Raw genomic sequence first — 115,343 nt, 5'->3', positions numbered from 1 at the left:
CTCAAGCAGCAGCACGGCGAGGGCGAACCTGCGGCGCTGCCCGCCGGACAATTCCCGGATGGGAACGGAACGGTCGACGTCCGCCAGGCCCAGCCCGGCGACGATCTCCTCGATGCGGGCCTCCAGGTTCCACACGCCGAGCTCCTCCGCCCGGCTGAGTGCCTCATCAAACCGGTCTGCCACATCGGCGGGTGGGTTCTCACTGCCCATGGCCACGGTGAGTTCCCCGATGGTGGTTTCCACCGCACGGACCGGGGCCACGGCCTCGTCGATGAGCGACTGGACGGGGAGGTCGAACGGCAGATCCGTCTCCTGGGCGAGGAAACCGGTGCGTTCGGGAAGATAGAGGTGGCCCTGATCCGGTTCGAGTGCCCCGGCGATGAGTGCCAGGAGCGTGGATTTGCCGGAACCGTTCTCCCCGATGAGGCCGATGATCTCGCCCTTGTTCACGGTCAGGGAGATGTCACTGAGGACGCGACGGGCGGGGTAGGAGAAGCTCAGGCCGTCAACAGAGATGTAGGAGGCGTGGGAGCGCATGGTGATCCTTCGATGTCGTTATGAAACCACGGCACATGGCATGGGCTGCCAGCGCCTGTGTGTCGTGCTACTGCGGGGGTGACTATCGAAGAAAGAACATGTTTCGATTATGCCTGCGCTGCCGGAGAATGGCAACCACATTCGAATACGGTCACCGGGCCCGGCAGCGCGTTGACCGGGGCGTCCGGTCAGCCGTCGAAGCTCACTGCTGTGGTGGAATCCTGCACCACCCGCATATCCTCGGGCCCGCCACCGTAGACCACACGTGTGGTCCAGAATACCGTGCCCGTGGTGGGCAGGGGCCGGGTCAGATCGACGGTGATCGACCCGGAGGACGCGGTATTGGAATTGAGAACGGTCAACTGCTCCGGGGTGTCCTCGGTGACCCCTGCGGTGCCGGGGGAAATGTCCAGGGCACCCAGGCTCGGGCGCTGGGAGACGGAGACATCAAGATCGATCTGATTGCCGCGGATGGCGGTGACGGTATAGGTCACCGTCTGCAACAGGGTGGACTCACCCGTGACCCTGGTGTCAATCGACCACCTGGCGCCCGACCCGATCGCCTCCTCGGGGAAGATGACCGGCAGGGAGGTGTATTTGAGCAGGTACTGTTCCATCATCACCCGTCCGGTATCGGTGGCCTCCACCGGCGCGGCCAGACTGAGGGTGGACTGCCGGCCCCGGTCATCGGCGCGGATCCCGAGTGTGAAACCCTCCGTGGACAGGATGTCCTCCGCGAGTTCGACATCTGTGAAGGCCGGTCGACCCACCTGGATCGAGATCTCGCGGGAGGGGTCGACCACATCGGCGTCGACAGGCTCGGCCGGGGTGACCTCCGCGGTGACGGGCAGCCGCATCGTGGAGACATCACCCCCCTCGGGCGCGGTGGGATCCACCTCGGTGGCGGGTACCACGGACTGGGCGAAACCATCCTCCACGGTCAGTGTCGTCGCCTGGCGGGTGGGGGAGTCGCTGGCATCGGGGTCGGGGACATCCGCGTACCTGATCTCCCGGAGCTCACCGGTTCCGGCGTCCTGGAGAGTGATCCGGGGGGCATCCACGGCCAGGCCCACCGCCTGCTCCACCTCGGTGGTGGGTTCCTCCGGGGCATCCTCGGCACACGCGGCCAGGAACAACGCGGTGGAACACGCGGCAACCGCGGCCAGGACGCGCACACCCCGCCGGGTGGTGGGGGACTTGCGGGGGACGCTGGAGGGCAGGTTAGTCATACGCACGCATTCAAACCTAGCGGTTGCAGCGGTGTGGTGGAATTTCCCAGGGGCACCGGCCCCCGGGATGACTGTCCGGAAGACAGGGCGGTTCCTGTGGCGGTTCACGGTGGTTCCATCAGTAGGCGGTGGGGCGGGGCCGGGTGGAAGTTTTCACCGCCGATGGGGAATGATGGTTCACGTGACCTCATACGATGCAGGGGCGGATACAGCGCCCACACCCCCAGGAGAGAAGAGGACAACCGCGAAACGAGTGACCGCGATGATGATTGCCATCATCGTGGTGATCGCAGCTGTGGACCAGACCGTCAAGCAGTTCATGCTGAACTGGCTGGAGCCCGGTGAACCGGTCGCGGTGATCGGGGACTGGTTCCGCTTCCATCTCCTGTTCAATCCCGGTGCGGCATTTTCCATGGGGCAGGACAGCACCTGGTTGTTCACCTGCATCCAGATCGTCTTCGTGGTGGGCATCCTCATCTACGCACCCCGGGTCCGGCACCGGTGGGTCGGCGTGGGTCTTGCCCTGGTGGCTGGCGGTGCGCTCGGCAACCTCATTGACAGGTTATTCCGGGAACCCTCGTTCTTCCTCGGCCATGTTGTCGACTACATCTCGGTTGGCAGTTTCGCGGTGTTCAACATTGCCGACGCCGCCATCACCACCGGTGTCGTGGTCTTCGTCATTGGAATATTCATGGAGGACCGGGACACTGCCCGGGTGGAGCAGACAGCGAAGAGTGGACCAACCGTGGAGGGGGAGAAATGAACCGTCAGAGTAGAACCCTCCCGGTCCCGGAGGGACTGGCAGGAATGCGTGTCGACGCCGCCCTGTCCAAACTCCTGGGAGTCTCCCGCACCACCGCGGCGGAACTGGCCGAGGCCGGGGACGTGTCCGTCGACGGCATGACGGTACGCAAGAGCGACCGGCTGGTCGCCGATTCCATGCTGGACGTGCTTCTGCCCGAACCCACCCAGCCACTGATGCCCCGGGAGGAGATCGTTCCGGGTCTGGACATCCTCTACGCCGACGATGATCTCATCGCCGTGAACAAACCGGTGGGCGTCGCCGCGCACCCGACCGTTGGCTGGGAGGGGCCGACCGTCGTCGGAGGTCTGGCAGCCGCCGGCTTCCGCATCTCCACCTCCGGTCCACCCGAGCGCAAGGGCATTGTCCAGCGACTCGACGTGGGAACCTCAGGGGTGATGGTGGTCGCCGCCTCGGAACGGGGATACACGGTGCTCAAGCGGGCCTTCCGTGACCGCACCGTGGAGAAGACCTACCACGCCCTGGTGCAGGGACACCCCGACCCGACCGAGGGCACCATTGAGGCCCCCATCGGCCGGCATCCCTCCGCGGGCTGGCGGTTCGCCGTCACCACCGACGGCAAACACGCGGTGACCCACTATGAGACCCTCGAGGCCTTCCAGGAGGCGACACTGGTCAAGGTGCACCTGGAAACCGGTCGCACCCACCAGATCCGCGTGCACTTCTCCGCGCTGCACCACCCGTGTTGCGGTGACCCCATGTATGGCTCCGACCCGGCGTTGTCGGAACGCCTGGGTCTGATCCGGCAGTGGCTGCATGCGGTATCCCTCGGTTTCCACCACCCCGCCGACGGCCGGTGGATGGAGATCACCTCCCCCTACCCGGATGACCTCCAACACGCCCTGGATGTGCTGCGCGATCAATGAGTGACCACCATATCGACCGCACCCGGAAGATCATCGCGGTGGCGGCACTGCTGCTCCTGCTCGGGGTCATCATCGCCCTGAGCTTCAGTGACCGGACCGCCAAGCCGATGGCCATCAACGGTGACGTGCTGGGGCGCGATTCCGGGGAACCCCTCGATGACTACATCGCACGGGCGGGGGATTCACTGGAGGCTGCCCCCGCCGATGAGAATGCCTTCGCGATGGTGACCTTCCCGACCGCATTGGGCCCAGCCGATGCCTCGGCAACACTGGAGGATATCGGCCGGGTCAATGCGATGATCCTGTTGTCGGCGGCCCCGATTCCCCTGCCTGAGCCCGTGGCGGGGGAGACCCGCGAGGATGTCTTCAACCGTCACCTCGACCGCCTGCAGCGCAGCTTCGAGGGCATCGGCGAGATCAGCGCTCCCCGGGAGATCAACAGTGTCCTCGTCTGGGATGACGGCGAGGCCCTGCGGGACCTTTCCACCGACCCGGCTGTGATGTCCGTGGAGGTCCTGCCCCCGGACGCAGGCTGGGGTCATTTCGGTGTCCGGCCGGTGTTCACCCTGGCGGATGTGACCGGTGGCGGGATGGCGTCACCCGCCCTGGGATGACTGGGTTGACCGGGATTTCTCCCGCGAGCCCCGCCGCTGGATGAGAATGTCCGAGAGGTAGAGCGAGACGGCGATCCAGATGATGATGAAGCCGACCCACCGCGCCGGTTCCATGTGCTCGTTGACCACGATCACCGCCCACAGCATCTGCATGGTCGGGGTGACGTACTGGAGCATGCCGACGGTGGACAGGGGGATCGCCTTGGCGGCGTAGCCGAACAGCAGCAGGGGCAGTGCGGTGACGAGTCCAGAACTGATCAGAAGTGCGGCATGGCTTGCACCGTTGTCGGTGAAGGTGCCGGCACCGGTCATCTCCAGCCAGAGGATATAGCCGAGGGCCACGGGCAGGAGAACCAGGGTCTCCGCGGTCAGGGAGGTAATCGCGCTGAGGTCCACCTTCTTCTTGATGGCCCCGTAGATACCGAAGCTGAACGCCAGGGCCAAGGCCAGATATGGTGGCTGGCTGGCGAGGAACGCCAGGAAGAGGACGGCCGCCACCGCGATGCACACCGCCAGCACCTGCAGGCGCCGGAGTTGTTCCCGGAACAGGATGATGCCGAACACCACGCTGACCAGAGGGTTGATGAAATACCCCAGGGCAGCTTCGGTGACATGCCCGGAATTCACCGTGATCACATAGAGCAACCAGTTCAGCGCGATGAAGAGGGCCGCGGCCACCACCCTGAACCAGGTGGTACGGTCCAGACCCCGGAATTCATGCCATCCCCGGCGCACCGACACCACAATGATCATGATGACCGCGGTCCAGATGATGCGGTGCGCGAGGATCTCCAACGGGCCGGCCGGGAGCAGCAGGGGGAAGAACGCGGGGAACAGTCCCCACAGCAGGTAGGCGAGAAAGCCGTAAATCATAAAGGATCACCTTATACGTACGCAGCGCCCGGGGACGTGTGAGGCGGAATATCAAGCTGGTGAGCAGCAGGTTTCTCCCCCCAACAACCCCGGCTAGACTATCTCGCATGGCCAAGCATTCCTCTTTTGTTCATCTTCACAACCACACCGAGTACTCGATGCTGGACGGCATGGCCAAGATCGACATGCTCGCCGATGAGGTCAACCGTCAACAGATGCCCGCCGTCGGTATCACCGACCACGGCAACATGTACGGCTCCAACGCCTTCTACCGGAAGATGACGGAAGCGGGTGTCACACCGATCATCGGCATCGAGGCGTACCTGGCACCGGAATCCCGTTTCAACAAGGAACGTGTCCGCTGGGGTGAACCCCACCAGAAGTCGGACGATGTCTCCGCCTCGGGTGCCTACCTGCACCAGACGATGCTGGCGGAGAATGCCACCGGTCTGCGCAACCTCTTCTACTTGTCCTCCATGGCCTCCTATGAGGGCCAGCTGGGCAAGTGGCCACGCATGGATGCCGAGATCATCGCCGAGCGCGCCGAGGGCATCATCGCGACCACCGGCTGCCCGTCCGGGGATGTGCAGACACGCCTGCGCCTGGGACAGTTCAACGAGGCGCTTGAAGCGGCCGCGATGTGGCAGGACATCTACGGCAGGGACAACTACTTCCTCGAGCTCATGGATCACGGGCTCGATATCGAAAACCGTGTGCGCAGTGAACTGCTGGAGATCGGTCGCAAGCTGAACCTGCCGCCACTGGTGACCAACGACTGTCACTACGTCCTGGAATCCCAGGCCCAGGCGCACGAGGCCATGCTGTGTGTGCAGACCGGCAAGACGCTTCACGACGAAGACCGCTTCAAATTCGACGGCTCCGGGTATTACATCAAGTCCGCCGAGCAGATGCGCAGCCTCTGGGATGACACCGTGCCGGATGGGTGTGACAACACCCTCTGGATCGCCGAGCGCGTCCAGGACTACGGGGAGATCTGGGAGGAGCACCCCCACGACCGCATGCCGGTCGCCGACGTCCCCGAGGGACACACCCCGACCTCGTGGTTGCATCATGAGGTCATGGCCGGCCTGGAGGACCGTTTCCCCGGCCAGCAGGTCCCGCAGGAATACATCGAGCGCGCCGAGTATGAGATCTCCGTCATCGACATGAAGGGGTACCCCTCCTACTTCCTTATCGTCGCGGAGATCATCAAACATGCCCGCTCCATCGGCATCTGGGTCGGTCCGGGCCGTGGTTCCGCCGCCGGCGCCCTGGTCGCCTATGCGCTGACCGTCACCAACATCGACCCCATCGAACACGGTCTGCTCTTCGAGCGGTTCCTCAACCCGGAACGCCCGTCCGCACCCGATATCGATATCGACTTCGATGACCGCCGTCGTGGCGAGATGATCCGCTACGCCGCTGAACGCTGGGGCGAGGACAAGATCGCCCAGGTGATCACCTTCGGCACGGTGAAAACCAAGCAGGCCATCAAGGACTCCGCCCGTGTGCAGTTCGGCCAGCCCGGTTACCAGATCGCCGACCGGATCACCAAGGTCCTGCCGCCACCGATCATGGCCAAGGACATCCCGCTGAGTGGCATCACCGATCCGGACCACGAGCGCTACAACGAGGCCGGTGAGGTCCGTGCCCTCATCGAGACGGACCCGGATGTCCGCAAGATCTACGACACGGCCCGCGGACTGGAGGGTGTGGTTCGCCAGGCGGGTGTGCACGCCTGCGCCGTGATCATGTCCTCCCAGCCACTGCTCGACTGCATCCCGATGTGGAAACGTCCCGCGGATGGCGCCTACATCACCGGGTGGGACTACCCGGCGTGTGAGGCCATCGGTCTGCTGAAGATGGACTTCCTGGGTCTGCGTAACCTCACCGTCATCGGCGATGCCATCGAGAACATCAAGGCCAACCGTGACGGTAAGGTCATCGACCTGGAAAACCTCGGCATCGAGGACGAGGAGACCTACAAGCTGCTGAGCCGCGGTGAGACCCTCGGCATCTTCCAGCTCGATGGCGGCGGCATGCAGGAGCTGCTCAAACGCATGCAGCCGACGGGCTTCAATGACATTGTCGCCGCGCTCGCCCTGTACCGACCCGGCCCGATGGGTGTCAACGCCCACTGGGACTACGCCGACCGTAAGAACGGCCGCAAACCGATCACCCCGATCCACCCTGAACTGGAGGAACCCCTCGCGGAGATCCTCGGTGAGACCTATGGCCTGATTGTCTATCAGGAGCAGATCATGAGGATCTCCCAGAAGGTGGCCAACTACACCGCAGGTCAGGCCGATGGATTCCGCAAGGCCATGGGTAAGAAGAAGCCCGAGGTTCTGGCCAAGGAATTCGCGGCCTTCGAGGCCGGCATGAAATCCAATGGCTTCTCGGCGGAGGCCATCAGGACGCTGTGGGAGACCATCCTTCCGTTCGCCGGTTACGCGTTCAACAAATCCCACGCCGCCGGCTATGGGCTGGTGTCATTCTGGACGGCGTACCTCAAGGCGCATTACGCACCGGAGTACATGGCCGCCCTGCTGACCTCGGTGGGTGACAACAAGGACAAGACCGCCATCTACCTGGCGGACTGCCGCCACCTGGGTATCCGGGTGCTCTCCCCGGACATCAATGAGTCGGCCCTGAACTTCATGCCCGTGGGAACGGATATCCGATACGGTCTGGGTGCCATCCGCAACGTGGGTTCGGAGGTGGTGGACTCCATCATCGACACCCGCCAGGACAAGGGCATGTTCCGGGATTTCTCGGACTACCTGGACAAGATCGACACCCTGCCGTGCAACAAGCGCATCACTGAATCCCTCATCAAGGCGGGTGCCTTCGATTCCCTGGGGCACACCCGCAAGGGCCTCATGCTGGTCTATGAGGATGCGGTTGATTCCGTGATCGCCACCAAGAAGGCCGCCGACAAGGGGCAGTTCGACCTGTTCGCCTCCTTCGGCGCGGAGGCGGAGGATGAGGTGGGGGGCTTCTTCCAGATCACCGTCCCCGACGACAAGTGGGACCGCAAGCATGAGCTGGCGCTGGAGCGGGAGATGCTCGGTCTGTACGTCTCGGGACACCCCCTGGACGGGTATGAGGATGCCCTCGCCGCCCAGATCGACACCCCGCTGACCACCATCATCGCCGGTGAGCTCCGGCACGGCGCGGAGGTCACCGTTGGTGGCATCATCTCCGGTGTGGACCGGCGGTTCTCCAAGAAGGACGGCTCCCCCTGGGCGATCGTCACCATGGAGGATCACAACGGTGCCTCGGTGGAACTGCTGGTGTTCAACAAGGTCTACTCCATCGTGGGGTCGCTGATCGTGGAGGACAACATCATCCTGGCCAAGGCACATGTGTCGATCAGGGATGACCGCATGAGTCTGTTCTGCGATGATCTGCGGGTGCCCGAATTGGGACCGGGTAACGGTGCTGGCCTGCCACTGCGGCTGACCATGCGCACCGACCAGTGCACCATGACCAATATCTCCAAGCTCAAGCAGGTCCTGGTTGATAACCGGGGCGAATCGGATGTCTATCTCAACCTGATGGACGGCGATAACTCCACGGTGATGATCCTCGGTGACCATCTGCGGGTCAACAGGTCGGCAAGCCTCATGGGGGACCTCAAGGCCACGATGGGGCCGGGAATCCTCGGTTAACGCGCCGGGCATCTCATAGCCATCCTGAATAAATATCCACCCACTACGGGTGGATATTTTCGTTTCCGGGCTAGGATCGACCCACCAACCCCTCTTAGGTAATTTCAAAAGGAATGGAGTCTTCATGACCGTCGGCCACATCCGGACCACCCACGTGGGTTCACTCCCACGCACCCCCGAGCTTCTCGACGCCAACATCAAACGCGCCAACGGGGACATCGATGACACCGAGTTCTTCCGCATCCTGGAGGGCTCCGTGGATGCGGTGGTCAAGCGCCAGGTGGACATGGGAATCGACATCATCAATGAGGGCGAATACGGCCATGTCACCTCCGGTGCCGTGGATTACGGCGCCTGGTGGAACTACTCCTTCACCCGCCTGGGTGGGCTGACCATGACCGATGAGGACCGCTGGGCCAACGCGGAGAAGATCCGGTCCACCCCGGGCAATATCCGCCTGACCAGTTTCGCGGACCGTCGTGACCGCCAGCTGTTCCGGGAGGCCTACGAGGATCCGGATTCCGGCATTTTCCAGGGGCGTGCCAGCGTGGGCAACCCGGTGTTCACCGGCCCGATCACCTACATCGGCCAGGACGAGACCAGCACCGATGTCACCCTGCTGACCAACGCGATGCAGCGTGCCGGTGCCGCCTCCGGTTTCGTCGCGGCCCTGTCCCCGGGATCCGCGGCCCGTCTGAAAAACGAGTACTACGCCACTGATGAGGAGGTCGTGGCCGCCTGTGCCGACGCGCTGAGCCAGGAGTACAAGATCATCACCGACGCAGGGCTCACGGTCCAGCTCGACGCCCCCGACCTCGCGGAGGCGTGGGACCAGATCAACCCGGAGCCCTCGGTGGAGGAGTACCGCAAGTGGATCCGTGTGCGTATCGACGCCATCAACTCCGCCGTCAAGGGCCTGCCCCGTGAGCAGACCCGCCTGCACATCTGCTGGGGTTCCTGGCATGGACCCCACTCCACCGACATCCCCTTCGGCGACATCATCGAGGAAATCCTGCGCGCCGAGGTCGGCGGCTTCTCCTTCGAGGGTGCCTCACCCCGCCACGCACATGAATGGCGTGTGTGGGAGGACCACAAGCTGCCGGAAGGCTCCGTCATCTACCCGGGCGTGGTCTCCCACGCCATGAACATGATCGAGCACCCCCGCCTGGTGGCTGACCGCATTGTTCAGTTCGCCAAGCTGGTGGGCCCGGAGAATGTCATCGCCTCCACGGACTGTGGCCTCGGTGGGCGCCTCCATCACCAGATCGCGTGGGCGAAGCTGGAGTCTCTCGTGGAGGGTGCCCGCATCGCCTCCAGGGAGCTGTTCTAAGCTGTAGGGCGAGGGTTGCACACAGCAACGCGGCAGGGGCGGTTGTCCTGGATCAGATCCAGGGCAACCGCCCCTGCTGTTTCCCGCGGGAAAGGTGTGTTTAGGCGTCGGGGTTGATGCCGACGGAGATCAGCCACTCACGCAGGATCTGTGGCCCGTCCGGAACTACGGAGAGCACCATGTAGGCAGCCTGGGCCATGAAGCTGGTCACCGCGATGGTGGCCTGGAGGATACCGATGGGGATGGCCAGCCAGCCGGGGAGACTGATGGAACCGATGACGGGGATGTTGCCATCTTCATCGACGAGTTTTCCGCCCTTGTCCTCCTCTTCTTTCTTCTTCTCATCCTCGGGGTCGCTGGATCCGAAGGCGGAGGAACCGAATTCCGGTGCCGGGGGGAGTTCGCCGTCGAGAAGCATGGAGCTTCCCTCGACGCTGCCGGGCCAGGTGTCCACGGGCTCGTCGGCGGTGGTGGTGACGGCTGCCGGGGTGTCCTCCTGGGCTGAGGCGGTGGCGGGGACGATGGACAGGGCAACAGCCGTGGCGGTGACAAGAGCCAGTGAAGCGCGACGCAGTTTCAAAACAGGTACTCCTAGCGGAAAAGCCGGGTGGGGGATCGGGGCGGGTGACGCACCTGGGAAACACGTGATAGATCACAGTGTGGTCACAGCTATCGTGTGAGTCTAATGCGTTCACCCGCCTCTTGCCCAGAGCAACCGTGGAACACCCTGTCCGTCGACGTACCTGAACCATCCCTGAGACATGCCGAAGTCGATCCGGGGAGGCCGGGGGATTAGACTGATCAACCATGAGCGCAACACACGTGTCTGAGAAGAGCCCAGGAGTGATCGACAGCGGGACGGAGCCGATTCGTGCCGCAGACATTCAGATGGCGCAGGCACGAATTTCCTCCGTGATCGCGCCCACCCCACTGGAGTACTGCCCGCGGCTGTCGGAGGAGACGGGCGTGGAGGTCTACCTCAAACGCGAGGATCTCCAGGATGTCCGTTCCTATAAGATCCGCGGTGCACTCAACTCCGGATCCCAGCTGAGCAGGAAGCAGCGGGATGCCGGTATCGTCGCCGCGTCGGCCGGCAACCATGCCCAGGGCGTGGCGTTTGTGTGCAAGTCACTGGGTGTCCAGGGACGCATCTACGTACCCGTGCAGACCCCGAAGCAGAAACGCGACCGCATCCTGGTGCACGGCGGGGAATATGTCACCCTCGTGGTGACCGGCAACAACTTCGATGAGGCCTCCGCCGCCGCGCATGAGGATGCGGACCGCACCGGCGCCACCCTGATCGAACCATTCGATGCCCGGGACACCATCATCGGGCAGGGCACCGTCGCAGCTGAGATCCTCTCCCAGCTGACCACCCTGGGGAAATCGCCCGATCACGTCATGGTTCCCGTCGGCGGGGGTGGCCTGCTCGCCGGTGTGGTCAGTTATATGGCCGATATGGCACCGCGCACCGCCATTGTCGGGGTGGAACCCGCGGGGGCGGCCTCCATGCAGGCCGCCCTGGAGGCCGGGGGTCCGGTGACCCTCGCGAACGCCGATCCCTTCGTCGACGGCGCCGCCGTCAAGCGTGTCGGAAACCTCAACTACCAGGTGGTGGAGAAGAACCTGGGGCGCGTCCACATGATGGATGTCAGTGAGGGTGCGGTGTGCACCGAGATGCTCGAGCTGTACCAGAACGAGGGCATCATCACCGAGCCTGCCGGCGCACTGTCGGTGGCTGGTCTGCGGGATATGAAATTCGCCAAGGATTCGGTGGTGGTGTGCATCATCTCCGGTGGCAACAATGATGTGCTGCGCTACAACGAGATCGTGGAGCGGTCCCTGGTTCACCGTGGCCTCAAGCACTACTTCCTAGTGAACTTCCCGCAGAAACCGGGTCAGTTGCGCAGCTTCCTGGAGGACATCCTCGGGCCTGAGGATGACATCACCCTCTTCGAGTACCTCAAGCGCAACAACCGTGAGACCGGCACCGCACTGGTGGGTCTCCAGCTGGGTGAGGCCAGCGGCCTGGATCCACTCCTGGCCCGCATGGATGCCTCCGCGATCGACTGCCGCCGCCTGGAACCGGGCACCCCGGAGTACGATTTCCTGACCTAGGGGGTGCCTGGCGCTGGGTGCTTATCGACGCAGAACAGCGAACCCATAAGCATCCAGCACCGTCGAGTCCTCCCGCACCTCCGGTGAGGTGAAGCTGTAGATCAGCTCACCCCCGAAGGGCACCTCGACGTCGGAGTCACTGAAGTTGGCCACCAGGATGCCCCCACCGTTGGCCATCGAGATCCACTCGGGGCCGTGGGATATCTCCATGGACAGCAGATCCGGCTGGGACATCCCCAGCTCACGGCGGAGCCTCAGCAGGGTGCGGTAACCCTCCAGGATGGCTTCCTGCTCCGGTGTGAATGCCCAGTCCAGCTTGGAGTCGGTGAACGTGGATTCCTCGGATGGGGTGGGGATGGTCTCCGGGTCCCAGCCCAGACGGGCGAATTCGCGGGTGCGACCCTCCGAGGTCAGGCGGTTGAGCTCGTCGTCGGTATGCGAGCAGAAGAAGGCGAACGGGGTGGTGGCGCCGTATTCCTCACCCATGAACAGCATCGGGGTGTACGGGCTGCAGTAGATAACCGCGGCCTTGAGCAGCTGCTGGGCGGGGGTGAGGTTCATCGACGGGCGATCGCCCACCGCACGGTTGCCGGTCTGGTCGTGGTTGGTGGTGTAGGTGACGAACCGGGATGCCGGTGTCACATCGCGTCGGATCTCGCGGCCGTGGCTGCGCCCGCGGAAGGTGGAGACCTGCCCGGTGTGGTGGAAGACCTGCTCCAGGGTGGAGGCCAGGGTCGCGGTGTCCCCGAAGTCCGCGTAGTAGCCGTTGCGTTCACCGGAGACCAGGGTGTGCAGGGCGTGGTGGATGTCATCGACCCACTGGCCGTGCATGCCGTAGCCGCCCGCCTCACGCGAGGTGACCAGGCGGGGGTCGTTAAGGTCGGACTCGGCGATCAGGGAGCGTGGGATGCCGGTCGCGGCCGCAATCGTCTCCGAGGCCACCGTCATCTGCTCCAGCAGGGGGAAGGCCCCGTTGTCGTCGAGGGAGTGCACGGCGTCAAGTCGCAGGCCGTCGAGGTGGAATTCCTCAAACCACCGGGTCACGGAATCGAGGATGTAGCGGCGGACCTCGTCGGAATCGGGGCCGTTGATGTTGACCACCTCGCCCCAGCCGGTGGAGCCACCCGCGGTGTAGGGGGCGAACATGCCGTTGTAGTTGCCGTCGGGACCGAAGTGGTTGTAAACCACGTCGAGGTAGACGGCGATGCCGGCGTTGTGGCAGGCGTCGACAAGCTTCTTCAGGCCCGTCGGTCCACCGTAACCCGAGTGGACCGCGTGCCACAGCACGCCGTCATAACCCCAGTTGCGGTTACCGCCGAAGGGCTGGACCGGCATCAGTTCGACCGCGGTGACACCCAGGTCCTTCAGGTAGTCCAGACGCTCGATCACCCCGTCGAAGTCACCGGAGGGGCTGAAGGTGCCCACGTGGAGTTCGTAGATCACCGAACCGGGCAGGATGCGTCCGGTCCAGGCATCATCGGACCATGCGAAATCCGGGGAGATCACCTCACTGAGGCCGTGCACACCGTCCGGCTGGTACTGCGAGCGGGGATCGGGGACGGTTTTGGACCATTCGGTGCCGTCGAAAAGCTCAAAACCGTACTGGTCACCCACCTGCGGTTCGCGGTCGGCGATCCACCACCCCCCGTCGGTCTGGGTCATCGGGATGGTCTCGCCGTTGAGGTGGAGTCGGACATCTTCCGGGCGCGGAGCCCACACGCGGTAGTTCATTGAGGTCAACATGGACACCAGGCTAGCCAAAATGTGGTTTCCCGGTCGGGGTAGACTACACAGTCACCATGTCTGTCTCCCACTCTGGCCCGAATCCGGAAAACACCCCGCCCTCCGTCCGCGTTCCCCTGGGCGGACTGGCGTATGAACTGCCGGTGGCTGACCGGGTTTTCGAGTCCGAGATGGAGATCAAACGCTCCCGCTTCCTGACCTACATCACCCGTGTGCAGTCGGAGGAGCAGGCCCGTGATTTCATTTCCCTGGTGCGCGAGATGTACCCGGATGCCCGTCACCACTGCAGCGCCTACATCTACCATGTGGACGAATCCAACGATGTGGAGCGGTCCTCTGATGACGGGGAGCCGTCCGGCACCGCGGGCAAACCCATGCTCGAGGTCCTGCGCGGATCTGGGATGAAGGACATCGCGGCCGTGGTGGTCCGCTACTTCGGTGGTATCAAACTGGGCACCGGCGGCCTGGTCAACGCCTACACCAACGCCGTCTCCAGCACGCTTGTCGACGTTCCCCGCACCACCAGGTCCCTGCGCGATCTGTTCACCGTCCACTTCTCCCACAACGACGCCGGCCGCATCGAGGCGAATCTGCGCGGACTGGGCGTGGTGATCACCGACACCGAGTACGGCACGGATGTCCGGTTCACGCTGGCGCTGCGGCCGGGGGAGAAGACAGCAACCGAATCCCAGCTGAGTTCCCTGGCGGGTGCGGAGATCGAACTGGAGGAGTCCGGGACAATGTGGGTGGAATCCCCGAGTGACTGAGCCCCGGGCGGGGCACTAGACTGGTTCACCATGAGCATGCAACAGTACCCACGCAACCCCATCGAGAAGCGCAAGCAGGAAGTGCGTAAGAACTCCCGCAACGCCGCGGTCAGTGTCATCGGCGGTGTCGGTGGCGGTCTCCTCCTGTGGGTTCTCACCAGCTCCGCAACGTTCATGGTCCTCGGACTGGTCCTGGCCGTGGTCGGTGGCTTCTACTTCTACAACCAGGTGAAGAAGACCATCAACCACCGGGACAACTTCTGACGGTAAAGATATGAGTGACCAGGACGGAAAACCGGTCCGCATCGACGCCTGGGTGTGGGCGGTGCGTCTGTACAAGACCCGCTCCGATGCGGCCACCGCCTGCCGCGCCGGGCATGTGAAATTGAATGGCCAGGCGGTCAAACCGGCCCAGCAAGTGGTGCCGGGTGACCGCGTCCGCGTGTGGGTCAACCACCGGGAATACGACGTCGAGGTGCTGCGCACGATAGCCAAACGGGTGGGCGCACCGATCGCGCGGACCTGCTATATCGATCACACCCCACCGCCCCCGCCAATGGAGGTGTTCGCCTCCGTGCCCCGACGTGACCGCGGTGCGGGGCGCCCCACCAAGAAGGAGCGCCGTGAGATGGACCGTTTCCGCGGCGGTGGCCCCGGTGGGGGCCTGACCGACGACTAGCGTTCCGCGAGGATCTCCCGCACCCGTGGGATCACCTGGGTGCCATAGAGCTCGATGCAGCGCATCAGGTGTTCGTGCGGGGTCGGGCCGCTGACGTACTTGAGGGTGAAACGGTCCAGGTCGAGCGTGGTGATGGTGTCCGCGATCCGCTGTGCCACGGTCTCGGGGGAGCCGACGTACATGGATCCGTGGCTGACCTCATGGTCGAACTGGCGGGCACTGGCCGGTGCCCAGCCGCGTTCCTGGCCGAGGGTGTTCTGCAGCTGCAGCCAGTTGTTCACGGAGAGGTCATAGGCCTCCTGATCGGTCTCGGCGATGAAACCGGGGGAGTGGACACCGATGGGCAGCTGGGGCAGGCCCATCTGTTCATTGGCCCGCTTGTACAGCTCCACGTAGGGGCGGAACCGGGATGGTGCGCCACCGATGATGGCCAGCATGAGCGGGAAGCGGTACTTCGCCGCCCGGATGACCGATTCCGGGCTGCCACCGACGGCGACCCATGCCTGGATGCCCTTCTCCGTGGCGGGGTAGAGGTGCTGGTCCTGCAGGGCGGAGCGGGTCTTACCGGACCACGTGACCCCCTTACCCGCCCGGTCCGCATCCAGGATGGTGCGGAACAGATCCAGGCGTTCGTTGAAGAGCAGTTCATAGTCCTGCAGGTCGAAACCGAACAGCGGGAAGGATTCGATGAAGGATCCGCGACCCAGGGTGATCTCCGCGCGGTTGTTGGAGATCGCATTCATGGTGGACCAGCGTTCGAAGATGCGCACCGGGTCATCGGAGGACAGCACGGTCACCGCGGAGGTCACCTTCAGCCGTTCGGTCCTGGCCAGGATCGCGGTCATCATGATGTCCGGCGCGGAGATGGAGTAGTCGGCGCGGTGGTGTTCACCGAGGCCGATGAAATCAACGCCGACCTTTTCTGCGAGTACGGCCTGGTCGATGACATTACGCAGGGTCTGCGCATGGGGTACCGGGTTGCCCTCCAGATCCACGGCGGTATCGCCGAAGGTGTCGATACCGAAGGTGATGTTCCTGGGGGCAGGGCTCTGTTGCGTCATGCGTCGTGGGGCCTTTCATGGGTGAGCTCGGAAAGCGCTTGTGGATATATCAACAATATTAGGGGAAAGATGTTCCCCGGGCCATTCGTGAACCCGTGGGTGGGGGATGTTCGTCGGCAGGCACGCCGCCGGGCCGTGGCGCAGGAAGGAAAAAGCGGGAACACCGGATGACGGTGTTCCCGCTTCAAGAAACTGCAGGTATGGGGTGTGCCTAGATGGACCCGAGGCTCCAGTCGGCCGGTGGGAAATCAATACCCATCGGGCGCAGGAAATTGGCCACGCTCAGCCCCCATACGTGCAGGAAATCGGCGAGCATCGGAAAGTCCAGGATGGATAGCCCCATTTGTCAGTAGCTCCTTGGTTCAGGCGGTTGGTATCTGATATCCAGCGTACTCTGAGCAGTATCGCATGCCATCCATTGATGCCCGCGTGCCGGGAGGTGTCACGACTGTTGTTCCTTCTCGGTATTCCGCTCGGCGGAAATAGCGGACGGTTGCTCCGCGATATGGGCCTGCTGCATCATCTCCAGCTTCCGTTTCATCTGACCCCGACGTTTGGTCTGTGGGGGTTGCGCATCCTTCGGGGCCGTGGCATCGATATGTACCTGCCCGAACTTCTTGAGCAGGAGATCATCGATGATGCGGGTCTGGCCGGGGTGGAAACGGTAGCGCATGATCTTCAGCAGCAACTCGATGTCGGTGACATCCAGCAGCTCCCGCAGCGCACCCACCGAGGTGACCCCGTGGACAGTGAGGATCTCCTCCAAAAACCGGTAGGTCTCGGACCGGGGGCGGGGAAACCGGTTGCCGATGAGCATCGCCAGGACACCCGGCAGGGTCTCCGCGGTGATCTCCACTGTCTCGTCGGTGGGGTGCCCGGTTTCCTTCAGTGCGGCGATCTGGTCGAACTGCTGGTCCGCCAGTTCGATCAACCCCGCCGCCAGGGTGAACATGCGGTCCACCTCCGGGTTGAGCTGACCGGTGGTGCCATCCGCGGCACCCGTAGCGATCCCACTGCGCTTGTAGCGGATATCATGCTCGAACTCCGCCCAGGCATGCTGGAGCACGGTGCGCACCTGCACCTCGAACACCATGCCCACATAATCCTGCAGGTCCTCGTTGGTGTCATCCACCTCCAGGATGAGATGGTGTGATCCGTAGCCGAATCCCCCGGAGATACGCGTCTCCTTGGCCTTATCCACCGACTTGTGCACGACGAAGGAATCCCGCAGCACCTTCAGTGCCACGGGGATCTCAGTGGAGTGGTAGGTGGTGATCCGCACTCCGATCATGTCGTGGATATCACGCCGGGGGTCCGGGTAGAGGAGCGCGCCGTCCGGGCCCTTCTTCCGGGCCTTGGCCTTGAGGCTCGACCACTCCTTGAGCCGGGTGCTCACCCGGTCATAGGTGACACCGCCATCGGTGAGTAACTCCTCGATGGCGGCGTGGAAATCCTCGGCCACCCCGGGGTGGGAGCGACGGAACTCGTGATAATAGCTTCCGAACCTGGCCAGTGTCTTGTCATACGTCACGCCCACCCAGCCTAGTCGGGCACCACCGGTGGGCGTTACTGGTCTGACCACCCGTGGGTGGTGCAGAGGGGGACACCCCTCAGTGGCATTCCCGAACTAGATCTCGGTTTCCGGCTGCAGCACCAACAGGGCGGTGGGCAGATCCGCGAAGATCTGGTCGGCGGGCACCTTGCCGGTGTAGACCCGTCCGGTGAGACGATCACGCCAGCGCCCCGCGGGCAGGGTGACGGTGGTGTCGAACCAGCCACCGGTCTCCTCGAGGATCAATGGTCGGCGCACCGCCAGTCCGATGATGCTCAGGTGCTGGCGGTCCGTGCCACGGGCGATACCGACGATGTGTGCCTCCGCGCGGCCCTGGGCGAACACCGCCTGGTGGTCCCCGCCGACGAAACATGCGGGGTATTCCTGTCGGACCGCGTGGGCATGCCTGACCACGGCGATCTTGGCCAGGTTGAAATGCTCCTCCAGGTGGGTATAACCGGGCTGCGACACCTCGGACCAGTCCCAGTCCTCCAGCTGGTCGAGAGCCTGGGAACGGGCGGTGTAATCGACGAACCTGCGGTTGTCGGGATCCACGAGGGAATCCTCGAAGAACTCGGCGCCCTGGTAGGTGTCCGGGATGCCTGCCCCGACCAGCTGCAGCATCTTCCTGCCCAGGGAGATCTGGACGGCACCGCGGTGCAGACGGGCGACGAACTCGGTGATCATGGAGGTGGCCGGGCCGTCGAACATGGCATCGATCCAGTCCGCGAGGGCGGATTCGAACCTCTCATTCGGGTCCGCCCAGGTGGTCTTCACCGAGGCCTCACGCACGGCCTTCTGTGCATAGTCGTGGAACCGGGTGCGCAGGGATTCGGTGATCACCCCATCCGCCGGCCAGATCCCCAGCAGGTTCTGGAAGAGGAAGAACCCGGTGGCCCCGTCCGGTGCCGGCAGGATGGCACTGACCCGGTTGACCAGCTCGGAGAACTCCGAGGGGTCCTCGGTGAGCTCGATGATGCGGGCACGGACATCCTCACCACGCTTGGTGTCATGGGTGGACAGCGTGGTCATGGCACGGGGCCACAGCATGCTGCGCTCCTCCTGCAGCAGGTGGAACTCGGCGGCGGAGACACCGAAACGTCCCGGCGCGCCACCGACCTCCTGCAGTGCCACCAGGCGGGACGCCCGGTAGAAGGTGGTGTCTTCCACACCCTTTGCCATGACGGCACCACAGACCTGGGCGAACCGGATCTTCGCCTCGCCGTTGCCCAGCAGGGCCGCGGCGATGAGGTCCAGGGCGTCACGGCGGGAGGGGAAGCGCCGGGACATGTCCGCGATGATCGCCGCGGTGGTGCGAGACAGGGAGATGTAGTCCGCGCGGTAGACGGGCATCTCGGCGATGAGTTCCTCGATGGTCTCGTGGAGTTTCTCCTCGGTCACATTGGTGCCCGCGGTGGAGAAGTTGTCGCGTCGCATGGCACGGGCCAGGCGGCGGATCTCGGCGTGCAGCTCGGTCTGGGCGATCTCCCTCTTCAGGGCGGCCTCAGTGGAGTGCAGCGCCACCTCATCCCAGGTGGACCCGGTCTTCTGCAGGGCGAGCATGGAGAAGTTGTCCTCCGCCTCCCGGGAGATGAACACCCCGTCGAGTTCGCGCAGGGCGTCGTATCCGGTGGTGCCGTCCACCGACAGTCGGGGGTCGAGTGGTTCCTCCACACCCAGGATCTTCTCGATGATCAGCCAGCGGTCCGGACCCACCACCTCCCGCAGGCGGTGGAGGTAACCGAAGGGATCGGACAGGCCGTCCGGGTGGTCCACCCGGACACCGTCGATGAGATCCTCGGCGACCAGCTCACGCAGGATGCGGTGGGTGTGCTCAAACACCATCGCATCCTCCTGCCGGACACCGGCGAGGGTGTTCACGGAGAAGAAACGACGGTAGTTGATCACCCCGTCACGCCAGAAATTCAGGCGGTAGTGCTGCCGCTCGTAGACCTCCTCGACGGTGCCGTCACCGGTGCCGGGGGCGATGGGGAAGATGTGCTCGTAGTAGCGCAGCACCTTCTCATCATTGACCTCGTCCAGTTCCAGTTTGTCGGTATCCCCCTCCGCCCCCAGGATCGGGATGCCGAGCTTGCCCCCGGAACCATTGTCCTCATGCCAGTCGATGTCGAAATAATATTCGAACTCGGAATCCTGGCCGTGCTTGAGCACATCCCACCACCACTTGTTCCGGTAGGGCTCCGCGATACCCAGGTGGTTGGGCACGATATCGATGATGATGCCCATGCCATATTCATGGGCGGCCTCCGCCAACGCCCGGAACCCCTCCATCCCACCGAGTTCCTCATTGATGGTGGTCGGATCGATGACGTCATAGCCGTGATTGGAATCCGGCATGGAGGTCAGGATCGGGGAGAGGTACAGGTGACTGACCCTGAGTTTCTTCAGATAGGGCAGAATCGCCTTCGCCTCGGCGAAACCGAAGGACCGTCCTGACTCATCCGCCTGTGGTCCGCGGAGTTGAAGTCTGTAGGTGGCGCTGATCGGACGTGCCATGGGGTTCCTCCTGTAAACACACTGCTGGTCGAATATCGTTACCCGATACTAATGACAACCCGGTCATGGTGTCGGTTTGTCTGCGCCGGGGGACAGAATCAGCTCCCGAGCCCGGCACCGGGACCGCCGCCACCGACCACGGCCGGGAAACCGAGGCGGTAGACCAGGGGGGTCGCGCAGATATAGTGCTCACCCGGGATCCGTGCCTCCGCCAACCCGCCGGTGAGCAACCCGGCCACCTCCTGCCCCGTGCCGGTTGGATCAGGTGTCGCACAGGCGATGAGCAGGTCGGGAAGCGGGGCGAGGTAGATCAGCTCAGGTCCCAGACGGGTCTGCAGGTGCCGGTGGAGGATGGTGAAGGTGCGGGGATGGGCCAACCAGGAGGTCACCGGCGCGCCGGGTACCTTCACCTGCACAGCTGTCACCCCGGCACCACCGTCGGAGGTGGTCGGTGGGGCGTCGATAAGCCCGGTGTGGACCGCATCGCGCAGGTAGAAGCAGGTGCCCTCGGGGCAGCGGGCGGCCCTCACAAGGTTGTCCGCGGCCAGGTCCCACCCCTGGCGGATGCCCAGGCCGAGTTCGGCGAGCCCGCGGTAGCTGAGCGTGGTGTCCCCGGCCACCAGACCCATGGTCAGGGATCGGGAGAGGCTGATGCTGGCGGGGCTGTCACAGAAACCGTCGTTGCTGAACCTCACCCGCTCCCGCCACGCCCGGTGGTGGAGCCGCGGTTGGATGGTGGCGGCTGTGGGCAGTGAGTGGATCACCGGGTGCACCGGTGTCGTGGCGGTGGCGAGCATCTATCCCCCTGGGTGTCCCCGGGCCTTCGACCCGTGTGTGAACGTCTGTGTCAGGGTTTGACTGCGCCTACACCCGGTTCGGTTCCCGAGGGGCTAAAACGGGGGTTGTTCATCCAGCCCGAGCGCGGCGAAGAGCTGCTGGTCATCCCAGATCTGGATGTCCTGGCCCTTCTCCTTCAACTCCTCGGCACGTTTCTGCTTGCTGGTGATGGTGGCCCACGGACCTGCAACGAGGATGGTGGTCTTCCTGGTCACGTTCTTACCCACCTGTCCGCCCTGGTCGGCGATGCGCTGCCACAGCGCACCCTTCTCATAGGGTTCGAAATCACCGGTGAGCGTGACATTCTGCCCGAAGAGCAGGCCGTTCGGGTCGGCGTCCGGATTGGGATCGGGAATGACCTCCGGTGTGGACACCTTGTCCCACGGCGCGCGGCCCCGCGGTTTCTCCTTGGCAGCCGGCTCCTGCGGGGTGCTTTGCGACGCCTGACCGTCGGCCCTCCCGCCGGTCGCAGCCGGGGCCGGGCTGGCTGGGGCGGGCGGTGTGGGTGGCGTGCCCGTCACCCGGGTGTCCAGGCCCAGTCGGCGTCGCTGGACCGCCACGTTGGCACCGGACCGGTCACGGAGGACGGGGTAGACCCGCTCGGTGTCCAGGGAACCGAGGGTGAAGCCCTGGCTGTGGATGAAGTCGATGAATCCGCCTTGATGATTCTGTCGGCGGGCCAGCTCGATGGTGATGCCGGCGCAGGCGCGGGCATCCTCGGTGGCGTCGTGGTGTTTGCGCAGCTCCACCCCGAGTACCTGGGCGACGGTGGGCAGGCGGTGGTTGTGGAACTTCAACCGCGAGGACCGTGACAATGCCAGGGAACAACCGAAATTGAAGACGGGAGCCTCGATACCGGCTGCGGCACAGGCCCGGGAGATCGCGGTGAAATCGAACTGGGCATTGTGGGCGACGAGGGGGAGGTCACCGACGAAGTCCACCATCTTCGGCAGCACCTCGGCGAAGGCGGGTTCACCCGCCACCTGTTCGGCGGTGATGCCGTGGATGGCGATATTGGCCGGTTCGAAGAAGTTCAGCGGCTCGGGTGGGGTGCAGAACCAGGACACGGAGTCCACCTCCACCCCGTTTTCATAGCGCACCAGGCCGATCTGGCAGATCGATCCCCAGTCATCGTTGGCGGTCTCCACGTCGAAGGCGACGAAATCAAACCCGTCGACAGTGGGCGAGTCCGGGGTCTCCTGTTCACCGTCGGCCGGCGCGGTGGGGGTCCCGCCGCGGAGAATGGTGGTGATATCGGTGGCGAGCGCCTGCGCCTGCTGCGCCTGGTTGGGGGAGAAGGTGATCACCGTGGGGGTCTCACCGGTGAGTTCCACCGCACCGCAGGACAGGGCACCGGGGGTGGTGACCTCCACCCCGGTGACGGAGGCGAGGTCAATGACCCGCGTGTGCTCCCCTGACTGCGACAGGGCAGTCAACAGGGGCGAATAGGTGATGGTGAGGGTGGAGCCATCCAGGGTGATGGTTGCGCCGTGTGCCGCGATCACAGGTGGTGTCCTTTCGGTGTGAATCAATGGTCACCACACTACTAGGTGGGGTGGACACGATAGGTGACCACCGCTCGGCTGGCCCCGGGGACACGCGCTCCGTCAGGGACGGATCTGCGCACCCCGGCACACCCCGCAGCAAGCACACAGCGAATTCTGCGAACTTTCATAGCGATGAATCCGTAACGGTTCCGACCTGCCCCACGACGCATTAAGTAGAACGTCAGTAGAACATTGAGTCCGCCAACAGTCTGGTCACAGCGATGGTGCCCCCGGGATCCTCCCGGGTATTTCGGTACCCTGTGGTTAATTCGGACTGAACTTCAAGGTAAGGAAGAGTATAGGGATGAGGAGTAGGACAATGCGGTTGCTCAACGAAGCGTCGCAGTCGGTTACCCCCACGCACGGCTCCGACCAGGTTCCGGCCCCCGTGCCGGTGAAGCTGGTTGTCACACCTGCCACAGATTCGGTCGTCACCAAAAAGTCGGCTGAGCGCGAAGATGTCGAACGGCTCGATGCCAACAACCGGATCCCCTCCTGGGACCCCTTCGACAGGTCCTGCCTCAGCCGGGATCTCTTCGACACCATCGGTGATAAATGGGCGATGCTCATCCTGCTCAGCATCCAGGACGGGCCCCTGCGCAACGGGGAGATCAGGGAGAAGGTGCAGGGAATCTCCCCCAAGGTGCTCACCCAGCGGCTCGGGGTCCTCGTGGAGGATGGCCTGGTCACCCGCACCTCCCATCACCAGATCCCACCGCGGGTGGATTATGAACTCACCGAACTCGGCGAGACCGTCATCGAACCCCTGCAGAGCGTGTATGAGTGGACGGTCTCCCACATGGATGAGGTCATGGATGTCCGCAGGAAAACGAGGAAACGCCAGACCAGGGCCTCCTGACACCCCATCCCGCGGGGTTGCGGACACACGCCCCCGGATACACCAGGAGGGCTAGGGTTTAGAGTGGAAGTGATCTTCACCCGCCCACCCCAGGCTCCCGAGGTGAGGTCACCGCCGTGCATTTTACGGATGTGCACGGCGGTGACCCGTTCCCCGGTGCTGTGAGGTGGCCCGTCTCCGCGCACGAGTATCCAAGGGAGTTTCAGCTCATGGCACCACACACCTTCCCCGGCACCCGAATCCCACGACCCCGCAGGCGTCGTTCCATCCCGGCCCTGGTGGCCTCGGCACTCCTGGCCGCGACCGCCCTCGTGGGATGCGGCAGCGACCAGGAGGCGGGGCAGTCCGCCGACGGCGATACCGCAACCACAGACAGCACCGCCGAGGGTTTCCCCGTGACGGTCACGGTCACCCCGAATGACCAGGTGGTCATCGAGGACCGGCCCGAACGCATTGTCAGTCTGTCGCCCACCAGCACGGAGATGCTGTTCGCTATCGGTTCCGGTGACCAGGTCGTCGCCGCGGACGAGTATTCCAATTATCCGGAGGAGGCGCCCCGCGTGGATGGCCTGTCGGGTTACACCCCGAACGTGGAGGCGGTCCTGGAGTATGACCCCGACCTGGTTGTGCTCACCTCCACCGGGGAGGGGATCGTCGACGGACTCACCGCCGCGGGCGTGCCCACCCTCATGCTCGACGCCTCCGAGGTACTGGAGGACACCTATGAGCAGATTGAGCTCCTCGGTGAGGCCACCGGCAACCGGGACAACGCCACCGAGCTTGTCGACGACATGCAAACCACCATCGACGAGGCCCTCGCCACCGTGCCGCAGGACGTCAAGGACGCCGGTCTGACCTACTACCACGAGCTGTCCAGCAGCTACCATTCCATCTCCGACCGGACCTACCTGGGACAGATCTATGCCGCCTTCGGTCTCAGCTCGATTGCACCGGATACCGATGATTACCCCCAGCTGACCAGCGAGGCCGTGGTCGCTGCCAATCCGGACATCATCTTCCTGGCCAACACCAAGGCGGAGGGCATGGACCCGGAGACCGTCGCTGCCCGCCCCGGTTGGGAGACCATCGACGCCGTGCGCGATGACCAGGTGATCAGCCTCGACGATGACCTGGCCTCGCGCTGGGGACCCCGGGTGGATGAACTGGTTGAGGAGATCGCCCGTCAGCTCAATGAGCAGGTCGTCCCAACCATGGAGAATGCCGCCGCACCGGCGGCAGCCTAACCAACTTCGCGCACCGGGAGTAACCAGGAATAGTCGGGTCCAGACACCACTGTGAACAAGATCAGAACAGCGGCCACCAATCCCTTCATCGCCACTGCGGCATCACTTGTCGTCCTGGTGGTGGTGGCCACCTACTCGGGATTCTCGGGCATCATCGACCTCAGCCCGGCACAGGTGTTCGCCCACCTCACCGGGACCGAGACGCTCAGTGAGCGTGAGCAGGCGGTGTTCTTCAACATCCGCCTGCCCCGCATTGTCACCGCCATGGTGGTGGGGGCGACGCTGGCGCTCTCCGGCGCGGCCTACCAGGCGGTGTTCCGCAATCCGCTGGCCGACCCCTATCTCCTGGGTGTCTCCGCGGGCGCGGGGCTTGGTGTCACACTGGTCATCGTCGGTGGGGTGTCCCTGGGGTTGACGGCCGGTGGGTTCGGGATCATCGGTGCGGCGTTCATCGGCGGTATCACCGCCGTGGCCGCCACCGTCCTGGTGAGCAGGGGAGTGGGGTTCGGGTCCTCAGCCACCGTCGTGATCCTCGCCGGCGTGGCTGTCGCCGCGTTCGCCAGTTCCATCCAGACCTATATCCAGCAGCGCAACATCGACACCGTGTCACGGATCTACGTGTGGATGCTCGGCAGCCTCAATGTCAGTCGTTGGGAATCCGTGGTCAGCGTCGCCATCCCCGCGGTGGTGTGCGCAGTGCTGATTCTCTCCTCGGCGCGGTTGCTCGACGTGATGACCGTCGGTGATGTGGAGGCCCGCACCCTTGGCATCGACCCCACGGTGGTCCGGATGTCCCTGGTGGCGGTGGCGACCCTGGGAACGGCCTCGGTGGTCGCGATCTCCGGTCTCATCGGTTTTGTGGGCATCATCGTCCCGCACGCCCTCCGTCTGTTATTCGGCCCAGGCCACCGCCTCCTGCTGCCCCTGACCCTGGTGTGGGGTGCGATCTTCCTGGTCACCGCGGACACCATCGGCCGCACCATCCTTGCACCACAGGAACTCCCCGTGGGTGTGGTCACCGCTGCGGTGGGGGCACCGTTCTTCCTGTTCATCCTGAGACGATCCAGCAGGCCCCGCCGGGAAGGCAGGACAGCATGAACGTTGTTGACTGTGAGAACGTATCCGTGCGCTACCCGGGGGCGGAACGCACCGCGGTGGCCGGGATGACCACCCACGTCCGGCGTGGACAGTGGGTCAACATCATCGGCCCCAACGGGTGCGGCAAGACCTCCCTGCTTCACGCGCTCGCCAGGGTGCTCCCGGTGGAAGCCGGGAGGATCACGGTGGCCGACATCGACATCACCGCCGCGTCGACACGCATTGCCCTCAGCCCGGCCGCCGCGCGGCACCGCCGGCACCTCGCGCGCACCGTTGCACTGATGCCCCAGACGCCCACCATCCCAGAGGGCATGGATGTCTATGACTATGTTCTCCTGGGGCGTCACCCCCACAGCCGGGTCCCTGGGAAACACGATGCCCAGGTGGTGCAACGGTGCCTTGATGAACTCAACCTGCACGATTATTCCGGGCGGTTCGTCTCCTCCCTGTCCGGGGGCGAACGCCAACGCGTCAGTCTGGCCCGAGCACTCGCGCAGGAACCCGAGGTGCTGTTGCTGGATGAACCCACCTCGGCGCTGGATATCGGCCATGCGCAGGAAACCCTCGAACTCATTGATTCCGTCCGTGCCCGCCGCGGGCTCACCGTGATCGCGGCGATGCATGACCTCACCCTCACCGCCCAGTACGGCGACCGCGTGCTCATGATGGCAGGCGGCCGGAAGATCGCCGAGGGGACCGCCGGAGAGGTGCTCACCGTGTCGCGGATCCGCGAGATCTACGGGGCGAATGTGGCGGTGACAATGCATGAGGGGCGCCCGGTGGTGATACCCAGGCGCCCCTCAAGGGACTGACGTCAGCGGATTCTAGTACTCATCCTCGGCTGAGTCGTAGTCGTCCTCCTGCGCGGCGGTCTGACGCTTGCGCATCAGTTCCTCATCCTCCTCGAGAACCTTCTCGGCGGGTTTGCCCACGCGGGAGACATGGACGACCTTGTCATCAGCTGCGGGTTCCGTGGAGGAATCGTCTTCAGCGTCATCCTCGATGTCGCCTTCGGAGTCGTCTTCCGTGTCGGGCTCCCCGTCAACCTCGGTGTCGTCTTCCGTGTCGTCCTCGGTATCTGCTTCCGCAGCGGCCTCCGGGGACACCTCCTCCGCGTCATCGATATCTTCCGCGGCGTTCTCCTCCGGAGCGGCCTCGGCAGAATCTGCAGCCTCAGCAGCCTCGGATTCCTCCTCACCGGCACCGACGCTGGCCTTGGTGCGCTCGGTGAAGTGCTGGACAGCCTCCTCCTCGGCCTCCAGAGCCGCATCCACGGAGGCACGCAGTGCAGCCTCGGCATCGGTGGATTCACGCTTGCGCGCCTCTTCCACCTCGCGGGCCTCGCGCGCGATGCGCTCATCCAGCTTGGTGTAATCCGGTGCCTCGATCTGACGCAGCAGCATGCTGGAGCGGGCGGGCACCGTGAGGGTGCCGCCGGCCTCGATGGTGAGCTCCTCCAGCGGGTAGCCGATCGCCTCGGTGGTGTCCACCAGCAGCTTCCACTTCATACCGAAATGCTCCGGGGGGAGGGTGAAGTCGATGGCCTCGTGGTGGGCGTTGAACATGAGGATGAAGGAATCATCCTCCATCTTCTGGCCCCGGTAATCCGGTTCCACGATGGCATCGCCGTTGAGGAAGACCATGAGGGATTTACCGAAGGCGAAGTCCCAGTCGTCCTGGGTCATCAGCTGTCCGTCCGGCACCAACCAGGCGATGTCGCGTTCGCGCACATCGGCGCCCAGGGGGCCACCGGCGAGGAAACGACGGCGACGGAACACCGGGTGCTCAGCACGGATGCGCAGCAGACGGCGGGTGAAGCTCAGCAGGTCCTTGTGCTCGACTGCCTGCTCCCAGTCGATCCAGGCCAGTTCATTGTCCTGGCAGTAGACGTTGTTGTTGCCGTCCTGGGTCCTGGCCATCTCATCACCGTGGGAGATCATCGGTGTGCCCTGCGAGAGCAGCAGGGTGGTGAGGAAGTTGCGGCGCTGCTGCGCGCGCAGCTGCAGGATCTCCGGGTCGTCGGTGGGGCCTTCGACACCACAGTTCCAGGAGCGGTTGTGGGACTCACCGTCGCGGTTGTCCTCACCGTTGGCCATGTTGTGCTTGTCGTTGTAGCTGACCAGGTCGTTGAGGGTGAAGCCGTCGTGGGCGGTGACGAAGTTGATCGACGCGGTGGGGCGGCGGCCGTTGTGGGCGTACAGGTCCGAGGAACCGGTCAGGCGGGAGGCGAACTCACCGAGGGTGGCCGGCTCACCACGCCAGAAGTCACGGACGGTGTCGCGGTACTTGCCGTTCCACTCGGTCCACAGTGGTGGGAAGTTACCCACCTGGTAGCCGCCCTCACCGATGTCCCAGGGCTCGGCGATGAGCTTGACCTGGGAGACCACCGGGTCCTGCTGAACCAGGTCGAAGAAGGTCGCGAGACGGTCCACATCGTGCAGTTCGCGGGCGAGGGTGGAGGCGAGATCGAAGCGGAAACCGTCGACATGCATCTCGGTGACCCAGTACCGCAGGGAGTCCATGATCAGCTGGAGGGAGTGCGGGTCGCGCACATTGAGGGAGTTGCCGGTACCGGTGTAGTCCATGTAGTGACGTTCATCACCATCGACCAGGCGGTAGTAGGCCTGGTTGTCGATACCGCGGAAGGAGATGGTCGGGCCCATGTGGTTGCCCTCGGCGGTGTGGTTGTACACCACGTCGAGGATGACCTCGATGCCCGCCTCGTGGAAGGAACGCACCATGGCCTTGAACTCGGCGACGGCGGCACCGGGGGTGTCCGCCGAGGAGTAGTCGTTCTGGGGTGCGAAGAACCCGAAGGTGTTGTATCCCCAGTAGTTGCGCAGGCCGAGTTCGCGCAGGCGGTCATCCTGCATGAACTGGTGCACGGGCATGAGTTCGATGGCGGTGATGCCCAGATCCACCAGGTACTCGATGATCTTGGGGTGCGCGAGACCGGCGTAGGTGCCCCGGAGGTTGTCGGGGATGTCCGGGTGGGTCATGGTCATGCCCTTGACATGCGCCTCGTAGATCACGGTCTCGTGGTACGGGGTGCGTGGCAGCTGGTCGTTGCCCCAGTCGAAGAATGGGCTGACGACCACGGACTTCATGGAGTGGGGGAGGCTGTCCTCGGTGTTGCGACCGTGGGGGTTCTCCGGGTCCATGATGTCGTAGCTGAACAGTGAGGGGTGGCCGTCGTATTCACCGACGAATGCACGGGCGTAGGGATCGACCAGGAACTTGCTGGAGTCGCAGCGCTTGCCGTTGTCGGGGTCCCAGGGACCGTGTACGCGGTAGCCGTACCGCTGGCCGGGCAGGATGCCCGGAAGGTAGCAGTGCCAGACGTTGTTGTCCTTTTCCTCCAGCTTGATCCTGGTCTCATTGTCGTTCTCGTCGACGAGGCAGAGGTCGACGCTTTCAGCAACGTCTGAAAACAGTGCAAAGTTGGTGCCTGCACCGTCGTATTTCGAGCCGAGCGGATAGGCATCACCCGGCCATACGGAATAGCTGTGTTCACTGCTTGATGTCATGGGAAGCTATCTTATCCTGCCGAGCGCATCTAGACCGGTAATGATGATTCTTATGCCTGTCAGGAACCGCTCCTCAAAGGCCTCGAAATCCCCGCTGACTAGGGTGTCGTCACCGCCTGTGAGTTCCTTGAGCTGACGCTGCGTCTGTTCCGCCAGGACGGCGCCGATGACGAAATGCAGCAGCGTGAATGCCCCGACACCCTCCTGGGTGGGCAGGGACGCGGCGATGAGGGTTTCCAGCTCATCGTGCAGGGTGGCGTCGCTGAGCGCCGCGCTGACCACCTCCGCGCCATCCCGGTGGCTGATCATCAGCGCGCGTAACTGCGCGCACGTGGTCGTCGCGTCGAGCTTGTCGACGCCTTCTTCACCCCGCTGTGTCAACAAGGGTTCCAGGATCCTGCGTGCTGTCGCACCGATCAGTTCCTGCTTGTTCTTGAAATGCCAGTAGAGAGCACCCGGGGCGACCTCGAGTTGTTTGGCCACCCGGCGCATCGTCATATCGGCCAGTCCATAGGAATTGAGGATGGAGATGGCGGCATCAATGATGGTTCCCTGGTTCAATTGCACGATTGCCAGCATAATGACAGCCGTTAAAACGGCACCGACCCCCTCTGACTTGATAGGGTGAGCGGAGCCAACTCGTGTCTCACCCAAGGGGCGCGAACGTGTTGATGACTTACAGGAGAAGAACTTGTCCATTCGTATTTCTGCGAAGAAGGCCGCCGTCGCCGCCATCATGGTGGCTCCGCTTGTGCTGGCTGCCTGCGGCAGTGATGATGAGGACACCACCGCATCATCGACCACCAAGCAGACCTCGTCCTCCACCACGACCACCACCAAGGTGACCGGGGAGGGCACATCCGAGGAGTCCTCACAGGAGGAGACCACCACGGATGAGGTGGCCGAGGAAGCACCCGAACAGGATGGTCAGGAGCCCGCCCCGACCCCTGCATCCGAGCCTGCTGTGCGCCAACCTGCCCCCCAGCAGAATGTCCCGGTTGAACCGGTTATCACCTACCAGAGCCTCGCGCCGGTCGAGGGTGGCCGGGCCGCCAGCCCGGAGGATGCCGCAGCCATTGAATCCCTCGTTCGTGGTTCCCTGCAGCACACCACCCTGCGTTCGATGATGGAGTACATCCCCCGCAACACCTGTGGCCGTGTCATCGAGGCCAACGGTGGCGCCGCAGCCCTGGACTTCAGCACCATCCCGGATGTGCCCCTGAACCAGATCCCCGGTGCCGACCCGGGCACCGTGGACTCCATCACGGACATCCAGGTTGATGGCAACAGCGCCTCCGCCTGGGTGGTGGCCTCCGCCAACGGACAGACCGATTCCGGAACCCAGCGCTTCCTCCGCGAAGGCGGCCAGTGGAAGTTCTGCGACTAGTCGCACCGTTAGTTGATGAAACCCTGAAGTGGACACCACCCTTCAGGGTTTTTTCCTGTCTTTTTGTGCCTGCTCTTGACCTTGACGCCGCGTCATGGCGGAGACTGTAACCATGACCGACTACCAGATCGGCGAGGCAGCCGAGATTCTCCGCGTCAGCACCCGCACCCTGCGGTACTGGGATTCCATCGGCCTGCTCGTGCCGAGCCACCGGACCTGGTCCGGCCACCGGGTGTACACCGGGGAGGACCTCGAGACCGCGCTGCAGATTCTGGTCTACCGCGAGGTCGGACTCCCCCTGGGTGAGATCGCCGGATTGCTGGCCGCCCCGGGGGATGCCTCCCACGCGCTGAGACGACAACGGGAACTTCTGGTTGAGCGTATCGGTCAGCTGCACCGGATGGTCCGGGCAGTTGATGACATCCTCAGGGAGGACACCATGAATGACAGGGACATGAGCATCGAGGAGAAGGTGGAACTCTTCGGCGGCAGCTGGAAACCCGAATACCAGGACGAAGCCGAACAACGGTGGGGTGAAACCCCCGAATGGGAACAGTCCCGCAAAGTCCAGGAACAGATGACCCGGGCGGACTGGCACCGCGTCAAGCAGGAACAGGATGCCTTCGTGTCGGACCTGGTTGATGCCGCCGAACGCGATGTGGCACCCGGGTCCGACGAGGCCGCTGAGCTGGTGGAACGCCACCGTGAGTCCATCGGCCAGTGGTATGAGATCAGCAGATCCAAGCAGGTGCTGCTCGCGCGGATGTATATCCAGGACGAACGGTTTAACGCCACCTACCAGGGCCGGGCTGAGTATCTGCTCTCGCTGGTGGAGGCACAGGCACAGCAGGAGGGGATGGATCTGACCGATATCCAGTGGGAGTGATTGTGGGGGAGGCGTCGACAAGCGCTTTTATGGTCGGGTACGTAGGTGACGGTAACCTGGCACTCCATGAGCAACCCGTACCAGGGCTACACCGCAGCACCCGAACCCCCGATGCCCGCCCCACGGCGGTCCCGCCGGCCCAGTCGCAACACCGGCGTGTACGCGGGGGTCCTGGCGCTGTCCCTGGTGGTCTACGCCCTGGGCGGGATGGTGTGGGGGCTACTGCGCCCCACCTACACCGCCTATGTCGAGGACGCAGAGACCGCCTCCATCGCCGTTGAGGCGGATGTGGCCTTCACCGGGTTCATCTGGTTCGCCATCAGCACCGGGATCATCGGTGCGGTGATCACCCTGGTGGTGTTCCTCCGGTCGGAATCCACCCGGGGCCTGCCCATGCTGATCTGGATCGGTCTGGTCAGCCTGCTCGGGGCGGCCACCTTCCTCGCCTTCGGTGACACCGTGGCCACCCTGCTGCACGGCGATCCGTCCGAGCATGCCGCCGGGGTGGGGGAGACCTTCCAGGTGGTTCCACCCATCCAACCCGGCAGCGCCCTGTTCATGGCGCCGTTTCTGGCGGTGTTGATGTACTGGTGCGCCGTCTTCGTCACACCGTTGGACGCCCCGGACGATGAGGCTCCGGACACCGGCCTAATTCTGGTCGGGCCAGTCGACGATCGATGAACCGGTGGCCTCGATGCTGAGGGAATCAACCGCCTGCAGGATGTGATGGATCGACAGCGCGATATTGTGCCGCAGCTGCCCGTCGGTCAGGCCCTCCGCGGTGGGCACGGCGAATTCCACCCGCACCTGCAACCCCTGCGTGTCCTTGTGGCAGAACGCCTTGGTGGTCAGTGAGCGCTCATTCCACTGGTTGCACATCATGAACAGTTTGATGAAATCCCGGTCGGGGTCCATGTCCGGATCCCAGTGCCCCTTGACCAGGAAGGTGGGGCCGTTGTCGATGAAGAACCCGATGAACACCTCATTGATCCAGGCGACCAGGAAGTCATCCTCACCGCTGGTCTTGACCACACCGATGTCGGCGAGGTGATCCCGGACCCGGTCGAGGGTGACCTCCCGGGGATATTCCGCGTGGTTGTCCTCCAGGTCGTAGAGGTCCCGGTCACCGATGTCGGTCATGTCGGTGAGGTCACCGGCATCGTGGTCGTCATCGTCAGAAGGCAGCGTGACTGAGGAGTCCCCGATAGCCGGGATCACCGGATCGAACCCGGTGGTCTCCTCGTCCCCGTGATCACGCATGGACGCGAGCAGGTCGAGCAGATCCTCGTCGTCATCATCATCCCGGTGGCGACCGGCGGCGGGACCGGAGGAACCAGCCGACTCATCCGATCCACCGGTCAGGTCCGTTCCCGCGAACTCCGAGAAGATCGGCAGGAACGGCTCGTCCGGGGTCTCCCGGACAGGTTCGGATCCATCCTCCCCGCCCGGGGAGCCGGGAACCTCCGCATCGGGGTGATCGTCATGATCATCATGGTGGGAGGAGGGGTGACGGGGCGTATCCATGTTCCTGCTTTCGGAACCGCGCTCGAAACCGTGGCGGTTGGCTGACGGTGGGCCCCACAGACCGACAATCTCCGCGACGAGGTCCTCCTCGTCCTGTTCGGCACGCAGTTCCTCACTGCCGGCGCCGGTGATGTCCAGCTCGGAGAACAACTCCATGACGGTATCCACCGCCATCTCGACGGTGTTGATGGTCAGCTGGATGAACTGGAGGAGCTGATCCGTGGACACACCCTCGTCCACGCTCAACGAGGAGCGGAACCGGATCTCGATCTCCCCGAGATCACCCACATGCAGCATGGCGGCCGGTGCGATGCGCTCGGTGTTCCACCTGTTCAACGCATGGGCGACATCATTGATCATGGACAGGTCCAGCGACATCCGCATGCGGGCCAGCATGGTCAGATGCACACCGGATTCATGGCCGAAGTACATGGAGATGCGGTGATTGGGCCACGGCAGGAGCAACCGGTCATCCGCAGCCAGGAACTGGTAGCCCAGTGCATCCACAGCATCCTCCACCCGGTCCAGGTCAACCGGCCGGGGGAGGAGTGTGTCTGGCATGTTGAAATTACGATCAGTCAAAGCGTGAAGCCCGGTCCTTGTCTCTTGTCTGTGTTGGTGCGATCTGGGTGTCGGTCATGGGAGGCATACCGCGCCGGGTATCGTCCTCCCCCGCGGGTGGAGATGATCACACGGCGGTTCACCTGTTTCCGTGCGGGCCGGGAGAGGGATTCCCCGGCCAGTGTCCGGTTACGGGGTCTGACTAAACAGTCTAAGGGACACACCCCATTCTGTACCCAAATCCGCTTTCGAACCAGTGGGGAATACAATAGATCACCGGGTGGTGTGAAGCAGCCCGCCACAGGATCGTCCGGAGGTATCACAACCGGTGAACCTGGGGTCGTCTTGACACCGCCGGCCTTTTGCAGAAGCCCCCACACTCTTTAGGGAGAAATTCTCGCCATGCTGAATGTCACTGACCTCCGTGGTCACACACCATCCAAGAGCGACATCCGACGTGCGCTGCCACGTGGTGGAACCGACGTTGTGTCCGTTCTGCCCATCGTGGAGCCGGTCGTCGATGACGTGCAGAACCGCGGTGCCGAGGCCGCGCTGGATTACGGCGAGAAATTCGACCATATCCGTCCCGCATCCGTGCGGGTTCCAGCCGAGGTGCTCCAGGCAGCCGAGGACACCCTGGACCCCAGGGTCCGCGAGGCCATCGAGGAGTCCATCCGACGCGTCCGGAAGGTCCACGCCGACCAGAAACCGCGCGAACACACCACCGAGCTGAGCCCGGGGGGCACCGTCACCGAGCGGTTCCTGCCGATCGACCGCGTGGGCCTGTACGTACCCGGCGGTAACGCCGTCTACCCATCGAGCGTGATCATGAACGCCGTGCCGGCGCAGGAGGCCGGGGTGGGAACCCTCGTGGTGGCATCCCCACCGCAGGCAGACCACGGTGGCTGGCCACACCCGACGATCCTCGCCGCCTGCTCCATCCTCGGGGTGGACGAGGTGTGGGCCGTCGGTGGCGCCCAGGCCGTGGCCCTGCTGGCCTTCGGTGATGACAAGGCAGATCTGGAGCCGGTGGACATCATCACCGGCCCGGGCAACATCTTCGTCACCGCGGCCAAGCGCCTGGTCCGTGGTGTCGTGGGCACCGACTCCGAGGCCGGCCCCACCGAGATCGCCATCCTCGCCGACGACACCGCCAACCCCGTCAACGTCGCCTACGACCTCATCAGCCAGGCCGAGCACGATGTCATGGCAGCGTCTGTCCTGATCACCGACTCCGAGCAGCTGGCCCGGGACGTCAACCGTGAGATCGAGGCACGCTACGCCATCACCCGCAACGCCGACCGCGTCGCGGAAGCCCTGCGCGGCAAGCAGAGCGGCATCGTGCTTGTCGACGACATCGAGGTCGGCATCGCCGTGGCCGACCAGTATGCGGCCGAGCACCTGGAGGTGCACACCGCCAACGCCCGCGAGGTCTCCGAACGGATCTCCAACGCCGGCGCGATCTTCGTCGGTGACTTCTCCCCGGTGCCGCTGGGTGACTACTCCGCCGGTTCCAACCACGTGCTGCCGACGTCTGGCACCGCACGGTTCTCCGCCGGACTGTCCACCCACACCTTCCTGCGCCCGGTCAACCTCATCGAATACGATGAGGCCGCGCTGAAGGACATCTCCGAGGTGGTCATCAACTTCGCCGATGCAGAGGACCTGCCCGCCCATGGTGAGGCGATCCGCGCCCGGTTCGAGACCCTGCCCACCACCGACACCACCGACGCCACCGACGCCACCGACACCACCGACGCAACCGCGTAGAGCACGAGGCCCACACACCATGACTGACACGACCCTCGCCCCCGAGGTCACCCTGTCCGACCTGCCACTGCGCGGGGAACTGCGCGGTGAGACCGCCTACGGAGCACCCCAGCTCAATGTCTCCGTACGCCTGAACACCAACGAGAATCCGTACCCGCCCTCCGAGGCGCTCATCGCGGACCTGGTTGACACCGTCCGTGCCACCGCCACCGAGCTCAACCGCTACCCGGAGCGCGACTCCGTGGAGCTTCGCGACGCCCTGGCCGAGTACATCACCCACCAGACCGGGGTGACGGTCACCCGGGAGAACCTATGGGCCGCCAACGGCTCCAACGAGGTCCTCCAGCAGCTGCTCCAGGCCTTCGGTGGGCCGGGACGCACGGCCCTGGGGTTCCAGCCGAGCTACTCCATGCACCCGATCCTGTCCAAGGGCACCCAGACCGAGTTCATCGCCGTCCCCCGTGGCGCCGATTTCCGCATCGACATGGACGCCGCCCTCGCAGCCATCGAGCAGCATGCCCCCGACATCATCTTCGTGACCACCCCGAACAACCCCACCGGGGATGTCACCAGCCTGGAGGACATCGAGAAGATCATCAACGCCGCACCGGGCATCGTCATCGTCGATGAGGCCTATGCGGAGTTCTCACCCTCGCCGTCGGCAACCACCCTGATCCACCGGTACCCGGCCAAGCTGGTGGTCTCGCGCACCATGTCCAAGGCCTTCGACTTCGCCGGCGGGCGTCTCGGTTACTTCGTTGCAGCACCGGCCTTCATCGAGGCCGTCATGCTGGTGCGCCTGCCGTACCACCTCTCCGCCCTCAGCCAGGCGGCCGCGACGGTGGCGCTGCGTCACCGCGGGGACACGCTGGCCACCGTCGCCAAGCTCTCGTCCGAGCGCATCCGGGTGGCCGCCCGCCTGGAGGAGCTGGGATACGCCCAGGTCCCCAGCGAATCCAACTTCATCTTCTTCGGGAAGTTCACCGATCAGCACACCGCGTGGGAGGCCTTCCTGGATCGGGGAGTGCTCATCCGCGATGTCGGCGTGGCGGGACACCTGCGCGTCACCATCGGGCTGCCGGAGGAGAACGACGCTTTCCTGGCCGCCGCCGCCGAGATCTCCGGTCTCAACCTCTAAGCGATCCGACGTCCATCACCCACCCAGGGAGAATCATCACATGACCACCGCACCACGTATCGGTCGTGCCACCCGCACCACCAGCGAATCCGACATCACCGTCGAGATCAACCTCGACGGCACCGGCACGGTTGACATCGACACCGGCCTGCCATTCTTCGACCACATGCTCACCGCCTTCGGTGTCCACGGCAGCTTCGACCTCACGGTCCACGCCAAGGGGGACATCGAGATCGATGCCCACCACACCGTCGAGGACACCGCCATCGTCCTCGGGCAGGCACTGCTGGACGCCATCGGCGACAAGAAGGGCATCCGCCGTTTCGCCTCCTGCCAGCTGCCCATGGATGAGGCACTGGTGGAGGCCGTGGTGGACATCTCCGGTCGCCCATACTTCGTCATCAACGGCGAACCCGACCACATGATCAGTGCCGTCATCGGTGGGCATTACGCCACCGTGATCAACGAGCACTTCTTCGAGACCCTCGCGCTGAACTCACGGATCACCCTGCACGTGATCTGCCACTACGGACGCGATCCCCACCACATCACCGAGGCCGAGTACAAGGCTGTCGCCCGCGCCCTGCGCGCCGCCGTGGAGATGGACCCCCGCCAGACCGGGATCCCCTCCACCAAGGGCGCGTTGTAGAAGATGAGCCTTATGCATTTTTCTGATACTGTCCTTGCGTCTACGGCCACCCAGCCCGATGTGGGCAACCGGTGGATGATCTACGGACTGTTCATCATCGCCGGTCTGTTCATCGGGGGTGCGTGGTCCGCATACAAGGCTGAGAACAAGATGGGCATGTTTGTCGCCGGGGCGATCGGTATCATCGCCGCGGTCGGCGGCATCCTGTGGACGATGGGAGAGATGACTTAATTTGGAGACCAGGGCCCTGACACGCGCTGAGATCGAACAGCTACCCAGCATGTGGAAAAGTCCTGGTTTTCTGGCGGTGCTCGTGGCGGTCGCCGCCGCCTTCGGCAGTTTCTCCCTCCTGCTGCCGGTGGTTCCGCTGGCGGTGATCAAGGACGGTGGATCCAGCGCCCTCGCCGGCGCGACCACCGGTGTGTTCATGGCCGCCACGGTGATCACCCAGATCTTCACGCCGATGGCCCTGCGCCGGATCGGGTACAACCCGGTGATGGTGTTCTCCGCCTTCATGCTCGGTGTCCCCGCCATCGGTTACATCATTGGCATGGAACCTCTGCCCGTGCTGGTGGTCTCCGCGCTGCGGGGTATCGGTTTCGGTGCGCTCACCGTGGCGGAGTCCGCGCTGGTGGCGGAACTGGTGCCGGTGAGGTTCCTGGGCAAGGCCTCCGGCATGCTGGGAGTGTTCATCGGACTGTCCCAGATGATCTTCCTCCCGATCGGCCTGGCCATCGGGGACCGGTGGAGTTTCGACTACGTCTACATCCTCGGCGCGGTCACCGCATTGGTGGCAGCGGTGATGTGCCTGCGTATCCCCGCGATCAAGGCGGCACCGAAACAACAGCCCAACAAGTACGACTACCCCGAGGAGACGAGGGCCCCGCGGGTTCCCGCCTGGAAGCTCGTGCTCATCCCGGCCCTGGCGGTGGCCACCATCTCGATGAGTTTCGGTGCCGTGTCCTCCTTCCTCCCCGCAGCGGTGATCCAGGTGGACCCGGTGCTCGGAGCGGTGTTCAGTGGTCTGATCCTCTCCCTGACCGGTGGATCCGCGATGGTGTTCCGCTACCTCGCGGGTGTCATCGCCGATCGTCGGGGTGTGCCGGGAGCCACCACGATCCCCGCGCAGATTCTCGCGCTGCTCGGCATCAGCATCATCGCCCTGACCCTTTACCAGGGGTGGTCGGTGTGGTTGCTGGTGCTGGGTGCGGTGTTGTTCGGTGGTGGTTTCGGCATGGTGCAGAATGAGGCTCTGCTGTCGATGTTCTTCCGCCTGCCCCGGTCCCGTGTCTCCGAGGCCTCCGCGGTCTGGAACATCTCCTACGATGCGGGCACCGGGCTGGGTAGTTTCCTCCTGGGCATGGTCGCGGCGGTGTTCGCCTACCAGGGTGCCTTCGCCGCGGGCGCGGTGGTCATCGCGGTCGGTATCGTGCTCACCGTCGCCGACCGCGTCGTGGGTAACCACCGGCTCACCGAATACAACAACACCCGTGCGCGGCTGCGTCAGATCCCCGTCGCCCGCCGTGCCGTGCAGACCGTCCGCTCGGTCCGCGGCAGGGTGGCGGCGGAACCGGTGCCTGTCGACGACCTGCTGACCCGCCCCACGGAAAAGCCCGGCTGGAAGGATCCGGAGCCGGACACCCCCGGGACGTAGGCGGGAGCGGGGGCAGTGGGGCGTCGAGAAGCTCCCGTTGTCAGGTGCGCGGTGACGCCCGCAGCGCCGGTGCGCTGAGCACCACGAGCAGACCCACCACGATGAGCAGACCGAGGGCCCACCGCAGGCCCGTCATTGAGGAGATCAGCCCGATGACCGGGCTGGTGGCCAGGAACCCCAGACGCATCAGCCAGCTGACCACCGTCACCCCGGCCCCCTCCGACATACCCGGGAGGCGGGCGGCGGCGGCGAAGGCACTGGGCACCAGGGTGGCGCACCCCAGCCCGAGAAACGCCAGGCCGGTGTAGAGCGGCAGTGGAGTGGCGGAGGACACCACCACGACACCGCCGAGGGCGATGAGCACACCCCCGGCGCGGGCTGTGGCCACCCGCCCGAAGCGCTGGATGAACCAGTCGCCGGTGAACCGGCCGATGGTCTGGGCCGCCAGCACCACCGTGAAGGCCACGCCGGCGGTCCCCACCGCCACCCCTGCGAGCTCCACCGATGCCAGCCCGGCCCAGTTGTTGGCCACATCCTCGACCACGGTGCCGGAGGTGGCCACGATGGCCACCGGCAGGGCCACCAGCAACACCCGACCCAGCCCCGGGCCACGAGGTCTGGCGGGGTCAGTCCCGGAGCCCGGATCCGGTGTGGGATCCGCCCCCCGACCCACCGGACCCGTCAACCAGGTGGCGAGCACCACCAGCACAGCCACCGCGGTCACCACCGCCGCCAGGTGGATACGCACATCAACACCGGCGGAGGCGGCCGCGGTGCCCACCACCCCGCCGGCGACCGCCCCCAGGCTCCAGAAGGCGTGCACCGAGGACATGATCGAGATCCCGAGACTGTCCTGCACACGGACAGCCGCAACGTTCTGGGAGACATCGATGATGGCATCGGTGACACCGATGAGCAGGAGCACCACCGCCAGCATGAGACCGGACGGGGACCACCCCACGGCTGCGACCAGCAGACACAGCAGGAGCGTGCCCCACACCACGACCCGGCGGGGTCCGAAACGCGTGACCGCCAGGCTGGGCAGCACGGTGGACAGCAGTGACCCCGCGGCGAAACAGGCGACGATGATCCCGAACACGGCATCGGAGAGCCCCCACTGCACTTTGAAGGTGGGATACCAGGGCAGGATCGAGGAGAAGGCCGCCCCGTTGGTGGCGAACATCAGTGCCACACCGGCGGGTCTGCGGAGGGGGAAGGCTGGCATGCGGCCAGGCTACCGCCAGTGGGTGGGCGCAGGACCCCGGAGGCCGATCCAGGCCGACCCAACCATCCACAGAGATAAAGTAGGTCGCGGTTATAGCATGCGAAAGTGCATGTCCTAGACTGTTCGCATGACCAAAACCGTCGCTCTACTCGACTATGGATCAGGCAACCTCCGCTCCGCCCAGCGTGCACTTGAACACGTCGGCGCGGAGGTCATCGTGACCAGTGACCCCGATATCTGCGCCAACGCCGATGGGCTCCTCGTGCCCGGTGTGGGAGCCTTCGCCGCCTGCATGCAGGGGCTGCGGGAGGTCTTCGGCCATCGCATCATCGGCACCCGCCTGGCCGGTGGACGCCCGGTCATGGGTATCTGCGTAGGCATGCAGATCCTCTTCGACGAGGGCATCGAGCACGGTATCCAGTCGCGTGGTTGTGGTGAGTGGCCCGGCCGGGTGGAACGCCTGCAGGCGGAGATCCTCCCGCACATGGGGTGGAACACCGTGGAGAAGCAGCCGGGTAGTGAGATGTTCGCCGGGTTGAGTGAGGATGAGCGGTTCTACTTCGTCCACACCTACGGTGTCCGTGACTGGACCCTGGTCACCGATGATCTGACCACCCCGCCGCTGGTCACCTGGGCCGTCCACGAGAATGACCGGTTCGTCGCCGCCGTGGAAAACGGTGCGCTGTGGGCCACGCAGTTCCACCCGGAGAAATCCGGGGACGCGGGCGCGCAGCTGCTGCGTAACTGGATCAACCACATCTAACAGTTAGGATCTACAGACCATGACCTTCACGATTCTTCCCGCTGTTGATGTCGTCAACGGCCAGGCTGTCCGTCTTGACCAGGGTGAGGCCGGGACTGAGAAGTCCTACGGCACCCCGCTGGAATCCGCGCTGCGGTGGCAGGAACAGGGGGCGGAGTGGCTGCACTTCGTGGACCTGGACGCCGCCTTCAACCGTGGCTCCAACCATGAGCTCATGGCGGAGATCACCCGCCAGTTGGACATCAAGGTGGAACTGACCGGTGGAATCCGTGATGATGCCTCCCTGGACCGTGCCCTGGCCACCGGCGCCACCCGCGTCAACATCGGTACCGCGGCGCTGGAGAAGCCGGAGTGGATCGCCGATGTGATCAGGAGGCACGGTGACAGGATCGCCGTGGATATCGCGGTCCGCCTCGAGAACGGCGAATGGCGCACCAAGGGCAACGGCTGGGTCTCCGATGGTGGTGACCTGTGGGAGGTGCTCGAACGCCTGGATTCCCAGGGATGTTCACGCTTCGTGGTCACCGATGTGTCCAAGGACGGCACCCTGACCGGTCCGAATGTGGATCTGCTGCGTGATGTCGCCGCAGCCACCGACGCACCGATCGTCGCCTCCGGCGGTATCTCCACCCTGGAGGATGTGCTGGAACTGGCCAGGTACCAGGATGAGGGCATCGACTCCGTCATCATCGGCAAGGCACTCTACGAGCACCGGTTCACGCTGGCGGAGGCGCTGGAAGCCGTCGAAAAGCTCGGCTGATCCCGTGGACACCCGTGAGCTGCTCGCCATCGCCGAGGCCGTCGTGGATGATGCCGAAAACATCTTCACCAACGGATTCGGCTCGGCACCCTCGACGATGAAATCCGCCGGCGACTTCGCCACCGAGGTTGATTACGCCATCGAATCCCACATCCGCGGCATGTTGGGCACCCTCACCGGCATCCCCGTGGTGGGGGAGGAGGAGGGGGGAGCTGATTCCGGTACCCGATGGGTGATCGATCCCATCGACGGCACCGCCAACTACGCCGCCAGCAACCCCATGTCCGCGATCCTGGTGTCGCTGCTTGTTGATGACCAGCCCGTCCTGGGGATCACCTCCCTGCCGATGCTGGGCAAGCGCCTGACCGCCTACGCCGGCTCCCCACTCATGATCAACGGTCAGCCCGTGCCGCCGCTGGAGGAGAAATCCCCTCTGGTGGCCCACGTGGGGTTCAGCTCCATGGCCACCCCGAAGAACACCCGGTTCCCCATGGAGATGCGCCGTGATCTGCTCTCGGAACTCGCGGAGTCCTACCTCCGCCCCCGGATCACCGGCTCCATCGGGGTGGATCTGGCGTTCACGGCCGAGGGGATCTTCGGCACCTGTGTGTCCTTCAGCCCGCATGTGTGGGACAACGCCGCGGGTGTCATGCTGGTCCGTGCCGCCGGGGGAGTGGTCACCGACACCGAGGGCAATGACTGGGCACCCGGCAAGGGCGTCATCGCGGGAACAGCGAAAGCCCATGCGGTGTTGGTAGATAAGATTGAGAAGGTTCGCGCCGAGCACGGATCGTAGATGCTGGTCCTGGTCGGTCCAGGGGCCGGTAGACAAGGCCGGGGGAGCCGTGAGCATGGATCCCCGGAGGAAAAATCTAGTGAGAAATCTAGCAAGAAAAGAGCAATGACATGGGTGTGGCAATCAGGGTTATCCCCTGCCTGGACGTGGACAACGGTCGCGTGGTCAAGGGCGTCAACTTTGAGAACCTCCGCGATGCCGGTGATCCGGTGGAGCTGGCCAAGCGGTACGGCGAGGAGGGCGCGGATGAACTGACCTTCCTGGATGTCTCCGCCTCGAAGGACGGGCGCGGAACCATGCTCGATGTGGTGCGTCGCACCGCTGAGCAGATCTTCATCCCCCTCACCGTCGGTGGTGGAGTACGCAGCGTGGAGGATGTGGACCAGCTGCTGCGCGCCGGTGCGGACAAGGTCAGCGTGAACACCTCCGCGATCGCCCGCCCGGAGCTGCTGTCCGAGCTGTCCCAGCGGTTCGGTGCCCAGTGCATCGTCCTGTCCGTCGACGCACGTCGTGTGCCCGCCGGGGAGACACCCCAGCCCTCCGGTTTCGAGGTCACCACCCACGGTGGCACCCGGTCCGCCGGTCTGGATGCGGTGGAATGGGCGATCACGGGTGAGAAGCTCGGTGTCGGCGAGATCCTCCTGAACTCCATGGACGGCGACGGCACCAAGAACGGATTCGATCTGGAGCTGCTGGAGAAGGTCCGCGCCGCGGTGTCCATCCCGGTGATCGCCTCCGGTGGAGCAGGCACCGCCGAGCACTTCCCACCCGCGGTCCGCGCCGGCGCCAACGCCGTCCTGGCCGCCACCATCTTCCACTTCGGTGAGGTCACCATCTCCGAGGTCAAGGACGCCATCGAGAACGCAGGCTTCGAGGTGCGCCGGTGAGCGACGACACCACACAGATCAGCGACAACCCGGCTGAGTTCACCCTCGACCCGGCGATCGCCGCCCGCCTCAAGCTCAACGACGCCGGTCTCATCCCGGCAGTTGTCCAGGCGGTGGACACCCGTGAGGTGCTCATGATGGCGTGGATGGACACACACGCACTGGCCTACACCCTGGCCACCCGCCGCGGCACCTACTACTCCCGGTCCAGGGACGAATACTGGATCAAGGGACTGACCTCCGGCAATGTCCAGGAGGTCACCGATGTCGCCCTCGACTGTGACGGCGACACCATCCTGGTCACCGTCCACCAGACCGGTGGGGCCTGCCACACCGGTGCCCGCACCTGCTTTGATGCGGATCCGCTGCTGGGGCCGGAGCAGTAGTGCGTCGATAAGCATCCCGACGCACGACCCCGACGGTCCAGCCCACCACCCCCCGCTTTAGCCACAACCAGAAGGAAACACGATGAAACGTCACGTGCTGTCAGCCCTGTTGATCGGTGCGGGGGCCCTGGTGGTCTGGATCAGCTCGCGCATGAACTGGATCACCGTCGAGGCCTTCGATGACAAGTCCGGGGCCACCACCCAGTCGCTGGTGGGTGCCACCTGGTCGACGGAGATCATGGCGCTGGCGCTGGCGCTGGCGGCCGCGTGTGTGGCCGGGCTCGTGCTGCGTCGTCTGGGTCGCAGGATCGTCGGTGCGATCTCCGCGGTGCTCGCCGTCGGTGCGAGCCTGTCGCCGCTGTCCCTGCTCACGGGGGAGGCGACCGCGGAGGATGCGGAGCGGGCACGGACCCTGCTCACCTCCGGGGTGGCCAGTCAGCGCGCCTCTGAGGGGACCCTCCTGTCGGAGTGGGCGGAGATCACGGACCTCTCCACGCACCCGGCGGCGGCCATTGTGGCGCTCATCGGCTGTGCTCTAGCCCTGTTCGGGGGTGTGCTGTTGGCCATGCGTCCCGGTGTCGACAGTGTGCAGGCGGGCAGGTTCGAACGCCGTCAGGCACGTGCGGACAAGATCCGCACCGACCTTGAGCAGGCACCCGATTCCGGTCGTGTGATGTGGGACGCACTTGATGAGGATATTGACCCAACCGACACCAGCGGGGTAGGGGAAAAATCACAGGTTAATGATAGTGATCGGGGGTTGACAAGCCGACCTGATTTTCCTACCACACCGTGTCCGGACTAACGTTATTTCTGCACGGCACGGAGGAGGGCAAGCATGGTAACGGTGGAAAACCGTATTCTCCAGGATGTTGCAGCAGAGGTCGCGACACGGGAAGCACGGGTGACGTTCCGGGACGTCAAGGATCAGTCACGTTCACCCGGTCTGCCGGCGGCGCTTGATGTCCGCTCGGTATTCCTGGGGTCCGGATGCAATCTGGTGGCGGGATTTGACCGTTTCGCATCGGACTGGTCGGATCACAAGGACCCCGTTGATTTCGCCACCCGCCTGGAGGAGTGCGGTGCCTCCGTGCTCAGTTACATGGTCCGCAGGGGGCGGTTCGACATCGCGGCGCAGGACATCAGGGATATCAAGGCGGCGGTTGATCTCCCGCTGCTGCTCGATGACCTCATCGTTGATCCCTATCAGATCCATGAGGCCCGCGTCCTCGGCGCGGATGCCCTGGCGCTGGCGGTGTGGACGATGGATCAGCACAAACTCGCCGCCCTGCTCGACCGCACCGAATCCCTGGGCATGACCGCACTGGTGGAGGTGCGCAACCCGGGTGAGGCCGCGCGGGCCGTCGAGGTGGGTGCCTCGGTGGTGGCCATTGACATCACCGGTTACCAGGGGCCGAAAACACTGCCGGAGGCCTTCGCCGGGGTCTGTTCCCAGCTTCCGCCGGAGACCGCCCGCATCGTCCTCGGCGGGTGCTGGACGCCCAAGGAGCTCATGGCCTTCGCCCGTCAGTCCGCCGACGCCATCTACGTGCCCCACAACCCCCTCGCGTCCACGCGGTCGCTGATCTCTGCGGGGATGCATCCGGCCTGCCCATCGCGGTAGGCGCTACCGGCCCGCACCGGGTGGGTCGCCGTCCACGCTTGTCGACGCAACCCTGACCCCGATAGGGGGTTGTTGCTAAGTTGAGTGTCATTCCCCGTTGACACTTCTGCGCTTTTCAAGCGGTTAGGTTCTGAATAATCCTGTGGACGTCATGACACTGGCAGCAATTCCATCCCCTCCCCAGGGAGTGTGGTACCTCGGTCCACTCCCGATCCGCGCCTACGCGATGTGCATCATCGCCGGCATCATCGTCGCCATCTGGCTGACCAGGAAGCGCTACGCCGCCCGTGGTGGCAACCCGGAGGTGGTCCTGGATGCCGCGATCGTCGCTGTTCCGGCCGGCATCATCGGTGGTCGCATCTACCATGTGATCACCGACAACCAGAAGTACTTCTGCGATACCTGTGACCCCGTCGATGCCCTGAAGATCACCAATGGAGGCCTGGGTATCTGGGGTGCCGTGGTCCTCGGAGGTCTGGCGGTGTGGGCCTATTTCCGCTACAAGAAGATCCCCCTGGCACCGTTCGCCGATGCCGTGGCCCCCGGTGTGATCCTGGCGCAGGCCATCGGACGCCTGGGCAACTGGTTCAACCAGGAACTCTACGGAGCCGAGACCAATGTGCCCTGGGCACTGGAGATCTACTACCGCGTGGATGAGAATGGTCGTTTCGCACCCGTGACGGGTGTCTCCACGGGCGAGGTCATGGCCACCGTCCATCCCACCTTCCTCTATGAGCTGCTGTGGAACCTGCTCATCTTCGGGCTGCTAATCTGGGCGGACCGCCGTTTCCGTCTCGGCCACGGCAAGGTGTTCGCCCTGTATGTCGCCGGCTACACCCTCGGCAGGTTCTGGATCGAGCAGATGCGTACCGACGAGGCCACCATGGTGTTCGGCATGCGCATCAACACCCTGGTGTCCGCGGTGGTGTTCATCCTGGCGGTCATCGTCTTCTTCCGTCTGGGGAAGGGGAGGGAGACCCCGGTGGAGGTGGATCCTGCCTACCAGGCAGCCCTGGCTGAGCAGGATGAGGCGGACGCGGTCGGGGTGGCTGGCGGCACCGGCACCGGCACAGGGACCGGCGCCGGGACCGCGCCGGGGGACAAGCCTGAAACGACCGGGAAGAAGCAGAAATAGGCCTGACCCGCTAGGTGTGATCATCATCGCGCCGAACGGGGGTTGTCAGGGGAAAGACGATCAGCTAATTCTGCTAATGTCCGTTTCTTCCGGAAATGCCGTCATATCACGTTGTGTTCGGGCATGATCGGTGAACTCTGACACGGAGCAGGGGTGCCGGAACCGGGTGTGGGGCAGGTGAACAGGGCATTACTTTCCCGCAGCCATTGTAGCCGCCTCAACCTGGAAGGGTTAGGCTGGTCGATGTGGAAAGACGAACTAAAATTGTATGCACCCTCGGTCCGGCGGTCGCCAGCGCGGATGGGATCCTCCGACTGGTTCAGGACGGCATGGATGTCGCCCGCCTGAACTTCTCGCACGGTGATCACCCCGACCATGAACAGAACTACAAGTGGGTCCGTGAAGCCACTGACAAGACCGGTCGTGCGGTCGGCATCCTCGCCGACCTGCAGGGCCCCAAGATCCGTCTCGGACGGTTCAAGGACGGCGCAACCGTATGGGAGACCGGTGAGACGGTCCGCATCACGGTGGAGGACGTCGAAGGCACCCATGACCGCGTGTCCACCACCTACAAGAACCTGGCCAACGATGCCCGCCCGGGAGACCGCCTGCTGGTCGATGACGGCAAGGTCGGCCTCGTCTGCGTCTCCGTTGAGGGCAATGACGTCATCTGCGAGGTCACCGAAGGTGGCCCCGTCTCCAACAACAAGGGTGTCTCCCTGCCGGGCATGGACATCTCCGTTCCCGCCCTGTCCGAGAAGGACATCAAGGATCTCCGTTTCGCCCTGAACCTCGGCGTTGACTTCATCGCCCTGTCCTTCGTGCGCTCCCCGGCGGATGTCGAACTCGTCCATGCCATCATGGACGAGGAGGGACGTCGTGTCCCGGTCATCGCCAAGCTGGAGAAGCCGGAGGCCGTCGCGGCCCTCGAATCCATCGTGCTGGCCTTCGACGCGATCATGGTCGCCCGCGGTGACCTCGGTGTGGAGGTTCCACTCGAGGAGGTTCCGCTCGTGCAGAAGCGCGCGATCCAGATCGCCCGTGAGAACGCCAAGCCGGTCATCGTGGCCACCCAGATGCTCGATTCCATGATCGAGAACTCCCGTCCGACCCGCGCAGAGGCCTCCGACGTGGCCAACGCCGTGCTCGACGGCGCCGATGCCGTCATGCTCTCCGGTGAGACCTCCGTGGGTAAGGATCCCCACAACGTGGTCCGCACCATGTCCCGTATCGTCCGCTTCGCCGAGACCGACGGCCGGGTTCCGGATCTCACGCACATTCCGCGCACCAAGCGCGGCGTGATCTCCTACTCGGCCCGTGACATCGCTGAGCGCCTCAACGCCCGCGCACTGGTCGCCTTCACCACCTCGGGTGACACCGCCAAGCGTCTGGCGCGGCTGCACTCCCACCTGCCGCTGCTGGTGTTCACCCCCGATGCGAACGTCCGCTCCCAGCTGGCGCTCACCTGGGGTGCGCAGACCTTCCTGTGCCCGAAGGTCGATGACACCGACGGCATGATGCGCGAGGTCGACCGTGCGCTGCTGGCCATGGACGAGTACCAGAAGGACGACATGATGGTCGTCGTCGCCGGTTCCCCTCCGGGAGTCACCGGAAACACCAACATGATCCACGTCCACCTGCTGGGCGAGGACACCCGGGTTCCCAAGTAGTCGGGAAGTCCAGAAAAAGAGCGCTGATGGTTACCGTCGGCGCTCTTTTTGCATCTCCGGGAGGGGAGGGACCGGGGTCCCGGTGAGGGGTCGATTGTGGGCACTGACAACAAAGTGCTTGACACATCAACTAAATCTGGCGTATAACTAAATGCAACAGCACACCGCAACACCGCCACCCCATCTGAAGTGAGGACCCCCATGACCACCCCCGAGCAGACCATCAGCACCGCCACCCACATGGACGCCGTCACCCTCCGCGTCGGCGACCTAGAGAACATGTCCTCCTACTATGCGACCATCCTGGACATGGACCCGATCGAGGAGAAGTCCCGGGGCAGAGAGATCCACCGAGTGCTGGGCCGCAACGGCCTGCCTCTGATGCGTCTCGTGGCCACCCCCGGCCTGCCGGGTGTCGATCCCCGCCAGGCGGGTCTCTACCACACCGCCTTCCTGTTCGAGACCCCCGCGGCCCTCGCCGCCACCGTCTATCGCTCCGCGCGGGATCCCCGGTCCAGCTTCGTCGGTTCCTCCGACCACCTGGTCTCGGAGGCGTTCTACTTCACCGACCCAGAGGGCAACGGCATCGAACTGTATGTGGACCGGCCGCGGGAGGCCTGGACCTACACCAACGGTGATGTGGATATGGACACCGTCTACCTCGACCCCAACGCCTACCTGCAGAAACACCTCGACCAGGAGGTTCTGGAGTCCAACAGATCCCAGCCTGCCACCATCGGGCATGTCCACCTCCAGGTCGGTGACCTCAAGCAGGCCGCCGCCTTCTACCTCGACCGCATCGGTTTCGAACGCACCACCTCCATCCCCGGCGCGCTGTTCACCTCCGCCGGTGGGTACCACCATCATGTGGCCATGAACACCTGGCATTCCGGCGGTGCCGGGCCTCGGGCCGCCACCCTCGGACTCGCCGAGGTGTCCATCCTCGTACCCGAGCGGGAGGATCTGGACATGCTGGTCAGCCGCCTCGGTGACTGGGAGCATTCCGACAATGGAACCTCGGTGACCATGACCGACCCGTGGGGCATCCCGGTCACTGTCTCCCTCCCGGGGGTCACCACGCAGGAGCTGCTCGAGCGTCGATAGGCACCATATACGATGTCGGTGGCCGCGGTTTTGGTGACCCCCGCTGAGCTCGGGCACGAACCCAGTTTCCATTCCGGTAGCAGAGTCACCTGGTTCGGGCCAGATTGGAGGGCGTGAAATCAGTAGGCACAGTCAAATTCAGCAATCAGCTCCCCACCCAGCTCGAACCGCTGGTTCAGCTCGCGCACAATCTGCGCTGGTCGTGGCGTGAGGAAACCAAGCAGCTGTTCCGGGACATCGATCCGGAACTGTGGGCGAAGCTCGGGGAGGACCCCAAGCAGATGCTGCACCAGGCACCTGCCTCCCGCCTGCGCGAGCTCGCCGATGATGACGAATATCTGGGACGCATCAACAACGAATCCCAAAACCTCAGCGAGTACCTGACGGCCCCGCTGTGGTACCAGAAGACCTGCGCCGAGTCTGAGCGCAGCAACACCCCCATCACCGCCTACTTCTCCATGGAATTCGGCATCCACCCCAGCCTCCCGATCTACTCGGGTGGCCTCGGCGTGCTCGCCGGCGACCACATGAAGTCCGCCTCTGACCTCGGCGTCCCCCTGATCGGCGTCGGCCTGCTCTACACCCACGGTTACTTCACCCAGTCCCTGACCTCCGATGGTTGGCAGCAGGAGAAGTACGAGTACCACGATCCCGCCAACCTTCCGATTGTTGCCGTCACCGATGACAAGGGTGAGCAGCTCAAGGTCACCGTCGCCTTCCCCGAGGGCCGTCAGATCACCATCGCCCTGTGGGTGGCCAACGTCGGCCGCGTCCCGCTGCTCCTGCTCGACACCAACATCGACGAGAACCCCGGGGACATGCGTTCTGTCACCGACCGTCTCTATGGCGGTGACTCCGAGCACCGCATCAAGCAGGAGATCGTCCTCGGTGTCGGTGGCATCCGCGCCGTCGTCGCCTACTGCGAGGCAAAGGGCATCCCACGTCCGGATGTCGCCCACCTCAACGAGGGTCACGCCGGTTTCCTCACCCTGGAGCGCATCCGCCAGCGCATGGCGCAGGGCATGGACTACGCCGCCGCCTTCGAGCAGGTCCGCGCCTCCAACATCTTCACCACCCACACCCCGGTCCCGGCGGGCATCGACCGCTTCGATATGTCCATGGTGCGCCGTTACCTCGGTGACGGGCTGCCTGAGGATCAGCAGCTCTGCCCGGGTATCCCGCTGGACAAGGCCATTGACCTCGGACGTGAGGATGACCCTTCCCTTTTCAACATGGCACACATGGGTCTGCGTGCCTCCCAGCACGCCAACGGTGTGGCCAAACTCCACGGTGAGGTCTCCCGCGAGATGTTCGCCAGCCTCTACCCGGGTTATGAACCCGCGGAGGTCCCGATCGGCCATGTCACCAACGGTGTCCACCTCCCCACCTGGGTCAAGCCCGAGATGATGGAACTGATCGAGCGTGTCTCCGGTGGGGCTGACCTCGCCGTCGCCGACACCTGGAGCAACCCCGACGCGGTGCCCAACGAGAAGATCTGGGAGGTCCGCAACAAGCTGCGCGCCGATCTCGTCGAGGTCGCCCGCGACGCCACCTTCGAATCCTGGGCCACCCGTGGGCATGCCGACGCCCAGCTCGGCTGGACCCGTCGCGTCCTGGACCCGGAGGTGCTGACCATCGGTTTCGCCCGTCGCGTGTCCACCTACAAGCGCCTGACACTGATGCTGCGCAACCCGGAGCGGCTGCGTTCCATCCTCCTCAACGAGGAACGCCCGGTGCAGTTCGTGATCGCCGGCAAGGCCCACCCGCACGACATGGGTGGCAAGAAGCTCATGCAGGAGATCGTCCAGTTCGCAGACCAGGCCGGTGTGCGTGACCGCTTCCTGTTCCTGCCTGACTATGACATCAACCTGGCCAGCTACCTGGTCGCCGGCACCGATGTCTGGCTGAACAACCCGGTGCGCCCGCAGGAGGCCTCCGGCACCTCCGGCATGAAGGCCGTCATGAACGGTGGGCTCACCCTGTCGATCTCCGACGGCTGGTGGGATGAGATGCCCCAGCAGGAGACCGGTTGGACCATCCCGACAGTGGAGACCCCTGACTTCGAGTACCGCGACCACCTCGAATCCCAGGCCCTCTACGACCTGCTGGAAAATGATGTCGCCCCGCTGTTCTACGACCGTGATGACAACGGCATCCCACAGGGCTGGCTGGAGATGATCCGCAGGTCCTGGACCACCCTGTCACCGATGGTGACCTCCACCCGCATGGTCCGTGACTACACGACCGACTACTACCGTCCGACACAGCACCAGGCGACGCTTATCGCCAAGCCGAAGGACGCCGGTTCCTACGCCTCCTGGCTGGAGACCGTCAAGTCAGAGTGGTCCACGGTGGCACTGTCCAACCTGCGTGTTGCGGACACCGCTGCCGGTGGAGAGACCCACGCGGATACCGAGGCGGAAACCCTGATCACCGTGGATGTCGATCCCGGGTCGCTGCGCGATAAGGACATCCGTGTCCAGGCCGTCGTCGGTGATCAGGATGATCACGGCCAGATCGTGGATCCGGTGATCTATGACATGGAGAAGACCGGCAAGACCACCTACACCGTGGCGATCCACCGTGACCTCCCCGGCACCGTCGGCTACACCGCCCGCGTGGTGCCCTGCCACGAGATGCTGGTCAATGCCGCTGAAACCGGACTGATCACCTACTACCACGCCTAATACCAGGCCCAGTACCAGGCGCGTCAGAAAACCGGACGGGGCCCCCCACCCCGCGGGTGGGGGCCCGTCCGGCTTTCCCGGAAGTTACACCTTCCGGTGGGAGCGGACACCCAGGTAGGTCAACACCGCCGCGGCGGCCGCGGTGGTAGCAGACTTCACCGTCGGTTCAAAATCGGGCAGGAAATCACCCATGTGGTTGGCGGGGACATCCTGGGCCACCCGGTCGGCAGCCACGGCACGTGCCCAGTCACCGGCGGGGGTCGCACCGATCGTCCAGTACAGATACGGGCTGTTGAGCGCCAGCGGGATGTTGGGGAAATCCTCCGATGCGGTCCACCGGTCGGCGGTCACCGACTCGGGCCCGAAGACCTCATCGAAGACCGGGCGGACCTTCGCGAAGACATCCACATCATTGTCGGTGAGTTCACCGTGGGCGAAGTACTCGATGACCGGTTCATGCTCGATCCCGGAAGCCATGCACTCGCCCTTGACCACCCGTTCAATGGCCCGGTAGATCCTCTTTTTCACCTTGTCGTTGTAGAACCGGCAGTTGAGCACCAGCCGCGCCTCGCTGGGGATGGTGTTGTTGGAATTGCCGGATTGCAGGGTGCAGACCGAGATGACCGCGAATTCCTCGGGGGAGACCTCGCGACCGACGATGCCCTGCAGGCGCACCACGATCATCGCCGCCACATAGGTCGGGTCGATGGAGTTGTGGGGCATCGATCCGTGGGCACTGCGTCCCCGGATGCGGATGTCGATGGAGTCGCAGGCCGCCAGGGCCGCGCCGGGTCGGCTCATCACCGCGCCGGCCGGTCCAGGCACCACATGTTGGGAGAAGCAGACATCGGGGCGGGGGATCTTCTGTGCCAGACCGTCGGCGATCATGGCGTTGGCCCCGCGGGCGTTTTCCTCCGAGGGTTGGAACAGGGCGATGAAGGTGCCCTGCCAGGCGTCACGTCGTTCGTCGAGAAGCGCACAGGCCCCCAGCAGCGCGGTGGTGTGCATGTCGTGCCCGCACGCGTGCATGACCGGCACGTTGGTGCCGTCGAGGGGACGGATCCGCGTCGAGGCCCACGGCACGCCGGTGGTCTCCTTGACGGGCAGGCCGTCGAAATCCGCGCGCATCAGCGCGACCGGGTGATTCTCATGGTCACCATTGCGGAAGATCGCGATGACACCGTACCCGCCAACCGGCGAGATCACCTCGCAGTCGAAGCGGTTCAGTTGGCTGAGGATGGTGCGCGATGTCTCGGTTTCGAAACCGGACAGCTCCGGGTGCTCGTGGAGATCCTGGTAGAGAGATTCCTGCCATGACAGGTCAACGCCGTGGTTGCGCAGCAGATCGGAGATATGACTCATGGATACGATACTAGGGCAGCTCGCGCGTCCGGCGCGGTCGGTGGGTGCTTATCGACGCCTCCCTGTCACCGCTGCAGCAACGGGTTGTACTTGAGACTGTTGCGTTCCACGGAACACTCCGTGGCGATCTTTATCTCCTCGTCGATCCACCCCTCGTCCCGCAGACGGTACAGTTCCTGCACCACCCGGTCGCGGACATTCTGGGGCGAGAGGGTGTTGAGGTAGATCTTCGTGCCACCCTCGAAACCGGCGAGGGTGGACACCCGCCACTTGATGGTGACCCGCCAGGGCATCGGCATGTCCACATCCACCGGTTTGTGGTGCCACTCCTCATTGCAGGGCACATCGGGGCCGGTGGCCGCGTGGCAGGCATGGATGAGATCACTCATGGCACGGATCTCCTCCTCGGACTGCAGCCACGGCTCCGACACCGGGGACTTGGAGTAGATCTCCAGGGTGGGGTAGCGGTTGCCGAAACCGGCGAAGGCCACCGCGTGATCATTCTCCGCGATGATGAGGTTGTGGTACCCGGCGTAGTCCACACCCCACTCGTTGTACATGTTGGGGTTCTGGCGCAGCTGGGCCAGTTCCACATCATTCTGGTACCCGCGCTCGTCGATGGCCACGAGCTGTTTGTGCAGGTGGTCGAAGGACGCACCGGCGGGTTTGAGCCAGTTCTGGAACGCCACCACGTAAGGGGCGTACCGGTTGCGTGCATACAGATCACGCATGCCGTCCAGGGTGAAGTGGATGAACGCGGCGTGTTCCTCACTGGTCAGGGTGCCGGAGGAGGCCAGCTCGGAGTCATCGATGGCATCGTCGGTGAAGTGGCGCCGGGCGACGATGACGTCATGGCCCCCGGAGAAATAGCTCGGGGCACGTTCCAGGAGCTCCACCTCCGTCAGGCTGGCACCATCCTCACCGGCGGCCTTCATCCTCGTGCGCACAATCGCCAGAACATGTCGACGCCCCTCCGGGTCGGCGAGGTAGGTGGCCATGCGCATGGCGGTCTCGGGATCCATCTCGAAACCGAAGTTCTTGTTCCAGTACTCGTAGGTGACGATCTCAAACAGGTTGGGCACCCGCCGGAACTCCGCCACCGTGTCACCCAGATCCTTCGGCAACCCACCGGGCAGGATCTCGAAATCCCCCTTGCCGGAACGCACCATCCGGGATTTCTCCGGGGGAGTGGAGAGCTGATTGTCCTGGCAGAACGCGCAGTAGGAGGTGTGATCCTTCGGGTTCAGCGGCACCGGATCCGAGGCGGGACGTGACAGGGGCCGATTGCCCCGCCCGGGCACCGTCCACACCTCGGTGCCGGTGAAGGGGTGGATCTGCTTGATGGTGCCGTCAGCCATCGTGCGGATGGGGGTGGGTTGGATACGGAAGGGACTGTTCATGACACCCAGATTATTGGCTACTGTGTTGTCATGCCGAAGATCCAATTTGATGTACTTGTCCCGGACACCGATTCCATCGATCTCGCGGGACGCTTCACCGCCGTATCCGACCTGTTGAGGAACAAGGAGCTGCTCAGCTCGGCCCTGGTGGTCCATGATCCGGAACCGGCGGTGGCCCCCGCGGTGGAGGAGCAGCTGCGCCAGACCTACCGGGATGAGCATGAGGACACCGACCTGGAGGAGGCCTCCGTCAACCGCTACCTCATCGAGGTGGACGGGGTGAAGGGGTCCGTCAACCAGATCACCATGATCTTCGCCCGCCTGCTCACCCCACCGGCTGAGCTGCCCAAGGATGCCTTCCTGCTCGAGCAGGAACTGGCCTATGAGCTCCCCGCGACCTACCCGTGGACCGTGGAGATCATCCGCTAGGGACGCTAGAGGCCGGAAGTCAATCCTTCTGCGAACCTCTCGGCGATCTGCCTGCCGGCGGCACGCAGCTGGGCTGCCACATCGGTGGTCTTCTCCAATTCGACGGGGATGATCCCCGCCGGGACCTCCCCGTCGATCTCACCGGCAGCCACCACCAGGGGGACACCGGCCGCCGAGGTGAGCGCATGGAGGGTGCCCACCACCTTCCCGGTGTGGGACTGGGCATCCAGACGCCCCTCACCGGTGATGACCAGATCTGCCTGGGGGATCATCTCCTCCAGTCCTGTGGCTCGGGCGATCAGGGGCGCACCGGGCAGGATGTGGATGTGGTCGGTCGTGCCGTGCATAAGGGTGGACAACCAGGTCAACCCGATCCCGATGCCACCGGCTGCACCCATGCCGGGGATGGTGCCGTCAACGTCCAGGACATCGCAGAGGTGGGACAATCCGGCGTCGAGAAGCTCCACCTCCTCTGGCGTGGCCCCTTTCTGGGGCCCGAAGACGTGGGCCGCCCCGTGGGGGCCGGTGGCCGGCGCGGTGACATCCGTCAACAGCACCCATTCCGCGACGGCCGCGGGGATGTTGAGCAGCGTGGTGTCGATGTTATCGAGGTTGACCAGGTCAGCACCGCCCTTACCCAGGGCGTACCCCTGCTTGTTGCGGGGGACCGCGCCGAGCGCAACGAGGATGCCGGTGCCGCCGTCGGTGGTGGCCGAACCGCCCAGACCCAGCGTGATACGGGTGGCACCCCGGCTCACCGCATCAGCGACGAGCACACCGGTGCCGTAGGTGTCACCCGTGGTGGGCACGGGGTTGTCCGCCACTGCAGGCAGACCCGAGGCGGCCGCGACATCGATGTAGGCGGTGGCTGTGGCCTGATCGAAGGTGTAACTGGCCTCGGTGAGCCGCCCCGCCGCGGTGGTGGTGGGCAGGGTGATCCTCTCCCCGCCGAAGATCTCGGACGTGCCCTCGCCGCCATCGGCCATGGGGGCCAGGGTGATCTCCGCGTCGGCCAGGACCTCCCGGACACCCTCGGCCAGCCAGGTCGCCGCCTGGCCGGCGGTGGCGGTGCCCTTGTAGGAATCCGGCGCGATGATGATGGTGGGGGTGGATGGCATGGAGGACCTTTCGCTTGCGTGGGGCGTCCCGGGGCACTGGGCGCTGTCACAAGAAACTCTATCGTCCGGCGGGTGGTGTTCGGCAACCGGCGGGCCCGGGCGGGGATCACAGGTGGTGGTATTAATACCAGTGGGGCCACCGGTTTCATCGGCGTGGGCTCCGGCGGTCATCTCGGATACTGTTCCTTAAGGAGGCAGGTTCGGCGGGTGAACCAAATGCTCCGGAGTGTGAAATTTTCCACATTGTGGTCATATCGTCATCGGACTGACATAATCGGACGTGAGTGTTGACCTGCCACTGTGGCCCTTGTGAGTCAACTCTCATGGTTGAGAGTTGCTCTTTAGGGCCCGCGTGGTTTAAAACTATTAACCGTTAGGTATGACAAGCCGTGCCCCTCGGTGTAGTTGAAATTTCATTGCAAATTCACCTGCCCGCGGTGCCGAGATGGGAACGTTGAATTCATGACTGTAGATGAGCAGGTCTCCAACTACTACGACATGCTGCTGAAGCGCAACGCCGGGGAACCTGAGTTCCACCAGGCTGTCGCGGAGGTTCTCGAATCTCTGAAGATCGTCCTGGAGAAGGACCCCCACTACGCCGACTACGGTCTGATCCAGCGTCTCTGCGAGCCGGAACGTCAGCTGATCTTCCGCGTCCCCTGGGTAGATGACAATGGTCAGGTGCACGTCAACCGTGGTTTCCGTGTCCAGTTCAACTCCGCACTCGGCCCCTACAAGGGTGGTCTGCGTTTCCACCCCTCCGTCAACCTCGGCATCGTCAAGTTCCTCGGCTTCGAGCAGATCTTCAAGAACTCCCTCACCGGTCTGCCGATCGGTGGCGGCAAGGGCGGTTCCGACTTCGACCCCAAGGGCAAGTCCGAGCTGGAGATCATGCGCTTCTGCCAGTCCTTCATGACCGAGCTGCACCGCCACATCGGCGAGTACAAGGATGTCCCGGCCGGTGACATCGGAGTCGGTGGCCGCGAGATCGGTTACCTCTTCGGCCACTACCGTCGCCTGGCCAACCAGCACGAGTCCGGTGTGCTCACCGGCAAGGGCCTGACCTGGGGTGGTTCCCTGGTCCGTACCGAGGCCACCGGCTTCGGCACCGTCTACTTCGTGCAGGAGATGATCAAGGCTGAGGGTGAGGCCCTCGAGGGCAAGAAGATCATCGTCTCCGGTTCCGGCAACGTGGCCACCTACGCCATCCAGAAGGCCCAGGAACTGGGCGCGGTTGTGGTCGGTTTCTCCGACTCCAGCGGCTGGGTCTCCACCCCGAACGGTGTCGATGTGGCGAAGCTGCGTGAGATCAAGGAGGTCCGCCGCGCACGCGTGTCCTCCTACGCCGACGAGGTGGAGGGCGCCGAGTACCACACCGACGGTTCCATCTGGGATCTGACCGCGGACATCGCGCTGCCCTGTGCCACCCAGAACGAACTCGACGGCGACAATGCCCGCACCCTCGCGGACAACGGCTGCCGCTTCGTGGCGGAGGGCGCCAACATGCCCTCCACCCCCGAGGCCATCGAGGTCTTCCGTGAGCGCGGCATTCTCTTCGGACCGGGCAAGGCCGCCAACGCCGGCGGCGTGGCCACCTCGGCACTGGAGATGCAGCAGAACGCCTCCCGTGATTCCTGGAGCTTCGAGTACACCGATGAGCGCCTGCACCGCATCATGAAGAACATCTTCAAGTCCTGCGCCACCACCGCCAAGGAGTACGGCCACGAGAAGAACTACGTGGTCGGTGCGAACATCGCCGGCTTCAAGAAGGTCGCCGACGCCATGCTCGCCCAGGGTGTTATCTAAGCCCAGCCAAACACCACGGTAAGAACCACGGTGCGGTCACAGCCACCAGATCGACACAACCGCCTGCCCCCGGGAGATCCTTCCCAGGGCAGGCGGTTGTTTTCTGGGTTTCTGCGGTTCTGCGGTTCGCGCAGGCCAACCCGGACCGGCTGACTCAGGCCAGTTCGATGACCCGGTCCACGCCGGACAGCGCCGCCCGGCGGTGGGCGATGATGATCACGGTGGTGTCCCGCAGACTGGACAGGGTGCGGGACAGCTCCGCCTGGTTGAGGGCATCCTGGTGGCTGGTCGCCTCATCTAGTACCAGCACCCGTGGGCGGCGTGCGAGCGCCCGGGCGAGGCAGACACGCTGTTTCTGGCCGCCGGACAGTGCCAGGGCACTGGTCTCCAGATCAATGTCACCGATGGAGGCCGCCCGCATCGCCGCCATCGCCTCCTCCTCGCTGAGATCCGGGTTACCCACCCGCAGGTTGTCCAGGACGGAACCCCGGAAGAGTGTGGACGTCTGTTCCACGAAGGCAACGGTGTCGCGCAGTTCCCTGAGGGGGATCTCGCGGACATCCACGCCACCGAGGGTGACCTGGCCGGCCTGCACATCCTGCAGGCGCACCAGCGTGCTGGCCAGGGTGGATTTTCCTTTACCGCTGGGGCCGACCAGCCCGATGTGCTCACCGGCATCGACGGTGATCGACACCCCGCTCAGGATCGGGCGCCCCTGGCCGATGGTGACGTCCTCCCAGCGGATATCCAGGGGTCCGTCGGGTAGGCGGGCTGGTTCAACCGTCTCCGGGATGGCCACAGGTGCGTCGATGAGCTGGTAGTAGCGCCGTGCGCTCTCCAGGGCGGTGGGCAGGGTGCGGGCGAAGCCCTCGACCGCATCGAGGGCGGGTGCCACTCCCACCACGATGACGGCCGCCACCACATCAGAGGTTGCCCAGATGATGAGGGCCGCCGCGATCCACGGCCAGGCCAGTGCTAGGCCCTGACGGAACCCGACACGCAGCCCCTGGGCGGTCACCGCGCGGTTCAGCCGGTCCTCAAGACCCGCCAGCTGCCGCAGCCGGTTGGCCTCTGCATGGTGGGATTGGATCTCCAGGCGCCCAGCGGCATCCTCCGACAGGTGCTGGGAGATCAGACTGCGGATGCCGGCCTCACCCGGACCGGGGGCAGCGCGGCCGAGTAGGGGAATCAGCCACCCGATGAGGATGCCCACCACGCCGATGATCCCGGCGACCGGGTCGAGGACGAACAGGGCGACCCCGGCCGTGAGACTGAGCAGCACCGCCGTGACGGTGGGGGCGATGGTGTGCGCGAAGAAGACCTCGATGGAGTTGATGTCACGGGTGGCCACGGCGAGCACCGCACCGCTGCCGGACCGCACACGGGGTGTGCCCTGGCGGACGAGGGCGTCGTAAAGCTCAACCCGCATCCGGGCGAGCAGGGTGAACGCGGCGCGGTGGCCGCACACCTGCTCACCCCACCGGCTGATCGCCGCTGTCAGCGCGAGCAGCGCCATGACCACCCCGAGCACCCAGGCGGACAGGTCCGGGCCGGTGGTGAACACCCAGGTCGGCACAATGATGAGGCCCGCGGCCGTGAGCTGGCTGAGCAGACGCAACGCGGTGGAGGCGATGAGTGTGCCCCGCACGGGGGCGGCGGTACGCAGCAGACGGTTGATCACTGTTCCTCCTCCAGGACGCGGGTGAAGAACCCGCCGTGGGTGGCGATCTCCCCCGGGGGACCGAAGGCCTGGATGTGGCCCCCGGCGAGCACCAGCACCAGGTCCGCATCCAGGGCCTCAGCGGGCCGGTGGGTGATCTCGATGAGCGTGGCGCCGGTGGCACGCGCCGTCTCACGCAGCAGGGCCGCGTTGTCGGTGTCCAGGTTGGCGGTCGCCTCATCCAGCACGATCACCCCGGCACCCTTGACCAGGCCTCGGGCCGCGGAGATGCGGGCGGCCTGACCCCCGGAGACACCACGCCCGGTCTCCCCGATACGCAGATCCAGTGGCAACCTCGCCCGTTCCAGGATGTCCGCGGTGGTGGAGCTGTCCACACCCCGGCCGGCCAGGTCCAGGTTATCGGCCAGCGTGCCTGAGAACAGCGTCGCCGACTGTGGCACATACGCCACCGACCTGCGCAGATCCGCCGCCGTACACTCCTCGCCGCCGATGCGCACCGCACCGCTGAACCCCTGCAGACCCGCGAGGGCGAGCGCCAGGGTGGACTTGCCGGCACCACTGGGACCGACGATGGCCAGGTGCGCCCCGTGGGGCAGACGGAAGGAGACGTCGGTGATCACCGTGCGCTCCCCACGGGCGACCGTGAGCTTGTCGACGTCCACCGCCCCCACCTGCAGCCGACCCTCCGGAACCTCCCCGGGATCCGGGGCATCACCCCGGTTGCCCAGTGCACGGCGGATGGTGCCCAGGGAGGCCTTACCGGCCAGACCGGTGTAGAAGGTCCGGCCCATGCGGTTGACCGGATCGATGAGCAGACGGGCCAGCAGCACCACCGCCACAGCCTCACCCACCCCCAGATCCCCACGGGTGAGACCGATCAGCGCCGAGACCGCCGCCACCGTCGTGGTGGCCAGACCGAAGGCACCATCGGTGATCAGGATCATCAACTGGTTGCGGTAGAGCAGGGTCATCACCTGGGTGCGCATCTTCTCCGCCATGCCGCGGATCCGGGCGCGCCGGGAACCGGTGGCATTGAGGATCATGGTGGTGCCCAGCGTGCGCACCGATTCCAGAAACACCCCGGCCAGCTGCCCGGAGGCACGTCCGTACCCGGCACCTGCACCCTTGAGGGAACGGGACGCCCACCCCAGGATCACGGGTATGACCAGCATGCCCACGAGCAGGAGACCGGCGATCGGCCAGGACACCGCCGCGCCGAGGATGATGAGCACCACCACCGGGGCGATCACCGCGGCGAGGTAGGGGCCGAGGAACAACACGGTGTAGGTGGAGGCCTTCTCCGTGGCGTCGGTGGCCTCCGTGATCACCTGGGCATCGTCGCGGGAGGTATCGGGGCCGAGGGACAGGCTGACGCGGGCGAGCTGTTCCCGCCACCGGGCCTCCTGACGCGCGCGCAGGCGCCCGGGGAGGACATTCTCCACCACCAGCAGGACCCCGGCCACCACAGCGGCCAGGATGGTCACCACAAGGGCGGGTGTGGGATCCCCGGCTGTGTCACCGAGCTGGGCGGTGATCAGGTCCGCCAGACCCAGGATCATCACCGCCATCACCGCTGTACGAACCGTGATCAACAGAGTGATCAACCAGCCGACCCGCGGGACATCCTGCAGAAGCGAACGCACGATGTGTACTTCCTTTCACGAAAACATCGCCATCAGCAGTTCACATTAGCCGGTGCGGTGGACACCACCCAGTTCACAGGTGACGTACAGAAAACACTCCCGTGGTCCCCGCAGTATTCCCAGCCACAGTTCCGTGTGGTTGCCCTATCCCGTCGGTGAATCTGGGTACGCTAAGGGGCATGTACAAAGTCTTCGAGTCACTTGATGCACTGGTCCATAACGTCGAGCGGGCCTATGGCGTTCCCATGACCTCCAACTGCGTGGTTCCCCGCCAGGAAATGCTCGCACTGCTGGATGATCTGCGTGATGCCCTGCCCGCCGAACTTGATGATGCCCAGGATGTGCTCGATCACCGTGATGATGTGCTCCGTGAGGCCGGGGAGCGGGCCCGGGTGCTCGTCGAGGATGCCGAGATCGAGGCCCGGGACATCCTGGAGCGTGCCACCCGTGAGGCCGACGCCATGATCGAGGATGCCACCAATCACGCCAACACCGTGGTCGCCAACGCCAATGACACCGCAGACCGCACCGTCACGGATGCCCGGCGGGAGGCTGACAGCCTCACCGAGCGCGCCCAGGCTGAGGCGGACCGTCTCATCGCCTCCGGCAATGACTCCTACCGACGCGCTGTGGCGGAGGGTCAGGCGGAGCAGGAACGTCTGGTCAACGAGGCCGAGGTGGTCCGTCGCGCCAACGAGGAGGCACACCGCATCGTCGATGCCGCCCACGCCGATTCCAACAAGCTGCGCAATGAGTGTGACGAATTCGTCGATTCCAAACTGGCGGAGTTCGAGACCATGCTGTCGACCACCCTGCGCAGCGTGTCCTCCGACCGCACCGCGCTGCGCCGCGGTGCCGGAGTCACCGGCCGCGATTCCAGGGAACCGGTGGCCCGGGATTATGACCGGGACATCGAACGCGAGCCACGCGGCTACGACCGCGACTACTGATACCGGCTGATGCCGCGGGCATCACCGTCACCCATCCACACGACAAGCGCATCGCGTCTCCTGCCGGTTCGACCCGTGCCCGGGGGGCCGGTCAGACCACGGTCTACACACGGCCACCACACCGTCGATGTAACAGGTGAGGCGGGATGCGGGTAGGATCTGGCAGGTCATGAAATCTCCATTTGTATTTGATGTCGCAGCATTGCTGCGCGGTAGCGGTCTCCCAGAGAACATCCAGCAGTCCGGGCCCAGCCCGGCCCGTATCGGTCCTGAGATGATCGCCATTCCCGAGGGGGGCCACGTCGATATCGACGCCCACCTCATTCCCCTCGGCGGGGGTATCTCCGTCCAGGCAACCATCCAGGCTCAGCTGAAGGGACAGTGTTCACGCTGCCTGCGTGAGCTGTCCCCCCAGACCACCCTGAACGTCTCCGAGGTGTTCGCCGTCGATGATGATTTCATCACCGGTGAGGCCGTCGAGAACGAGGATGAGCTGCCCCAGGTCAATCAGGATTCCATCGATCTGCTGCAGTCCGTCATCGACGCGGCCGGTCTGAATCTGCCGTTCAACCCACTGTGCACGGAACTCGGTTACGATTCCTGCGATGACAGTGAGGTCCCCGCACCCGACGGCACCGTCGACGACGAGGATGATGACGGTGAAGGTCGGGTCGACCCGCGATGGGCGGGCCTGGAGAAGTTCCTGTGAGCCGCAAGAAAACCCGGGTCACCGGGGTCGATGCGCTCACTGAGGCCTTCGACGCGGTCGATCATGCCCCCCTCCTGGCTAGCCTCGGCGTGGATATCGACCGGGATCTGCTGATCCTGGCGCTGACCCACCGGTCATTTGCCAATGAGAACGGGATGCTGCCGAACAATGAGCGCCTGGAGTTCCTCGGTGACGCCGTGCTGGGTCTGGCCGTGGCCAACCGGTTGTACGAGCTGTATCCCAGCAGTCCGGAATCCGATATCTCCAAGATGAGGGCATCCATCGTCAGCCGGTACGGTCTGGCTGATATCGCCCGGGAGATCAACCTGGGTGAGTTCATCCTCCTGGGTCGGGGTGAGCTGCTCACCGAGGGGCGTAGTAAGGAATCCATCCTCGCTGACACCACCGAGGCGCTGCTGGGCGCGATTTTCCGCCAGCACGGTTTCGAGGTGGCGCGTGATGTCGTGCTCGCACTGTTCCACCACAAGATCAACCACGCCTCCGCGAAGGGCATCCACCAGGACTGGAAGACCACCCTGCAGGAGGAACTGGCCCAGCGCAGGAAGCCGATGGCGGATTACCAGACCACCTCCGTGGGTCCGGACCATGACCTGGTGTTCACCGCCGTGGTCCATCTCGAGGATGTGGAGATGGGCAGGGGAGAGGGGCCGAACAAGAAACTCGCCGAACAGGAGGCAGCCCGCCAGGCCTTCCTGAAGCTCAGGGAGAAGCGTGCCTGAACTGCCCGAAGTTGAGGTGGTCCGCCGGGGTTTGGAGGACCACATGGTGGGACGCACCATCGTCTCCACCTCGGTGTTGCATCCGCGTGCCGCCCGCAACCAGGCCGGCGGCGGCGCCGAGATCGAGGCCAACCTCACCGGACTTAAGGTCGGCGCCACCAACCGGCGTGGAAAATTCCTGTGGCTGGAACTCGATGACGTTGCCGAGCAGGCCCCCTCCGGTCTGGGGTTGCTCGTCCATCTGGGTATGAGTGGGCAGATGCTGGTCAAATCCCCCGACACGTCCCCCAACCCGCATCTGCGGGCACGGGCGGAGCTTGACGACGGCAACGAGGTCTGGTTCGTCGATCAGCGCACCTTCGGGTATTGGTGGCTGGGGGAGCTTGTCGACGGGGTCCCCGGACGCGTCGCCCACATCGCCCGCGATCTCCTCGATGACGCCCTCGACATCCCGGCGCTCGCCGCAGTGCTCAAGACGAAGAACACCGAGATCAAACGTCTCCTGCTCAACCAGGAGATCGTCTCCGGCATTGGCAACATCTACGCCGATGAGATGCTGTGGGAGGCGGGTATCCATCCCCGGCAGAAGGCCAGCAGGATCTCCCTCACACGTCTGGTGGCGCTGCTGGAGGCCGGGCGTGAGGTCATGATCCGCGCCTTGGATCAGGGCGGGACCAGCTTCGATGCGCTCTACGTCAATGTCAACGGCGCGTCCGGGTACTTCTCGCTGTCCCTCAATGCCTATGGGCAGGCGGGCAAGCCGTGCGCGCGGTGCGGGAACCCGATCACCCGGGAGACCTTCATGAACCGGGGCAGCCACTTCTGCAATCGTTGCCAGAAAGTGCGCTGACTCACTTTCATACGGTAGGTTTCCCGTATGGAATCCTTACTCAATGCTGTTACCGCAGTGAACGACAAGCTGTGGCTGCTGGTTATCGTGGTCCTGGTCGGGTCCGGTGTCTGGTTCTGTGCCACCACCCTTCTGGTGCAGATCAGGTACATCCCGGACATGTTCAGGGCCATCGTCGAGAAACCCTCGGATATCTCCGAGGGGCAGAAGGGCATCTCCGCCTTCAAGGCCTTCACTATTTCCGCTGCCTCACGCGTGGGCACCGGCAACGTCGCCGGCGTGGCCATCGCCGTGGCCGTGGGTGGACCGGGTGCCGTGTTCTGGATGTGGATGATCGCCATCATCGGTGGTGCTACCAGCTTCGTGGAATCAACCCTCGCGCAGGTGTACAAGGTCCGGGACAAGGACTCCTACCGTGGTGGCCCCGCCTACTACATGACCAAGGCACTGAACTGGAAGTGGTTGGCCACCATCTTCGCCGTGCTGATCTCGGTGACCTACGGTTTTGTGTTCAACGCCGTGCAGGCCAACTCCATCTCCGCCGCGGTGGCCAACTCCTTCAGCGCCGACGGCATGCTGACCAAGTGGATCGTCGGTCTGGTCCTGGCTGTGCTCACCGCCGCGATCGTTTTCGGTGGTGTGCAGCGCATCGCCAGCGTTACCCAGGTCATCGTCCCTGTCATGGCGGTGCTCTACATCGCCATCGGTCTTGTCGTGGTGGTCATCAATATCGGTGAGGTCCCCGCGATGGTCACCTCGATTGTCACCCACGCCTTCGGTATCCGGGAGTTCGCCGGAGCCACCCTCGGTGCAGTGATCATGCAGGGTGTGCGCCGTGGTCTGTTCTCCAATGAGGCCGGGATGGGTTCCGTGCCCAACGCCGCCGCGACCGCATCCGTCTCCCACCCGGCCAAACAGGGCCTGATCCAGACCCTGGGTGTGTACTTCGACACCCTGATCGTCTGTAGCATCACCGCCTTCATCATCCTGCTGGCAGAACCTGATCTGTATGCCTCCGAGGGCGGTATGGAACTGACCCAGAACGCGTTGGCCAACTCGGTGGGTGAGTGGGGCATCCACTTCCTCACCGTGGTCATCATCTTCCTGGCCTTCTCCTCGGTCATCGGCAACTACTACTACGGCGAGTCCAATATCGAATTCCTCACCAACAACCGCTCCTACCTGCAGGCCTTCCGTGTCCTGGTGACCCTCTGCGTCCTGGGTGGGGCCATCGGTTCGGTACCGCTGGTCTGGGCACTGGCCGATGTGTTCTCCGGTCTCATGGCCATCACCAACCTCATCGCGGTGGTGCCGCTGACGGGTGTGGCCCTGGCAGTGCTGCGCAACTACGGTCGCCAGCGCCGGGCCGGCCTGGATCCCGTGTTCAGCCGCGACGATGAGGAGATCAGGGGCCTGCGTGGCTGGGAGGGTATGGAATGCTGGGATGGGTCCGATCCCCTGACTGTTCGGAAAACCGATTGATCAGGTTGTGGGTGCAGCTTCGGCCTGGTGGGGTATACCCGTGTGCCTCTGCTCGTCGACGGAGGAGTATTCCTCGCGCTACGACGTGAACCGTGCTTGAATGAGATTTTGCCTGCATCTCACCGTTGAATGGAGTCCAAACCGTGGCTGAAGAACCGTCGTTACTATTCCTGCATGGAGTGGGGACAGGGGATCTCGACAACAAGTGGCAAACCCATCTTTCAGCCGCTCTCGTTCATGCGGGTTTCCCACCTCTCGATGGGGTTGAGACGTCTGCACCCAAATACAGCGATCTCCTACAGGGCACTGATGAGGATCTCAAAGTTCCCAAGATCACCATCAGTGATTGGTCTTCCAAGGAAGCGAAATCCCAACGCAGGGCATTCGAGCACCGCATCGCAGCGATGGAGTACCGGCTAAGACATCATGCAGAAGGAAATGGTGGGGTCATAGCAGATACCGTGGTGGACTTGGCCCTCGGTAATCCATACTTCACGCAGGCCCAAAACTACCTCTCAACTCCCAATGTCAGAGCGAGCGTCCTCACACGGGTCTTAGATAATATTCCGCAGTCCGGTCCTATTGTCATCGTGGGCCACAGCCTCGGATCAGTCATCGCAGTGGATCTGCTGAGACGTCTTCCGGAAGCAGTTCGTGTGATGGGATTGGTCACCATTGGAAGCCCTCTAGCCAATGGACACTTCCAGGTGGATAAGCTGACGGATGTTCTCCAGGAACCGCCGAGGAACTTGGAGTGGTGGGTGAATTTCTGGAGTAACACCGACCCGGTGGCAGCACTACGTGGAGTCTCCTCAGCTTTTCCCTGGATGCTGGATGTTCGTGTCAAGACCCCTCTCCTCCCCACGCAAGCTCATTATGCGGAGCAGTACCTCGCCGATGACCTGGTTGCCAAAGCTGTCGGTTTCGGCCTGTTCGGATCCCGGTCAAAGGACCTTGTTGCTGCTGACAAGGGAATAGACATTGCGCTTGATGGTGTCGAGATTATGGCCATAGTGGCACTCCGCTATGCGCATTTGATCAAGAGGCAACTGAAGGGTGATCAGCTGAGCCGGTATTCAGGGGCGTTGCGACGGGTCCAGGTGGCTCTCATTGAGGACATCAAGGTCAGGAAAAGAGCACAGAACAGGCCCATCCCGGAGCAGATCATGGCTCTCGGTTTTGATTTCACTAATCCCGACGCGGAGGCACCCGAACCCCGGCCAGGCCACCACTTCTCCGGGGAGGATGCGGTTGCCACGGTGATCGCTCTCGCCGCAGAGAATCTGATCCGCCCCTATGAAATCTCCGTCAAGGACGATGTCCGTCGTACAGCGCTTAAAGAGCTCACAGCGGAGATGGGGCTGGGCTCCCACTATGGTGACAAAGTGTTCACTGCGCTGGATGCCGCCGCCAAGGTTCTGTCGCCTGTCAGTCGTAAGACCCAGTTGCTGAAGTGGGGGAGCCTGGGGGCCGGCGCGGTGGCCATCGTGGCGGCAACTGGTGGTCTGGCACTTGCGGCAGCGCCGGGACTGGCCGGTGCCGCGGTCATCACCAGTGCACTTGCCAGTTTCGGCCCGGGTGGGATGATCGGTGGTCTCCTTACCGCTGGAACGCTGGTGTCTGCGGGTGGTGGTGGAATCGCGGTGGGCATGATGAGCCCGGGTACCTCCGCGGAATCGATGGAGGCCGTGGTGCACTACCAGCTCGCAGTTGTCATCTTGAGGAAACTGAAGGGTTACGAACAGGATCCCACCATTTGGATGGATCTCACCCTGGCCGAGAGAAAACTGCGCAGAGAATTAGAACGTGTTGATGAGTTCTCGGATGAGCAGGCACCATCGGTGACAGAATTGAAGCGCAAACTCATATCGGTAGAGAGGACCCTGACCTATCTGACAGACAACGGGCTCAAGCCTGCGGGGCCGGCTGAGGGTTCCGGGGAACCCCAGTCTTCCTGGTTGAAGATGAGCCCCCCGAAACTTCTACGAAAATAAAAGGAATGCAGTCCCGGGCACGAACACAGTTCCGAGACTTCTTGAGGAGAAACTCACCATGACTGATCACGTCCGTCTCACCGCCTTTGTTCACGGCCATGTCCAGGGCGTGGGTTTCCGGTGGTGGACCAGATCCCAGGCACTGGAACTGGGGTTGGCAGGGTCTGCCACCAACCTCGATGACGGCCGGGTCTGTGTTGTCGCGGAGGGTCCGGAGGGGCGTTGTCGGGAGCTGCTGATTCGACTCGGTGAGCAGCCCAGCCGTCATCGCCGGGTGGGAACGGTGAACACCGTAATCGAACAGTGGAGCGAGTCGCGTGGGGTGGAGGGCTTCACTGAACGCTAGACTCTGAAGCCGATATGTATCTGAAATCGTTGACGCTCAAGGGGTTCAAGTCCTTCGCCTCTGCAACGACCCTGAAATTCGAACCCGGCATCTGTGCCGTGGTGGGCCCGAACGGTTCCGGCAAGTCCAATGTCGTGGACGCCCTGGCCTGGGTCATGGGGGAGGGGTCCGCCAAGACCCTGCGTGGCGGCAAGATGGAGGATGTGATCTTCGCCGGTGCGGGTGACCGGAAACCGCTGGGTCGCGCGGAGGTCACCCTCACCATCGACAATTCCGATGGTGCCCTGCCGATTGACTACACCGAGGTTTCCGTCACCCGCCGGATGTTCCGGGACGGCGCCAGCGAGTATGAGATCAACGGTGCCCGTGCCCGGCTCATGGATATTCAGGAACTGTTGTCGGATTCCGGCATCGGCCGGGAGATGCACATCATGGTCGGCCAGGGGAAGCTCGCCGAGATCCTGGAATCCCGCCCAGAGGAACGCCGGGCCTATATCGAGGAGGCCGCCGGTGTGCTCAAGCACCGGCGTCGCAAGGAGAAGGCCCAGCGCAAAATCCAGGGCATGCAGGTCAACCTCGACCGCCTCATGGATCTCACGGAGGAGCTGCGTCGACAGCTCAAACCCCTGGCGCGTCAGGCCGAGGCGGCACGCCGGGCAGCAACCGTCCAGGCGGATCTGCGTGATGCGCGGTTCCAGATCGCCGGGTTTGAGATCGTCAGGCTCTCGGAGAAACTCGAGACCTCCACCGACCGCGAGAAGATGATCCGCGACCAGGTGGAGACAGCCCGGGAGGCACTCGAGGAGGCCGCCGGCACCCAGGCGGAGCTGGAGTTGCACCTCGCCGAGATCACCCCGCGGGCGGAACAGGCCCAGCAGCTCTGGTTTGATCTGTCCTCCCTGGCGGAACGGGTCTCGGCAACCATGCGTATCGCCGCGGACCGGGCCAATTCCGGGGTGCTGGACACCGCCTACACCGGCCCCGACCCCGATGACCTGCTGCGCCGTGCGGAACAGGCCGACCGGGAGTTGGAGGAGTTGGAGATGCAGGTGGAGATGGCCGCCGAGCGGCTCGACTCCATCCGGGAGGAGGCCGAGGACCGGGCGGAGGCAGCCCGGGAGGCGGAACGTGAACACCTCGCCCAGGTCCGCGCGATCTCTGACCGCCGGGAGGGTGTCGTCCGTCTGCTGGCCGGCGAGGAATCCCTGCGCACCCGGTTGCAGGCTGCCGAGGATGAGGTGGAGCGTCTCGGCGAGCAGCGTGCGGAGCTCAACCAGCGTGTCCTCGAGTCGGAGGGGGAACGCCGACGCGCGGAGCAGCGCCACGCGGAGATCCTCTCCGGGCGTGATCCCCTGGACACCGCGCACACCCAGGCGCGCGCCGAGGCCGACATGGCCGAGACCCGTCTCGAGGAACTGCGTGGCAGGCGTGGTGAACTGGAGCGGGAGGTGTCCCGACTGGAATCACGCATCGACACCCTCGCCCAGAACCGCCCCCGCTCATCAGCGGAACAGGTGCTTGACTATCCGCTTCTGGCCCAGCTTGTGCGTCCACAGGATGGCGTCGACAAGGCTCTGGCCGCCGCGCTCGGGGCGCACGCCGACGCGCTCGCGGGTGTGGTGACCGGGGAGGTCGTCGACAAGCTTGTCGACGCTGGCGTGTCCCGCACCGTTCTCGTCGCCGCGACGGACGAACAGAGGGCGTGGCGTCTCGACGCGGTCCTGCCGACCGGGGCCACCTGGCTGCTGGATCATGTGTCCCTGGACGCCACCGTGGTCGGCCCGGTCACCCGCCTGCTCGCCGACGTGGTGCTTGTCGACGACCTGCCCACCGCCCGCACCGTCATCCACGATGATCCACGCCTGCGCGCGGTGACCCGGGAGGGCGTGGTCGCAGGCTCCGGGTGGATCCAGCTCGGCACCGGCACCTCGACGGTGGAGATCACCGCCCAGATCGATGATGCCCGCGCACAACTGGCTGAGGTGTCCCGTGTGCTGGGTGACCTCGCCGGAACCGTGGAGGGGGCGCGGGTCGCCGCGGAGCACACCCGCATCGAGGCTGCTGCGCGGGCCGCTGCCCTCCGGGAATCCGACATGGCGCTGGAAGCCATCACCCGTGACATCACCCGGCTGGACCGGCAGCACCGGACGGTCGAATCCGAACGTGACCGCCACTCCGGCAGGCTCACCGACGCGGAGCACCGCCGGGACCAGTTGCGCATGGAGTTGGAGGAGATCGTCGACCGTCTCTCCCGCATCGAGGATGACACCGAGATGACGGAACCCTCCACCCGGGACAGGGATGCAGCCACCACAGCACTGGCCCAGGTCAGGGCCATGGAGATGGAGGCACGACTGGCGCTGCACACCGCGGAGGAACGCGCCGTGCAGGTCCGGGGTCGGGGAGATGGTCTGCGTCGGCAGGCCGAGCAGGAGCGTCAGGCGAAGATGCGACATGAGCAGGCCGTGGCGCAACGCCGTCGCCGCACCGACCTGGCGGCCACCGTCCAGCGTGGTGCCCGCGATGTGGCTGAACGTGTCTCCATTGCCCTGGCACAGGCGACGAAGGACCGGGATGCCTACAACCGGGAGAAGGCGGCGTTGGCCACACAGCTGGCCCGGGCACGCGATGCCGTCAGCGCCGCGCGACGCCAGCTGGACCGTCTGCATGACAACGCCCATGCCCTGGAACTGGCCCGCTCCCAGGCGCAGGTACGCATGGAGGAGGCCGTTGCCAAGATCACCGAACAACTGGGTGTCCCGGTGGCGGAGCTGCTGCGCGACTACACCCCCGACGAACACTTCGACGAGGGCGTCCAGCGTGCCCGGCTGAAACAGGCGGAGAAGGACCTGGCATCCCTGGGCAAGGTCAACCCCCTGGCGCTGGAGGAGTTCAAGGCACTGGAGGAACGTTATGAGTTCCTGGCCACCCAGGTGCGTGACGTGGAACAGGCCCGCGCCGATCTGCGCGGTGTCATCGAGGAGGTGGACGCCAGGATCCTGCAGCTGTTCACCGATGCCTGGCACGATGTGGAACGCGAGTTCCCGAAGGTGTTCGACACCCTCTTCCCGGGTGGCGAGGGCCGACTACTGCTCACCGACCCCGATGATCTGCTGACCACCGGCATCGAGGTGGAGGCCCGGCCACCGGGCAAGAAGGTCAAACGCCTGTCCCTGCTCTCCGGTGGTGAGAAGTCCCTGACCGCCCTGGCGATGCTGGTGGCCATCTTCCGTGCCCGCCCCAGCCCGTTCTACGTCATGGACGAGGTGGAGGCCGCACTTGATGATGTGAACCTGCGTCGCCTGATCGCCCTGTTCGAGGAACTGCGCCGCGATTCCCAGCTGATCGTGATCACGCACCAGAAACCCACGATGGATGTGGCCAATGTGCTCTACGGCGTGACCATGCGTGGCGACGGGGTGACCCGCGTGATCAGTCAGCGCATGGAGCGCGCGGATACCGTCGCCACGGTAGCCGGGTAGCACCTGTGGGACTGGAATGTATCCCCCGACCTGCCCAATCGTGATTGTGGGGTTGGTTACTGCACCGGCTGCGTGACCGGCTGGAAGGCATTCCCTGCGCGGGCGGGACTCCAGTGGTGGGGTAGGGTGAGAGGGCATTTCAATGACGCCTAACAGCTGTCATGCCGGTTTCAATGTGGAACGCGTTCACGCGGGGAGAGTGTATACATGCCTGGTGGCATCGCCGATTTCAATGATTCTTTACTCGGATGGGCATCCCAGACCGAGCTGGAACTTACCCAGCGGCTGGCCGGGGTGGAGTACTTCGCCCAGGCCCAGCTGCGTAGCGACGAACTGGAGCGCATCGACCGTTTCTACGGCACCTTCCTGTCCCGCCAGCTCGCTGCAGGCGCGGATATCACCGAACTGCTGGACATGACACCCGGTCTCACTGTGGCGAGCCTGGTCTCCCGGGCCGCGCGCGTGGTGGACCCGCAGGACTTCTTCACCGAGTACTTCGGTGGCCTCGGTCTGGAACCCGATCAGGGTGCTGTGATGGCCAATGAGGTGGAGAGGCTGCTGGTGAAGGCCGGCCTTACCGTCCCCGCCGAGGAGGCCGATCCGATCGAGATCCTCTCCCTGCACTGTGGCGTTACCGGAAGGGAGGTGGCGGCGGTGCTCACCGCGGTGGAAACCGGTTCGGAGGAGTTCCCCGCCATGTTCGATACCGTCCGCAGGCTGGCCCCGCAGTGGGCGGATGCCCTGCTCGGCGGCGTGCGTGAACTGTGCGACTTCGCCCAGTCCCATCCGACGTCCTGGCCCGACCGTGAGCGGGAGACCACCCTGCCCGCCATGGTGGATGAACTCTTCGTCGCGGAACTGCGTGAACGCCCCGTGGGCACCGAGGACCGGGAGAACTCCGTGGGTGTTGCCCTGCGTGAGCTGCGTCCCCGACTGATCCTCGACGCCGAGCGGCGCAAGGTCTGCCTGCGTCTACCCGAACAGCGTGTCAACGACGGTGAGGTCACCTGGCGGGTCAGCCTGGAGGGCACGACCCGTATCTACAGCACCGGCCGCGCCTGGGGGGACACCTCCGGGTACTCCGAGGCCCTGGATGTGACGCTGGAACGTCAGATCCGGGAAACCACCGTCACCGACACCACCAACCAGATCACCTGGGTGGTGCCGGTGGTTGACTTCACCGATCCGGTGCTGGTGTTCTCCGCCCGTGGTGAGAACCTCACCGATAAGCTCTCCCTGCACCACCAGGAGATCTATGTGCTGGCGCCGACCGAATCCACCCTGGAGGACGTGGTCACCGGGGAACCGATCCCGGTGCTCGACTCCTTCGAGGTGGAGGGGTGGACCTCCTGGACGTGTTCGCGTGTGGATGCCCGTGGACTGGCCTCACTGAAGGTGAACAAGGAGATCCGCTGCATCGACCCGCGTCGTCGCGTGGCCTTCCACCACCCGCACCAGGCGCTGGTTCCGCATGTGCGTTCCACCACCGGGTTGGCCGTGCACGCCGAATCGCTCATCGCGGAATTCCCCCCGACGCTGAGCGGGCGGGATGAGACCTGGATGCTGTCCATCTCCGCTTATGCCGGTGTCGGCAGCGCCGGTGATGAGATCGCGGAACCGGAACCCCTGGAGGTCCCGGCTGAGGGCGGCGTGTTCTACATCTTCGACCCCGAGGCCTACGACGCCCCGTGGGTGGGGGAGTACCTGGTCCGCCTGCGTGGACCACGCAATGAATCCTTCCGTCACGAGTACGCCATCGTCGAGGGCATGACCACCGAGCTGGAGATGGTCGGTGCGGAGAGTTCCTTCCGCATCCCCACCACCGCCGGCCTGTCCGAGGCCACCCTGAGGGTGCGCCCCGGTGAGAAGCACTTCACCGCGGAGCCCCGCCTCGTGGGCGTCGGCGCAACTGACCCGAATGCCGGGTTCGTGGTCACCACCGACGAGGGTGACCAGATGCCGCTGCGGTTCGTCCCACCACAGATCGCCATCGAGCTGCCGGTGACCACCGAACCCCCGATGTGGCGCGTCACCCGCACGGTGTGCCGTCCCCGGGATCTTGATGGTGCCGGTGAGCTGCGTATCCGCACCGGTGTCCAGGTCGGTGATCCCCGCATCAGTGTGCGCAACCACCATGGTTCGCCCCTGCGCACCATCCGGATGACCACCCCGGACAACGGACGCACCCTGGTCGCCCCGATGAAGGAGATCGCCGCCAGCACGCTGGTGGTGCCGCGTGGTTCCATCGAATTCGAGTGGACGGAACTGCGCGCTGACCGCCGACTCAGCGTCACCATCGCCGTCCTGGACAAGGTGGAGCACTGCACCGGGATCACCATCGACGGCACGGATCTGGTCTTCGAGGACCTGGTCGCCGGACGCAAGCTCGGCGCCTGGATCTGGCCGACCACCGCACCGTGGGTCCGGGCCGTGGAGATCCCGGTCACCGGTGAGCGCGTCGCCCTGCCGGAGGGCCTGGTGGGGGCCGGCCCCCTGCTGGTCCAGCTGCACACCGCCGATCCGTTCACCACTCTGCTGACCCCACTGTCCCCGGGTTCCACCGCGGTGACCGTGGAGCAGGAGGGCTACTACGCCAACCAGTCCGAGGACTTCGCCCAGCTCTCCGCCTTCTTCGGCGGGGCAGTGGAGGAACCACCGGTCTCAGAGGCCGTGGTGCCCGCGCTGTGGGATGTCTCCCACATCTGGTCGGAGCAGGGCAACACCGAGCACCTGCCGGTCGTCCACTCCGCGCTGCGTGCCCACCCGGCGGCGGCGCTGAAGGGCCTGTCCGCCTCACTGGTGCCGGCGCATGCCCTGCCCGGCAAGGTGATCTCCTCCGGTCTGGCGGCCTCCCCGTTCACCACCGACACCCCGGCCACCGAGATCCACCGCACCGCGTGGATCGGTACCCTCCAGCTGCTGGGCGCACTGCCCGGCGCGTTCAAGGAGGCCGAGGAGCTGGGCAACCGCACCCCGCTGCTGCCGATCCTGAGCCAGCTGGAGGAGGTCGCGGGACGCAACATCCTGTCCACCCTGGCCACCGGACGTGATTCCACCCTGGATACCGCCTGTGTGGATCAGTCCACCGTGGCGATCGCCAGCATGAACGCCGCCCAGCAGGCCGCACTGTTGGAGATGTTCTTCAGCAACGCCGATATCGTCCCGGGCCCGCTCATGGCGGACAACACCCGTCTCATGGCGGTGTTCGAGACCTTCAAAAAACGTGCGGAGCTCAATGAGGTCCTCCAGGCAGAGGGCCTGATGAAGACAGCGGTGGATCTGCTGCGCGCCATGCGCGGCACCCAGCGTCAGCTGTACTCCTCGGCGCGCATCCGTTTCGACAAGCTCGATGGTGTGGACACCAACAAGGCCGAGAACATGTGGGCGCTGACCCCGGTGGTCTCCCTGGTGTTCGCCCTCTCCTCGCGTCTGCACGCCCATGATCTCATCGGCAAGACCCGTACCCTCGACCGCGCCGCCGGTGGGTGGAGCCGGATCGCCGATCTGGTTCCGGACCTGGTCACCGGGGATCTCATCTCCGCGGAGGCCATGGTGCTGGGCGTGACCAACCCCGGGTTGGTGGACTAATTCCCCTGTTCCCGTACCACCCGCCCCTGTGATCGCACCGGGGGCGGGTTTTCCCTTACGAGCTCACCTGTGAGTCCCGGCTTTTCACGGGGTATCAACGCCCTGATCGCGCGTGTGGTTAGAGTTTCCGGTAGATCTCTCTGCGGTGGCCGAGGTGGAGAACCAGGATGATTAACTCCCCGTCATTGATGTCATAGATAACCCGGTATGAACCTACCCGTAGGCGGTATTCACCCATGCCGCCCTGTAGCTTCTTCACGCCGTCGGGGCGGGGATCATGCGCCAGGGCATCGATAGCAGCGATGATCGATCGTTGGTGCTGTCGATCCAGTTTGCGGAGGGCTTTGGCAGCCGAGGGTTTATATGTGATGGAGTAGCGCGAATCTGTCATGAACTGGTGGGTCAGTCAAGTCCGAGTTCGGCTTTGAGGTCCTCGTGGGAGATGGTGCCGGTCTCCTGACGGGCAGCGGCGGCCGCGCGGATATCTTCGATATCCTCCAGGGCCTGGACGGCACGGTCATAGAAATCCGGGGACACCACCACCGCGCGACGGCGGGTTCCCCTGCTGAGAATCGCGACGGGTTCGCGCTGTGCAATCTCGAGGAAGTGGCTCTGCTCTTGACGGAACTCGCTGGGAGTGACGGTGGTACTCATGCCCCTAGCGTACATCTTGTACAAGTCACGGGGAAGGCATCCCTCACAGGGTTGGTGGTATCCGGAAACCGGTGCGATAAGAGCCCCGATCTCGTGGTGCGGTCAACCGGAATACCGCGTCAGGTCATCACTTCTGTCAGGACTCAGGTGAGCTGATCCTGTAACGGCGGTGCTCTCCGTACCGTCCACAGATGCTCCCCCGAGAAGATATCCATCGACCTAATCATTCCACCATGGCATGATCAGCACCCTGCGTTTTCCACGCATTGATCCGTGCCTCTGCATGTCTTACTCAGGAAATGGAGCAAAAACCGTGGGCTAGCGGTGTGCGCGACAAGGAAACCTGCCACTATAGAGGGCATGGATGCGACTTTTTGGATTGTAGGATTAGTTCTCCTCGTCATACTGGCGATCATCATCGTGTTGATCGTGGGTAGGAAGCGGGCAGAATCAAAGACCGTTAGTTTTGAAAAACCGGCTGAGGAGGAGAAGAAACAGCTCACCCAGCAGGAGAAATCCGGTAACTACCAGGCCCAGGGCGGGTTCAACTTCGCCCCGGCGAAACCCGCTGATCAAAAGGAGCCGGTGCTCCGCGATGATCAGAAGCTGAACCCGCCACAGGCCAAGCAGCTGTGGGAACCGGACACCACGGACCGGACCCGGGAGAAGGATTCCACCGGGGTGACCCCGATCCTCCCGGAACCGGTCCCCACGCCGGAGCCTGCCCCCCAGGCCGATCCGGTCAATGTTCCGGAGGCGCCACAGGCACCCGAGGAGATCCGCGAGGACGCCACCCCGGTTGAGCCCGTGATCCACGACGAGCCGGTCGCAGAACCCATTATCGAACCCGCGGCTGAGACCACCCCGGTCGCGGTACCTGAGCCGACCGAGCCTGCAGCACCCGCGGAACCCACCCCGACTGCCCCGACCGGAAAGTCGGTCAAGTGGGACGGGGGCGACGTCGACAAGCGCGAGGTCGAGCCTGTCGAGCCTGCCGCCCCCGCCGCCCCCGCCGAACCGGAGGCCATCCCCGAGGAGCTCTCCGTGGATGCCGCGGCCGCGCTGGCTGAGGCGCCCGAGGTGCCAGTGGAGGAACTGGTTGTGGAGGAGCCGGCGCTGCCGGAGGAGGAGACCCCGGCGGAGTCCAACCTGGTGCAGGATGAGGCTGTGGAGGCCGCAGAGGCCGCACAGGTCACCGCCGAGTTCGCGGAGGCTGCGCGTGAGCAGACCCCGGTCCCGGAGGTTGCTCCCGAGCCCGCGCCGGAACCCCTCGATGAGATCGCACCGGCGGCCGGCCGTATCGGCAAGCTGCGTGGTCGCCTCGCCCGCTCCCAGAATGTCTTCGGTAAGTCCGTGCTGGGTATCCTCACCGCCGGCGACCTGGATGAGGACGCGTGGGAGGACATCGAGGCCATGCTGATCAAGGCAGACCTCGGCGCCGCCGTGACCATGCGGGTGGTTGAGGAACTGCGCGACAAGATCGCCGCGCACGGTGTCTCCAGCGAGGCCGAGGCGCGCGCCATGCTGCGGGCCACGCTTATCGACGCCTGCCGCCCCGACCTCGACCGCTCCATCCGGGCCATGCCATTCGAGGGCAAGCCTGCGGTGGTCCTGGTCGTCGGTGTCAACGGCACCGGTAAGACCACCACCACCGGCAAGCTCGCCCGCGTCCTGGTGTCCATGGGGCACAGGGTGCTGCTGGGTGCCGCCGATACCTTCCGTGCGGCCGCCGCGGATCAGCTTGAAACCTGGGGCCGTCGTGTCGGTGCCACCACCGTCCGCGGAGCTGAAGGCGCCGATCCGGCGTCCGTGGCCTTCGATGCCGTGGCCAAGGGTGTCGAGCAGCAGGCCGATGTGGTGCTGATCGACACCGCCGGTCGTCTGCACACCTCCACCGGTCTCATGGATCAGCTGGGCAAGGTCAAGCGTGTGGTGGAGAAGAAGGCCCCTGTGGATGAGGTCCTGCTGGTCCTCGATGCGACCGTCGGCCAGAACGGTATGCAGCAGGCCCGCATCTTCCGCGATGTCGTGGATATCACCGGTGTTGTCCTGACCAAGCTCGATGGCACCGCCAAGGGTGGCATCGTCTTCCAGGTCCAGGAGGAACTCGGTGTGCCGGTCAAGCTCGTCGGCCTCGGCGAGGGTGCGGATGATCTCGCCCCGTTCGAGGTGGAGGGCTTTGTAGACGCGCTGCTGGGATAACACCCGGTCACGGTCACCGCACCCGGTGGAACCGCTCTCAGGAGTAGCGGTTCCACCGGGTTTTTCCATGTCTGGGGGAGGGGTCGGGGAGGGAGCGGGGATAACCCCGTACCACCCCGGTGTGCCGGAGATTACATCACGGACAAATTACCTGTTGGACTATAGGTTTTCGTGCGTGTGTGACCGGGCGGCCTCGGCAGGGGATTCTATTGAGCTATTGAAAGTGTTTCTGTAGCACTATAGTTAATTCAGGAGATGAGCTGCTGGCCAGCACAGTGCCATCCGGCGGGTCACCGCCGAGGTGGCCGGGCACATCCCCCACCTGCAGGGTTTTCCTCACAACCCACCGGCACCACAACCCAAGGAGGTTGCTCAGCATGACCGCTGATCAGATCGCAGCCACATCAGGCCACGCCTCATGGATGCTCATATCCGCATCCCTCGTCCTGCTCATGACCCCGGCACTCGCACTGTTCTACGGAGGCATGTCCCGCCAGAAGTCCGTGCTCAACATGATGATGATGTCGTTTGGCACCCTCGGGGTGGTCTCCGTCATCTATGTGCTGTGGGGATGGTCGATGTCCTACGGCACCCAGTCCTGGGCAGGCATCGTGGCCAACCCACTGGAGTTCTTCGGCTTGAGGGACGCCATCACCGATGACGGGGGAAATTACCTCGAGGGCGCCTCCGGATATGCCAATGTCATCGACATCGGATTCCAGCTCACCTTCGCGGTGATCTCCACTGCGCTGATCTCCGGTGCGCTGGCTGAACGTGTGAAATTCTCCACCTGGCTCGCCTTCACCGCCCTGTGGTCCACCCTTGTCTACTTCCCGCTGGCCCACATGGTCTGGGGCGGGGGACTGCTGGCACACGGTGAGACCGGCTTCGCCGCCTGGATCTTCGGTGTCACCGACGGGGAGGCCGCCATCGCCCCCATCGACTTCGCCGGTGGCACGGTGGTGCACATCTCCGCAGGTACCGCGGCACTGGTGCTCGCGCTGATCATCGGCACCCGCCGCACCTTCCCGACGGTGGCATCGCGGCCCCACAACCTCCCGCTGGTCATGCTCGGTGCCGCACTGCTGTGGTTCGGATGGTTCGGGTTCAACGGTGGCTCCGCCTTCGCCGCCGATGGGCTGGCCGGTATGGCCTGGCTGAACACCACCGCCGCCACCGCGGCCGCCATGCTCGGCTGGCTGGCCACCGAACGGCTGCGCGACGGGCACGCCACCTCCCTGGGCGCCGCCTCCGGCGTGGTGGCCGGCCTGGTTACCATCACCCCCGCCGCGGGTTCCCTCACGCCTTTGACCTCCCTGATCATCGGTGTGATCGGTGGCATCCTGGCCTGCCTGGGCGTGGGACTGAAGTACCGGTTCGGTTACGATGACTCCCTCGACGTGGTCGGCGTGCACCTGGTCGCCGGCCTGTGGGGAACCATCGGTGTGGGTCTGCTGGCCACAGACGTGGGCTGGTTCACCGGCGGGGGCATGGATGGTTTTAGACTCTTTATCATCCAGATCGTCATCGCGGTGGTGGCCATGATCTTCGCCGCCGTGATCACCGCGGTCATCGCCTACCTCCTCAAGGCGACCATGGGTTGGAGGATCGACGAGGATAAGGAGCAGCACGGGATCGACACCGCCGAACACGGTGAATCAGCCTATGACACCGCCGGCCCGGAAATTCGTTAAATTCGACGGTAAACCCGCCGCCGGTGGACCATGTGATACAAGCCGCTATATACCCAGCTAGGAGCACTGAAATGAAACTCATCACCGCCATTGTCAAGCCCTTCACCCTGACCGATGTCAAGGAAGCCCTCGAACAGGTGGGCGTGCAGGGCATGACTGTCACCGAGACCCAGGGTTTCGGCCAGCAGAAGGGCCACACCGAGGTCTACCGCGGCGCGGAGTACGCCGTTGATTTCGTCCCGAAGGTCAAGATCGAGGTCGTGGTCTCCGACGCGCAGCTCGATGAGGTGGTCGAGGCGATCGTCACCACCGCACGCACCGGCAAGATGGGCGACGGCAAGGTCTGGGTCACCCACGTCGAGGAGCTCATCCGCGTGCGCACCGGCGAGCGTGGCGACGCAGCCCTCTAACCACCCGGTACACCACCCGACCACCACCGCTAGGAATCCCCTCCACCCATGAACGACCCCGCCCAGCTTCGTCGGGAAGCAGAAGAATCAGCCCTGGCCCTGCTGGGTGCGCTTACCCTCCCGGCCGGAACCACCCTGGCCGCCACCGGTTCGCTGGCGCGGGGGGAGATGACACCGTACTCGGATATCGATCTCCTCCTCATCCACCCGCCCGGCGCCGTGCCGGACGGGGTGGAGCAGCTGTGGTACCCGATCTGGGATGCGAAGAAACGCCTGGACTACTCGGTGCGCACCCCGCAGGAGTGTGCGGACATGATCTCCGCGGATTCCACCGCAGCCCTGGCCATGCTGGATTTGCGGTTCATCAGCGGCGATGAACAACTCTTCGATGACACCCGCCACCGCATCCTCACCAAATGGCGCCGGGAGCTCAACCGCAACTTCAACGCGGTGGTGGACACCGCCATCAGCAGGTGGCGCCGCTCCGGGCCGGTGGTGGCCATGACCCGGCCGGATCTCAAACACGGCAGGGGAGGGCTGCGTGACTATGAGCTGATCAAGGCCCTTGCCTTGGGTAACCTGTGCGATCTGCCCCGGCTGGACAACCACCACCGCCTGCTGCTGGATGTGCGCACCCTGCTGCACGTCCATGCCCGCCGCGCCCGTGATGTCCTCGACCCGGAATTCGCCGTGGATGTCTCCCTCGATCTCGGGTTCGCGGACCGTTACCACTTAGGCCGTGAGATCGCCGATGCCGCCCGCGCCATCGATGACGCCCTCACCGATGCACTCGCCACCGCCCGCGGTGTCCTGCCCCGGCGTACCGGCCTGGGGTTCCGCACTGCCCAGCGCCGCCCCCTGGATGTGGACGTGGTGGATATCTCCGGTACCATCGGCCTGGCCCGCAACGCCGACCTCACCGATCCTGCCTTACCCCTGCGCGTTGCGGCGGCCGCCGCGAAGACCGGTCTGCCCGTGGCGGCCTCCACCTGGAAACGTCTCACCGACTGCCCCGATCTGCCTGATCCGTGGCCGGCATCGCTGGCCGGGGACTTCTTCCGCGTGCTGTCCAGTCCCGTGCATTCGCGCCGGGTGATCAAACAGATGGACAGGCATGGTCTCTGGGCGCGGTATGTGCCGGAGTGGGACCGCATCCGGGGTCTGATGCCCCGTGAACCCAGTCATGTGTCCACCATTGATGAACACAGCCTCAACACGGTGGCCAACTGTGCCCTGGAAACCGTCACCGTCGCACGGCCCGACCTGTTGCTGCTGGGGGCGCTCTACCACGACATGGGCAAGGGCACCGACCGCCCGCATGAGCAGGTCGGGGCGGAGATGGTCGCACGCACCGCCCGTCGCATGGGCCTGAACCTGCGTGACCGCGCCTGCGTGCAGACCCTTGTCGCCGAGCACACGACGATCGCACGTCTCGCGCACCGCATGGACCCGTATTCGGAGGAGGCCGTGGATGTCCTCCTGGACGCCGTGCGCTATGACGTGGTCACCCTCAACCTGCTGGAGGTACTCACCGAGGCCGACGCCAAGGCCACCGGCCCCGGCGTGTGGACCCCGACGCTGCAGCGCGCGCTCGGCGTGGTCTGCTCCCGGGCGCGCGCCCGGCTTGTCGACGTCCGACCCACCGCCCCCATGGTCGCCCGCAACAGGGATATCAGCCTGCGGATCCGCAACGATATCCCCACCATCTTCTGGCACGGGGAGGATCTGCGTACCATCCTGGGCGTCATCGCCGCCAAGGGCTGGATGATCGACGCCGCCCGGATGATCCACAACGGGGTCTGGCACTGTGAATTCGATGTCCGCGCCAACGGGCCACAGGACTTCGATCCCCAGTCCTTCCTGCAGGCCTATAAATCTGGTCTCTACTCGGAGGTGCCCACCCCGGACCCCGGCATCACCGCCACCTTCTGGCATGGCGACACCATCGAGGTGCGCACCGAGTTGCGTCGCGGGGCGATCTTCGCGCTCCTGCGCGTGCTGCCGGACTGTTCGTGGATCGCCACGGGAACACCCGGTGCCACACTCGTCATGCAGGCGGCCCTCAAGCCGGGTTTCGACCGCTCGAGGGTGGAACGGGATATCAACCGGGCGCTGGCGGGGAGTTGAGACCGGTAAACCACCAGCTGACGTGACCTGACAGGGGGCGACCGGCTACCATTGGGGGATTAGAAACCCCGCACTCTAGAACCACTGGGAGTTCATTCGTGTTTGAGTCACTGTCCGATCGGTTGAACAATGCCCTCAAGGGCCTGCGTGGCAAAGGCAAGCTCACCGAGGCTGACATCAATGCAACAGCACGTGAGATCCGCCTCGCGCTGCTTGAGGCCGACGTGTCGCTTACCGTCGTGCGCTCCTTCATCGGCCGTGTCAAGGAACGTGCCACCGGTGCCGAGGTCTCCCAGGCACTGAACCCTGCACAGCAGGTCATCAAGATCGTCAATGAGGAACTCGTGACGATCCTCGGTGGTGAGACCCGCCGGATCCAGCTGGCGAAGAACCCCCCGACGGTGATCATGCTCGCCGGTCTGCAGGGTGCGGGTAAAACCACCCTCGCCGGTAAGCTCTCCAAGCACCTGGCTGCCCAGGGACACACCCCGATGCTGGTCGCCTGTGACCTCCAGCGCCCGGGTGCGGTCCAGCAGCTCCAGATCGTCGGTGAGCGCGCCGGTGTCACCACCTTCGCACCGGATCCCGGCACCAGCATTGATTCCTATGAGCATGAGATGGGCACCAGCCACGGTGATCCCGTCGCCGTGGCGCAGGCCGGTATCGAGGAGGCCAAGCGCACCCAGCATGACATCGTCATCGTGGATACCGCCGGCCGCCTGGGTATCGATGACACCCTGATGACCCAGGCCCGCAACATCCGTGACGCCATCAACCCCGATGAGGTTCTCTTCGTCATCGACTCGATGATCGGTCAGGACGCCGTGGACACCGCGGAGGCCTTCCGCGACGGTGTTGATTTCACCGGTGTCGTGCTCACCAAGCTCGACGGTGACGCCCGTGGTGGTGCCGCCCTGTCCATCCGTGAGGTCACCGGCAAGCCGATCATGTTCGCCTCCACCGGTGAGAAGCTCGAGGACTTCGATGTCTTCCACCCGGAGCGCATGGCCAGCCGCATCCTCGGCATGGGTGATGTGCTCTCGCTCATCGAGCAGGCCGAGTCCGTCATGGATCAGGACAAGGCGGAGGCCGCGGCGAAGAAACTGGGTTCCGGTGAGCTGACGCTCGAGGACTTCCTCGACCAGATGCTCATGATCCGTCGCATGGGCCCGATCGGCAACATCCTCAAGATGCTGCCCGGTGGCAAGCAGATGTCAGATATGGCGGACATGGTCGATGAGAAGCACCTCGACCGCATCCAGGCCATCATCCGCGGCATGACCCCGGCGGAGCGTGAGGATCCGAAGATCCTCAACGCCTCCCGACGCAAGCGCATCGCCAACGGTTCCGGCGTGACCGTCTCCGAGGTCAACCAGCTGGTGGAGCGCTTCTTCGAGGCGAAGAAGATGATGGGCAAGATGGCCGGCCAGTTCGGCATGGGCCCGGGCACCCGCAGTGCCACCAAGAAGCAGGCCAAGGGCCGCAAGGGTAAGAACGGCAAGCGTAAACCGGCCAAGAAGGGCCCAACGCAGCCGAAGATGCCCATGGGCGGCATGCCGGGTATGCCCGGCATGGGTGGCATGCCCGGCATGGGTGGTGCCGGAATGCCTGACCTGGCGGAGCTGCAGAAACAGCTCGGTGCCGCCGGTGCCGCAGGCGGTGGCATGCCGAAGATCCCGGGTATGCCGAAACTGCCGAAGGGGATGGAGAACATCGACCTCGACAATCTGGACTTCGGGAAGAAATAAACGTCGACAAGCACCACCTGCAGGGCCCCGGGATGACCGCAACGGTCACCCGGGGCCCTGCGCCCGTACAGTGAAAAACCCAAGGAGGTGCGCGTGACCAGGACTCTTGCAGATCTCGATGCCCGGGGCAGAATGATCCTGCTCTACACCTGCTGTCTCAGCGTGTTCATCGTCAGCATGGACGGGTACGCGGTCAGCGTCGCCCTGCCCGAGATCGGCGTGTCCCTGGGGGCGGATGTCTCCCAGCTGCAGTGGGTGATCAGTGCCTACGCGCTGTCCACCGCCGGGTTCCTCATGCTGGCGGGGTCGGTGGCGGATCGGATCGGGCGCAGGAAGGTCTTCCAATTCGGCCTGTCCCTGTTCACCCTGGGATCCCTGTTCAGTTCCCTGGCGCCCACCGTGGAGATCCTCATCGCCGCCCGTGTCCTGCAGGGCCTCGGTGGATCGATGTTGAACCCGGTGGCCCTGTCGATCATCTCCAACACCTTCAGCGATGCCGGTGCCCGCGCCCGGGCGCTCGGTATCTGGAGCAGCGTGATCGGTATTTCCATGGCCCTGGGGCCACCGATCGGGGGTCTGCTCGTGAACCTGATCTCCTGGCGCGCGGTCTTCTGGCTCAACATCCCCATCGCCGTGGCCGCGATCGTCCTGGCAGCCCAGTTCATCCCCGAATCCCGGGCCGCCACCCACCGGCGACTTGATCCACCCGGTCAGGTCCTGATGATCTTCTTCCTGGCAGGTCTGAACATCGGCCTGATCCAGGGTGGTGCGCTGGGTTGGACGCATCCGTTCGTGCTCGGTGCCTTCCTCGTGGCCACCACCGCGATCATCCTGTTCATCTGGTGGGAGAACCGGGCCACCGAGCCACTGCTGGCACCGGCGTTCTTCCGGTCCCGGACCTTCAGCGTCGCGGTGATCTCCGCGGTGCTCGCGTTCATCTCCACCACGGGCATCCTGTTCAGTATCACCCTGTTCCTGCAGAACACCCGCGGGCTCACCCCGATGCAGGCCGGGCTCATGCTTCTGCCACTGGCGGTGATGGTGGCGGTGTCCTCACCGGTGTCCGGCCGGCTGGTCGCCGCCTATGGTCCGGCGCCCTCCCTCATGATCGCCGGTGCGGTCATGGCCACCGGTGGTCTTCTGCTCACCTTCCTCGGCCAGAACACACCCCTGTGGCACCTGGGTCTGGCCTTCGGGGTCTACGGCATCGGATTCGGTCTCGTCAACACCCCGATCACCAACGCGGCCGTGTCCGGACTGCCCCGGGACCAGTCCGGCACCGCCGCGGCGGTCACCTCCACCGCGCGGCAAGGAGGCAACTCGCTGGGGGCGGCGATCTTCGGGTCTATCCTCGTTGCCCGGATGGCTGAAACAGCTGGTGATGGCGGGGTGGACCCGGCTGCCGCCTACACCCCGCTGTGGTGGATTGTCACCGCGATCGGGCTGGTGATCCTGCTGTGCGGATGGTCTGTCCGGAAATTTCGTGTGGACTCACGGGGGTAGTACCTTAAATGCAGTGGGGAACTCATGAATGGCCTTCCCCGACAATTCTGTGGAAGGTATCATGACCGCGATTCTGAGAGTCAAGGATCTGGTGAAGAAATACGGCGACAGCACTGCCGTGAACTCCCTGAGCTTTGACGTGGAAAAAGGCTCGATCTTTGCATTCCTGGGGGAAAACGGTGCTGGTAAAACCACCACCATCTCCTGCCTCACCGGCATCATCGAACAGACCTCCGGTGAGATCGAGATCCTGGGGGACACCCCGGCGTCCCAGTCCATCGGGGTGGTTTTCCAGCAGTCCGTGCTGGATCCGTTGCTGACCGCACGGGAGAATCTGGAGACCCGCGCCCGCCTGTACCCGGGGGTGACCCGCGAGCGTATCGACGAACTGATCACCCGCATCGGTCTCACCGAATTCCAGGACCGCCGGTATGGGCTGTTGTCAGGGGGCGAGAAACGCCGCACCGACATCGCCCGTGCCCTGCTGCACAGCCCCGTCATCCTCTTCCTGGATGAACCCTCCGCCGGCCTGGATCCCCGGTCCCGCTACCAGGTGTGGGAGACCATCAACTCCCTGCGCGATGATTCCGGGCTGACGGTGTTTCTCACCACCCACTACATGGAGGAAACCGAACTGGCCGACAACGTCCTCATCATCGAAGGCGGTGAGGAGGTGGCATCGGGAACCCCGATGCAGCTGCGTGCCCGGTATTCCCCGACACAGCTGGTGCTGCGCACCGACCACCCGGATCAGCTCATCGCCCAGCTGCCCGGCCGTGATGTCACCGTCGATGGTGACCGTGTCCGCGTGCTGGTCGCCGACGGACTGGAGGCCACCCGGATCGCCGTCGGACTGGAGGGTGTGTTGGATGTGGAGATCCGTCACGGGTCCATGGACGATGTCTTCCTCGCGGTGACCAACGTTCCCGGTGCCCACACCACACGGCACACCCTGGGGGCGGTTTCGTGATCTGGACCCTGACCCGCCGCCACCTCCTGTGTTTCTTCCGCGACCGGTGGGCGGTGTTGTTCTCGGTGCTCGGCGCACTGGTGTTGTTCGTGCTTTATGTCCTGTTCCTGGGCAAGATGCAGATCGATTCGCTCGCGGAGAGCGTGCCACCGGAGGCCCGTGATGATGTCTCCACCTTTGTGCTTAACTGGGTGTTCTCCGGCATCCTGGTCACCTCAGCGATCACCGTGCCCCAGGCCGGTCTGGGGGTGCTGGTGGAGGACCGCACGCAGGGCAGGGTGAAGGACTTCCTGGTCTCCCCGGTGGGTCGCGGACAACTCACCGGTTCCTATATTCTCGCGGCGATCATCATCACCCTGGTGATCCTCACCGTGGAGGTGGTGGTGGGTGCCACGATCCTGGCGCTGCTGGGACACGGTTCGCTCACCCTCGGTGGCCTGGTGGAACTCTACGGTGTCCTGCTTCTGCTCACCGCCACGTTCTCCGGTATCGCGGCGTTCATGGTCACCCTGGTCACCTCCCAGGCGGCCATGTCGGGACTGGCCAGTCTCGTGGGCACGCTCGCGGGTTTCCTCGCCGGTGCCTATATCCCACCGGTGGCACTGCCGTCGTTTGTGGTCAACATGATGAACCTGTTGCCCTTCGCCCCGGCGGCGATGCTGGTGCGCGGACCGGTGGCGGAACCGGCGCTCATGGATGTCGGCTTCCCACCGGAGATGGTCGAGGAGCTGCAGTTCGGCTATGGCACCCGCATTGAACTCTTCGGCACCGAGATCGGCCCGTGGATGATCGTCGGCATCATCGCCGTCTGGGGTCTGATCTTCGGCGGCATCGCGATCTCACGGATGCGCAGCGTCATCAGGTGATCTGACGGTGACCTGAAAGCCAGCAGCCCCGGACCCCTCCGCACTGGATGGGGTCCGGGGCCATTGCTGTGCCGTTACATCAGGTCCTCCGGGCTGACACCGTTGCAGTCACGCAGGCGCTGATTCGCCCCGGCCCGCAGGAGCACCTCCACGACGGCGGAATCCGGGAGGTGATTGGCTGTGGCGTGCCAGAGCGGGGTGCGGTTGTGGCAGTCCACAGGATCCACGGGGGCCCCGGCATTGATGAGGATCTCCGCGACACCGTCATCACCTGCAACCGCAGCCAGGTGCAGGGCGGTGGTGCCCCGGGGGTCGGTCAGGGTGGGGTCGGCATGCAGATCAAGCAGGCGGGCGACCACCATGAGGTTGCCCGCCTCGGCGGCACGCATGAGTACTGTTCGGTCTCTGTCATCACGGGCATTGGGCCCGGCGTTGCCGAGGAATCTGCTGATGCCGGTGAGATCCCCTGCAAGCATGATGTCATCGAAGCGGCCACCATCCACATGAGTGATCAGGTTATGGCCGTCATTACCAGAGGCAATTGGAAACACACTAGAAGAATCTACTCCCTGAGCGGGAGGAACGCACCTATTCAGCGGTGGATTGCCAGCGTTCCACACGTCCACACACCGGGGATTTCAGTTTTCTGTCGTGCACCCGCTAAGGTGGTTTAGGTTGTCTGCACCCGCATGGGTGTGGATTGCGCCTAAGACTTTCCTGCGTAATGCCGCCAACGACCCCGGTCGTCCGGTGCCGTCACACGCAGGTTAAACAAGAAGGGTTGAACCGGCTCACCAACAAGAGGTGGGTGTCTGTACTGCCCAGTGACCACGTGAGGAACACACATGGCTGTCAAGATCAAGCTCCAGCGTCTCGGTAAGATCCGTACCCCGCACTACCGCGTTGTCGTCGCTGACGCACGCACCAAGCGCGACGGTAAGGTCATCGAGAACATCGGCATCTACGAGCCGAAGCAGGAACCATCCGTCATCAAGATCAACTCCGAGCGCGCCCAGCACTGGCTCTCCGTTGGCGCTCAGCCAACCGAGTCTGTTGCTGCACTGCTCAAGGTGACCGGTGACTGGCAGAAGTTCAAGGGCATCGAGGGTGCCGAGGGTACCCTGCGTGTCGCCGAGGAGAAGCCATCCAAGCTCGACTTGTTCAACCAGGCTCTCTCCGAGGCCAACAACGGTCCGACCGCTGAGGCCATCACCGAAAAGAAGAAGAAGGCCCGCGAGGAGAAGGAAGCCAAGGAAGCAGCTGAGAAGGCTGCTGCCGAGAAGGCTGCCGCTGCTGAGGCCGAGGCTTCCGAGGAAGCCCCAGCTGAAGAGGCTGCTTCCGAAGAGGCATAAAGCCACCTTCGTTTAAAAGAACCGTTCCCTTCCGGGGGAGCGGTTCTTTTTGCTTGCGAACGCCCCGATTCAATCTCCTGGCCGGTGGCGCTCACCGGTAAGCATGGTCAGCAACATGACCGCCTCCCCCTCTGCATCAACCGGATAGTCCACCCGGTGGGTGATGTGTTCCTTAAGGTGCACGACGGAACCGGGGGACAGGGTGACCGTCTCATCACCGTAGCTGAACAGGATCTCACCCTTGAGGGAGCACACCGTGATGGGGTGGGCCGCCCGGTGATCGGGCAGACAGTGGCCGGGGGAGAAGGTGAACACGATGAGGTTGGCACCATCACCCTGCAGGATCCTCTTCACCGCCGGCCGTGGTTTATCCGGCTGGGCGGGCGGGGCCGCCTCGAGGATGTTGAAGAACTCCATCTAATCCACCTTCCGGTGTCCCGTGAGCAGGGTGACCAGGATAGTGGCGGGTTCGGTGGCATCCGGGGTGGCCTGCACATGGTGGGTTACCGCCTCCTCGAGGTGCACCAGGGTGCCCTGCCTCATGCGCACCGTGGTGTCCGCCAGGATAAGATCCACCTCCCCGTCAAGACACTGGATGGTGAGGGGATGGGCCGCGTGGTGCTCGCCGAGTACCTGGCCGGGGGAGAAGGTGAAACTGATCAGATCCACCCCATCGGCCTTGAGGATGCGTCGGGTGGCCGGGAGTGCGCGCTCGGGGTCCGGGGTGGTCACGGAGCCGGGGAGCTCAACCACGCTCAGGCCCGGGATGTCGGTGTTCATGTCTTCGGTCTCCTCAGTACGTTGATCCGGGTGGGTGACCTCCCACCGTAGTCCCTGATATGAAGGGCGCGGTGTGCACCGACCCGCACCCGGTGGCCTAGAATTTCTACCCATGACGACAGAGCTGCAGATCGGCAGAGTGATCAAGTCCCACGGCATCAAGGGTGAGGTCGTGGTCGAGGTGACCACCGATGATCCCGATACCCGTTACGCCCCGGGCGAGGTGCTGCACGGCAGGCAGACCGGCCGGGAACACACCCTCACCATCGACACCGCCCGCGCCCACCAGGGACGCTTGCTCATCAAGTTCGAGGAGATCCCAGACCGCACCACGGCGGACTCCCTGCGCGGTACCCGCTTCTTCGCGCCACCCCTGGAACGGGAGGATGACAGTGAGGGGTTCTACGACTACGAGCTGGAGGGCCTGCGCATCATCCATGACGGTGCGGATATCGGTGTGGTCACCGGCGTGATGCACGGTCCCGCCGGTGAGATCCTCGAGGTGGAGCTGACCGCCGGCAAGGAGGTGCTCATTCCGTTTGTTCACGCCATTGTTCCCGAGGTGGATCTGGAGGCCGGGACCGCCACGATCACCCCGCCGGACGGCCTGCTGGATCTCTAGTCGGGGGTTGTGGCGGTCATTGGTAGATTGAATGCCGTGACTAGTGCCAACGACAACACCGATAACCGCCACCTGCGTCTGGACGTGGTGACCATCTTCCCGGAGTACCTCGATCCGCTGCGCCACGCGCTGCTGGGCAAGGCCATCGAGGATGGGTACCTCGAGGTCGGTGTCCATGACCTGCGTGACTGGGCCACCGGTGGGCACAAGGCCGTCGATGACACCCCCTATGGTGGCGGCCCCGGCATGGTGATGAAACCGGAGGTGTGGGGACCGGCCCTGGATGACGTTGCCGCAGGCAAGGTCGCGGGCTGGGAACTGGAGTCCGCAACCCCGCACAGAAACGTCGCGCGGCACGACGAGCTGGCGGGCGTCGACAAGCACTCCTATGAGGGTGAGGACGCCGACCTGCCCCTGCTGCTCGTGCCCACCCCGGCCGGCAAGCCGTTCACGCAGGCCGATGCGCAGGCGTGGTCGAATGAGAACCACATCGTGTTCGCATGTGGCCGCTATGAGGGCATTGACCAGCGCGTCATCGACGATGCGCGCACCCGGTACCGCGTGCGCGAGGTGTCCATCGGTGACTATGTGCTCATCGGCGGGGAAGTGGCGGTGCTGGTCATCGCCGAGGCCGTGGTGCGCCTGATCCCCGGCGTGCTGGGCAACCGCCGGTCCCACGAGGAGGACAGCTTCTCCGACGGGCTGCTTGAGGGCCCGTCGTATACCAAACCCCGGACCTGGCGCGGGCTGGACGTGCCCGAGGTGCTGTTCTCCGGCAATCACGCAAAGGTGGACCGGTGGCGGCGTGACCAGGCGTTGTTGCGCACCCAGCGGGTGCGACCCGAGCTTCTCGACGCCGTGGATCTCACCACCGAAGACCGGAAAGTACTCGGACTGGACTAACATCACTCCGGATACCCCTACACATTTAAGGATCATGCGTGACCGAGAAGCCCGATGACACCGCAGGACACGTCGATGAGCAAGCTGTCGGCACACCTGCCCCGGCCACCAAGCCCGAGCCGGAGCTGCCGAGGTTCCTCTCCAACCCGGAGAAGATGGACATCGTCCTGTTCGTCCTGCTCATGGCCATGGCGGTGTACTCCATCTGCATGATCCCCCTGCGCGCCTGGCTGCTCACCCACCCGCTGGCCTACACCCTGCTGGTCGGTGGTTATACCAGCGCCGTGGTCGGTGGCGCCAACGCGTCGGTGGGCAACGGGGTGTTCTGGGTCTACCTGCTGTGCACCGTGGTGGGCGCGGTGAAGTTCATGCCCGTCTACTGGCTCATGGGCCGGCGTTGGGGCATGGAGTTCATTGAGATGTCCCTGCAGTACATGCCCCGCGCCCACCGGATGTTCCGCACTGCCGTGGAGAAGGAATCCTCCACCATGTACGCGTGGGTGATCGGCCTGGTCCCCCTGGGTTACCTGCCGGGACCGGTGCCGGGCACCATACTCAACGCGGTCGCCGGCCTGCTCAAGATCAGGTTCAGCATCATGCTGGCCTGGAATGTGGTGTGCATCCTGGTGGTCAACGGACTGATGATGTGGCTGGGCTACAGCTTCGGTGATCAGGTGCTCGATGTGGTCAATGTGATCAACAAATACCTGCTGTGGATCACCCTGGCCCTGGTGGGCGTGGCCGTGTACCGGGCGCGCAAACAGGTGGCCAAGAAGTAGGAGGGACCCTGTTATAGGTGCAGAACCCGGAGTAGCGTGGGCAGCACAGAGCAACCACTGAAGGAGGCTGCCATGCGCACCGTATCCACCGACCTCAACATCCTCATCCGACCCGAGGAACTCACCCAGGCCATCGCGACCATGCCGGAAGGCCTGAAGAAAGCCGGGTACCGGGTCACGGAGATCCATGCCCAGGCCGTTGACCTGACCTGCGAGCCGGACAACATGCTGGTCACCCAGTTCGCCCAGACCAAGGGATACCCACCAATCAACGAGGTCCTCCACCGCGTCGTTCTCAACGGCGAATCCGATGCTGCCCTGAAGGACCTCACCCAACAGGTGGTGAAGAACCTGCCGAAGGGTGTCTACTGGTACGGCACCTCGCTGGAGGGTTCCACCGAACCGGGCGTGAACGCTGCCTGCGCGTGGCAGCACGGTAACTGATCTGCATGAGGTGATCATTGTCCAAAGTTCACCATGCGTCCGTTCCCCCAACAGCGTCATCGCATACTGCTAGGCTGAGGGAATGAAACTCCGCTCCGCCCGGGCGGGAGTGGTCGCGCTGACCATGTTGGCCACCGGCCTGGTCTCCTGTGGAAACGTCATTACCGCCGACGTCCGGGGCGATACCGCTTTTTCCCTCAATGAGCGTGGCGACCTACTGGTCCACCTCGACACCTGTGACTACTCCGCCGTCAAGATCAATATAGTTGCAGGCCGGGAACATCTACAGGGCAGCGAGGTTAACCCCACCCTGGGAACCGTGGTCACCGACCAACCACAACAAGGCAGATTCACCGTGAACATGATCACCCCGGAATCACCCTGGCGGGTGGAACAACCCCTGGAACCCAGAGAAAGTCCTGACCTGCTCATCATCTCATCCACCATTACCGACCGATCTGTGGCGGGTAAGGATGAAGCCATCCCGCAGGTCTCCGCAACCATGAGTGAGATTGCCGCCCTCGCACCGGGTGAGGTGTTGATCAATGAGTGGGTGGGTGGTGAGGAACTGATCCGCAATGTCGCTATCGCCGAAGCTGATTTCTCCGCATCCTGCCAGTGATATCTGTGTCCCTTCAGCCATCCGCCACCGGGCATCGGCGGGTTTCCCCACCGGAGCGCTCACCAGAGAACAAGGTGAGTGCAATCTGACACCCCACATGTGGTCGTTCAGATTTACCTTTCGGACCTGCCCTCAATCCGGTTTCAGCTGGCCATGCTGCTGTGCTGGGGGGAGTTGTTGTCAGCCACGTTGATATCCACAACGGTCTCCGCACCCTTGCTGCCGAAAAAGATCTTCCATAGAAATCCCACAGCCACCCCGATCCAGACGAGCTCGGTGATCAACAGACCGGGGTTGAAGGGCGAGAGTGCGGTATAGGCAAAGCCCAGCGCACCCAGAATATTCAATGACTGGTACAACGGGGACTTCGTGGTCAAGATGCCGAAGTTCATCAGGCCGTACGCCGCGACAAGGAAGATACCGGCGACGATGCCGATCTCGTGGGAAAAAATTAAGGTTTCCACGGTTCACGCTCTATTTCTTAATCCGCTATGCGGCGACGGGGTGCAGGGTCTGGGGCAGTGGGGGAGCTGATGGGGACGGCAGGGCCTTCTGGGCGCGGCGTTTCCTCCAGATGGTGATGATGCCGTACAGACCGAGCAGTGCCCAGATCAGTTCGGCCCAGAAGACACCGGCATTCATGGGGTTGGCTGCGGAGGCGGCCAGGAAACCGGCCCCGAGGAAATTGAGGATCTGATACGTGTAGTGATCTGGGGTCAGCTTGCCCATGTTGAGCAGGGCGAAGGCGGCGAGCAGGGCAATTGAGGCGACGAGGCCAAGGAACACCATGGTGGACATAGCGGTGTCCTTCCTGTGTGAGGAGTGAGGGGATTGCGCGTGGAAAAAGGGGTCTGCAAAAACGCAGCGATACTGTTTGTTTTTTTGGGGGATGATCCCCGCGGGGATGCATCAGTAGTGTTCTGATGGGATCTCAGACATGATGTGACAGTGGACCCCTGATAGAGGATCTACGGATTTACGTATGGCATTGACCCCCTCCCCTGCATCCCCGGGATGACCACAGGGACGGGTGGACTGCATCAGGGTGCTGTCACATACGCATTATTGAGATATCAGAGTTCTTCCCCCGTGGGTGGGTTTGTGATGACCCGCGCTAAGCGGTGGTTCCGCCTGGGCCTTCCCATCGGGAGTTCGGCCAAGTATCCCTGTGACAGTATCGTTATGCAACTCTAGGGGTGGAGGGGTGGGGTAGATGATGGTGGGAACAGGACAGCAGGGGTGGAAAACCCCACGACGTGTCCGGGTGAATTTGCCGCCAGCCCTCGCCAGTACCGGTGCCTGTGCCGGTGTCCGAGACCGGGAGCTGACACCGGTCTACAGCAGAACCGGATCAGGTATCCCGTCGGTGATATACGCATGCGTGCAGTCACCGCGACGAGCACTTCTGAGCTAAACACGAACGCACAGCGTGACGGGTGGCACCGGAGATGAAACAGTGAGATAACACCGCATCAGGCTTCATAAGGGAATCCTATCCTGCCTGGTCAACTAGCTTTTTATTGGTTATGGTGGAGGCATGAACGCCGCGACGCATACCCCAGCCGTGAAATCTCCCGCCACCGTTCCGACACAACCCAACAGAATGCGGGAATTCTTCGGCTCCCGTGACGGCGTGATCGCCACCGCAACCCTGGTGGCCATCGCGCTGTTCCTGATTCTGCGTTTCGCCGTGGGCCTGGAGGGCTTTGCCGCCTCCTGGCCGCTCGTCGTGATCGTCATCGGTGGCGGTATCCCGCTGGGGATTGATGTGGTCAAATCAGCCATCGCCACCCGTGGCGGTGCCGACACCCTTGCTGCGGTCTCCATCATCGCCTCCGTGTTACTGGGGGAGTGGCTGGTGGCCGCCATCGTGGTGCTCATGCTCTCCGGTGGTGAGGCACTGGAGGAGGCGGCCTCCAAGAGGGCCTCGGCGACACTTGACGCCCTGGCCAGACGTGCCCCGCAGATCGCCCACCGCAGGAACCCGGACGGTACCACCGCGGACATTGCCATCGAGGAGGTCCGCATCGGTGATGAACTGGTGGTCTTGCCCCATGAGCTGTGTCCGGTGGACGGTGAGGTGATCTCCGGTCACGGTGCCATGGATGAGTCCTTCCTGACCGGTGAGCCCTATGTGGTGAGCAAGTCTGAAGGGTCCCAGGTGATCTCGGGTGCGATCAACGCGGATGATGCCCTGGTGATCCGGGCGACGGCCCTGGCGGAGGATTCCCGTTATGCCAGCATCGTGGGTGTGCTGCGTGAGGCGGAGACCAACCGTCCGGAGATGCGTCGGCTCGCTGACCGTCTTGGAGCCTGGTATACCGTGCTTGCCCTGACCATGGGCGCGATCGGCTGGATCATCTCCGGGGATCCGACCCGCTTCCTTGCCGTTGTGGTCATCGCCACCCCGTGTCCGCTGCTGATCGGTGTCCCGGTGGCCATCATCGGTGCGATCAACCTGGCGGCCAGGCGCGGCATTATCATCAAGAATCCGGGCATCCTGGAGGCGGTGTCCCGGGTGGATACCGTCATGTTCGACAAGACGGGAACCCTCACCTACGGACGTCCCGTGATTACCCACTTCCAGACCACCGGCGGCCTCGATGAGGATTATGCCCTGGCGCTGGCAGCGGCCGTGGAGCGCTATTCCCGCCATCCCCTGGCCACCGCCATTGTTGAGGAGGCTGACGCCCGTGGAGTAGACAAACTCACGGTGGATTCGATCTCTGAGAAACCCGGCCAGGGATTGACCGGTGTCGTCGACGGTCTTGAGGTCAAACTGACCAGCCGCAAGGCGTTGGCGGATTCCTCCTTCCTGCCCCAGGACCAGGCGGGAATGGAATCGGTGATGCTTCTCGACGGTGAATTCGCCGCCTTCATCCAGTTCCGTGATGAACCGCGCAGGTCTGCCGCTGATTTCATCGCCCACCTGGGCAAGAAACACGGCACCACCGAGACCATGATCATCTCCGGTGACCGCGCCTCCGAGGCGGAGTACCTGGCGGAGAAGGTCGGCATCAAGACCGTCCACGCGGGGGTGAGCCCGGAGGGCAAACTCGAACTGGTCCGTGAACACAACAAACGGGGCAAGACACTGTTTCTGGGTGACGGCATCAACGACGCCCCGGCGATGGCCACCGCGACCGTCGGTGTGGCCTTCGGTGCCGGTTCGGATGTGACCATGGAAGCCGCTGATGCGGTGGTCCTGGATTCCTCCCTGGAGCGTCTGGACAACCTCATCCATATTGGTGCCCGCATGCGAAGGATCGCACTACAGACCGCGATCGGTGGCATGGCGCTGTCCTTCATCGGCATGGTGTTGGCGGTGTTCGGCCTGCTGACCCCGCTGATGGGTGCGATCGCCCAGGAGGTCATCGATGTGCTCGCCATCCTCAATGCAGCCCGGGTACCGTTCACCAAGAAGAAGCTGAGCGACTTCTAAACCGGGCGTACCGGCTAGAATCGCGAGAATGTCAGTAATCTCGATTTCCAGCACGATCGCACGCGAACTCGGTGTCCGTGAGGAGCAGGTGGTTGCGGCCATCACGCTTCTCGACGAGGGAAACACCGTCCCCTTCATCTCCCGCTACCGCAAGGAGGTCACCGGTGGCCTCGATGACACCCAGCTGCGCCAACTGGAGGACCGTCTGGGTTACCTGCGTGAGTTGGAGGACCGCAAGAAGACAATCCTCGAGGCCATCAAGGAGCAGGGCCAGCTCACCGATGACCTCCGCACCCTGATCCTGGGGTGTGAGACCAAGGCGCGCCTGGAGGATCTCTACCTTCCGTTCAAGAAGCGTCGCCGCACCAAGGCCGACATCGCCCGCGAGGCCGGCCTGGAGGAGCTGGTTGATGTGCTTATCGACGCCCCCACCACCGACGCCACCGGTGAGGCGGCACGTTTTATCACCGACGGCTTCGAGGACACCAGGAAGGTGCTGGAGGGTGCCCGTGCGATCCTCATCGACCGTTTTGCCCTGGACGCAGACCTGGTGGGCGAGGTCCGTGAACAGATGTCCCGGACCGGTTCCCTCACCGCCTCCGTGGTGGCGGGCAGGGAGACCGAGGGTGCGAAGTTCAAGGATTACTTCGAGTTCAATGAACCCTTCGACTCCCTGCCCTCACACCGCATCCTGGCGCTGTTGCGCGGTGAGAATGAAGGCGTGCTCCAGCTGAACCTGGACGCCGGCGATGACACCATCTACGAGGGCATGATCGCCGACCGTTTCTCCCTGGACACCAGGGGCTCAAGCTGGCTGGCTGAGGCGGTGCGGTGGGGATGGCGCACCAAACTCTATGTCTCCTCCGGCCTGGATGTCCGCATGCGGCTGAAGGAAAAGGCCGAGGCCGGTGCACTCGACATCTTCGCCACCAACCTCCGTGATGTGCTGTTGGCCGCACCCGCGGGGCAGCGCGCCACCATCGGCCTGGACCCGGGGTTCCGCAACGGTGTGAAGGTGGCCGTGGTGGATTCCACCGGTAAGGCCCTGGACACCACCATCGTCTACCCCCACCAGCCACAGAACCGGTGGACGGATGCGGTGCAGGAACTGGCCGGTCTGTGCGCCACGCACGGGGTGGAGCTGATGGCCGTGGGTAACGGCACCGCCTCCCGGGAGACGGAGAAACTCGCCGGTGAGGTCGCCGATCTGATCAAACAGGCCGGCGGTACCCGCCCGACCCCGGTGATGGTCTCGGAATCCGGGGCGTCGGTGTATTCCGCCTCCGAGATCGCCGCGGAGGAATTCCCCGACATGGATGTCTCCCTGCGTGGTGCGGTCTCCATCGCCCGGCGTCTGCAGGATCCTCTGGCGGAACTGGTCAAGATCGACCCCAAGGCCATCGGCGTGGGTCAGTACCAGCATGATGTGAACCAAACAGCCCTGGCCAGAACACTCGATGCCGTGGTGGAGGACACTGTCAATGCCGTGGGCGTGAACCTCAACACCGCATCCGCGCCGCTGCTCACCCGGGTCGCGGGTGTCAGTACCACCCTGGCCACCAACATCGTGGCCTACCGTGATGAGCACGGTGGGTTCTCCTCACGCAGGGAGCTGAACAAGGTGCCGCGCCTGGGGCCGAAGGCCTTCCAGCAGTGCGCCGGCTTCCTGCGCATCGACGGTGGGAAGGATCCACTCGATGCCTCCGCGGTGCACCCCGAGGCCTATCCGGTGGTCAAACGCATCGTCAAGGCCACCGGCATGGGTATCGGCGACCTCATCGGCAATACCGCGGTGCTCTCCTCCCTGCGCCCGGCGGATTTCGCCGATGAGCAGTTTGGTATCCCCACCGTCACCGATATCATCGCCGAGCTGGACAAACCCGGCCGCGATCCCCGCCCGGAGTTCAAGACAGCCACCTTCAAGGAGGGCGTGGAGAAGATCTCCGACCTCACCCCGGGCATGATCCTGGAGGGCACCGTGACCAATGTGGCGGCGTTCGGTGCCTTCGTTGATGTGGGAGTCCACCAGGACGGGCTGGTGCATGTCTCCGCGATGAGCGATAAGTTCATCTCCGATCCGCATGAAGTGGTCCGCTCCGGCCAGGTGGTGAAGGTGAAGGTCATGGAGGTGGATGTGGACCGCAAACGCATCGGCCTGTCCCTACGCCTGAATGATGAACCGGGCCAGCCTGCCAAGAAGCCCCAGCGCAACAACCCACGTGGAGGCCGCAACGACGGCAGAACCCCGGCCCGTGGTGGGCAGGGGCAGCGTCGACAAGCACCGTCCGCACCGGCAGGTGGCGCCATGTCCGATGCACTCAGGCGGGCGGGCCTGGGGCGCTAGATTTTTCTACGGGACTATCCGGGTTTAATATAGAGTGTATGACTCGCAGTCCGATGGTCCGGCAGGTCCGACATGACCTCAACGTCAAACCCTTCATCGCCATCTGGGAGGTGACGCGGGCCTGCCAGCTGGTCTGTCGGCACTGCCGGGCCGATGCCCAGCATGAGCCCGCGCCCGGCCAGTTGAGCACCGAGGAGGGGTTCGCCCTCCTGGACTCGCTGGCCACCTATGATCATCCGCGTCCGCTGGTGGTCCTCACCGGCGGTGATCCCTTCGAGCGTGGCGATATCACGGAACTGACCCGGTACGGTACCGGTCTCGGGCTCAATATCTCGCTGTCACCCTCGGTGACACCACGCCTGACCCGCGACAGGCTCGTCGAGCTGCGGGAGGCCGGCGGGTCGGCGTTATCGCTCTCCCTGGACGGTGCCGTGGCAGAAACGCACGATCATTTCCGGGGTTTCGCGGGCACCTTTGACCAGACCGTGGAGATGGCGCGGGTGGTCACTGATGTCGGTTACCGGCTGCAGATCAATTCGACGCTGACCGCGGGAAACGTGCGTGAGGCACCGGCGCTGCTGGCCCGTGTCATTGACCTGGGCGCGCGGCTGTGGAGCGTGTTCTTCCTCGTGCCCACGGGGCGTGGTGCCGGTCTGGGCGCACTGGATGCCGACGAGCGGGAGGAGGTCCTCCACTGGCTTCACGACGTCTCGGACCGCGTGGCCATCAAAACCACCGAGGCGCCCCAGTATCGGCGCGTCGTGCTGCAACGTACGCAGGGGCGTAGTTATGAGGGTGGGGAGCTGTACCGGTACCTGACGGCAGAAACCACCCGGCTGCTGGGTGAAAGGCCCACCACGCCCCGTCGGCCCCGGCCGCCGATGGCGGTCAACGCGGGCAGTGGCTTCGTGTTCATCGACCATCTGGGCGATGTGTATCCCAACGGGTTCCTTCCCCTGCACTGCGGAAACGTCAAGGAGACACCCCTGCCGGAGATCTACTCCGACTCCCCGGTCTTCCGGTCCCTGCGGGACCCCTCCACATGGCTGGGAAAATGTTCGGTCTGCGAGTTCGCCACGGTCTGCGGGGGCTCCCGGTCCACGGCCTACGCGATCACCGGTGACCCTCTGGCCTCCGATCCAACCTGCTCCCATGTTCCTGCGGCCTGGACATAAGGCGCTCCGGGTATCGACGCTGGGCTCCTGACGTCCGGAATCCGGGGAGGTTCTGGGCTAGGCTGGGACACACCCACGCCCGTGTAACGTAGATCACAGGGGTAGGGGGTCCAGTCGGACGAGATGACCCGTCAGACGCCGCGACCGTCATATGTCGCCAGAGAAGAGATGCTTGTGGCTGAGCCCGACTGTTCCACTGATCACTGAAATCGTCGAAAGGACGATGAAGATGAGCTCAAACAGTTTCAATTCCCGCGATACCCTCAAGGTGGGGGACAAGTCCTATGAAATCCACCGACTGGACAGCATTCCCGGATCCACCCGGCTCCCGTACAGCCTGAAGGTGCTGCTGGAGAACCTGTTGCGCAATGAGGACGGCCGCGTTGTCACCGCCGCGCAGGTTGAGGCGCTGCAGGCCTGGGATCCCAAGAACGTCGGTGACATCGAAATCCAGTACACCCCGGCCCGGGTGCTCATGCAGGACTTCACCGGTGTGCCCTGCGTCGTTGACCTGGTGGCCATGCGTGATGCGATGACCGAACTGGGCGGTGACCCGAAGAGGATCAACCCCCTGATCCCCGGTGAACTCGTGATCGACCACTCGGTCATCGCCGATGTGTTCGGCACCCCGGATGCAGCCAGGCAGAACTCCGAGTTGGAGTTCGAGCGCAATCACGAGCGCTACCAGCTGCTGCGATGGGCGCAGCAGTCCTTCAACGACTTCGTGGTGGTCCCACCGGACACCGGCATCTGCCACCAGGTCAACCTGGAATACCTCTCCCGGGTGGTCTTCACGCGGGACGGGGACGACGGCGTTGTCCAGGCCTACCCGGACACGCTGGTGGGTACCGACTCCCACACCCCGATGGTCAACGGCCTCGGTGTGCTCGGTTGGGGAGTCGGCGGCATCGAGGCGGAGGCCGCCATGCTCGGCCAGCCGATGAGCATGCTGATCCCCGAGGTGATCGGACTGAAACTGACCGGTGAACTGCCTGAGGGAACCACAGCGACCGACCTCGTGCTCACAGTTGCGGAGCTGCTCCGCAAGACCGGGGTGGTGGGCAAATTTGTCGAGTTCTTCGGTCCCGGTGTCAGGAACATCCCCCTGGCCAACCGCGCGACCCTGGGCAACATGAGCCCCGAATACGGTGCTACCTGTGCAATCTTCCCCATCGATGAGGAGACGCTGGACTACATGAGGCTGACCGGCCGGGCGGAGGACCAGATCAACCTGGTCGAGGCCTATGCCAAGGAACAGGGCATGTGGCACGACCCGGACAACCCGGCGGATTACAGCGAGGTCCTCGAACTGAACCTGGCTGAGGTAGTGCCCTCCATCGCAGGTCCCCGCCGCCCACAGGACCGCATCGAACTGGGTGACGCCCCGGCCACCGTGCTGAGCATCCTCCACGGGGAGGGAGTCATCTCCCAGTTCAAGGACGGCAGCATTGATGATGCCTCCGCTGATTCCTTCCCCGCCAGTGACCCGGTATCTCCCACACCGGGCCAGACCCCCGACGAACCACCGAGGCGCCTGAGCCGGGAACAGCTGACCGCGAACGCCAAGCTCGGCTGGCCCAGTGACCCGGTTGACGTGGTCATCGGAGACACCACCGCGATCGTCGATCACGGTGATGTGGTCATCGCCGCCATCACCTCGTGCACCAACACCTCCAACCCTTCAGTGATGATCGGTGCGGGACTGGTGGCGAAGAAAGCTGTCGAGGCGGGCATCACGAGCCGTCCGTGGGTCAAGACCACCCTCGCCCCGGGTTCCAGGGTGGTCACCGACTACCTCGACCGGGCGGGTTTGAGCCCCTATCTGTCCCAGCTGGGCTTCGATCTGGTGGGTTATGGCTGTACCACCTGTATCGGCAACTCCGGACCGCTGATCCCCGAGGTCAGCGGTGCAGTCCGGGGGAATGACCTCAATGTGTCCTCCGTCCTGTCGGGCAACCGCAACTTCGAGGGGCGCATCCACCCTGAGGTGAAGATGAACTTCCTGGCCTCCCCGCCGCTGGTCATCGCCTATGCCCTGGCGGGCAGTCTGCACACGGATCTGCTCACCGAACCACTGGCCACCAACAGCGACGGCGAGGATATCTACCTGCGGGATATCTGGCCGAGCTCCGCGGAGATCAAGGAGGTGGTGGACGCCACCATCGCAGCCGAGCTGTTTGTGGACGGGTACTCCGATGTGTTCACCGGTGATGAGAACTGGCGCGGGATGGATGTCCCCGAGGGGGACAAGTTCACCTGGAGTGAGGAATCCACCTACATCCGTAAACCCCCCTACTTTGATGGGATGAGCCTGGAACCGGAACCGGTACGCGATATCACCGGCGCCCGGGTGCTGGCCCTGCTGGGCGACTCGGTGACCACCGACCACATCTCACCGGCGGGATCCATCAACCCGTCCTCACCGGCCGGGAAGTACCTCCAGTCGCAGGGTGTGGAACCAAGGGATTTCAACTCCTATGGTTCCCGCCGTGGCAATCACGAGGTGATGGTGCGCGGTACCTTCGCCAACGTCCGTCTCCGCAACCAGGTAGCCCCCGGCACTGAGGGCGGTGTGACCAGGCGCTTCCCGGATGGGGAGGAGACCAGCATCTACGATGCGGCCATGCGCTACGCCGAGGAGGGTGTTCCACTGGTGGTCATCGCCGGCGCGGAATACGGCTCCGGTTCCTCGCGTGACTGGGCAGCCAAGGGCACGACACTGCTGGGCGTGCGCGCCGTCATCGCGGAATCCTATGAGAGGATCCACCGCTCCAACCTGATCGGCATGGGTGTGGTGCCCCTGCAGTTCAAGGACGGTGAGAACGCCGAGAGTCTGGGCTTCACCGGTGAGGAGATCTTCTCCGTGACCGGTTTTGAAGGCCACGACGATGTCCCGGAGGAGGTCACCGTCCGAGCGGAATCCGACGGGAAGGATCCGGTGGAGTTCACCGTCACCGTCCGCATCGACACCCCCGCGGAGGAGAGCTACTTCCAGCACGGCGGCATTCTCCCGTACATGCTGCGACAGATGCTCTAGGGAGCCTCAACGCCGTGGCGGGCGCGGCCTAACACCCTGCAGATCCCGGCCGCTCACCCCAGCGCGTTGATCCCACCGGGGAGGTTGACCAGGTCATAACCCAGGTCGGCGTACCGCTCCACAAAGGTGGCGCTGCGAACCCCGGAGGCGCAGTGCACCACCACGCGCCGGGCATCGCGTCGGGCATCGCACCGCACGTCATCGAGGGCATGTCGCACGGTGTCCACACCGGTGATCTCCGACAGCGGCAGGCGCACCGGATCCAGGTCGGCGAGTGAATCATTGAGCAGGTATTCATGCGGTTCCCGGATGTCCAGGAGCACCGCCGCGCCGGATCGGACCTGATCGAGCAGCTCCTCGGGGGAGGGGCCGACCGCGCACACCGCATCGTTGTAGCTCGGCTGGAGTCTAGTGACGCGGTCACGCGCCGGGTCCGCTCCCACTGTGAAGCTGCGGGTGGTGGAGGTCAGGGCGTCGTAGCTGAGTATGCGGCCCGGGTGGGTGGGTAGTCCTGCGAGGAACTTGATGGCCTCGGTGGCCATGAGCGCACCGATGGTGGCAGTGGTGGCACCGAGGACACCGGCGGTGGCACAGTCGGGGATGGAATCGCCGGTGGGTTGGACGGGAAAGAGATCACGTAGGCCCACACCATTGGCGAACAGGCAGACATCCCCGCGGAAACGCAGCACGGTACCCCACACCAGGGGAGTGCCGGTGATCTCGGCGGCATCGGCCACCAAGTATTTGGTGGCAAAGGAATCGGATCCGTCGAGTACCAGATCAACCCCGCCGACCAGCTCCACCGCATTGTCCACGGTCAGGCGCTCCTGCAGAGCGGTCACCATGATGTCGGGTTGGAGTTCACCCAGGCGTTCGGCAACCACCTCAACCTTGGGCCGGCCCACATCGGAGGCACCGAAGAGGATCTGCCGGTGGATGTTGGTGATGTCCACGGTGTCATCATCAATGACGGTGATGTGTCCAACGCCAGCGGAGGCGAGCGACTGCATGGCGGGACACCCCAGGCCTCCACCACCGATGACCAGCACATGGGCACGGTGGAGACGTTCCTGCTGCTCCATGCCCCATCCAGGCAGCGCCAACTGGCGGGCGGTGCGGCGCAATTCGGTGTTGGGAAGTGCCATCTAGAGCACCTGATCCGACCAGGACGCCAGCCCGTCGAAGCTGGAGGAGGCCACGGCGTGTTCGCGTTTGGGGATGCGGCCGGCTGCACGGGCGAGACGGCCGGCATCGACCGCATAACGCATCGCGCGCGCCATCGCCACCGGGTCCTGGCACCGGTTGACCGCGGAGGCCAGTAGCACCCCGTCGCAGCCGAGCTCCATCGCCAGTGCGGCGTCGGAGGCGGTGCCGACACCGGCGTCGAGAAGCACAGGGACGGTCGCGCGCGAACAGATCAGCTCGATGTTGTGCGGGTTGAGGATGCCCAGGCCGGTGCCGATGGGCGAGCCCAGCGGCATGACCGCGGCACACCCGACATCCTCCAGACGCCTGGCCACCACCGGATCATCGGAGGTATAGGCCAGCACGACGAAGCCCTCGGCGACGAGCAGTTCGCAGGCATCGATGAGTTCGACCACATCGGGCAGCAGGGTGTGCTCATCGGCGATGACCTCCACCTTCACCCAGTTGGTGCCGAGCGCCTCCCGGGCGAGTTTGGCAGTGATCACGGCATCACGTGCGGTGCGGCATCCCGCGGTGTTCGGCAGGGGCGCGATGTCCAGGCGGCGCAGCAGGTCGAAGACGGATTCCCCGGTGGTGGTGGCCGCGTGTCGACGCATCGCCACCGTGGTCAGTTCCGTCCCGGAGGCCACCAGCGACTCCTCCAGCATCGCCATGGAGGTGGCGCCACCGGTGCCCATGATCAGGTGTGAGTCGAAGGTGCGGTCGGCGATGGTGAGCATGGGTTAACCTCCCTGGACGGCGGTGAGAATGTCGATGTGCTGGCCGTCGGCAAGCGGGCGGTCCCACTGGGAGCGGGGCACCACCTCACCGTCCACGGCCACGGCGACCCCGGCATCCGGCAGCTGCCCGAGGGTGTTCTCCACCAGGGCGCTCAGCGTGGTGGCCTGGGTGGTCACGGACTGGTTGTTGAGGGTGATGTTCATGGATGCTCCTTCTGGGTGGCGTGTCGGTGTGGGGCACAGGCATGGAGATCAAGGCCTGGGTCGCGGCGTTCCACCAGTGCCAGGGTTGCCTCGGCGGCCAGGGCGGTCAGCAGGATCCCGTGGCGGAAATACCCGGTGGAGATGATCAGCTGATCATCCACCCGCCCGAGGTACGGCAGATCATCCGGGGTGCCCGGGCGCGCACCGGTGGTGGCCTCCAGGAAATCGCATTCCCCAATGCCGGGGACCAGTCGGGTGGCATCGCGCAGCAGATCATGCACGGCGCCCGCGCGGGGGACAGGACGGTCATCCTCACGTGAGGTCGCCCCGATGGCGAGGGTGCCGTCGGTACGCGGGATGAGATAGACGGCGCGGTCCTCCACGAACCCGCGCACCACCCGGGTGAGCAGCGGGGCGAGATGATCCGGCACGCCCAGGCGCAGGATATCGCCGTAGACCGGGCGCAGCTGCAACCCCGGATGGAGTGCCGCTGCCCCCAGACCATTGGCCAGCACCACCTGTTCATCATCGGGGATCGTGGTGGCATGTTCCCGGCGGATGACCACCCCGAGATTGTTCAGCGCATCGAGCAGGGCGGCGGCGAACATCCTGGGGTTGACCTGGTGATCGCCCGGAATGTGCACGGCACCGGCCAGCTGTGGGCTCAGCGCGGGTTCCAACTTCCTGGCCGCACGCAGCGTCAGACGTTCGACTTCCATGCCGTTGGCGGACTGATACTCCGACAACTGCGCCAGATGCGCCGCATCCGCCCGGTCCGCAGCCAGCACCAGGGTGCCCTCGGTGCGGTACCCGGTGGGCAGGTCGGTGTGCTTGTCGACGACCCGGAGCAACCCCGGATACAGCGCGGCCGAGCGCAGCATCAACGGGAACAAGGCCTCCTGCCGGTAGATCACCTCCGCAACCGGGGCCAGCATCCCACCGGCGTGGTGGGTGGCACCGGATGCGGGATCCGGGTCCATCAGGGTCACCGCATGACCTGCATCCGCCAGCCGGACCGCGGTGGCAAGACCCACCAGACCACCACCGACGACGGTGACACTACTCATCGGCGTCCCTCCCCGAAACCGGTGAGCAGACGCTGGACGTAGCGGGTCGGATCGTCGGATTCCATGAGGCCACGCACCACCGCCAGACCGGCGACACCGGTGTGGGCAAGCGCGGGGGCATCATCGGCGGTGACATCCCCGATGGCCACCACCGGAACCTGGGAAAGCTCCACCAGCTCCCGGTAACCCGCCAGACCCAGCGGCGGGCGACCGGAATCCTTGGTGGGGGTCGGGCGGAACGGTCCCGCGCCGATGTAGTCGAGCACGTCCGCGTGCTCATTGGCTGCCTCCACCAGTGCCCTGGTGCCGGTGGTCAGACCGATGATGGCATCCTCACCCAGCAGGGCACGGACATCACGGACGTGCAGATCATCCTGTCCGACATGCACCCCGTGGACGGGGAGACCGCGGTGGCGCAGGGCGAGGGCGATGTCGATGCGGTCGTCGACAAGCACATGGGCGGTCTCACCCACGGCAAGCGCGACGGCCTCGGTCAGTGCGTAGAGCTCACGCGCGGTAATCGGTTTGCTGCGCACCTGCACCATGCGGGCCCCACCGGCCACAGCGCGGCGGGCGACATCGACAATGTGGTCACGGCTGCCCCGGCCGGTGATGAAATAGCAACGTGGATCAGGGGTGGGACGCATGTCCTTGTACGCCTCTCTTCCTTCGCTGGTGCTAACCAGACAGGTTCATACGGTCCTCGCGCGGCAAGACAGCGCAATCTCAGCCCGGTGCCCCGGGCGCCCGTGGGGGTTGGGACCTGAGTGTAGATGATGTGGTGCACGCCGTGAAGGGAGGGGGCGGGATTTGATATCAGCCACGCAGACATGAAACAATGTTCAGGTTGACTGTGCGTATCGCGGTGCCTTCTGCACAGAAGGGGTTGCGGTAGGCCGCAGTGGCGCAAAATTGAAACGGATACGAACCGGCCGAGCGCCCCACCACAGGGGAAGTGCCGCCAGGGTCCTCTTTCCCTAACTGTCAAAGGACTGTCTACATGAACATTCTGGATAAGGTCGACTCCGCATACCTGCGCGACGACGTTCCTGCTTTCCGCCCCGGTGACACCCTCGACGTTCACGTCAAGGTCATCGAAGGTACCAACACCCGTACCCAGCTCTTCAAGGGTGTTGTCATCCGCCGTCAGGGCAGTGGCATCCGTGAGACCTTCACCGTGCGTAAGGTCTCCTTCGGTATCGGCGTCGAGCGTACCTTCCCGGTTCACTCCCCGAACCTGGAGAAGATCGAGGTCATCCGTCGTGGTGACGTCCGTCGCGCCAAGCTGTACTACCTGCGCGAACTGCGCGGTAAGGCTGCCCGCATCAAGGAGAAGCGCTAATTACTGCGCCCGTGATCTGACCATCCGGGTGACCGTGGCTACAGCTGCGGCTGCCTAGGATGTGATGATTTCACCCCTGTGTCCATCTGCTCTTTGCAGAAGGTCACAGGGGTTTTCTCGTGTCCATGGTGAGGTGTGGTGGCCTGCGCAATCCCGGTAGGGGTTGGGCAGACCACCCACACTCATCAGCTGCGGCTGCGGCCCAGTTCCTCCTCGATGCTGGGCCACAGCTGGTGGAGGATGTACTCCCAGGTGATGACGCCGCGCACGGTGTAACCGTTGTTCACGGAGATCACCGCCGCAAGCTGTTCATTCTCACTCTGCATCCGCTCCAACCCTTCCTGGATGGTGGCGGTCTCCGGCAGGGTCAGCACCGGGCGCGACCATTCCAGGGCCGGGGTGGATTTGTCCGAGAGCAGTGTGTCGCGGGCATGCACCACGTGGGGAACATCCCAGGTGGGGTCCTCGAGGAGTACCCGCAGCTGTCCGGATTCGGCGGCGGTGCGTTGGATATCGCGGACGGTGGCTGTGGACGGCAGCGACCGCATCTGGTTGACGGGGGAATCCACCGCCTCACCCACGGTGGTCAGATCCAGGGCGATGACCCCGGTGATCTGGGTGGCGGAGACATCATCGAGGGTGCCGGTGACGCGGGAATGCTCCACGAGCATCCGCAGGGTGTCGGCATCGTATCCCCGGGCTGCGGCGCGTTCCACCGGTTTCTCACCGGCGGCCTCCACCAGACGGTTGGCCATCCTGTTGATCCAGGACAGCAGGGGACGGAAGATGTTGATGAACCCGCGGGCCGGCAGGGCGATGAGTTTCACCGCTGATTCCGGGTGGGTGATCGCCCAGGATTTCGGGGCCATCTCACCGATCACCAGGTGCAGGAAGGTGACGATGAACAGCGCCAGGATGAAGGCGATGACATCGGCGACCGCTAGTGGGATCCCCAGGGCTTCGAAGGCGGGCATCATCGAATAGTGCACCCATGGTTTGGTCACGGCACCCAGGGCGAAGGTACACCCCGTAATACCCAGCTGCGCACCCGCGAGCATGAGGGTCAGTTCATTGAGGCTGCGCAGCGCGGCGCGGGAGGAGGCAGAGGTCTCCGCGGTCTCCTCCAGACGGTTGCGACGCACTGCCAGCAGCGCAAATTCGATGATGACAAAGAAACCGGACAACACGATCAGCAGGATCGTCACCGGTAGAGCGATATACCATTCGGTCATGTTCTAGCGACCCTCCTCGGTGGTGCGATTGGTGGCGTGTCCGTCTGCCGGGTGGTCCTCGATGAGGGTCAGCTGCACGGTGGCGGGCACATTGCGTTCGATGGATTCGATCCGGATGCGCAGGATGCGGACCGGGGGTTCGCTGTGGTCGATGAAGTCCTCGGGTTCTGCGGCCAGGGGGATGTCGTGGATCTCGCCGGCGTCGACAAGCCCACCGGCGTGGGAGAGCAACAGCCCGGAGATTGTCTCGAACTCGCCCTCGGGGAGGTCGTGGCCGATGGCCCGTTCCACCTCATCGAGTGGGGTGTCACCGTCGACAAGCCACTGGTCCTCACGTGTTTCGGTGATGTCCTCGCTCTCGGGGAGGTCGTGTTCGTCGCTGACATCGCCGAGGATCTCCTCGGCCAGGTCCTCCAGGGTGATGATGCCGATGAAGCCACCGTATTCATCGATGACGCAGGCCATCTTCTCCTCCTGTCCGATCAGTTCGTCCACCACATCGGGCAGGGTCATCAGTTCAGGGACCACCACGGCGGGGCGTGCCAGGGTGGTGGCCGGGGTGGTGTCGGGGAGGTCTGTGGCCAACACATCGACCAGGTGGAGGACGCCGGTGGGCACGTGGTCCTCGTCGATGACGGGGTAACGGCTGTGGGCCACGGCCATGAGAGCCCGGGCCTCACCCAGGGTGTTGTCAGGGGACAGCACGTCGGTGCGTGAGCGTGGGATCATCGCGTGCCCGACGGTGTGGTCGGGGAAGTCCAGCAGGCGGTCCAGCACGAGGAAGGTGCTGTCATCGAGGTCACCACTCAGACGTGAGGTGGAGACAATATGTTCCAGGTCCTCGGCGGTGGCGGAGGAGTCGATGTCCTCCACCGGTTCAATCCGCATGAGTTTCAGCAGTGCGTTGGAGGAGACGTCGAAGAATTTGATCAACCAACCGCTGCCCTTCAGGTAGATCGAAGTCGACGGGGCCAGGGCTAGAGAGGATTTCATCGGGGCCGCGATGGTGTAGTTCTTCGGGAACAGTTCACCGAAGATCATCTGGATCACGGTCGACAGTGCCAGCGCCAGGACGGTGCCCACACCGACGGAGACGGCGGTGGGCACACCCACGCCGCCGAGGAGGACACCGAGGGATTCACCGACGAGGGGTTCGGCGATGAAGCCGACGAGCAGGCCGGTGACGGTGATGCCCAGCTGCGCACCGGAGAGCATGAAGGAGGTCCGGTTGGTGATGGCCAGGGCCTGGGTTGCCTTCTTGTCCCCGGCGTCGGCACGGGCGCGCAGCTGTGTGCGGTCCACCGACATGTAGGCGAATTCCTGGGCCACGAAGTAACCGTTGATCACGATGATCACGGCGATGACCACTAAGCCGAGCAGAAGGGTGAGTGCGGCACCTATCATTTGTTCACCCGCCTCAACACGTCGAAGTCAGTGTGGGCGGGCCAGATAGATCGCGCGGGAGGCTCCATTAGGAGTCGATACCTCATTCATTCTCTCGGGGGACGCAGGGCCGATCAGGTGACCGGACCCGCGGGAAATACCGATAGTGTACAGAAAAGTACCCTCTTGTGCGATGGGGCGGAATCCCGGTGTGATCAGGTGTCTCTCATCTAGTGTGGAGTTCATGATCATCGCAGTCGAGGGGCCGAGCGCCGCCGGTAAGACCACCTTCTGCCGGGGGCTGGACCAGACCTTTGTCACGGAGTATCGGCCCACGGGCAGGGAACCGGACAGCGACGATCCGCAGGTGCCGGCCCATTATTGGGCGAATGTGAGCACCTCCCGGTGGAATGCCGCCAGAATGCTGGAGGGTGATACCGGGCTGGCGGTGTGTGATTCCGATCCCATGAAACTGCACCACACCTGGTCCCTCGCCCGGATCGGGGCGGTGCCGGCCGAGCGTTTCGAGATCGAGAGCGTGCTGGTTCGGGAAGCCCTGGTGGAAAAACGCATCGGTTTCGTCGACACCGTGCTGGTGGATTTCCCCGCACCCGAGGTCCTCCGGGACCGCCGGGACACGGACACCTCGCGTGAGCGCACCGACTTCGAGTTCCACCTCCAGCTCATTGAACCGATGCGTGAATGGTACCGGGCGTTGGACTCGGTTGATCCGGGGCGTGTGCTGGGGTGGGACGTGGATATCGACACGCTGCGTCCCCGGGACCGCCGCTATGACGCGTCGCTTTTCGACGCCCTCCTCGCCGCCCTTCCATCCCTGTGACTATTTGTCCAGCAGCTGCCGGGAGGCCAGATCCCGGTAGATCGGGCTGCTGACCAGCAACTCGGCGTGGGTGCCCGTGGCGGCCACGCGTCCGCCCTCGATGACGATGATCTGATCCGCATCGGTGACGGTGGACAGGCGGTGGGCGACCACCACGAGGGTGCGGTCCTCGGCGATGGCGTCGATGGAATCGAGGATGAGCTGTTCATTCTGGGAGTCCACCGCACTGGTGGGTTCATCCAGCAGCAGCACCGGGGTGTCCATAAGGAGCATGCGTGCCAGAGCCAGACGCTGGCGCTGACCACCGGACAGACTCAACCCCCGGTCACCCAGAACGGTGTCCAACCCGTCGGCCTCCTCCATGCGGGACCGCAGATTCACCTGGTCCAGAGCCCACCAGCACCGCTCATCGCTGGCGTCGGCGGACCCCAGCAGCAGGTTCTCCCGGACGGTTCCGGACAGCACCGCGGCCTCCTGTTCCACATAGCCGATGACGCTGCGCACCGAGGCCCGGGACAGCTCTGCGGTGTCCTGACTACCCAGCAGGATGCGACCGGAATCAATGTCGTAGAACCGCTCGATCAGTGCCAGGGTGGTGGATTTACCCGACCCCGAGGGACCGACGAACGCCGTCTTCTTCCCGGCCGGGATGTGGAAACTGACATCCTCAAGCACCGTGGTCTGTCCGTCGTAGCTGAAGGTGACATTCTCGAAGGTGAGATCCCGGGCGGGTTTCGCCGGTGCACCGGTGGTGGGTTCCGGTTCCTCATCCATGATCTCGGAGATGCGCTCGATGGCACCCATGGCCTGACGCACGGTGGTGATCGCCCCGAAGATCTGGCCCAGGGGCATCGACACCATGAACAGGTACAGCACGAAGGAGACGAGGTCCGCCACGGTGATATCACCGGTGGCCACCCGGGCACCACCGATGCCGAGGACCACCAGGAAACTGCCCTGCATGGCCAGACCGGTGGCAGGACGCAGTGCGGCACTGATCTTGGCCACCACCACACCCATGTCGAAGGCCTCCTGCGCATCGGCGTTGAGGCCCTCCTCCACACGCGGTTCCGCACCGGTGGCGCGGATGGTGCGGATCGCACCCAGGGCGCGGTCCATGTCCGCACCCAGTTCACCCACCGCGGCCTGGGCCTTCTTGGTGTATTTCTGGATCAGGCGGGACACACCGATCACCACCACCATGGTGAACACCACCACGCCGAGGACGATGGAGAGCATGAGGACGTCGATAAGCGCCATGAGGATCACCGCACCGATCATCATCACCGTGCCACCGATGGCGTCGATAAGCCCCCCGGTGAACGCGGCGCGGATGAGGGTGGTGTCCGACCCCAGGCGGGTGACCAGGTCGCCGGACCGGTGCCGGTCGTAGACGCGTACCGGCAGGCGCAGCATGCGCGCGGCCAGTTGCCTGCGGGTGGTCAGAACCGCTGATTCCGCGGTCCGGGTCATCACGTACAACTGCAGTGCGCTCACCACGGAGGAGACGATGAGCAGGCCGACCAGGCCCCAGACCAGCGGGGTCACCGACACCTCGCCGATCCGCGAGATGATGTTGTTGATCAGGAGTGGTTGCATCAGCGAGAGCACGGCACCGGCCACCGACAGCACCAGGGCCAGGGTCAGGGCACCCTTGTGGTGGGCGAGCATGCTGAGCAACACCCGGAACGGTGGACGTGATGCGGTGATCACGGCGGGAGAGGGGGTTTTCTGGCTGACAGTCACAACAGACAAGTCTACGTGCCCGTGATACCGGCCAATCCGCCCGTCCGTGCGGTGGTTGCCGGGGATCGTGGCCCGGCGCTGCTAGAGTGAACACCCGTGACTGATTCTGCAGGTGACCCGAACGCCAACGACCCCTCCCAGGCTCCGGAGGATAACGGAGCCGACGGTAGCAGCCGCGCCGGGAAAGAGGGAACGTCCGGGGAATCGGCGCGGAAAACCACCCCGTGGTACATCGAGATCCCCATCGTCGTGGTGCTCACCCTCGTGCTGATCTTCGTACTGCAGACGTTTGTGGGACGTCCCTACATGATCCCCAGTGGTTCGATGGAACCCACTCTCCACGGCTGTGAGGGCTGCACCGGCGACCGCATCATGGTGGAGAAGGTCTCCTACTACTTCACCGATCCCGAGCCGGGTGATGTCGTGGTGTTCAAGGGCACCGATTCCTGGAATGTCGGGTTCACCACCCAGCGCTCGGACAACGCGGCCATCCGCGGTCTGCAGAACCTGGGATCCTATGTGGGCCTTGTGGCCCCGGATGAAAACGACCTGGTCAAGCGCATCATCGCCAGTGGTGGGCAGACCGTGTCCTGCCAGGAGGGTGACCCCGGAATCATGGTTGACGGCGCGAAGGTGGATGACAGCTACACCCTGCAGCCCCTGCAGTACCCGGTGGATCCCAACTCCGGGTCCGAGGCCTGCGGCGGTAACTACTTCGGCCCCATCACCGTGCCGGAGGGCAACTACTTCATGATGGGCGACAACCGCACCAACTCCCTGGATTCCCGCGCCCACATCGGTGATGAGCACCAGGGCACCATCCCGGAGGAGAACATCAAGGGCAAGGTCCAGTTCATCTTCCTGCCGTTCAGCCGCATCGGTGGCGTGGATGACCCGGACATCCAGGGTTAACAGCTCGCTTGTCGACGCCCCCTTCCGCACCACCTGCCACCCGTCCACCCGGGTAGGGGGTGACGCATGGCAACGCTGCGTCGCCTGAAACAGCTGCGCACCTACGAGGTTGCGCTCTCGCGCCACGGGCTCGGCCCCGTCGCCGGTGTGGACGAGGCCGGCAGGGGAGCGTGCTGCGGCCCGATCACCATCGCCGCCTGCATCCTGCCCGACCGGCCCATCGCGGACCTGGCGGTGCTCACCGACTCCAAACAGCTCTCACCTTTGGTACGGGCAAGGCTCATGCCCCTGGTGAAGAAACACGCGGTGGCCTGGTCGGTGATCCACATCTCTGCAGCGGATATCGACCGCTTCGGGATCCAGCACGCCAACATCTCCGGGATGCGCCGTGCCGTGGCCGCCCTGGAGGTGCGCCCCGGTTATGTGCTCACCGACGCCTTCCGCATCCCCGGCCTGCCGTGTCCCTCGCTGCCCATCCTCGGCGGTGACGCCACCGCCCGGTGCATCGCCGCCGCGAGCGTGCTGGCCAAACAGACCCGCGATGAGATCATGACCGGCATGGCGCAGGAGTTTCCCCAGTACGGATTCGCCGGGCACAAGGGATACAGCACCAAGGTGCACATGGATGCGGTGCGCCGTCACGGTGCCAGCCCCCAGCACCGATATAGTTATGCCAACGTGGCGAAGGCACACCGGGAATGGGCACTGGCCCACCCGGGCACCGAGGTTCAAAACACAGGGAAGGTGGAACATGAGCGCTGAGGAACTCGACAACTACGAGGCAGAGGTTGAGCTGTCGCTGTACCGCGAATACCGCGATGTGGTCAGCCAGTTCTCCTACGTTGTGGAAACTGAGCGACGCTTCTACCTGGCCAATGCCGTGCAGCTGATCCCGCACACCAACGGCAACGACGTCTACCACGAGGTCCGCATGTCGGATGCCTGGGTCTGGGACATGTACCGTTCCGCCCGTTTCGTGCGCTATGTCCGGGTGATCACCTACAAGGACGTCAACATCGAGGAATTGGACAAGCCGGACATGATCATCCCGGAGTAGGGACATGAAATAGGACCAGCCCGCGTGACAACTGTTGCTGTGAATAAAACTCAGCAAAATACACGCTCATTCCCAGCAAGGTGCTAGCTTTCTTCTGTGAAGAAATGGTTGAAGGCCACAGTTGGACTTGTGCTGGCCTCGTCTTTAGCACTTGTTAACACTCCTCAGGCCGCTGCATTTTCCAGTGGCAGCAGTAGCTTCGGCTCCTCAACGGGCTCCCCGGAGGATTTTGAATCAGGAGTTAAGGCGTTCTATGAACGTAAGGGCTATGAGATCGTC

Annotated in this window: 102 protein-coding genes and 1 riboswitch (2 of these 103 running past the window's edge); of the genes, 67 read left to right on the top strand and 35 right to left on the bottom strand. The window is 64.3% G+C overall.

The window, feature by feature from the left end:
- Both H9627_RS01015 and H9627_RS01010 read right to left on the bottom strand, forming a co-directional pair.
- A protein-coding gene (locus H9627_RS01015; protein WP_191732169.1) for an ABC-F family ATP-binding cassette domain-containing protein crosses the window boundary here: on the bottom strand, positions 1-537 show its 5' portion. The gene continues 1,098 nt to the left of window position 1, outside the view; the window shows 537 of its 1,635 coding nt (coding positions 1-537); its start codon is at positions 535-537; the stop codon falls past the left edge of the window.
- Positions 538-725: 188 nt separating this feature from the next.
- Positions 726-1,766: a hypothetical protein gene (locus tag H9627_RS01010; RefSeq protein ID WP_225213331.1), complete on the bottom strand. Its 1,041-nt coding sequence runs from the start codon at positions 1,764-1,766 to the stop codon at positions 726-728.
- 172 nt (positions 1,767-1,938) lie between these two features.
- Between H9627_RS01010 and lspA the strand changes: the two genes are divergently transcribed.
- The 3 genes from lspA to H9627_RS00995 are packed head-to-tail and all read left to right on the top strand — an operon-like array spanning position 1,939 to position 4,069.
- The gene (lspA, locus tag H9627_RS01005) at positions 1,939-2,529 is read left to right on the top strand and encodes a signal peptidase II (RefSeq protein WP_191732168.1); all 591 of its coding nucleotides are present in this window, start codon (positions 1,939-1,941) and stop codon (positions 2,527-2,529) included.
- Positions 2,526-3,455, top strand: a complete 930-nt coding sequence (locus H9627_RS01000) for an RluA family pseudouridine synthase (protein ID WP_191732167.1) — start codon at positions 2,526-2,528, stop codon at positions 3,453-3,455. The genes lspA and H9627_RS01000 overlap by 4 nt, the downstream gene beginning before the upstream one ends.
- Positions 3,452-4,069, top strand: coding sequence for a hypothetical protein (locus H9627_RS00995; protein ID WP_191732166.1), 618 nt, complete (start codon positions 3,452-3,454; stop codon positions 4,067-4,069). Before H9627_RS01000 ends, H9627_RS00995 begins: the two co-directional genes overlap by 4 nt.
- Here the strand turns inward: H9627_RS00995 and rarD are convergent.
- Positions 4,052-4,942, bottom strand: a complete 891-nt coding sequence (gene rarD / locus H9627_RS00990; protein WP_191732165.1) for an EamA family transporter RarD — start codon at positions 4,940-4,942, stop codon at positions 4,052-4,054. The two genes, H9627_RS00995 and rarD, sit on opposite strands and share 18 nt — an antisense overlap.
- A gap of 107 nt (positions 4,943-5,049) precedes the next feature.
- Here rarD and dnaE point away from each other — a divergent pair, with 107 nt between their 5' ends.
- Together dnaE and H9627_RS00980 are read left to right on the top strand one after the other, a co-directional pair.
- On the top strand, positions 5,050-8,616 hold the full coding sequence (gene dnaE / locus H9627_RS00985) for a DNA polymerase III subunit alpha (RefSeq protein WP_191732164.1): 3,567 nt from the start codon (positions 5,050-5,052) through the stop codon (positions 8,614-8,616).
- Positions 8,617-8,740: 124 nt separating this feature from the next.
- Positions 8,741-9,946 (top strand): cobalamin-independent methionine synthase II family protein, encoded by a 1,206-nt coding sequence (locus H9627_RS00980; RefSeq protein WP_191732163.1) that lies wholly within the window; start codon positions 8,741-8,743, stop codon positions 9,944-9,946.
- A 100-nt stretch (positions 9,947-10,046) separates the two neighbouring features.
- Here the strand turns inward: H9627_RS00980 and H9627_RS00975 are convergent, their stop codons facing one another.
- Entirely contained in the window at positions 10,047-10,526 is a 480-nt protein-coding gene (locus H9627_RS00975; RefSeq protein ID WP_191732162.1) for a hypothetical protein, read from the bottom strand.
- 227 nt (positions 10,527-10,753) lie between these two features.
- Here H9627_RS00975 and ilvA point away from each other — a divergent pair, with 227 nt between their 5' ends.
- Positions 10,754-12,064, top strand: coding sequence for a threonine ammonia-lyase IlvA (gene ilvA, locus H9627_RS00970; protein ID WP_191732161.1), 1,311 nt, complete (start codon positions 10,754-10,756; stop codon positions 12,062-12,064).
- Positions 12,065-12,085: 21 nt separating this feature from the next.
- On the opposite strand, the gene treZ is transcribed toward ilvA, so the two are convergent.
- On the bottom strand, positions 12,086-13,807 hold the full coding sequence (gene treZ, locus H9627_RS00965; protein WP_191732160.1) for a malto-oligosyltrehalose trehalohydrolase: 1,722 nt from the start codon (positions 13,805-13,807) through the stop codon (positions 12,086-12,088).
- Between the two features lie 56 nt (positions 13,808-13,863).
- On the opposite strand from treZ, the gene H9627_RS00960 reads away from it, so the two are divergent.
- Genes H9627_RS00960 through H9627_RS00950 form a run of 3 tightly spaced genes read left to right on the top strand, consistent with a single transcriptional unit; the run spans position 13,864 to position 15,253 of the window.
- The gene (locus H9627_RS00960; protein ID WP_263599054.1) at positions 13,864-14,574 is read left to right on the top strand and encodes a YigZ family protein; all 711 of its coding nucleotides are present in this window, start codon (positions 13,864-13,866) and stop codon (positions 14,572-14,574) included.
- Positions 14,575-14,604: 30 nt separating this feature from the next.
- Positions 14,605-14,838 (top strand): hypothetical protein, encoded by a 234-nt coding sequence (locus tag H9627_RS00955; RefSeq protein WP_191732159.1) that lies wholly within the window; start codon positions 14,605-14,607, stop codon positions 14,836-14,838.
- A 10-nt stretch (positions 14,839-14,848) separates the two neighbouring features.
- Positions 14,849-15,253 (top strand): RNA-binding S4 domain-containing protein, encoded by a 405-nt coding sequence (locus H9627_RS00950; RefSeq protein WP_191732158.1) that lies wholly within the window; start codon positions 14,849-14,851, stop codon positions 15,251-15,253.
- On the opposite strand, the gene H9627_RS00945 is transcribed toward H9627_RS00950, so the two are convergent.
- The 6 genes from H9627_RS00945 to H9627_RS00925 all read right to left on the bottom strand — a co-directional run bounded on the left by H9627_RS00945 (position 15,250) and on the right by H9627_RS00925 (position 22,725).
- Entirely contained in the window at positions 15,250-16,314 is a 1,065-nt protein-coding gene (locus tag H9627_RS00945) for an LLM class flavin-dependent oxidoreductase (RefSeq protein ID WP_191732157.1), read from the bottom strand. The genes H9627_RS00950 and H9627_RS00945 overlap by 4 nt on opposite strands.
- A 211-nt stretch (positions 16,315-16,525) precedes the next feature.
- The gene (locus H9627_RS14300) at positions 16,526-16,657 is read right to left on the bottom strand and encodes a hypothetical protein (RefSeq protein ID WP_263599053.1); all 132 of its coding nucleotides are present in this window, start codon (positions 16,655-16,657) and stop codon (positions 16,526-16,528) included.
- 99 nt (positions 16,658-16,756) lie between these two features.
- Positions 16,757-17,845: a GTP pyrophosphokinase gene (locus H9627_RS00940; RefSeq protein WP_191732156.1), complete on the bottom strand. Its 1,089-nt coding sequence runs from the start codon at positions 17,843-17,845 to the stop codon at positions 16,757-16,759.
- Positions 17,846-17,941: 96 nt separating this feature from the next.
- Entirely contained in the window at positions 17,942-20,383 is a 2,442-nt protein-coding gene (gene treY / locus H9627_RS00935) for a malto-oligosyltrehalose synthase (protein WP_191732155.1), read from the bottom strand.
- Positions 20,384-20,481: 98 nt separating this feature from the next.
- Positions 20,482-21,180 (bottom strand): hypothetical protein, encoded by a 699-nt coding sequence (locus tag H9627_RS00930; protein WP_191732154.1) that lies wholly within the window; start codon positions 21,178-21,180, stop codon positions 20,482-20,484.
- Between the two features lie 93 nt (positions 21,181-21,273).
- Positions 21,274-22,725, bottom strand: a complete 1,452-nt coding sequence (locus H9627_RS00925) for an exonuclease domain-containing protein (RefSeq protein ID WP_191732153.1) — start codon at positions 22,723-22,725, stop codon at positions 21,274-21,276.
- 529 nt (positions 22,726-23,254) lie between these two features.
- Here H9627_RS00925 and H9627_RS00920 point away from each other — a divergent pair.
- The 4 genes from H9627_RS00920 (at position 23,255) to H9627_RS00905 (ending at position 26,780) form a co-directional block, all read left to right on the top strand.
- Positions 23,255-23,626 (top strand): winged helix-turn-helix transcriptional regulator, encoded by a 372-nt coding sequence (locus tag H9627_RS00920; protein WP_318247742.1) that lies wholly within the window; start codon positions 23,255-23,257, stop codon positions 23,624-23,626.
- Between the two features lie 209 nt (positions 23,627-23,835).
- A complete protein-coding gene (locus tag H9627_RS00915; protein ID WP_191732151.1) occupies positions 23,836-24,870 on the top strand; it encodes an ABC transporter substrate-binding protein in 1,035 nt (344 codons plus the stop codon).
- 51 nt (positions 24,871-24,921) lie between these two features.
- Positions 24,922-25,968, top strand: coding sequence for a FecCD family ABC transporter permease (locus H9627_RS00910; RefSeq protein WP_318247735.1), 1,047 nt, complete (start codon positions 24,922-24,924; stop codon positions 25,966-25,968).
- A complete protein-coding gene (locus H9627_RS00905) occupies positions 25,965-26,780 on the top strand; it encodes an ABC transporter ATP-binding protein (RefSeq protein WP_191732150.1) in 816 nt (271 codons plus the stop codon). The genes H9627_RS00910 and H9627_RS00905 overlap by 4 nt, the downstream gene beginning before the upstream one ends.
- 12 nt (positions 26,781-26,792) lie before the next feature.
- On the opposite strand, the gene glgX is transcribed toward H9627_RS00905, so the two are convergent.
- Both glgX and H9627_RS00895 read right to left on the bottom strand, forming a co-directional pair.
- Positions 26,793-29,495, bottom strand: coding sequence for a glycogen debranching protein GlgX (gene glgX, locus H9627_RS00900; RefSeq protein WP_191732149.1), 2,703 nt, complete (start codon positions 29,493-29,495; stop codon positions 26,793-26,795).
- 6 nt (positions 29,496-29,501) lie between these two features.
- Positions 29,502-30,062 carry a TetR family transcriptional regulator gene (locus H9627_RS00895; RefSeq protein WP_318247734.1) on the bottom strand — a complete coding sequence of 187 codons (561 nt, stop codon included), beginning with the start codon at positions 30,060-30,062 and terminating at the stop codon, positions 29,502-29,504.
- 124 nt (positions 30,063-30,186) lie between these two features.
- On the opposite strand from H9627_RS00895, the gene H9627_RS00890 reads away from it, so the two are divergent.
- From H9627_RS00890 to H9627_RS00880, 3 genes are all read left to right on the top strand, one after another.
- The gene (locus H9627_RS00890) at positions 30,187-30,882 is read left to right on the top strand and encodes a hypothetical protein (RefSeq protein WP_191732147.1); all 696 of its coding nucleotides are present in this window, start codon (positions 30,187-30,189) and stop codon (positions 30,880-30,882) included.
- A gap of 112 nt (positions 30,883-30,994) precedes the next feature.
- On the top strand, positions 30,995-31,768 hold the full coding sequence (locus tag H9627_RS00885) for a MerR family transcriptional regulator (protein ID WP_191732146.1): 774 nt from the start codon (positions 30,995-30,997) through the stop codon (positions 31,766-31,768).
- Positions 31,769-31,834: 66 nt separating this feature from the next.
- Positions 31,835-32,449 (top strand): hypothetical protein, encoded by a 615-nt coding sequence (locus tag H9627_RS00880; protein ID WP_225213329.1) that lies wholly within the window; start codon positions 31,835-31,837, stop codon positions 32,447-32,449.
- Here the strand turns inward: H9627_RS00880 and H9627_RS00875 are convergent.
- Positions 32,417-33,853: a YbjN domain-containing protein gene (locus H9627_RS00875; RefSeq protein ID WP_191732145.1), complete on the bottom strand. Its 1,437-nt coding sequence runs from the start codon at positions 33,851-33,853 to the stop codon at positions 32,417-32,419. The genes H9627_RS00880 and H9627_RS00875 overlap by 33 nt on opposite strands.
- Before the next feature lie 402 nt (positions 33,854-34,255).
- Here H9627_RS00875 and hisD point away from each other — a divergent pair, with 402 nt between their 5' ends.
- The 5 genes from hisD to H9627_RS00850 are packed head-to-tail and all read left to right on the top strand — an operon-like array spanning position 34,256 to position 39,064.
- A complete protein-coding gene (gene hisD / locus H9627_RS00870; protein WP_191732144.1) occupies positions 34,256-35,623 on the top strand; it encodes a histidinol dehydrogenase in 1,368 nt (455 codons plus the stop codon).
- 19 nt (positions 35,624-35,642) lie between these two features.
- On the top strand, positions 35,643-36,761 hold the full coding sequence (locus H9627_RS00865; RefSeq protein WP_191732143.1) for a histidinol-phosphate transaminase: 1,119 nt from the start codon (positions 35,643-35,645) through the stop codon (positions 36,759-36,761).
- 40 nt (positions 36,762-36,801) lie between these two features.
- On the top strand, positions 36,802-37,410 hold the full coding sequence (gene hisB / locus H9627_RS00860) for an imidazoleglycerol-phosphate dehydratase HisB (protein WP_006767999.1): 609 nt from the start codon (positions 36,802-36,804) through the stop codon (positions 37,408-37,410).
- A gap of 12 nt (positions 37,411-37,422) precedes the next feature.
- The gene (locus H9627_RS00855; RefSeq protein ID WP_225213328.1) at positions 37,423-37,641 is read left to right on the top strand and encodes a hypothetical protein; all 219 of its coding nucleotides are present in this window, start codon (positions 37,423-37,425) and stop codon (positions 37,639-37,641) included.
- A gap of 49 nt (positions 37,642-37,690) precedes the next feature.
- Positions 37,691-39,064, top strand: a complete 1,374-nt coding sequence (locus tag H9627_RS00850; protein ID WP_191732141.1) for an MFS transporter — start codon at positions 37,691-37,693, stop codon at positions 39,062-39,064.
- 40 nt (positions 39,065-39,104) lie between these two features.
- Here the strand turns inward: H9627_RS00850 and H9627_RS00845 are convergent, their stop codons facing one another.
- Entirely contained in the window at positions 39,105-40,289 is a 1,185-nt protein-coding gene (locus tag H9627_RS00845; protein WP_225213327.1) for an MFS transporter, read from the bottom strand.
- A gap of 127 nt (positions 40,290-40,416) precedes the next feature.
- Here H9627_RS00845 and hisH point away from each other — a divergent pair, with 127 nt between their 5' ends.
- From hisH to H9627_RS00790, 11 genes are all read left to right on the top strand, one after another.
- On the top strand, positions 40,417-41,052 hold the full coding sequence (gene hisH, locus H9627_RS00840; RefSeq protein WP_191732140.1) for an imidazole glycerol phosphate synthase subunit HisH: 636 nt from the start codon (positions 40,417-40,419) through the stop codon (positions 41,050-41,052).
- Between the two features lie 19 nt (positions 41,053-41,071).
- A complete protein-coding gene (gene priA / locus H9627_RS00835) occupies positions 41,072-41,812 on the top strand; it encodes a bifunctional 1-(5-phosphoribosyl)-5-((5-phosphoribosylamino)methylideneamino)imidazole-4-carboxamide isomerase/phosphoribosylanthranilate isomerase PriA (protein WP_191732139.1) in 741 nt (246 codons plus the stop codon).
- A 4-nt stretch (positions 41,813-41,816) separates the two neighbouring features.
- Positions 41,817-42,608 carry an inositol monophosphatase family protein gene (locus tag H9627_RS00830; RefSeq protein WP_191732138.1) on the top strand — a complete coding sequence of 264 codons (792 nt, stop codon included), beginning with the start codon at positions 41,817-41,819 and terminating at the stop codon, positions 42,606-42,608.
- A 110-nt stretch (positions 42,609-42,718) separates the two neighbouring features.
- Positions 42,719-43,495: an imidazole glycerol phosphate synthase subunit HisF gene (gene hisF / locus H9627_RS00825; protein ID WP_191732137.1), complete on the top strand. Its 777-nt coding sequence runs from the start codon at positions 42,719-42,721 to the stop codon at positions 43,493-43,495.
- Positions 43,492-43,881 carry a phosphoribosyl-AMP cyclohydrolase gene (gene hisI, locus H9627_RS00820; RefSeq protein ID WP_191732136.1) on the top strand — a complete coding sequence of 130 codons (390 nt, stop codon included), beginning with the start codon at positions 43,492-43,494 and terminating at the stop codon, positions 43,879-43,881. The genes hisF and hisI overlap by 4 nt, the downstream gene beginning before the upstream one ends.
- 82 nt (positions 43,882-43,963) lie before the next feature.
- Positions 43,964-44,686, top strand: a complete 723-nt coding sequence (locus H9627_RS00815; protein WP_191732135.1) for a TIGR02234 family membrane protein — start codon at positions 43,964-43,966, stop codon at positions 44,684-44,686.
- 33 nt (positions 44,687-44,719) lie between these two features.
- A complete protein-coding gene (locus H9627_RS00810) occupies positions 44,720-45,505 on the top strand; it encodes an indole-3-glycerol-phosphate synthase (protein ID WP_191732134.1) in 786 nt (261 codons plus the stop codon).
- A gap of 151 nt (positions 45,506-45,656) precedes the next feature.
- On the top strand, positions 45,657-46,640 hold the full coding sequence (gene lgt, locus H9627_RS00805; RefSeq protein ID WP_225213326.1) for a prolipoprotein diacylglyceryl transferase: 984 nt from the start codon (positions 45,657-45,659) through the stop codon (positions 46,638-46,640).
- A gap of 245 nt (positions 46,641-46,885) precedes the next feature.
- A complete protein-coding gene (gene pyk / locus H9627_RS00800; protein ID WP_191732132.1) occupies positions 46,886-48,310 on the top strand; it encodes a pyruvate kinase in 1,425 nt (474 codons plus the stop codon).
- Positions 48,311-48,511: 201 nt separating this feature from the next.
- On the top strand, positions 48,512-49,414 hold the full coding sequence (locus tag H9627_RS00795) for a VOC family protein (RefSeq protein ID WP_191732131.1): 903 nt from the start codon (positions 48,512-48,514) through the stop codon (positions 49,412-49,414).
- 113 nt (positions 49,415-49,527) lie between these two features.
- Positions 49,528-52,101, top strand: coding sequence for a glycosyltransferase family 1 protein (locus tag H9627_RS00790; RefSeq protein WP_191732130.1), 2,574 nt, complete (start codon positions 49,528-49,530; stop codon positions 52,099-52,101).
- Between the two features lie 84 nt (positions 52,102-52,185).
- On the opposite strand, the gene H9627_RS00785 is transcribed toward H9627_RS00790, so the two are convergent.
- Together H9627_RS00785 and H9627_RS00780 are read right to left on the bottom strand one after the other, a co-directional pair.
- Positions 52,186-53,463, bottom strand: a complete 1,278-nt coding sequence (locus tag H9627_RS00785) for an amidohydrolase (RefSeq protein WP_191732129.1) — start codon at positions 53,461-53,463, stop codon at positions 52,186-52,188.
- A gap of 65 nt (positions 53,464-53,528) precedes the next feature.
- Positions 53,529-54,863, bottom strand: a complete 1,335-nt coding sequence (locus tag H9627_RS00780) for a DUF4921 family protein (protein ID WP_191732128.1) — start codon at positions 54,861-54,863, stop codon at positions 53,529-53,531.
- 30 nt (positions 54,864-54,893) lie between these two features.
- Between H9627_RS00780 and H9627_RS00775 the strand changes: the two genes are divergently transcribed.
- Positions 54,894-55,292: a hypothetical protein gene (locus H9627_RS00775; protein WP_191732127.1), complete on the top strand. Its 399-nt coding sequence runs from the start codon at positions 54,894-54,896 to the stop codon at positions 55,290-55,292.
- 5 nt (positions 55,293-55,297) lie between these two features.
- On the opposite strand, the gene H9627_RS00770 is transcribed toward H9627_RS00775, so the two are convergent.
- Positions 55,298-56,410, bottom strand: coding sequence for a glycerate kinase family protein (locus H9627_RS00770; protein WP_191732126.1), 1,113 nt, complete (start codon positions 56,408-56,410; stop codon positions 55,298-55,300).
- Positions 56,411-56,872: 462 nt separating this feature from the next.
- Here H9627_RS00770 and gdhA point away from each other — a divergent pair, with 462 nt between their 5' ends.
- Positions 56,873-58,216 carry an NADP-specific glutamate dehydrogenase gene (gene gdhA / locus H9627_RS00765; protein WP_191732125.1) on the top strand — a complete coding sequence of 448 codons (1,344 nt, stop codon included), beginning with the start codon at positions 56,873-56,875 and terminating at the stop codon, positions 58,214-58,216.
- A 154-nt stretch (positions 58,217-58,370) separates the two neighbouring features.
- Here gdhA and H9627_RS00760 read toward each other — a convergent pair whose 3' ends face one another.
- Together H9627_RS00760 and H9627_RS00755 are read right to left on the bottom strand one after the other, a co-directional pair.
- A complete protein-coding gene (locus H9627_RS00760; protein WP_191732124.1) occupies positions 58,371-59,897 on the bottom strand; it encodes an ABC transporter ATP-binding protein in 1,527 nt (508 codons plus the stop codon).
- Positions 59,894-61,540, bottom strand: a complete 1,647-nt coding sequence (locus H9627_RS00755) for an ATP-binding cassette domain-containing protein (protein WP_191732123.1) — start codon at positions 61,538-61,540, stop codon at positions 59,894-59,896. The genes H9627_RS00760 and H9627_RS00755 overlap by 4 nt, the downstream gene beginning before the upstream one ends.
- Before the next feature lie 179 nt (positions 61,541-61,719).
- Between H9627_RS00755 and H9627_RS00750 the strand changes: the two genes are divergently transcribed.
- The 9 genes from H9627_RS00750 (at position 61,720) to H9627_RS00710 (ending at position 75,681) form a co-directional block, all read left to right on the top strand.
- Positions 61,720-62,490 carry a DivIVA domain-containing protein gene (locus H9627_RS00750; protein ID WP_191732122.1) on the top strand — a complete coding sequence of 257 codons (771 nt, stop codon included), beginning with the start codon at positions 61,720-61,722 and terminating at the stop codon, positions 62,488-62,490.
- A 169-nt stretch (positions 62,491-62,659) separates the two neighbouring features.
- Entirely contained in the window at positions 62,660-63,199 is a 540-nt protein-coding gene (locus H9627_RS00745) for a YceD family protein (protein ID WP_191732121.1), read from the top strand.
- Positions 63,196-63,939 carry a ribonuclease III gene (gene rnc / locus H9627_RS00740; protein WP_191732120.1) on the top strand — a complete coding sequence of 248 codons (744 nt, stop codon included), beginning with the start codon at positions 63,196-63,198 and terminating at the stop codon, positions 63,937-63,939. The genes H9627_RS00745 and rnc overlap by 4 nt, the downstream gene beginning before the upstream one ends.
- The gene (mutM, locus tag H9627_RS00735; RefSeq protein ID WP_191732119.1) at positions 63,932-64,789 is read left to right on the top strand and encodes a bifunctional DNA-formamidopyrimidine glycosylase/DNA-(apurinic or apyrimidinic site) lyase; all 858 of its coding nucleotides are present in this window, start codon (positions 63,932-63,934) and stop codon (positions 64,787-64,789) included. The genes rnc and mutM overlap by 8 nt, the downstream gene beginning before the upstream one ends.
- A gap of 27 nt (positions 64,790-64,816) precedes the next feature.
- Positions 64,817-66,271, top strand: coding sequence for an alanine/glycine:cation symporter family protein (locus tag H9627_RS00730; protein ID WP_191732118.1), 1,455 nt, complete (start codon positions 64,817-64,819; stop codon positions 66,269-66,271).
- Positions 66,272-66,414: 143 nt separating this feature from the next.
- The gene (locus H9627_RS00725; protein WP_191732117.1) at positions 66,415-68,265 is read left to right on the top strand and encodes an alpha/beta fold hydrolase; all 1,851 of its coding nucleotides are present in this window, start codon (positions 66,415-66,417) and stop codon (positions 68,263-68,265) included.
- A 58-nt stretch (positions 68,266-68,323) separates the two neighbouring features.
- Positions 68,324-68,611 carry an acylphosphatase gene (locus tag H9627_RS00720; RefSeq protein WP_191732116.1) on the top strand — a complete coding sequence of 96 codons (288 nt, stop codon included), beginning with the start codon at positions 68,324-68,326 and terminating at the stop codon, positions 68,609-68,611.
- Between the two features lie 14 nt (positions 68,612-68,625).
- On the top strand, positions 68,626-72,093 hold the full coding sequence (gene smc, locus H9627_RS00715) for a chromosome segregation protein SMC (protein ID WP_191732115.1): 3,468 nt from the start codon (positions 68,626-68,628) through the stop codon (positions 72,091-72,093).
- 207 nt (positions 72,094-72,300) lie between these two features.
- Positions 72,301-75,681 (top strand): hypothetical protein, encoded by a 3,381-nt coding sequence (locus tag H9627_RS00710; protein WP_191732114.1) that lies wholly within the window; start codon positions 72,301-72,303, stop codon positions 75,679-75,681.
- A 118-nt stretch (positions 75,682-75,799) separates the two neighbouring features.
- Here the strand turns inward: H9627_RS00710 and H9627_RS00705 are convergent, their stop codons facing one another.
- Positions 75,800-76,072 (bottom strand): type II toxin-antitoxin system RelE family toxin, encoded by a 273-nt coding sequence (locus tag H9627_RS00705; protein WP_191732113.1) that lies wholly within the window; start codon positions 76,070-76,072, stop codon positions 75,800-75,802.
- Between the two features lie 11 nt (positions 76,073-76,083).
- On the bottom strand, positions 76,084-76,335 hold the full coding sequence (locus tag H9627_RS00700) for a type II toxin-antitoxin system prevent-host-death family antitoxin (protein ID WP_191732112.1): 252 nt from the start codon (positions 76,333-76,335) through the stop codon (positions 76,084-76,086).
- A 360-nt stretch (positions 76,336-76,695) separates the two neighbouring features.
- Here H9627_RS00700 and ftsY point away from each other — a divergent pair, with 360 nt between their 5' ends.
- The 8 genes from ftsY to H9627_RS00660 all read left to right on the top strand — a co-directional run bounded on the left by ftsY (position 76,696) and on the right by H9627_RS00660 (position 87,855).
- The gene (gene ftsY, locus H9627_RS00695; RefSeq protein ID WP_191732111.1) at positions 76,696-78,537 is read left to right on the top strand and encodes a signal recognition particle-docking protein FtsY; all 1,842 of its coding nucleotides are present in this window, start codon (positions 76,696-76,698) and stop codon (positions 78,535-78,537) included.
- A 377-nt stretch (positions 78,538-78,914) separates the two neighbouring features.
- Positions 78,915-80,231: an ammonium transporter gene (locus H9627_RS00690; protein WP_191732110.1), complete on the top strand. Its 1,317-nt coding sequence runs from the start codon at positions 78,915-78,917 to the stop codon at positions 80,229-80,231.
- A 71-nt stretch (positions 80,232-80,302) separates the two neighbouring features.
- The gene (gene glnK / locus H9627_RS00685) at positions 80,303-80,641 is read left to right on the top strand and encodes a P-II family nitrogen regulator GlnK (RefSeq protein WP_191732109.1); all 339 of its coding nucleotides are present in this window, start codon (positions 80,303-80,305) and stop codon (positions 80,639-80,641) included.
- Positions 80,642-80,689: 48 nt separating this feature from the next.
- Positions 80,690-82,768: a [protein-PII] uridylyltransferase gene (locus tag H9627_RS00680; protein ID WP_191732108.1), complete on the top strand. Its 2,079-nt coding sequence runs from the start codon at positions 80,690-80,692 to the stop codon at positions 82,766-82,768.
- A gap of 98 nt (positions 82,769-82,866) precedes the next feature.
- Positions 82,867-84,516 (top strand): signal recognition particle protein, encoded by a 1,650-nt coding sequence (gene ffh / locus H9627_RS00675; protein ID WP_191732107.1) that lies wholly within the window; start codon positions 82,867-82,869, stop codon positions 84,514-84,516.
- Positions 84,517-84,609: 93 nt separating this feature from the next.
- Positions 84,610-86,019 (top strand): MFS transporter, encoded by a 1,410-nt coding sequence (locus H9627_RS00670; RefSeq protein ID WP_318247733.1) that lies wholly within the window; start codon positions 84,610-84,612, stop codon positions 86,017-86,019.
- A gap of 61 nt (positions 86,020-86,080) precedes the next feature.
- Positions 86,081-86,989 carry an ABC transporter ATP-binding protein gene (locus H9627_RS00665; RefSeq protein WP_191732106.1) on the top strand — a complete coding sequence of 303 codons (909 nt, stop codon included), beginning with the start codon at positions 86,081-86,083 and terminating at the stop codon, positions 86,987-86,989.
- Positions 86,986-87,855, top strand: coding sequence for an ABC transporter permease (locus tag H9627_RS00660; RefSeq protein ID WP_191732105.1), 870 nt, complete (start codon positions 86,986-86,988; stop codon positions 87,853-87,855). Before H9627_RS00665 ends, H9627_RS00660 begins: the two co-directional genes overlap by 4 nt.
- A gap of 74 nt (positions 87,856-87,929) precedes the next feature.
- Here H9627_RS00660 and H9627_RS00655 read toward each other — a convergent pair whose 3' ends face one another.
- On the bottom strand, positions 87,930-88,406 hold the full coding sequence (locus tag H9627_RS00655; protein WP_191732104.1) for an ankyrin repeat domain-containing protein: 477 nt from the start codon (positions 88,404-88,406) through the stop codon (positions 87,930-87,932).
- 294 nt (positions 88,407-88,700) lie between these two features.
- Between H9627_RS00655 and rpsP the strand changes: the two genes are divergently transcribed.
- Positions 88,701-89,207 (top strand): 30S ribosomal protein S16, encoded by a 507-nt coding sequence (gene rpsP / locus H9627_RS00650; protein WP_191732103.1) that lies wholly within the window; start codon positions 88,701-88,703, stop codon positions 89,205-89,207.
- Between the two features lie 69 nt (positions 89,208-89,276).
- On the opposite strand, the gene H9627_RS00645 is transcribed toward rpsP, so the two are convergent.
- Together H9627_RS00645 and H9627_RS00640 are read right to left on the bottom strand one after the other, a co-directional pair.
- Entirely contained in the window at positions 89,277-89,624 is a 348-nt protein-coding gene (locus H9627_RS00645; RefSeq protein ID WP_191732102.1) for a cupin domain-containing protein, read from the bottom strand.
- On the bottom strand, positions 89,625-89,987 hold the full coding sequence (locus H9627_RS00640) for a cupin domain-containing protein (RefSeq protein WP_191732101.1): 363 nt from the start codon (positions 89,985-89,987) through the stop codon (positions 89,625-89,627).
- 112 nt (positions 89,988-90,099) lie between these two features.
- Here H9627_RS00640 and rimM point away from each other — a divergent pair, with 112 nt between their 5' ends.
- From rimM to H9627_RS00615, 5 genes are all read left to right on the top strand, one after another.
- The gene (gene rimM, locus H9627_RS00635; protein WP_191732100.1) at positions 90,100-90,609 is read left to right on the top strand and encodes a ribosome maturation factor RimM; all 510 of its coding nucleotides are present in this window, start codon (positions 90,100-90,102) and stop codon (positions 90,607-90,609) included.
- Positions 90,610-90,636: 27 nt separating this feature from the next.
- Positions 90,637-91,512: a tRNA (guanosine(37)-N1)-methyltransferase TrmD gene (gene trmD / locus H9627_RS00630; protein ID WP_191732099.1), complete on the top strand. Its 876-nt coding sequence runs from the start codon at positions 90,637-90,639 to the stop codon at positions 91,510-91,512.
- Positions 91,513-91,550: 38 nt separating this feature from the next.
- Positions 91,551-92,291, top strand: coding sequence for a DedA family protein (locus H9627_RS00625; RefSeq protein WP_404826182.1), 741 nt, complete (start codon positions 91,551-91,553; stop codon positions 92,289-92,291).
- A 72-nt stretch (positions 92,292-92,363) separates the two neighbouring features.
- Positions 92,364-92,735, top strand: coding sequence for a hypothetical protein (locus H9627_RS00620; protein WP_191732098.1), 372 nt, complete (start codon positions 92,364-92,366; stop codon positions 92,733-92,735).
- Between the two features lie 82 nt (positions 92,736-92,817).
- Complete coding sequence (locus tag H9627_RS00615; protein WP_191732097.1) at positions 92,818-93,357, top strand: hypothetical protein; 540 nt, start codon at positions 92,818-92,820, stop codon at positions 93,355-93,357.
- Between the two features lie 143 nt (positions 93,358-93,500).
- Here H9627_RS00615 and H9627_RS00610 read toward each other — a convergent pair whose 3' ends face one another.
- A complete protein-coding gene (locus tag H9627_RS00610; protein ID WP_191732096.1) occupies positions 93,501-93,821 on the bottom strand; it encodes a CBU_0592 family membrane protein in 321 nt (106 codons plus the stop codon).
- 25 nt (positions 93,822-93,846) lie between these two features.
- Entirely contained in the window at positions 93,847-94,155 is a 309-nt protein-coding gene (locus tag H9627_RS00605) for a CBU_0592 family membrane protein (RefSeq protein WP_191732095.1), read from the bottom strand.
- Between the two features lie 739 nt (positions 94,156-94,894).
- On the opposite strand from H9627_RS00605, the gene H9627_RS00600 reads away from it, so the two are divergent.
- From H9627_RS00600 to acnA, 4 genes are all read left to right on the top strand, one after another.
- Positions 94,895-96,799, top strand: coding sequence for a heavy metal translocating P-type ATPase (locus H9627_RS00600; RefSeq protein WP_191732094.1), 1,905 nt, complete (start codon positions 94,895-94,897; stop codon positions 96,797-96,799).
- A gap of 28 nt (positions 96,800-96,827) precedes the next feature.
- Positions 96,828-99,143: a Tex family protein gene (locus H9627_RS00595; RefSeq protein ID WP_191732093.1), complete on the top strand. Its 2,316-nt coding sequence runs from the start codon at positions 96,828-96,830 to the stop codon at positions 99,141-99,143.
- 38 nt (positions 99,144-99,181) lie between these two features.
- Positions 99,182-100,318, top strand: coding sequence for a TIGR04053 family radical SAM/SPASM domain-containing protein (locus tag H9627_RS00590; RefSeq protein WP_191732092.1), 1,137 nt, complete (start codon positions 99,182-99,184; stop codon positions 100,316-100,318).
- 229 nt (positions 100,319-100,547) lie between these two features.
- Entirely contained in the window at positions 100,548-103,355 is a 2,808-nt protein-coding gene (gene acnA, locus H9627_RS00585) for an aconitate hydratase (protein ID WP_191732091.1), read from the top strand.
- A 53-nt stretch (positions 103,356-103,408) separates the two neighbouring features.
- Here the strand turns inward: acnA and H9627_RS00580 are convergent, their stop codons facing one another.
- The 5 genes from H9627_RS00580 to H9627_RS00560 form a co-directional block, all read right to left on the bottom strand.
- Positions 103,409-104,500, bottom strand: coding sequence for a ThiF family adenylyltransferase (locus H9627_RS00580; RefSeq protein ID WP_191732090.1), 1,092 nt, complete (start codon positions 104,498-104,500; stop codon positions 103,409-103,411).
- On the bottom strand, positions 104,501-105,280 hold the full coding sequence (locus H9627_RS00575) for a thiazole synthase (RefSeq protein ID WP_191732089.1): 780 nt from the start codon (positions 105,278-105,280) through the stop codon (positions 104,501-104,503).
- A 3-nt stretch (positions 105,281-105,283) separates the two neighbouring features.
- Positions 105,284-105,484 carry a sulfur carrier protein ThiS gene (gene thiS, locus H9627_RS00570; protein WP_191732088.1) on the bottom strand — a complete coding sequence of 67 codons (201 nt, stop codon included), beginning with the start codon at positions 105,482-105,484 and terminating at the stop codon, positions 105,284-105,286.
- Entirely contained in the window at positions 105,481-106,551 is a 1,071-nt protein-coding gene (gene thiO, locus H9627_RS00565; RefSeq protein ID WP_191732087.1) for a glycine oxidase ThiO, read from the bottom strand. Before thiO ends, thiS begins: the two co-directional genes overlap by 4 nt.
- Positions 106,548-107,198 carry a thiamine phosphate synthase gene (locus H9627_RS00560; RefSeq protein WP_191732086.1) on the bottom strand — a complete coding sequence of 217 codons (651 nt, stop codon included), beginning with the start codon at positions 107,196-107,198 and terminating at the stop codon, positions 106,548-106,550. Before H9627_RS00560 ends, thiO begins: the two co-directional genes overlap by 4 nt.
- Positions 107,198-107,312, bottom strand: a riboswitch (TPP riboswitch). (Overlaps the previous gene by 1 nt.)
- Before the next feature lie 239 nt (positions 107,313-107,551).
- Here H9627_RS00560 and rplS point away from each other — a divergent pair.
- Positions 107,552-107,893, top strand: coding sequence for a 50S ribosomal protein L19 (gene rplS, locus H9627_RS00555; protein WP_191732085.1), 342 nt, complete (start codon positions 107,552-107,554; stop codon positions 107,891-107,893).
- Between the two features lie 185 nt (positions 107,894-108,078).
- On the opposite strand, the gene H9627_RS00550 is transcribed toward rplS, so the two are convergent.
- Both H9627_RS00550 and H9627_RS00545 read right to left on the bottom strand, forming a co-directional pair.
- Entirely contained in the window at positions 108,079-109,125 is a 1,047-nt protein-coding gene (locus tag H9627_RS00550) for a CNNM domain-containing protein (protein WP_191732084.1), read from the bottom strand.
- Between the two features lie 3 nt (positions 109,126-109,128).
- Positions 109,129-110,529, bottom strand: a complete 1,401-nt coding sequence (locus H9627_RS00545) for a hemolysin family protein (protein WP_191732083.1) — start codon at positions 110,527-110,529, stop codon at positions 109,129-109,131.
- A gap of 223 nt (positions 110,530-110,752) precedes the next feature.
- Here H9627_RS00545 and H9627_RS00540 point away from each other — a divergent pair, with 223 nt between their 5' ends.
- Positions 110,753-111,349 carry a nucleoside/nucleotide kinase family protein gene (locus tag H9627_RS00540; protein ID WP_225213321.1) on the top strand — a complete coding sequence of 199 codons (597 nt, stop codon included), beginning with the start codon at positions 110,753-110,755 and terminating at the stop codon, positions 111,347-111,349.
- On the opposite strand, the gene H9627_RS00535 is transcribed toward H9627_RS00540, so the two are convergent.
- Positions 111,350-113,095, bottom strand: coding sequence for an ABC transporter ATP-binding protein (locus H9627_RS00535; protein WP_191732081.1), 1,746 nt, complete (start codon positions 113,093-113,095; stop codon positions 111,350-111,352).
- A gap of 96 nt (positions 113,096-113,191) precedes the next feature.
- Between H9627_RS00535 and lepB the strand changes: the two genes are divergently transcribed.
- The 4 genes from lepB to H9627_RS00515 form a co-directional block, all read left to right on the top strand.
- Positions 113,192-114,007 (top strand): signal peptidase I, encoded by an 816-nt coding sequence (lepB, locus tag H9627_RS00530; RefSeq protein ID WP_191732080.1) that lies wholly within the window; start codon positions 113,192-113,194, stop codon positions 114,005-114,007.
- 66 nt (positions 114,008-114,073) lie between these two features.
- Positions 114,074-114,769, top strand: coding sequence for a ribonuclease HII (locus H9627_RS00525; protein ID WP_191732079.1), 696 nt, complete (start codon positions 114,074-114,076; stop codon positions 114,767-114,769).
- A complete protein-coding gene (locus tag H9627_RS00520; protein WP_191732078.1) occupies positions 114,759-115,064 on the top strand; it encodes a DUF2469 domain-containing protein in 306 nt (101 codons plus the stop codon). Before H9627_RS00525 ends, H9627_RS00520 begins: the two co-directional genes overlap by 11 nt.
- Before the next feature lie 96 nt (positions 115,065-115,160).
- Positions 115,161-115,343 carry the 5' end (the start) of a hypothetical protein gene (locus H9627_RS00515; RefSeq protein WP_191732077.1) on the top strand. The gene runs 291 nt beyond the window's last position, so 183 of the gene's 474 nt are visible here — the first part of the coding sequence; its start codon is at positions 115,161-115,163; its stop codon lies beyond the right edge, outside the window.

This window comes from Corynebacterium gallinarum (assembly GCF_014837045.1).
Lineage (GTDB): Bacteria > Actinomycetota > Actinomycetes > Mycobacteriales > Mycobacteriaceae > Corynebacterium > Corynebacterium gallinarum.
The sequence above is the reverse complement of the archived record's forward strand: the minus strand, read 5'-3'. Positions and strand labels throughout refer to the sequence as shown.

Excerpts from the sequence above, each read along its gene's own strand:
- H9627_RS01010 (WP_225213331.1), bottom strand. The coding sequence starts at position 1,766 with ATGACTAACCTGCCCTCCAGCGTCCCCCGCAAGTCCCCCACCACCCGG.
- lspA (WP_191732168.1), top strand. The coding sequence starts at position 1,939 with ATGGTTCACGTGACCTCATACGATGCAGGGGCGGATACAGCGCCCACA.
- H9627_RS01000 (WP_191732167.1), top strand. The coding sequence starts at position 2,526 with ATGAACCGTCAGAGTAGAACCCTCCCGGTCCCGGAGGGACTGGCAGGA.
- H9627_RS00995 (WP_191732166.1), top strand. The coding sequence starts at position 3,452 with ATGAGTGACCACCATATCGACCGCACCCGGAAGATCATCGCGGTGGCG.
- rarD (WP_191732165.1), bottom strand. The coding sequence starts at position 4,942 with ATGATTTACGGCTTTCTCGCCTACCTGCTGTGGGGACTGTTCCCCGCG.
- dnaE (WP_191732164.1), top strand. The coding sequence starts at position 5,050 with ATGGCCAAGCATTCCTCTTTTGTTCATCTTCACAACCACACCGAGTAC.
- H9627_RS00980 (WP_191732163.1), top strand. The coding sequence starts at position 8,741 with ATGACCGTCGGCCACATCCGGACCACCCACGTGGGTTCACTCCCACGC.
- ilvA (WP_191732161.1), top strand. The coding sequence starts at position 10,754 with ATGAGCGCAACACACGTGTCTGAGAAGAGCCCAGGAGTGATCGACAGC.
- treZ (WP_191732160.1), bottom strand. The coding sequence starts at position 13,807 with ATGTTGACCTCAATGAACTACCGCGTGTGGGCTCCGCGCCCGGAAGAT.
- H9627_RS00960 (WP_263599054.1), top strand. The coding sequence starts at position 13,864 with ATGTCTGTCTCCCACTCTGGCCCGAATCCGGAAAACACCCCGCCCTCC.
- H9627_RS00955 (WP_191732159.1), top strand. The coding sequence starts at position 14,605 with ATGAGCATGCAACAGTACCCACGCAACCCCATCGAGAAGCGCAAGCAG.
- H9627_RS00950 (WP_191732158.1), top strand. The coding sequence starts at position 14,849 with ATGAGTGACCAGGACGGAAAACCGGTCCGCATCGACGCCTGGGTGTGG.
- H9627_RS00945 (WP_191732157.1), bottom strand. The coding sequence starts at position 16,314 with ATGACGCAACAGAGCCCTGCCCCCAGGAACATCACCTTCGGTATCGAC.
- H9627_RS14300 (WP_263599053.1), bottom strand. The coding sequence starts at position 16,657 with ATGGGGCTATCCATCCTGGACTTTCCGATGCTCGCCGATTTCCTGCAC.
- treY (WP_191732155.1), bottom strand. The coding sequence starts at position 20,383 with ATGGCACGTCCGATCAGCGCCACCTACAGACTTCAACTCCGCGGACCA.
- H9627_RS00930 (WP_191732154.1), bottom strand. The coding sequence starts at position 21,180 with ATGCTCGCCACCGCCACGACACCGGTGCACCCGGTGATCCACTCACTG.
- H9627_RS00915 (WP_191732151.1), top strand. The coding sequence starts at position 23,836 with ATGGCACCACACACCTTCCCCGGCACCCGAATCCCACGACCCCGCAGG.
- H9627_RS00905 (WP_191732150.1), top strand. The coding sequence starts at position 25,965 with ATGAACGTTGTTGACTGTGAGAACGTATCCGTGCGCTACCCGGGGGCG.
- glgX (WP_191732149.1), bottom strand. The coding sequence starts at position 29,495 with ATGACATCAAGCAGTGAACACAGCTATTCCGTATGGCCGGGTGATGCC.
- H9627_RS00885 (WP_191732146.1), top strand. The coding sequence starts at position 30,995 with ATGACCGACTACCAGATCGGCGAGGCAGCCGAGATTCTCCGCGTCAGC.
- H9627_RS00880 (WP_225213329.1), top strand. The coding sequence starts at position 31,835 with ATGAGCAACCCGTACCAGGGCTACACCGCAGCACCCGAACCCCCGATG.
- H9627_RS00875 (WP_191732145.1), bottom strand. The coding sequence starts at position 33,853 with ATGCCAGACACACTCCTCCCCCGGCCGGTTGACCTGGACCGGGTGGAG.
- hisD (WP_191732144.1), top strand. The coding sequence starts at position 34,256 with ATGCTGAATGTCACTGACCTCCGTGGTCACACACCATCCAAGAGCGAC.
- H9627_RS00865 (WP_191732143.1), top strand. The coding sequence starts at position 35,643 with ATGACTGACACGACCCTCGCCCCCGAGGTCACCCTGTCCGACCTGCCA.
- hisB (WP_006767999.1), top strand. The coding sequence starts at position 36,802 with ATGACCACCGCACCACGTATCGGTCGTGCCACCCGCACCACCAGCGAA.
- H9627_RS00855 (WP_225213328.1), top strand. The coding sequence starts at position 37,423 with ATGCATTTTTCTGATACTGTCCTTGCGTCTACGGCCACCCAGCCCGAT.
- H9627_RS00850 (WP_191732141.1), top strand. The coding sequence starts at position 37,691 with ATGTGGAAAAGTCCTGGTTTTCTGGCGGTGCTCGTGGCGGTCGCCGCC.
- H9627_RS00845 (WP_225213327.1), bottom strand. The coding sequence starts at position 40,289 with ATGCCAGCCTTCCCCCTCCGCAGACCCGCCGGTGTGGCACTGATGTTC.
- hisH (WP_191732140.1), top strand. The coding sequence starts at position 40,417 with ATGACCAAAACCGTCGCTCTACTCGACTATGGATCAGGCAACCTCCGC.
- priA (WP_191732139.1), top strand. The coding sequence starts at position 41,072 with ATGACCTTCACGATTCTTCCCGCTGTTGATGTCGTCAACGGCCAGGCT.
- hisF (WP_191732137.1), top strand. The coding sequence starts at position 42,719 with ATGGGTGTGGCAATCAGGGTTATCCCCTGCCTGGACGTGGACAACGGT.
- H9627_RS00815 (WP_191732135.1), top strand. The coding sequence starts at position 43,964 with ATGAAACGTCACGTGCTGTCAGCCCTGTTGATCGGTGCGGGGGCCCTG.
- H9627_RS00810 (WP_191732134.1), top strand. The coding sequence starts at position 44,720 with ATGGTAACGGTGGAAAACCGTATTCTCCAGGATGTTGCAGCAGAGGTC.
- lgt (WP_225213326.1), top strand. The coding sequence starts at position 45,657 with ATGACACTGGCAGCAATTCCATCCCCTCCCCAGGGAGTGTGGTACCTC.
- H9627_RS00795 (WP_191732131.1), top strand. The coding sequence starts at position 48,512 with ATGACCACCCCCGAGCAGACCATCAGCACCGCCACCCACATGGACGCC.
- H9627_RS00785 (WP_191732129.1), bottom strand. The coding sequence starts at position 53,463 with ATGAGTCATATCTCCGATCTGCTGCGCAACCACGGCGTTGACCTGTCA.
- H9627_RS00780 (WP_191732128.1), bottom strand. The coding sequence starts at position 54,863 with ATGAACAGTCCCTTCCGTATCCAACCCACCCCCATCCGCACGATGGCT.
- H9627_RS00775 (WP_191732127.1), top strand. The coding sequence starts at position 54,894 with ATGCCGAAGATCCAATTTGATGTACTTGTCCCGGACACCGATTCCATC.
- H9627_RS00770 (WP_191732126.1), bottom strand. The coding sequence starts at position 56,410 with ATGCCATCCACCCCCACCATCATCATCGCGCCGGATTCCTACAAGGGC.
- gdhA (WP_191732125.1), top strand. The coding sequence starts at position 56,873 with ATGACTGTAGATGAGCAGGTCTCCAACTACTACGACATGCTGCTGAAG.
- H9627_RS00750 (WP_191732122.1), top strand. The coding sequence starts at position 61,720 with ATGTACAAAGTCTTCGAGTCACTTGATGCACTGGTCCATAACGTCGAG.
- H9627_RS00745 (WP_191732121.1), top strand. The coding sequence starts at position 62,660 with ATGAAATCTCCATTTGTATTTGATGTCGCAGCATTGCTGCGCGGTAGC.
- H9627_RS00730 (WP_191732118.1), top strand. The coding sequence starts at position 64,817 with ATGGAATCCTTACTCAATGCTGTTACCGCAGTGAACGACAAGCTGTGG.
- H9627_RS00720 (WP_191732116.1), top strand. The coding sequence starts at position 68,324 with ATGACTGATCACGTCCGTCTCACCGCCTTTGTTCACGGCCATGTCCAG.
- smc (WP_191732115.1), top strand. The coding sequence starts at position 68,626 with ATGTATCTGAAATCGTTGACGCTCAAGGGGTTCAAGTCCTTCGCCTCT.
- H9627_RS00710 (WP_191732114.1), top strand. The coding sequence starts at position 72,301 with ATGCCTGGTGGCATCGCCGATTTCAATGATTCTTTACTCGGATGGGCA.
- H9627_RS00705 (WP_191732113.1), bottom strand. The coding sequence starts at position 76,072 with ATGACAGATTCGCGCTACTCCATCACATATAAACCCTCGGCTGCCAAA.
- H9627_RS00700 (WP_191732112.1), bottom strand. The coding sequence starts at position 76,335 with ATGAGTACCACCGTCACTCCCAGCGAGTTCCGTCAAGAGCAGAGCCAC.
- ftsY (WP_191732111.1), top strand. The coding sequence starts at position 76,696 with ATGGATGCGACTTTTTGGATTGTAGGATTAGTTCTCCTCGTCATACTG.
- H9627_RS00690 (WP_191732110.1), top strand. The coding sequence starts at position 78,915 with ATGACCGCTGATCAGATCGCAGCCACATCAGGCCACGCCTCATGGATG.
- glnK (WP_191732109.1), top strand. The coding sequence starts at position 80,303 with ATGAAACTCATCACCGCCATTGTCAAGCCCTTCACCCTGACCGATGTC.
- H9627_RS00680 (WP_191732108.1), top strand. The coding sequence starts at position 80,690 with ATGAACGACCCCGCCCAGCTTCGTCGGGAAGCAGAAGAATCAGCCCTG.
- H9627_RS00665 (WP_191732106.1), top strand. The coding sequence starts at position 86,081 with ATGACCGCGATTCTGAGAGTCAAGGATCTGGTGAAGAAATACGGCGAC.
- rpsP (WP_191732103.1), top strand. The coding sequence starts at position 88,701 with ATGGCTGTCAAGATCAAGCTCCAGCGTCTCGGTAAGATCCGTACCCCG.
- H9627_RS00645 (WP_191732102.1), bottom strand. The coding sequence starts at position 89,624 with ATGGAGTTCTTCAACATCCTCGAGGCGGCCCCGCCCGCCCAGCCGGAT.
- H9627_RS00640 (WP_191732101.1), bottom strand. The coding sequence starts at position 89,987 with ATGAACACCGACATCCCGGGCCTGAGCGTGGTTGAGCTCCCCGGCTCC.
- rimM (WP_191732100.1), top strand. The coding sequence starts at position 90,100 with ATGACGACAGAGCTGCAGATCGGCAGAGTGATCAAGTCCCACGGCATC.
- H9627_RS00620 (WP_191732098.1), top strand. The coding sequence starts at position 92,364 with ATGCGCACCGTATCCACCGACCTCAACATCCTCATCCGACCCGAGGAA.
- H9627_RS00615 (WP_191732097.1), top strand. The coding sequence starts at position 92,818 with ATGAAACTCCGCTCCGCCCGGGCGGGAGTGGTCGCGCTGACCATGTTG.
- H9627_RS00605 (WP_191732095.1), bottom strand. The coding sequence starts at position 94,155 with ATGTCCACCATGGTGTTCCTTGGCCTCGTCGCCTCAATTGCCCTGCTC.
- H9627_RS00600 (WP_191732094.1), top strand. The coding sequence starts at position 94,895 with ATGAACGCCGCGACGCATACCCCAGCCGTGAAATCTCCCGCCACCGTT.
- H9627_RS00595 (WP_191732093.1), top strand. The coding sequence starts at position 96,828 with ATGTCAGTAATCTCGATTTCCAGCACGATCGCACGCGAACTCGGTGTC.
- H9627_RS00590 (WP_191732092.1), top strand. The coding sequence starts at position 99,182 with ATGACTCGCAGTCCGATGGTCCGGCAGGTCCGACATGACCTCAACGTC.
- acnA (WP_191732091.1), top strand. The coding sequence starts at position 100,548 with ATGAGCTCAAACAGTTTCAATTCCCGCGATACCCTCAAGGTGGGGGAC.
- H9627_RS00580 (WP_191732090.1), bottom strand. The coding sequence starts at position 104,500 with ATGGCACTTCCCAACACCGAATTGCGCCGCACCGCCCGCCAGTTGGCG.
- H9627_RS00575 (WP_191732089.1), bottom strand. The coding sequence starts at position 105,280 with ATGCTCACCATCGCCGACCGCACCTTCGACTCACACCTGATCATGGGC.
- thiS (WP_191732088.1), bottom strand. The coding sequence starts at position 105,484 with ATGAACATCACCCTCAACAACCAGTCCGTGACCACCCAGGCCACCACG.
- thiO (WP_191732087.1), bottom strand. The coding sequence starts at position 106,551 with ATGAGTAGTGTCACCGTCGTCGGTGGTGGTCTGGTGGGTCTTGCCACC.
- H9627_RS00560 (WP_191732086.1), bottom strand. The coding sequence starts at position 107,198 with ATGCGTCCCACCCCTGATCCACGTTGCTATTTCATCACCGGCCGGGGC.
- rplS (WP_191732085.1), top strand. The coding sequence starts at position 107,552 with ATGAACATTCTGGATAAGGTCGACTCCGCATACCTGCGCGACGACGTT.
- H9627_RS00550 (WP_191732084.1), bottom strand. The coding sequence starts at position 109,125 with ATGACCGAATGGTATATCGCTCTACCGGTGACGATCCTGCTGATCGTG.
- H9627_RS00545 (WP_191732083.1), bottom strand. The coding sequence starts at position 110,529 with ATGATAGGTGCCGCACTCACCCTTCTGCTCGGCTTAGTGGTCATCGCC.
- H9627_RS00540 (WP_225213321.1), top strand. The coding sequence starts at position 110,753 with ATGATCATCGCAGTCGAGGGGCCGAGCGCCGCCGGTAAGACCACCTTC.
- H9627_RS00525 (WP_191732079.1), top strand. The coding sequence starts at position 114,074 with ATGGCAACGCTGCGTCGCCTGAAACAGCTGCGCACCTACGAGGTTGCG.
- H9627_RS00520 (WP_191732078.1), top strand. The coding sequence starts at position 114,759 with ATGAGCGCTGAGGAACTCGACAACTACGAGGCAGAGGTTGAGCTGTCG.